The following is a 115,343-nucleotide window of genomic DNA, read 5'->3' on the forward strand; positions in this document are numbered from 1 at the left end:
GCATTCCATGTGCGCAGAATGGTGATGGTGACAGATCCTGGAGCGCATGGAAAAGCAAATGTAGGTATGAGTAACGATAAAGGGGGTGAGATTCCCCCTCGCCGCAAGACTAAGGTTTCCCGGGCGATGCCAGTCAGCCCGGGGTCAGTCGGGTCCTAAGTCCCAGCCGAACGGCGAAGGCGATGGCATACACGGTGAACATTCCGTGACTTGCCCATTCAGCGACGCGGAGACGGAGCAGTGACACTGTCGCGCCCTTACGGACATGGGCGTTGAAGGCTTTAGGCTGTGATGGGTGCAGGCAAATCCACACCCAGAGCTGATGGCCGATAGTACGGTCCTCCCCCCGGGGCGGACCGACAGCACAGGTAACCATACTTCCAAGAAAATCCGCTAAGCTCAATGTTTGGGCAACCCGTACCGCAAACGGACACACGTAGTCGGGTAGAACATACTGAGGCGTTGAGAGATTCATGGTTAAGGAACTAGGCAAACTGACCCCGTAACCTCGGGATAAGGGGTCCTCGTTTTTTACGAGGCGCAGAGAATAGGTCCAGGCAACTGTTTAACAAAAACACAGGGCTGTGCAAACTCGCGAGATGACGTATACAGCCTGACACCTGCCCGGTGCCGGAAGGTTAAGAGGAGGGCTCAGACGCAAGTCGAAGGCCTGAATTGAAGCCCCGGTAAACGGCGGCCGTAACTATAACGGTCCTAAGGTAGCGAAATTCCTTGTCGGGTAAGTTCCGACCTGCACGAATGGTGTAATGATCCGGACGCTGTCTCAACCATGATCTCAGTGAAATTGTAGTATCGGTGAAGATGCCGATTACCCGCGATGGGACGAAAAGACCCCGTGAACCTTTACTGCAGCTTAGCACTGACCTTGGTCATCCGATGTGTAGGATAGGCCGGAGGCTTCGAAGCGCGCACGCCAGTGTTCGTGGAGCCATCCTTGAAATACGGCCCTTTGGCTGTCCGGGGTCTAACCCGCCGTTGCGGGGACACTGCTTGGTGGGCAGTTTGACTGGGGTGGTCGCCTCCAAAAGCGTAACGGAGGCTTCCAAAGGTGCCCTCGGGCCGATTGGTAACCGGCCTCATTGAGTGCAATGGCATAAGGGCGCTTGACTGGGAGGCAGACATGCCGAGCAGGCAGGAAACTGGGGCATAGTGATCCGGTGCACGTGTATGGAAACTGCATCGCTCAAAGGATAAAAGGTACTCCGGGGATAACAGGCTGATCCCCCCCAAGAGCTCATATCGACGGGGTGGTTTGGCACCTCGATGTCGGCTCGTCACATCCTGGGGCTGGAGAAGGTCCCAAGGGTTGGGCTGTTCGCCCATTAAAGTGGCACGCGAGCTGGGTTCAGAACGTCGTGAGACAGTTCGGTCTCTATCTATCGTGGGCGCTGGAGTTTTGCGTGGTTCCGCCACTAGTACGAGAGGACCGTGGTGGACAGACCTCCGGTCTGCCGGTTGTGCCGCCAGGTGCACCGCCGGGTAGCCGAGTCTGGCATGGATAAGCGCTGAAAGCATCTAAGCGCGAAGCCTTCCGCAAGATTAGAACTCCTCATTAGGGTCGTCACAGACGATGACGTCGATAGGGTGCAGGTGTATAGACGGCGACGTCACAGCCGAGCACTACTAATAGCCCGAAGCTTTCATTCCGCCTGCCCTTGCTTGCGGCAGTGTCTCTATGCCTTTAGAAACAGTTTCTCTTGCCCGTGTCACGGTCACCCTTACGGCGTGCATTCCGGCACGCCTGCGATTTTTTCGGGTGGTCATTGCGCCGGGGTTCCACCTCTTCCCATTCCGAACAGAGAAGTTAAGCCCGGTTGCGCCGATGGTACTGCAATGCAATGCGGGAGAGTAGGTAGCTGCCTTTTTTTATGCGGGTCCTGATTACGAAGGTAGTCAGGGCCCTTTTGTTTTCCCCGGTATAAGTGTTGTATAATGGGTGCAGGTATTTTAATGAGTATTATCAAAACGCTTGTTCTTCTTACAAAAAGACTTATATTTGGGTGTTCAGGGTTCCTTGCGCCTGCATGGTTTTCGGGTGGGGGCTGTGTAAGGCAGGACGGATTCCTTTCTTTGGTATCCATGAATGTTGTATTTTTGCTGTGTGCTACAGTGGGGGCAGAAGTTCGGTGGGGATTTCTTGCAGGACAAGGGACTGGGAGAGAGCTCCCCTTCATATTGATATCTCCCCACTCTCTTGGACAGATGGGACAACTGCCATCATTGAGCTTTTAGTTCTTTGACTGCGGTTGCTCTTCACAAGATGGTGATGGGACTTTAACGGAATGGTGTTTTGACACACCATCACGTATTACAATAAGTCTGATGCCAGAATTACAGAGGTAAATTGGGTATCATTTTTGGTCTACTGACTTGTATGCACATAGAGCGATGTATTTAGGACTAATAAGTTTTGCCAGTTAGGGTAGTGTCCTTAAAATGTGAAGGCATTGTTTTTTTTCTTATCTTTATCTTTTGAAAACGATTAAGGAAGATTGGAAAAAGTTGCGAATAGTTTTGCTATTGTGGCATATTATCCCTATATTTGCCAATGAATATACAGAAACGATATCTGTTAATCCTAAATAAACGAGTAGAATGAGAAGTAGATGGCTTTATATGTTATACTTATTGTCTGTGTCTTGTTTGCTATATAGCCAGACGGAACAAACTAATCTTCTGTTTCTTTAACGCTGAATATCATGCAAAATAAACCCTTTTCTTCCCTGTCTCTGTTTTTTCTCTTCTTCTTTGCCTTTGGTTTTCCGACCCATGGACAGAACCTTTTTGGGAAGGTAACCTCTGGCAAGACGTCCATTGAATATTGTAATGTAATTCTTAGACAGGCATCTGATTCTCTATTTATTTCTGGTACAGTAACAGATAGTGTGGGAATGTTTTCCTTTAATAAGGTGAAGGAGGGAAAGTATTTCGTGGAAATATCTTGTTTGGGATATGCCAAGAAACGGCTGCCGGTCAGCATTTCTGCCAAAGATGACACCCAATTAAATGTTATGCTTGAGCCTTCTGAAATTTTAATGAAGGAAGCAACGGTTACCGCAACGCGCAAAATGTGGGAAAAGAAAGCGAATTCCATCGTTATGAATGTTGAAGGAACGCCGCTTGCCAATATGTTTTCTCCAACAGATGTCTTATCGTATATGCCAGGAGTGATGGCTGATGCTTCGGGGATAAGACTAATGGGGAAAGACAACATGCTTATCTTGATAGATAATCGCATGGTCCGCTCTTTCTCCGAAGTAGAAAACCTGCCTGTAAAATCTATAAAATCAATTGCTATAGAACGGAATGCAGGTGTAAAATACGACAGTAAATATACTTCCATTTTACGGATTGCGACAAAGAAATGGAAGGATAATATGGCTGTGGAACTTAGCGAAAGGACGCAATTTGGCAGAGAACTGTCTCAACGTGAGGGCATGAATGTTAATTGGGGGCTGAATAAGCTGACTGCGAGTTTGGACGTTACAGGCAACTTCCGTAACAGTAAGGAATATTCCATGGTAGAACAACAAAACACATTAAAAGCCATTCGCTATTTCAGTCAGCAGACTTTGAATACTCGACGAAAAGGTTTCGATTTGGCAGCAGACATTAAATATGAGTTTGGCGAGAGCCATTATCTGCAAATTCACGACGACTTTTATACCTCAACCAATAAGCCCTTTCTGGCAAGTACTGTGCAATATCTTGAGCCAAATCTACGCAAGGAAGTTTTTACGAATACGACATCGGATTACAGGGAAAGGAACAATCGGTTGAATTTATTTTATAATGTCCCGATAATAAGTAAAGGTCGGATTGAATTCAGCCTCGATTATATATACCAATCTACGAGAGACAAACAAGCCATTGAGGAGATTTCCGATACTGAAAAGACTGATTTTCCGATTCTGTATAATGGGCAATACCACGTGTATTTGGCAAAATTGAACTATACAGGACAGTTTTTCAAGTGGATAGATGGAAGTGTCGGAGCTGATTTCATGACTTTGCGGAACCATACGCTTTCCGATTCTAAGTCGATGAAAAGCGGTTTGCTAAACAGCAAGGGCAGACACACAGAACGCCAATTTGCCTATTATGTAAATCTGCAAAAGCAAATAGGCAAAATTTTAGATGTACAGGCTGGTGTCAGAAGCGAGTTTGTACGCATGGAATACACCGAGCTCAAACCATCTCAGCAACGCACAAAGCGACTTTGCAAATTGTTTCCTTTTTTTTCATTAAGCCTTGACTTGTCGCCTAAATGGAGTTTATCATTCGCATTCGACAGGAAAATGAACCTCCCATCTTACCAAGAATTGAATCCGATAATTACCTATTTCGATAGATACAGTTACCGAATTGGAAATCCTGCTTTAGAACCTGTCTGTTTTAATAACCTTTCGTTCAGCGTATTATACGACCGCTCGTTGAACATCTATGCAGAATATTCATTCATCAGGAACCAGATTTTGGAAGTCCCCACAACCGACAGCGAGAAACAAACAATAAGAATTACGCCTATTAACCTTGCCAGAAGCTACCAAGTAAGCCTCGGGGCAAGTCTGTCGAGGCAGTTTGGCAAGCATCGCATCAGCATCAGTACTGCTTTCTTAGCACAAAGGAGTGAGCTAAAAGCAAGTAGCGAAGCAGACAACTCTCATTTATTCACCTCCCTGCAGAGTTCGATATCCTATGTCTACCAATTCATAGGAGATGCAGATTTCTATGTCAGGGCAAATTACACAGGGCAGGAGAACGATGCCATATCAAGGCAGTCTTCAGTCTTTGGCACAACGGCTGGCATGAATTTCAGGTTCTTTCGTAAGAGACTACAGCTCAACATAGCCTATAACAACCTGCTATGTACAAAACGCTCTGTGTCGGAAGTGGTCTACGCAAGCCTTAAGTCTGTAGAAACGAACAACGCCGACAAGCGGATTTTCTCTGTGAGCTTAAAGTACAACATCAATGCATTCTCACGTAAAAACGAGGTTAAAAGCATTGATGATATCCTGAGACGGCTATAAAAAACACGGACTTGACAATACCAAACACTGTCTTGAACAGCCGATAGCGTAGACAGATGCCTTTCTTACGGTCAATGTGGAAGGGCATACAGGCATATAACTGATTTCGTGAGGCAGTCTGGCAAATGCCAATGGGCAGAGTTTATTATATAACAAGGTGTAACTTCATCTTTTACCATACTATGGCAGCTTCACTCTGTCGCCGGTTCTCAATCCTCGTTTGGCTATTTTCTTGTTTGCCTTTATTATGTTCTTTAGTCGGACACCGTATAGTTGAGCGATGTCGTACAGACTTTCGTTGCTCTTTGCTGTGTGATATTGTCTGTTGAAGTTGTCCGGCACATGATGTTTCTTTTTTCTTAACCACACAATTTCGCTTTCGTTAAGACGTGTGTCTTCGGGTTGCTCGTTGTATTTTGCCAGCTTATGGGCTTTTATACCAATTTCCCTTGCTATGTTTTCGTAGGTTTCGCCTGCATGGGCTGTAAGATAGCAGTTGTCGTTGAATGCTCTGAATTGTCGGGTTCGCATATCCATGTCCTCTCTTCGCGACGGTTTCGGAGTAGACCAGATATTGTCGTTTTTGCCCAAAGTCATTGTATCGTATTCGTAGAGCCTGTATAGTTCTATGATGTCTATCAGACTATTTGCATAAGCAGGGTTGGTTGCGTATCCTGCTCGTTTCAGTCCGTAAGCCCAGCCACGATAATCTGTTCTTGCGAGTTGGAACAAGCTGCTGTATCGTCTGCGTCCTCTTAAGAATTTGGAATGGTCTTCGAAACTTTCAATTGCACTTCCATATACTCTGAAACATTCTCCCTGCTCATCGTCGTCGTGGGATATCGACGGTCCTGTCCAGTCGTGGCATTTAATTCCGAAGTGGTTATTTGCCACGGTGGCGAGCCGGCTGTTGCCTGCTCCGCTTTCCAAAACGCCTTGTGCAAGTGTAATGCTTGCCGGTATTCCGTAGCGTTGCATTTCTCTGATTGCTATGTTTTTATATTTGTTAAAGTAGTTTTGGTAAGCCTGGTTCCAACGTATATTCGGACCTGCAATAGCCCAACTAATGTGTGTCAGAACTGCAATTATAATGATAAGGAGTCGTTTCATAACGTTTATTCGAGTATGTGTGGGTTGCAAATATACATTATTTATATTGAAGTTGGAAGGTTAGAGTTTTAAAAAAGTAAAAAACGTGTGATGTAACGGATAATAAAAAGAGACAGGCTGGGTGCTTTCTTGCCCCCAGCCTGTGTTATGATGAGATGAAATTTATTTGGAATTACTTGCCTTCCTCCATCTTTTTCTTGAGGTCGGCGAGTACGTCGAGATCGCCAAGCGATGTTCCAGCTGCAACGTTATTCACTTGTGCGGGCTGTTCAGTATGCTTTTTGTTGCTGTTGCGCTGGCGTCTTGGCTGTTCTTCCTTCGGAGTCTCGTATGTTCTTGAGTGTGAGAGAATGATACGTTTTGTATCTTTCACGAACTCGATGACTACGAATGGGAGTTCCTCTCCGAGTTGTGCTTGTGTTCCATCTTCCTTGACAAGGTGTTTAGGAGTAGCGAAACCTTCTCCACCCTCGTTCAGTGTTATGACGGCACCCTTGTCCATTACCTCTGTAATCTTACCGATGTGTACAGAGCCCGGAGTGTAGATTGTCTCGTAAGTATCCCATGGATTGGTTTCGAGCTGCTTGTGTCCGAGGCTCAATCTACGGTTTTCCTTGTCTATTTCGAGTACAACTACGTCGATGTCTGCACCTACGTGTGTAAATTCAGATGGGTGTTTCACTTTCTTTGTCCATGACAAGTCAGAGATGTGGATAAGTCCATCGACACCTTCCTCGAGCTCTACGAAGATACCGAAGTTGGTAAAGTTGCGTACTTTTGCGGTGTGTTTAGAGCCGATAGGGTATTTTGTTTCGATGGTTTCCCATGGGTCTTCTCTGAGTTGCTTGATGCCGAGCGACATTTTGCGTTCGTCGCGGTCGAGTGTAAGTATCACTGCTTCAACCTCATCGCCTGCCTTCAGGAACTCTTGTGCAGAGCGAAGGTGTTGGCTCCAGCTCATTTCTGAAACGTGGATAAGTCCTTCTACGCCCGGCTGGATTTCGACAAAGGCTCCGTAGTCTGCCATGACGACAACCTTTCCCTTGACGTGGTCGCCCACTTTGAGGTTCGGATCGAGTGCGTCCCATGGGTGTGGAGCGAGTTGTTTCAAGCCGAGTGCAATGCGTTTCTTCTCTTCGTCGAAGTCGAGAATAACGACATTAATCTTCTGGTCGAGCTCGACAATTTCGTGTGGGTCGTTGATGCGTCCCCATGAAAGGTCTGTAATGTGAATGAGTCCGTCCACACCGCCGAGGTCAACGAATACACCGTAGCTTGTGATGTTTTTGACAACGCCTTCCAAAATCTGTCCTTTTTCGAGGTGTGAGATAATTTCCTTGCGTTGTGCTTCGAGCTCTGCTTCGATGAGTGCTTTGTGTGAAACGACCACATTGCGGAACTCCTGGTTGATTTTAACCACCTTGAATTCCATTGTTTTGCCCACGAACATATCGTAGTCGCGTATTGGGTGGACGTCAATCTGGCTGCCCGGAAGGAAAGCTTCGATGCCGAACACATCAACAATCATACCGCCTTTGGTGCGACTCTTGATGTAACCTTGAATAACGGCGTCGTCTTCGAGTGCCTTGTTAATGTTTTCCCAGCTCTTTTGCAGGCGTGCCTTTTTGTGTGAAAGAATAAGCTGTCCGCCTTTGTCTTCTTGGTTTTCAACGTAAACTTCAACCTTGTCGCCCACCTTCAGGTCTGGATTGTAGCGGAATTCAGATGCGGGAATGATGCCATCGCTCTTGTAACCGATGTTTACTACGACTTCTTTTTTGTCGATAGCAGTTACAACGCCTTCTACAACCTGGTGTTCTTGGATTTTGTTCAGGGTGTCGTCGTAAGCTTTTGTAAGCTCGTTTTTGTCGCCACCAACGGTTTTACCGTTTTCAAACTCCTCCCAGTTGAAGTCTGACAAGGGATTGACGTCTTTGTAATTTGTCATAAATGATTTTTAAAATGTTTGTAATTAATAAAGTTAGACTTTATGTGAAAATACTCTCTGAGGGGTATTACCCCCTACCGAGGTGCAAAGTTACTAATAATAATCTGTAAATAAGCAAGTTCTGATGGTTATTTTTTCTCTTTTTTCTGTAGGTATCTTAGTGATTTTGGGTATCCTGGTGCTCTTATTATTCATAGGAAGCCGTGGGAGGATAGTATTTTCAAGCGCCTACTATGCTCCTAATAATCCCAAGGAGCCCATAAAGTTAGTATTTACAAGGGAGCCTATGGGGGCAGTAGATTGGAAGAGAAGGTGTTCTGGGGAAGATGTAATGTTTTGTAAAAGGCATTGTTTTGCACGGTGAAACAGGCTCTTTTACCGTCCAAAACAAGCTCTTTTGGTTTATAAAAGGGTGGTTTTTGCAATGCGAAAAGGGGAACGTTGTAATGTGTTAGACGTCAGTCTGTTGCACAATTCTTATGGCTGTAAAAAATGTTTACACAGCTGTTTATAGTTCCAAGCTGTTTTCTTTCAGCAGAAAGTCGTAGATGCTGATGGTTGTTATGCCGTGTTCGTCTCTTGTAATGGGTCCCTCTTCGCCCGTTACAATTATCTTCTTGAATGCGTCGCCTATGCGTAACAGCGATGCGCGCTCCTGTTCCAGTTTCTCTTCGGAGGGCATTCTGTAGGTCGACTGTATGTAGTATCTTCTGCTTCCAAGGTTGCAGACGAAGTCTACTTCCAGGGTTGAACGCAGTCTTTTCCCCTCACTGTTGGTGCCGACAGACGAAACCGAGCCCACATCTACGTTGAAACTGCGTGCCCTTAGCTCGTTGTACACAAGGTTTTCCATAAGGTGTGTTCTCTCGTTCTGTCTGAAATTGATGCGTGCATTGCGCAGTCCCAAGTCCATGAAATAGTACTTGAAGGGAGAGTCGATGTAGTGTTTGCCCTTTATGTCGTATCTTGTGGCCTTCTCAACCAGGAACGAATCGGAAAGGAAATCTATGTAGTTCTTGATGGTATCGTAGGAAACGGCCGACTTTTTCTCGCTCCTGAAGGTGTTGGCCAGCTTGTTTGGGCTGGTAAGTGCGCCGATGTTGGAGGCTATGATGTTGATAAGTTCTTCCAAATCGTCATCTTTCCGTATGTCGTATCGGTCTTTTATGTCTTTGATATAGGTCTCTTCGAACAGTGTTTTCAGGAATCTGACCTTCTGTTCTTCCGTGTTGTACATTAGAATTTGTGGCAGGCCGCCATATAACAGATACTCGTTCAGGCCTGCCTGCATAGTTCCCTGGTAGGCCGACATGTATTCGCGGAAGCACAAAGGATACATTTTTACTTCGTATCCGCGTCCACGAAACTCGGTGATGATGTCTTTCGACAAGAGCCGTGCGTTGCTTCCCGTAACGTAGACATCTGCATTTGGCATTCTGAGAAAGCCGTTAAGGACTTCCTCGAAATGCTCGAGCATCTGGACTTCGTCGAGCAAAATATAGTATTTTTCCTTGCTTTTCATGCGGTTTTCCATGTATGCGTAGAGGTTGTCGGGCTTTCTAAGTTCCCTGTTTCTGTAGTCTTCGAGGTCTACCGCAATGATTTGTTCGCTGGAAATGCCATGTTCCTTGAGGTATGAAACAAAGATTTCGAACAGCAGATACGACTTTCCGCATCTGCGCATTCCCGTTATTATCTTTATCATACCATTGTTTTGCAACGATATTAATTCGGCCAAGTATTTGCTGCGCTCTATCATTTGTCTGCTCGAAACTTATGTGTTGCTGTAGCATAGTTTCCGTTTGCAAAGGTAAAATAATTCTTTTGCTTTGGCAAATCCTACTCGAAATTAGTGTGTAAAAGACACACAAATTCCGAGTACAGTCTATTTTTATGCGTTTAAAATGCAGTTTTTGCACAATAGGAAATAGATATTCATATATCTTGTATGCTGGTTTTGTTCTACCAAAGGTATAAAAACAGACACCGCAACATGGGGTTGCCCATGCTGCGGTGTCCTGATGGTTGAGTGCCCAAGCAGATTTTGTTCTGCCACGGTTCTGTTATTTAAACGTAAGTTCGTCGGCGTTAGGATTTTTGCCGATAGAGATGGTGTCGCCTTCGTGCACTTTCCCGGCAAGAATTTGCTCGCAAATGCCGTCTTCAATATAGTTTTGTATGGCACGTTTCAGTGGCCGTGCACCGAACTGGACGTCGTAGCCCTTTGTTGCAACCAGTTCTTTTGCCTCGTCGGTGATGGTTACGTCGTAGCCAAGTTCCTTTATTCGCTTGAACAAACCACGCAGTTCGATGTCTATAATCTGCTTTATGGCAGCGAGATCGAGCTGGTCGAAGGTGATGATTTCGTCCAAACGGTTCAGGAATTCGGGTGCGAACTGCTTGCTCAGGCTCTTCTGAATGATGGCACGGGCACGCTCCTTGTCTTGCTCGTTCTGCGAAATGCCATTCAGATTGGCTGCTGTGAAGCCCACGCCCTGCCCAAATTCCTTCAGCTGACGGGTTCCTGCGTTGGACGTCATGATGATGACGGTGTTGCGGAAGTCTACCAAGCGTCCGTTGCCATCGGTCAGTCTGCCTTCGTCGAGCACCTGCAAGAGCATGTTGAATACGTTTCCGTGCGCCTTTTCAATCTCGTCTAACAGCACGATGGAGTAGGGGTGGCGCCGCACTTGCTCGGTAAGTTGTCCGCCTTCTTCGTATCCTACGTATCCCGGAGGTGCTCCAACGAGTCGCGAAGTGTTGAAGCTTTCTGTGTATTCGCTCATGTCTATGCGTATGAGAGCGTCATCGGAACCGAACATTATCTCGGCTAACTTCTTGGCTAAATAGGTCTTTCCCACTCCGGTAGGACCAAGAAACATGAATGCACCAATGGGGTGGTTGGGGGCTTTCAGTCCGATGCGGTTGCGCTGAATGGCTTTCACCATCTTTTCTATCGCCTTGTCCTGTGCTATAACCTCTTGTTTCAGGTTGTCTGCCATGCTGACAAGTCGTGCGCTTTCGCTTTCCTGCATTCGCTGGACAGGTATGCCCGTCATCATTGAAACCACATCGGCAACCTTGTCGGCGTCTACTTCCACCCGATTGCTGTCGTCGCCGCGTTCCCATTTCCGTTGTGCGGCTTGCAGTTCGTGTTCCAATGCGGCTTGCTTGTCGCGGAAGTTTGCTGCAAGTTCGAAGTTCTGGTTCTTCACTGCGTCCCGTTTCTTCCGGTCTGCCTCGTCCAACTGCTTTTTCAGTTCGATTATTTCGGGTGGCACCTGGGCGTTTTGCAGATGCACGCGGGCGCCCACCTCGTCCATCGCATCGATGGCTTTGTCGGGGAAGAAGCGGTCGGTTATGTAGCGGTCTGTCAGTCTGACACATGCCGTGATGGCATCATCGGTGTACGAAACGTGGTGATGCGCCTCGTAACGGTCCTTTATGTTGTTCAGAATTTGCAGGGTCTCGTCTACCGTGGTAGGTTCAACCATGACCTTCTGGAAGCGTCTTTCCAGTGCGCCATCTTTCTCTATGGAGTTCCGATACTCGTCTAATGTGGTGGCGCCAATGCATTGTATGGTGCCGCGGGCGAGTGCCGGCTTCAGTATGTTGGCTGCATCCATGGAGCCGGGAGTGGAGCCTGCCCCGATGAGGGTATGTATCTCGTCGATGAAGATGATGACATCGGGGTTCTGTTCAATCTCTTTTATCAGGGCGCGGATACGTTCTTCGAACTGTCCGCGGTATTTCGTGCCTGCCACAACCCCTGTCAGGTCGAGCGTTACGACACGTTTGTTAAAGAGAATTGGCGATGTCAGGCGGTTCACAATGAGCTGTGCGAGTCCTTCAACGATGGCGCTTTTTCCCACACCGGGCTCTCCTATGAGTATAGGATTGTTCTTCTTGCGCCGGCTTAATATCTCGCTTACTCTCTGTATTTCCTTTTCGCGTCCCACGACGGGGTCGAGTTTACCCTCTGCCGCTGCCTTTGTCAGGTCGGTTCCGAAGTTGTCGAGCACCGGCGTATTGCTTCTGGGCATGTTTGCCTGTGCCGTTCTTGCATTTTTGTTGCTGCCGCTGTGCCGGTTCATGATGGGGTCTTCGTCTTCCTCTTCGTCTGCCATGCCGATGCCGTCTTGTACCGGATTGGTGGGCTGACGGAGCATTTCGAGCGCCGTTGCATAGTTGAGGTTGTTGTTTTGCAACACTTCTTTTGCTCCGTTTTCTACGTTATCGTGCAGAATGGCGAGCAGAATGTGTTGTACATCAACCGTTTGTGTACTCTGTATGCGTGCTTCCAACACTGCCAATTTTAGTATGTTGCTTGCCTGTTCGTTCAGCATTATGTCGTTAGAGTAGGTCAGTTGGCTTTGTTCCTCGCTTTTTATGCGTTCTTCCAGCTGGCTTTTTATGTTCTCTAAATTAAGGTTTAATGTCCCAAACATATTGCTGACAGCACCTTCTCGTTCTCTTAAGATGGCGAGCATGATGTGTTCCGGTCCTACAGCGTGGCTCGATAGCCTTTCAGCTTCCTCGCGACTGTACGACAGGACCTCTGAAACTTTGGGTGAAAACTGATTTATCATATTTCTCCTTTTACTTTCTTTATTATATGATTAGGTATGTTCCTTGTTCGATTTGTAATACAAATGGTGTGCCAAACAGAAAACAATGGCAAGCGAAACAGTGTCTGCTCCATCTTGCCATTGTTGTTTTTATAAAGCTTCGTCGTCGGGTTTACGAATGTTCCTCACCTTTTTCGTCTTCAGGTGTCTCTTCTTTCGCAGCCATGCAGCCTTGCGTTGTTCGTATTCTTCGTAATGTTTTTCGAGGAAGTTATCTGCCATGGAACTTGCTATAAACCACCGATATCTTTACATTACTCTTCGATTTGTCGCCTCCAAGCAGCATTACGCTCGACAAGCCCATATAGTGCGAAATCCTGGTAATGACTTCGTTGTTTTGCGAATCTTTCGTTTTCGTTACCTCTACAGGAATTACAAGCGCCTTTCCCCAATGGATATTGCTGGCAGCCGTGACTCTGTTGCGAACAAAATAGTTTACTATTCCAGCCACGTTGTTGAATTTATAGCTGTTCGTCTGAGCACTGTAGTTGGCTAAGAACGACGTTTTGTTGTCGAGTGCCTTGTTCTTGTTGAAGAACGTTTCAGCCAGTTCGGTAGGTATCAGCAGCACGTACGACGGTATGGACATCTTGTAGCCCGATGTGGCATGGCTTGTATAGCGTTGCAATTCGAACTTTGCCGTGTTGAGAGTGTCGTCCTCGTGTCCTCGCATAATGTCGTTCACAGGAAGTTCCACCTCTGTGAACAAGCCGGCAGGAGTCTTTAGATACGATGCGTCCGGATTGCTGGCAAGTGTCTGCAACTGGGTTCTGTCGAACACGAAGTTGGTCAATTGCAACACCTCTTCGGTACTTGTCAGGTGAGTTATGCCCGTTTTCACCTTGTTTCCGTCCTTTGCATCTTTGTAGCGGTAGTATATTACGAGCTGCACAGCCACTATGTTGGCAATGGAACCCATTCCGTTTGTTACCTTGAAGTAGAACCCCGGGCACACATTATGCAGGAAATTGTATATGTTTTGGAAGTTGTTTGGGTTTTCGTAGAACTTCCGCATCATGTACGTTCCATAGTTATTGTACTGTATTCCAGCCTTGTCCGTGTACGTCTGGTTAAGTTTTATGTGTATGCTTGGTGTGTGGTTCTTGTCTTTCTTTACGCTATCGGGTACTGAAAACTCTGTCAGCGTGTAGGTTGTGTTTGCTTCCAATCCGTTGTTGGCAGCCGTTCTGACATACCCTTCAGCCTCTGGGTCGAAGTTGGAATAGTTCTGCCGCCCCTCTTCAGCTGGCTTGTCGAGTTCGTAAGTGGTTACCTTGATAGGTGCTAACGAGTCTCCGTAGTGCGACTTGTAGTACAATAGCAGTTCGCAAGAGTCTGCAATAATCTTGCCGCCGGCGTCCTTGCTTGTTACGATGCCTTGTTCCGGCATTTTGTAGTTGGGCAAAACGTAGAGCTGAGACATTAAATTGGCAGTTACGTCCGACTGTGTTTCAGGGTCTTTCAGCTTTCCAAGGAAGCCGTCAGTGGTTCTTGAGAGCATGTTGCTTGCCAAAATGCTGCGTGAGCCAATATTGAACGTGTCGGTTTGTACGTTAAGTTTGTCTGCCTGATCGGTGAGCGAGCCGCCTATTCCATTGGTTGTGTCATCGCAGGCAGTAAGGACTAACGCTGTGAGAGCCAGCCCCAAAGCTAATATTTTTGCTTTCATTCCATTATCTTATTGTAGAACTCAGTGTATTGTTTCCTTACTTCTTCTTCGCTGTCGGGCTGCAACAGCATTTCCTTCTTGTTGTCTGCGGCATACTGTATAAGTTTCTTGTTTACGTCGTTGCTGGTCTGAATGATGCCGTCAGAGTAGTCTATGGCGAGCTTTCCCAATTCCTTGAAGTCGAAATTGTCGCCATATTTCTCTATCAGACCCAGCTCTGCGCTTTTGAATTCGAGGCATTGCTTGAACTTTTTGCCCAGGCTTCCGTGAGGTTGTTCGGCAAAAAGCGACGTAACAACCTTCGATTTGGCGAACTGTGGTTCGTCTTTGTAGGCAGTTTTCACGTAGAATGGGATTACGGCAGACATCCAACCCTGGCAGTGAATGACGTCCGGTGCCCACCGAAGCTTCTTTACCGTTTCCAGAACTCCCCGTGCGAAGAAGATGGCACGCTCTCCGTTGTCGGGGTAATCGTTGCCCAATTCGTCCTTGGTCATGGCTGGACGTTTCTGGAAATAGTCTTCGTTGTCGATGAAGTAAACTTGAATACGAGTCTGTGGTATGCTTGCGACCTTTATGATAAGTGGGTGATCCATATCGTCAATGATAAGATTCATACCCGAAAGTCGTATTACTTCGTGCAATTGACCGCGCCGTTCGTTGATGGCAGCCCATTTAGGCATGAACGTTCTAATCTCAAAACCGGCGTCTTGCATACATCGTGGCATGTCAGCACCAAAGGTTGCCATCTCCGAATCAGGGACATACGGAGCGATTTCTTGGTTGATAAACAATACTTTCTTTCCCATTTATAAATGCTTTACTGTCTGCAAAGGTACGAAAAACAATTGGAATTAGGGTCTAAAATCGTCGAAATCGTGTCTAAAAGATGGAATATTGCCATATTTTTAGCTATTTCTTACGAGTTTTAAATAAAATTGTTGTTACTTTGCAGCCGAAATATTGAGACGTCAGAATGAAAGTATTTGAAAGGATTGTCGATTTAAAGAACGAGCTGTTCCAGCTCCGCAAGCAAGGAAAAACCATCGGACTGGTGCCCACCATGGGTGCCTTGCACGATGGGCACGCCTCGTTGATAAGGCGAAGTGTGCAGGAAAACGATGCAACGGTGGTGTCGGTGTTTCTCAATCCCACCCAGTTCAACGACAAAAACGACTTGGAACGCTACCCGCGCACGTTGGAAGCCGATTGCAAACTGGCAGAAACGTGTGGTGCCGACTATGTTTTTGCACCGTCGGTAGCCGAAATGTATCCCACGCCAGATACCCGGCACTTCGAGTTTCCGCCCCAATCGACGGTCATGGAGGGTGCCAAGCGTCCCGGACACTTCAACGGAGTGTGCCAGGTAGTTAGCCGGTTGTTCTACATTGTGCGCCCTGACCGAGCCTATTTTGGCGAGAAAGACTGGCAGCAGATAGCTGTTGTGAAACGCCTTGTAGACTATATTAACGTTGATGTGGACATTGTGGAATGCCCGATAGTGCGCGATGAGGACGGATTGGCTAAGAGTTCGCGCAACACTTTGCTCTCTCCTGACGAGCGTGCCATAGCCCCTAATATATATAAGGTGTTGAAAGCAAGTGCCGAAGAGGTGGGAAAGACGAGCGTGCAGGAACTTCACGACAAGGTGGTGGCAGCCATTAATGCTGTCGATGGGCTGGAAGTGGAGTACTTCGACATAGTAGACGGCAACACGTTGCTGCCTGTACAGTCGTGGAACGATACGCCTTACATAGTGGGCTGCATTACGGTTTATTGTGGCAAGACGCCTGTCCGACTTATCGACCATATTAAATATAAGGGATAGACAAGCATGCAGATAGAGGTATTGAAAAGCAAATTGCACTGTGTTAAGGTTACCGAAGCCAACCTTAACTATATGGGGAGCATCACCATAGACGAAGATTTGATGGATGCCGCCAACATGATTGCCGGCGAAAAGGTACAGATTGTAGACAACAACAATGGCGAACGGCTCGAGACTTACATCATTAAAGGCGAACGGGGCACGGGCTGTATCTGCCTGAACGGGGCTGCGGCACGCAAGGTTCAGGTAGGCGACACGGTCATCATCATCAGCTATGCTCTGATGGACTTCGAGGAGGCAAAGGCATTCAAGCCCACCGTAGTGTTCCCTAAAGAGGGCAATAGGGTTTAGCCGTCCGTCGTTTTCTGTCCCGACCGGAATGCTGAAAGGAGCGCAGATAGGTGTAAATATTTTTCGTAAAGATGCCTATTGCGTAACAACCACATAACCAAAACGTTACGAAACTGGTTGTTTCGTGTTCCAAAAACGCCTGTCTTGCACGGTAAAAACGTATGTTTTGCAGCGTAAGACAGGCGTTTTTGCATTGCAAGACCGCTTCTTTTGTCTTTCCGTGTAAATTGTTTTTACAAAACAGAGGGTGCTGTCAGACTACTGTAATGGACACATGTCTTATGTACTATAGGTGTCATGGAAACATCAAGCGCCCTGGAAAACATAAGATACCTGTGGTTCTTATCTTGCTTAATCCCCTTCCGCATTAGACTATTTTAATCCTTTCTTCATCTTTTTTTCACCAAAAAGCAATGTGGAGACAAGATTATGTTATACTTTTGCACATTGTTTCAGAATGCACTAAAGAAGTTTTACAAAGATTGAAGGCATGGACAGACAAGTTTTTCAGACAAATTCGCGACAACGTTGGAACCGATTTAAATGGACGTTACGCGTGCTCCTGACCATCGCAATGTTGCTGGGAGCGGTGTTCTTGGCTATGTTTGCGCTGGAGGGAAGTCCGCGAATGCCTTTCCGCCACGACTATCGCAGCGTGGTTTCGGCAGGAAAACCTTTCTTGAAAGACAACAAAACGTCAAAAGAATACAAGTCGTTCCGCGACTTCTTTCAAGAGCAACGAATGCACAGCAACTATGCGCGTGTAGCCACAAGGCAACACCGCTTTGTAGGAAAAGCCAGGGGCTTGGCGCAGAAATACATAGCCGAATGGACCGACCCCCGTATGGGAATACGCTCGGCATGGTATGTAAACTGGGACAAACGTGCCTACCTGTCGCTGAAAAACAACATAAAACATCTTAACATGGTGCTGCCGGAATGGTTCTTCATAGACCCTAATACCGACCAACTGGAAAGCAGGATAGACCAGAAAGCACTCAAGCTGATGCACAGTGCAGGCGTACCCATCTTGCCAATGCTTACCAACAACTATGGAGCAAAGTTCCGTTCAGAACCCATCGGACGCATCATGAGCGACCCCAAAAAGAGAATGGCACTGATAAACCAGCTTGCCGACCAGTGCAAACAACACGGATTTTCGGGCATTAACCTCGACCTTGAGGACTTGAACATTAACGACAACGCACTGTTGGTAACGCTCGTGAAAGACTTTGCAACTGTTTTCCACGCCCACGGACTCTATGTTACACAGGCTATTGCCGCTTTCAACGACGACTACGACGTGCAGGAGCTTGCCAAATATGACGATTACCTGTTCCTGATGGCATACGACGAGCACAACTCAACCAGCCAACCGGGTGCCGTCAGCTCCCAACGCTGGGTGGAAAAGGCTACCGACTGGGCAGCCAAGAACGTTCCGAACGACAAGATTGTGCTGGGTCTGGCAGCCTACGGATACGACTGGACCGAAGGAAAAAACGTGGGAACAGCCGTCTCTTTCGACCAGATTATAGCCACGGCACAGAATGCCGGAGCCAAAATAGCGTTCAACGACGACACCTATAACCTTGATTTCAGTTACAAAGACGAAGGCAATGGCACGCTGCACCACGTGTTTTTCCCCGACGCTGCCACCACTTTCAACATCATGCGCTTTGGTACACAGTACCACATGGCAGGCTTTGGACTGTGGCGTTTAGGCACGGAAGACAAACGTATATGGCGATTTTACGGCAAAGACATGGCGTGGGAGAATGCTTCCAAGCTGTCTGTTAGCAAGCTGATGCAGCTGAATGGCACCGACGACGTGAACTTTGTAGGTTCCGGCGAGGTGCTCAACGTAACCTCGGAACCCCATCACGGCAAGATTTCCGTAACCATAGACAAGGACAATTGTCTGATTACCGAAGAATATTACCAGGCACTTCCCACCACCTACACCATACAGCGATTGGGCAAATGCAAGCCTAAACAACTGGTTCTGACCTTCGACGACGGTCCCGACGAGCACTGGACGCCAACCGTTTTAAGCACGCTGAAGAAGTATAAAGTGCCCGCAGCCTTCTTTATGGTGGGACTGCAAATGGAGAAGAACCTGCCTTTGGTGAAGCAAGTGTTCGACGACGGGCACACCATAGGCAACCATACGTTCACCCACCACGACATGTCGGAAAACTCGGACCGCCGTTCGTATGCTGAACTGAAGCTCACGCGCATGCTCATAGAAAGCATAACGGGGCAGAGCACCATTCTTTTCCGTGCGCCATACAATGCCGATGCCGACCCAACGGGGCACGAAGAGATATGGCCAATGATTATTGCGAGCCGCCGAAACTATCTTTTTGTGGGCGAATCGATAGACCCTAACGACTGGCAGCCGGGGGTTACAGCCGACCAGATATACAAGCGTGTCATAGACGGAGTGCACAACGAGGACGGACACATCATTCTTTTACACGATGCCGGAGGTGATACGCGCGAGGCAACAGTAGCTGCCTTGCCCCGGATAATAGAGACCTTGCAGCGCGAAGGCTATCAGTTTATATCCTTGGAACAGTATCTCGACATGAGCCGACAAACGCTTATGCCACCCATAGAGAAAGGAAACGTGTACTATGCCATGCAGGCTAACCTTAGTTTAGCCGAGTTCATCTACCACGTCAGCGACTTTCTCACGGCGTTGTTCCTCGTATTCCTGGTGCTCGGATTTGTGCGCCTGCTCTTTATGTACATACTTATGGTGCGCGAAAAGCGGACAGAAAACCATCGGAACTATGCCCCCATCAGTGCCGGAACAGCTCCTGAAGTATCGATTATCGTGCCTGCCTACAACGAAGAAGTAAACATTGTGCGCACCATCAGCAACCTCAAACAGCAAGACTACCCCAGTTTCCACATCTATTTGGTAGACGATGGGAGCAGCGACAATACGCTGGCGAGGGCACGCGAACAGTTCGGAAACGATGCGGAAGTTACGATTATAGAGAAGGAAAATGGCGGAAAGGCATCGGCTCTGAACCGTGGAATAGCAGCCTGCACCACCGAATATGTGGTTTGTATAGATGCCGACACGCAGCTGCAGTCCGATGCCGTGAGCAAGCTGATGCGCCATTTTGTTGCCGACAAGACGGGTCGCGTGGGCGCAGTGGCAGGCAATGTAAAGGTGGGAAACCAGCGAAACATGCTTACTTACTGGCAAGCCATAGAGTATACCACCAGTCAGAACTTCGACAGAATGGCTTATTCCAACATCAATGCCATCACGGTCATACCCGGAGCCATAGGCGCATTCCGCAAGAAAGTGTTGGAAGAGGTGGGTGGTTTCACCACTGACACGTTGGCAGAAGACTGCGATTTGACGATGAGCATAAACGAACGGGGCTACATTATAGAGAACGAGAACTATGCTATCGCCATGACCGAAGTGCCCGAGACACTCCGCCAGTTCGTAAAACAGCGCATACGCTGGTGCTTCGGTGTAATGCAAGCCTTCTGGAAACACCGTTCGTCGCTGTTTGCAACATCGGAAAAAGGTTTCGGAATGTGGGCTATGCCCAATATGTTGGTATTCCAATACATCATACCAACATTCTCTCCGCTGGCAGACGTGCTCATGCTCATAGGCTTGTTCACGGGCAATGCTGCTCAAGTTTTTATCTATTATTTAGTGTTTTTGCTTGTCGATGCAAGCGTTTCCATCATGGCTTACATCTTCGAACACGAACGTCTGTGGGTTCTTTTATGGATTATTCCACAACGTTTCTTCTATCGCTGGATAATGTATTACGTGCTTTTCAAAAGTTATCTGAAGGCTATTAAGGGAGAGTTGCAGACCTGGGGCGTGCTGAAGCGCACAGGACACGTAAAGAGCAACTGATGCCTTGCCCTGCAGATGGGGCAGAACCGGCAAGCCATGCCGTTACGATGGTGCCCCGTGCACCATGCTCTGCTTGTTCGGAAAGGGAGCTGTCAGTAGAGAAAAACATTTAAAGAACTTTCTTTTGCAGCATTTTTCTTGCTCTGATACAAAACTTTACATATCTTTGCAACGGAATTTTGGATAATAAAAGAAAACGTATCTAAAACATTGAAATCAAGGATTTGTACTTGTCCCATTTCTTAAACAGTGCGTGTTCTTGCTACGGTTAAGTCTTAAGATGTCTGAAAAGGTTCATTCGGATTGACGGAAACGCAGGTTTGTTCCAATCTACCACTAATAAAAAAACAATAATATCACATTTTAAAAGAAAGGACTTAACATGACAAAGGAAAAGTTTTTCGGAGGTATGGGCTGGGCAGGTATGGTTACATCGATATTGATGTACGTGTTCTACTTCCCACAAATCCTGAACAATTTAGATGGACACAAGGGCACTTTCATACAGCCTTTCATGGCAGGAATAAACTGTACGCTGTGGGTTTGCTATGGTTTCTTCAAGGAAAAACGCGACTGGCCTCTCGTCATTGCCAACGTTCCGGGCATTATTTTCGGCTTCGTTGCAGCGTTTACGGCACTGTAATGCGAGACAGGACTCAGGTTTCTGCATGCCAGGAAACCAATCGTAGATACACGTTCGTAATATTCTGAAGGCAGAATTTACCGAAAATCACAAAGGCAGACTCTAAGAATTACACTTATAGAGTCTGCCTTCAACTTTGTTTTAGCCTATTCCGTATAGAACTTAACCATTCGTGTAATGGCACGTTGGCACACCTTGCAGAAGTTCGGATTTTGGTTCGTGCGCATTCTGCAGTCGGGAAAGGCACGGTAAACGCCGTGTTTGGTGTAGCCTGCCGGCTCGTATGCGCCTATTTTCCAGTTCTTTTGGTTTGCACCAGGCTTGTCCAAGTCGGCTGGTTGCGGTGTGGGCACAGGCGTTCCGGGCTTGATAAGGTCGCCCCACTTCGACTTTAGGTCCACCAATGTGGTTAAGTTGGGTTCCCACGGCTCTATATCTTTCGGATACATGGGTATGTCGCCGTAGCCATACTCGTCGCCAAGCCCTGCAAAAGAGTGTCCGAACTCGTGCACCACCACCGGTTTGAAAGCTGGGTGCCGCACCATGGAGAGGTTGTACGAGTTCAATATGCCTCCGCCGCCATAGTTTTCGGTGTTCACCAATATAATAATGTGTTCGTAAGGAGTACCTGCCAGCCAGTTGTGGAGGGTTTTCAGGTGCAGCGTCGTAAGGTATCTGTCGCTGTAGAAGGTATTGAAGTTGGAGTGCAAAGCCGTGTTCTTCCAGATGCCCTTGCCTGGATTGGACGTGCCACTTTCTGCCGACGGCGACTTGACAGCCACCACGTTGAAGCGGTTTCGCAGCGATTTAAACGGTTCGTGGGCAAACAAGGCTTCCATGGCTGTGCGGCAATCGTTTATGAAGGCGGGCATCTCGGCTTCGGTATAGCCTTCCGCCACGTAGGCAATGTGTATGCAGCGTGTGGTGTCGGCAGCCGTCTGCAATGTTGTGTAGGGTGTTACGTGCTTCTCGCCTATATGCCGTATCAGTATGTCGGTGGGCACTACGGTGTGCGTAAGCGATGCCGTTGCCTGCCGGCGGTTGTCGAACAGTTCCACCGTAATGTCTACGGTATCTTTCGGGAAAGGCACCAAGAAGACGTTCTCGAACGACTTCGAAGTGGTCTTGGCTTCGTCGTAGGTAAGCCATTCCTGGAAAAGTGTGGAGAAAGAGTTGCGGAAGAGAACAGCCTTCGTGCGATGGTCGCGCACCGTAATTTGTCCGTTGCCTTCCACGGGTAGCTCGCTTAGCCTTTGTTTCTTGCCATACCATCGTGGAATATGGCAGAGTTCGTCTACGGCAATGGTCTGATGGTTTGCGTTTCCGGCAAAATTGTAGTCTAAACGCAGCGTTGCATCTTTGAAAAAGTGCTGGAAGTCTTGCGCAAAAGCAAATGTGCCGGCGAGCAGGAAGAGCAGCAGCAGATTTATTTTCCTCATGTTACAAATAGTGTTTTCGTTTGTTTGCAAATTTAATAATATTTTTCTTATTCTGCCTCCACATTATATATATTTGTTGATAATGCCCTTGTTATTCGGCAAAAAATTGTATTTTTGCAGAAAAAGAAATAGCAATGAAGCACATCTCTTGGGGATTTATTGGTCTGGGAGAGGCAACGGAACGCAAGTCGGGCGCTGCTTTCAATGCCGTTACCGAGTCGCATGTGGAAGCCGTATTCAGCAGGAGCGCACACGATGCCCGCACCTATGCCAACCTGTATGGCGTGCCCCACTGGTACACCGATGCGCAATCGATGATAGAAAACCCCAATGTCAATGCCATATACATAGCCACTCCTCCCTCGGCACACGCTGCATACGCCATCATGGCAATGCGTGCGGGCAAGCCGTGCCTCATAGAAAAGCCCTTGGCATCGTCGTACGAGGACTGCGTTCGCATTAATCGTGTAGCCGAACAAACGGGGGTTCCCTGCTTCGTAGCCTACTATCGGCGCTATCTGCCTTACTTTAGAACCGTGAGAGACATATTGAGGCACGGTGTCATCGGCAAGGTTCTCAGCATTCAGATACGCTTTGCCGTACCCGCAAACGAGCTCGACAACGATGGGAATAAGGACGACAGACCCTGGCGACTGCAGCCTCAGGAAGACGGCAGGGGCTATTTCTACAACCTTGCACCCCACCAGTTCGACCTGCTCCAGTATCTGTTCGGCATCATTGTCAAGGCACATGGCTACACGGCAAACCGTACGGGGCACTACAAAGTGGAAGATACGGTGAACGCCGTGTTTCGATTCGAGGACGGACTTTGCGGCAGTGGGTCGTGGAGTTTTGCCGCTCACGAAAGTGCAAAAGAGGACAGCATGGAGATATATGGCACGGAAGGGCGCATTGTCTTCTCGGTTTACGACTACGAACCGATTACGCTTTACACCAGCGAAGGCATGAAAAGTTTCGACATAAAGAACCCGCACTATGTGCAGGAACCACTTATCAGAGCTGTGGTACAAGACCTTCAGGGATATGGAAAATGCGAAATAAACAGTGTAGAGGCTACGCCTACCAACTGGGTAATGGACAGAATATTAGGCAAATACTAACATAATGGTCGGCAAGAACATTACCGTCTGCTTGCTTTTGCTGATTTTTGCAATCGCAATGAAAGCCGAAGACAGCAAGGAAACGACACACAAGGGGATAACAAGACAATGCCCGGACAGCGTGATATGGCAGCGTCCGGACACGGGCAGGCATACACGCAAACACAAACCGGACCGCCCCGGGAAGTCTCTGAATGTGGTTGGTGGAATTGACACTACCTATATAGAACTGCAAAAATATAACTTTACCGTGATGGCACAGAACACAAACAACTTTGAAATGTATGCTCTGAGCAGCCGGGAAAGTCACCGTCTGACACTCGCACCCGAACCAACAGTGCGCATCGGACCCTATGCCGGGTGGCGATGGATATTTCTTGGATATACCATCGACATTAAAAACCCTTTCTTTAACGGAGCGAAACAAAAACGGAAAGAGTTCGATTTGAGTTTGTATAGCGCAAAAATAGGTATCGATTTATACTATCGGAAGACGGGAAAAGACTTTAAGATACGCAGCTTGTCGATGGGTGGGAAAATAGATACGCACCCTATGGAAGGCATGGAGTTCGACGGTGTGGAGACAACCGTAAAGGGCTTCAATGTCTATTACATATTCAATCATCAGCATTTCTCCTATCCTGCCGCCTTCAGCCAGAGCACAATACAACGCAAATCGGCTGGAAGTCCGCTCATTGGCATAGGTTATACGAAACACACGCTGCGCATTGACTGGCCCGAATTTTACAGATTAGCCTACAAATACCTAAAAATGAAGGGACGATACGAAGACGTTGAGCAGTCGTTAGAACGCGAGGAACTGCGCTACACCAACTTTACCGTAAGTGGCGGATATGCTTACAACTACGTGTTTGCACGCAACTGGCTGCTGGCAGGGTCGGCAATGCTGGGCCTGGCATACAAACACAATGGGGGAAAGATAGTGGAAGAGAACTCGTCGAAGTTCCGAATAATAACTCACAACATCGATCTCGATGGCATAGCACGCTTCGGAGTGGTATGGAACAACATGAAATGGTATGCCGGGTCAAGCATTATTTTACACGCATTCAACTACCATCGCAACGGACTTTCTACCACAAACCTGTTCGGAAACATGAATATCTACGTGGGAATGAACTTTGGCAGACGTGGGAAATCTAAGAAAATATAAACTTAAAACCGCGACAGAATGAAGACTTTAAGGTTCGTTTTCCTGCTTGCAATGCCCATCTTGCTTTGGGCAGGCAGTGCCACAACTTCGCAAGATATGGGCTTTCGGCACATGGTTGTTCCCCGACAGCAAGCCAGACCGAGAGCAGCGGGGGTTGCATCTGCCGATTCCGAACGGGTAGAGCGGCTACTTTCGTCTTTAATTCCGCTCCGTTCAAAACTCTCGAAAGAGGACTTGACGCTAAAGGTGGCACGCTTTTTTGTAGGGGTCCCCTACGTTGCACACACATTGGATCGCAACAACGAGGAAACACTCGTAGTGAATATGCGTGGCATGGACTGCACTACTTATCTTGAGAACGTTATTGCTGTGCTGCTCTGCATCGATAAGAAACAAACCAGTTTCGGCTATTTTAAGCAAATGTTGCAGTACATTCGCTACCGACAAGGACGCCTTTCTTACGAAAACAGACTGCATTACTACCAGTGGTGGATAGTTGATAACCAGCAGAAAGGTTTCATCAGGCAGATAGAAGGACCTAATCCACCTTTCACTGCCACGCAAACGCTGAAGATAAACTACATGAGCGAGAATTATAACAGCTACGACATGCTGCGCAACAGACCCGAACGGGTTGCCGCCTTAAAGAAAATGGAGGACCGAACGAATGGTATAAAGGTACGATACATACCTAAAAACTTGCTAAACAACGCGGCATTGCTGCGCAAGGTGGTGCGCAACGGCGACATTATAGCCATTACGACACGCAAACGCAACCTCGACACAACGCATTTAGGCTTTGCAGTATGGCACGACGATGGACTTCACATGATTAACGCATCGAGTTTGAAACGCAACGGCAGACAAGTGATAGAACCAAAACAGACACTTTACCAGTATTTGATGCAACAGCCAAACAGCACCGGCATTCGTTTGGCACGACTTGTGTTACCCAATCTGAGATAGATATAATAGTCAATCTTTGTTAATTCTTCCTAATTCGTTCCCCACGACATACCAAAACAGCACCTTAATAGAAAGAAAAAGCGTACCTTTGCACAGTTTTTATGCCGTTTAGGCTCGGGTAAGTGCGAGATAGATGCCTCGCCGCCTATCGGTCAAACCGTTTACATTAAATAATATGTACGCAATTGTAGAGATCAACGGTCAGCAGTTTAAGGTTGAAGAAGGCAAGAAACTCTTCGTCAATCATATCAAAGACGCTGAAGAAGGAAAGACCGTTGAGTTTGACAAAGTTCTGCTTTTAGACAACGACGGAACTGTAACAGTGGGTGCACCAACCATAAATGGTGCGAAAGTAGTGGCAGAAGTGTTGAACCCTTTGGTAAAAGGAGACAAGATTATCGTCTTCAAGATGAAGCGCCGCAAGGACTATCGCAAGAAGAATGGACATCGTTCGCACTTCACACAGGTAGAGATTAAAACAATTAACGCTTAAATTTAGGAGGACAAAGAATGGCTCATAAGAAAGGTGTCGGTAGTTCTAAGAACGGACGCGAATCACATTCAAAGCGTTTAGGTGTTAAAATCGGAGGTGGACAGAAGATTATTGCAGGCAACATCATAGTACGCCAGCGTGGTAACAGACACTATCCGGGAGAGAACGTAGCACAGGGTAAGGACGATACACTGTATGCCCTTGCAGATGGTATTGTCTATTTCCACAGGGGAAAGTACAACAAGAGCAAGGTCTCTGTACTCTCTGAAGAGGCTTACGCTGCTAAAACAAAAACACCGGAAGCGTAAAGCGAAACAAACAAAACTATTCCAAACAAACAACATAGTCCCGAATTTCCAATGGAAGTTCGGGATTTATGCGTCATAAAAGTATGGTTCGCTTGTCTTAAAGATTAGAGTTGTATGCGTAAAAACCTATGTATTGGCATTCTCCGTTGCACTGTTTTCTGCCAGATTATCTGCCCCGACATTTGCTTTTCTTGCCGTTCTTGTCTTCTCTATCTTATCTTTCATTCTTTTAATATAGGCAATGGCGTGTTTCCGTGCACTGATAATTTGATAGCGATAAACCAGACAGGTTATGAAGAAATAGACGATGGCTTGTGTCCAAAGGGCAAAAATCTCGGTGCGAATGTCGTCTAACGTGCCTGCCATAGACGACAAACTGAGGAAGCCACGCACGCCAAAGGTCGACGGAATGAGCCATGCTATGCTCTCCCACATGTCAGGAATGTTAGTGCGAGGCCAGCTGACACCTGTTAAGAACAGGCAAGGAACAGAAGTAAACACCACAAGCAACATTACGTTTTCGCGGTGTCGGACAAGGCACGAAAGTGTCATTCCGAAGAAAATTACCGCTAAAAGATAAGGCACGAGCAGACAAATAAGGTCGGTTGGGCGTGCCAACATCGTGAAATGGAAGAAGTGTGGCACGGCTAAAGTGATGTAGGCAGAAACCACACAGTATATCATGAAGTAGCAAAGCGATTTGCCCAGCACTATTTTAAGTATGCCGTTGTGGTGTTTGCTGATAGGAACAAGGTCTTGATAGCGGTTGTTCTCGCGTGCCGTACCTGCCGAAAGACCAATGCCGAGCAGCAGCGTTTGTTGCAAAATAAGTATTAATACGCCTGGCAGAATGGCGTTTCCGTACCCCCCAGTAACGTTAAACAGTGGTTCTTCAGACACCTCCAAGGGTTGCGTTTGCACCTGTTCGTCTCGCACCGTAATGTTTCCTGGCATATCTTTCAGTCGTTCTTTCCCCATATCGAGCGCCACAGTCTGAGACGTTTGGTATATTGCTTTGTAGGCAAGCATAAGGCTCATGTCGCAATAAATGCTGACATGGGCTTGCTGTCCACGGTAAAATGCCTGCTCAAAGTCTTGCGGAAAGTATATAATACCATTCGCATTTTGTTGTGCCACAATGTTTTTTGCCTCGGGTAAACTGTTACAATAGCAGGCAACTTCTACATCGGGTGAGGCATTGAACATACGAATGAACTGGCGCGAAGTAGCCGTATGCGACTGATCCACCACCACTACGGGCACATTGCGTACCACTTCGTTGTTGTAAATCCACGAATAAAGCAGCGGATAGAACAGTGGAACAAGTATAAAGAATATGAGAACACCCTCGTCTTTAATGGTATTCTTCATCTCTATCCACCAGATATAGCAGATAGAAACAATCAAATTGCTGTTGGCATTTGTACGCCTGCTGTTTGTATTCTTCTCCATAAGCCCATTCTTGTTCCTCGCTTTTGCAAAAGGAAATCAGCTTTTTCGTAGAGCTTTTATTTATCTATTTTCTGTTTATTTTGGTTATGAGGAACGTGATAAGTTACGTCCCTGCATGCGCTAAGGTATGTAAACATACTCTAACATGGCTCGCCTTATGTTGCGTGCCGAAAGCAATGGCAGAGCCGCGAAAGCCACAAGAGCCACCACATGCGGCCATGCGTCGATGAGAGGATAGCCGTTGAAGATGGTCATTTGGTACACCATATAATAATGTCGGAGGGGTATGAGCTGGGCTAAACCTATGATTGGCGAATCCATGGCGAACAAAGGAAAGGTTGCTCCGCACGCCGAGAACCCCACAACTGCCCACAACGAGCAGACACTCATGGACATACGAAGCGACGGCATCAGTCCGAAAACGAACACGCCGAAGCCTTGTGCTGCCGATACGGTGAGCAAAGCCAGCAGCAACATCTTGGAAATACCGCCGGGGTGGGGGAAGTTAAGATGACCGTAGACATACCATTCGTAACCCAAGAACAGGGTGAAGAAAACCAAGAACTGTGGCAGCAGTTTGCCCGAAAGTGCCACGACAATGTTCTTTCCAGCCATCTGCATCCATTCTTTCGACCGTCCGAACTTCAGTTCAGTGCCTATAGAGTACACCGTGATAAGCAACATGAACAGCATTAACACGCCCGGCACCATGATGGTAGAAAGGTAAATGTTGTAGCTCAGCCACGGATTGCCAATGGTATGCACGTCGAGCGCAATGGGCTGAAGGGCGGTTTTAATTTCACGTTCGGTCTTTCCGAGCATCTGGAGCTTGGCTGAACCAATGGCAGCCGAGCCGAGTGTGGTAATGGTCTTAAGGTCCTTGAAGAGCAACGCCCCTGCTACCAGCGTTACATTACTATAATAAAACGACACTTTAGGCTGCCTTCCGCTAATCAGCTTGGCAGTTGTTCCCTCCGGAATGTATAGGTATGCGTAGATTTTTCCTTGCTGAACGGCACGTCGTGCTTCGGTTACGTTCGTGTAATGGGCTACCACTTTTGCACTCTGGAAGGCATCTAACTTGCGTATTAGTGCACGTGTTACGGCAGAATTGTCGTTGTCTACCACTCCGCAAGGCATGTTTTCGGGCTGTCCGCTGCTCATCAGTGATGTGAAAAAGATAAGAATGATAATCGGGAAAACTACCATACAGAACAGGTAGATAGGTGTATGTAGCATCTGTTCTACCTCTCTTGCCGCTATTTTAATGATGCGTCGGAACACGATTAGAACCGTTTATTTGTTTTGCTTTCTGTTTTTATTCAATTCAATGGCAATCTGTTTGCAACCCAAATATAGTGTTGCAGGATTGCCTTTTCCATTACGTCAAGGTATCATTTCTTCAATATAACCGACATTCCGGGGCGCAGTCCATCTATTTTCGTAATGGGTCTGGCTTTCACCTCAAACGTTTTCAAGTCGTATTGTCCGGTTGCTTTCGTTGCTTTCCATACGGCATAAGTGCCCTGATTCTTAATGGACGTAACCTGCAAGTCTATGTTTTTGTTAAACGCAGGCACGAAGCCCCTCAGTTTTGTGCCCACTTTCATACCGTTTAACTGGTCTTCCCGTATGTTGAAGGTAGTCCACACGTCGTTCATCATGGATATGCTCATAATCGGACTGCCCAATCCTACAAGCTCGCCCACCTTCGGATAGATGGTGGAAACCTCTCCATCGGCAGTTGCGCGCTGCACTGTTTCCTTCAAAAAAGACTTTACCACGTCTACGGCAGAGCGTGCTGCCTGAGCCTGTTTCTTTGCTGCTCGCTTGGTTTCTTCACGTCTTCCGCTCTTCGCAAGGTCGTATTGAGCACGTGCAACATCTACTGCCGACAGCGTAGTCTTGTATGCTGCCTCGGCTTCGTCGCGTTTTTGAGCCGAAATAACCCCCTCGTTGAAAAGTCGAAGCAGTCGTCCGTAAGTCTTTCCAGCTATGTCGTTGGCGGTAATAGCCTGCTGATAAACATTGTAGGCAGCTGTAATAAGTTCTTGCCGGTTGGGTTCTTCCGTCAAATCGCTAAGGGCTTCGGTTGCTCCGGCGGCTGCATTGGCAACCTTTTCTTGCGCATTCATTTCTGGAATAGCCAGTACAGCCAGCACATCGCCCTTGTGTACGTAGTCGCCTTCCTTTACTTTGATTTCTGTAATGCGTCCCGGCAGTTTGCAAGCTACACGATATTCGCTGACTTCAACCTCGCCCTGAATAACCTCTTCGTCCTTTCCTAACGTGAAATAACCTATTACTGCCACGAGTACAACCACGGTAACAAAACCGAGAATGGCTAAAAGTATGTTGTTATGTTGCGATTTTGCTGACATAATGAAAGTCTTTTATTTTGTTTGTTTTGTTTCTATTGCAATTCTATATGAATGTGTCGGAGTATGCAAGACGGTATTTTTGTATGACATTTGTTGCTGTTTGCAAATGCGTTTACAGTTCTCCGAGTGCCTTCCTTAATGCCACTTGCGCCGTCCTGATGTCTATTTCGGCATCTACAATGGCTGTCTTTGCCGACATCCATGCCGTTTGTGCCTGCATCACATCGGTAACAGTCATTACTCCTTCCTTAAATCCGAGGTTGGCAACACGTAGGTTCTCTTCTGCCGAAACCATGTTTTTGTGTGCAGTAGCCAAGCGGGTGTTTGCGTTTTTAAGGCGGAAGCGAGTCTGTTCCACCTCTAATCTAATCTTGTTTCGTACGTCGCTCAATTCCATTTGAGCCATTTGGGTTGCCGTGCGAGCTGCTCTCACCTTGTATTTGCCTTCTCCCCAGTTCCAAATAGGTACGTGCAGCACCAACCCGATGCTCCAAATGTCTTTGAATTTCTGTTCAAATCCGTTGAAAGCATTGGGGTTCGACACGGTGTAACCAGCCGTTAAGGCGAGGTGCGGACGATAAAGTGCCTGTATAATTTTGGTGTTCTGCTTGGTAATATCAACCGTATTTTGCAGTATTCGTACCTCTGGACGAGCATTGAAAGCAGTGTCCGCACTGTTATAATTTGCAGGAACGAAAGCCGAAAGATTGTCTGTTGCTTCGTCTTCGAGCATTAAATCGCCGTCGAGGGGCAGTCCGCAAAGCTGACAAAGTGCCATTTTCGCTAACGAAATGCCGTTTTCTATTTCCGAAATGGTAAGGTTTGCGGTATTTTCAGCTACCGAAACCTTCAGTCCGTCAGCCTTTGTTGCAACGCCGGCATCGTACATTTTAGTTACATTATCGTGCAACTTGCTTATTAGATTGCGGTATTGTATAGCCAGTATCGACTTTTCTTTGAGCGAAACAATAAGCCAGTAAGCGTTATCGACGGCGAAAAGAACCGTTTGCTGCTTCAGCTGTATATCGTTTTGGGCAAACTCTTCGCCTATCGTAGCTATGTCGTTGAGTGCCTTTATGCCCCCTCCCATATATATGGGTTGCGTAACCATGATACCGGCAGCATACATATTCTTTGTGTTTGTGCGCAATCCGCGTCGTATCGTCTCGCCTATGTTGTTGCCAGCTTGGGAGAGTGGCGTTGTAATACCCCCTAAAACATCGGCTAACCGTTGGGCTGCCTGAGCCGAAATAATGCCTTGTTGTTGCAGCTGACCAATGGTTTGACCTATCTGGCTGCCCAATTTGCCAACTGTTGCCGAGCCTAACGACGATAGCGTTTGCTTTTGTTTGTCGTTAAGGAGCGATATTTCGCGCGACAAATGTTCGTATCCAGCCATGCCCGTAACACGTGGCAGATACTTTGTTTTGGCTGCTTTGTGCGTATTTTCGGCTATTTGAGCAGTCAATTTAGATATTGCCAGCTGTTTATTATTAGCCAAAGCCAGTTCACGACAACGCTTTAACGACAGCACATTGCGTCTTTCTGCAATCACTTCTTGACTTTCTGCCGTTCCGTTTTCCATCTTATCGGCAGCTGTTTCCTGCGTTTTCACCATTGTTTTGTATGCAAAAGCAGACGTTTTTCTAACCCTTTCTGTCATAGTCTTTTGCGTTCCCGTCAATATTTCAGGTACAAATGCAAGCGTTTCCCCTACTGTCTTTTGTGGCAGTTCCTGTGAAAATGCGGCACAAACCGTAGTAAAAAATACACCGAAAAGCAATATTTTTTTTATCATAAAGTTCGATTCTGAATCCTGTACAGCTTTATTCCGTATCTTAATACAAAATTAAATCATTTTGAATATAGACCAAAACAAAATGCTTTATTATTTCTTTATTTTCGTTAAAGGGCGCAAAAATAAAGAAAAAATGCCTAAGTTTTATTTTTTTTCCCTACTTTTGCACTGCACAGTTGTACTTAATACAGATTACGAAACAATTACATTAAATGCGCAGAAATGGCTTTTTATATAGGGTTTTCGACTTATACTACGATGGATTTCGCAGTATGACGCTTGGCAAGACACTTTGGCTTGTCATCTTGGTAAAGCTCTTCATTATGTTCTTTGTCTTAAAATTGTTCTTTTTTCCGAACTTTATTAAGGAGCATTCAAAGCGTGGAAGCGAAGCAAAATTCGTTGAAAAGGAGATGCTGAAGCGCAATTAGGTGTAGCCTGCCGGTGAATGTAGGTATCTGGCAAGATAGAAATCAGGAATAAACGAGAGAACTATAAATTAATTCTAACAGTCATATTATTTAACAATGGGAAATTTATTATTAACCATCGACCCCGATGTTGTGAACTGGTCGCGTGCTCAGTTCGCACTTACAGCCATCTATCACTGGCTGTTTGTGCCACTGACGCTTGGGCTTGCACTCATTATGGGGATTATGGAGACGTACTATTATCGTACGGGAGAAGTGTTTTGGAAGAAGACGGCGCAGTTCTGGCAGCGTCTTTTTGGTATTAATTTCGCCATAGGCGTAGCTACCGGCATTATTTTAGAGTTCGAATTTGGAACGAACTGGAGCAATTACTCTTGGTTTGTAGGCGATATTTTCGGTGCCCCGCTTGCCATCGAGGGTATGCTGGCTTTCTTTATGGAGTCTACTTTCGTGGCTGTTATGTTCTTCGGGTGGAAGAAAGTGTCGCGCGGATTTCACCTTGCGTCCACTTGGCTGACGGGTATTGGTGCCACGATATCGGCTTGGTGGATTCTCGTAGCCAATGCCTGGATGCAGAATCCTGTGGGTTGTGAGTTCAATCCGGACACCATGCGCAACGAAATGACATCGTTCTGGGAAGTAGCTTTAAGTCCGATGGCTGTCAATAAGTTCACTCATACCGTTACATCTGCCTGGGTTCTGGGTGCAGCTTTCTGTGTTGGAGTCAGCTGTTGGTACCTTTTGAAGAAGCGCCACACAGACTTTGCCCGCAAAAGCCTGAAGGTTGGTGCTGTCGTAGGCTTGTGCGCATCGTTGCTTACAGCCGTTGCCGGTGATGAATCGGCTTATCTTGTAGCGCAACATCAGCCTATGAAGCTGGCAGCCATGGAGGCTTTGTACGAAGGAGGCAAGGGAGAAGCACTTACAGGAGTAGCTCTTGTAAATCCATTCTCGCAGCCCGACTACATGAACGAAACCGAACCGCCTATGAAGATAGCTGTACCGAAGGTGCTTTCGTTCCTCGCCACGCGCGACTTTAACGGCTATGTGCCCGGCATTCGCAACATTATAAACGGATATAAGAAGGACGACGGCACTGTTGAACCGTCGCTCGCCGAAAAGATTACTCGGGGCAAACAAGCCATAGCAGCCCTGAAAGCTTACAGAAGCGGACAGAAAACGGAAGCCAATGTAAAGACTTTGAAGACCAACATGAAGTATTTCGGCTATGGCTACATTAAGAATGCGAGCCAGACAGTGCCTCCTGTTGGTATTAATTTCTGGTCGTTCCGTCTGATGGTAGGCTTGGGCGTATTGTTTATTTTGGTATTTGCCATCATCTTGTTCGTGCTTTATCGCAAGGACATAAGCCGTCCTCGGCTTTTGCAGATGGTGGGTGTTGCGCTCATTCCGTTGGCTTATGTTGCCAGTGAATGTGGCTGGTTGGTAGCCGAATTTGGGCGTCAGCCTTGGACAATACAAGACATGTTGCCCACGTGGGCAGCCGTAAGCGACCTCAGCAGTGGGAGTGTTGCATTGACATTCTTCTTGTTCTTATTCCTCTTCACGGCTATGCTTGGGGTTGAAATAAGCATTATGTGTAAACAAATAAAGAAAGGACCGCAACTATGACATACGATTTCTTGCAACATTACTGGTGGTTTCTCATTGCACTTCTCGGTGCATTGCTCGTCTTCCTGATGTTTGTGCAGGGAGCAAACTCCATGATTTTCCAATTGGGTAAGACCGATGTAGAACGCCGTATGGTGATAAACTCTACAGGACGCAAGTGGGAATTTACCTTCACGACGCTTGTAACGTTTGGCGGAGCGTTCTTTGCTTCGTTCCCATTGTTCTACAGTACCAGCTTCGGATCGGCTTATTGGGTGTGGATTATCATTCTTTTCTCGTTCATCATTCAAGCCGTCAGCTACGAGTTTCAGAACAAGGCGGGTAATCTTCTTGGTGTGAAAACTTTCCAGACCTGTCTGGTTATCAATGGCATCGTTGGTCCGCTGCTTCTTGGAGGTGCCGTTGCAACCTTCTTTACAGGGTCTAACTTCATTGTGGAAAAGGCGAATATAGTAAACGGAATGCAGCCCGTCATCTCTCATTGGGCGAATGCTTCGCGCGGACTCGACGTTCTGTTGAACCCATGGGTGGTTATTTTTGGTATCGCCGTGGTGTTCCTCGCTCGCGTGTTGGGCATTCTCTACATTAATAATAATGTGTCCGACGATGCCATACGTTCGCGCATTCGTCTGCAACTCCCCATTAATACCCTGCTATTCCTTATTTTCTTCATTGCATTTCTTGGCAGGACGCTTCTCGGCGACGGCTATGCAGTAAATGCAGACGGCACTGTCGTGATGGAAGCGCTGAAGTATCTGCACAATCTTTTGGATATGTGGTACTTGGCTGTTGTACTTTTGGTGGGTGTATTGCTTGTGCTTTACGGCATTATACGCACGATTTTGCAAGAGAACTACATCAAAGGCATTTGGGCAACAGGCATCGGCGTGGTGCTGGTGGTAATTGTCTTGTTCCTCCTTGCAGGCTATAACAACACGGCTTACTACCCGTCTACAGCCTCCTTGCAAAGCTCTTTGACGATAAAGAACAGCTGTTCGAGCGAGTTTACCCTCACCGCAATGTTCTATGCCAGTCTGATTGCGCCCTTCGTTTTGGGCTACATCTACTACGCTTGGCGCAGTATAGACAGCAAAAAGATTGACCGTCAGGAGATTGAAGACGACGACCACGCTTATTAAAGAACTTTTTTATTTCATTGTTTTATCCTCAATAGCGGTAAATCAATATATTGCAGTGCGATGTGTCAGTGATTGACACATCGCACTTTTGTTTGTTCTGTTGGCAATGATGTGCCAGACCAGCCTTTTCCTATTTTCTTTTTTGCTTGTCGGAAACACTGTTTCAGTTTGCAAAAATGCCTTTACCGAACATAGAACCGGCTTTTGTACGTATCGGTGTACACTTCTGCAAACGTTGGAACAGTATCGTGAGCCTTTACTTTATCACCTTTGCGCTGATGATACGGATATCGTTTACAGGACGGTCGTTGCCATCTGTTGCTGCCTTCTGTATCTTTTCAACGACTCCGAGTCCATCAACCACTTCGCCAAATACGGTGTACGACCCGTCGAGATGTGGCGTACCACCCTGCGTTTTATAGGTTTCTATAAGTTCGGGCGTCAGTTTTGCCTTTCCGTCGGTGTACTTGTCCATTCTTTCTTGCGCCCATTCCAATTGCTTGTCGGTAAACTTCTGCCCCCAGACAATATAGAACTGGGTGGACGACGATGCCCTTTCGGGATTTACATTGTCGCCTTCGCGTGCGGCAGCCAGCGCGCCACGCTTGTGGTAGAGCTTCGGAAAACAAATCTCGGCAGGTATGCTGTACGCTTCAGGAGTGTCGCCAAGCTGTTGCCCCGGCTTGGCTGTTTTCGATGCCAAGTCGCCAGTCTGCACCATGAAGTCTTTTATTACACGATGGAAAAGCACCCCATTGTATGCACCGGACTGCACTTGTTTCAGGAAGTTGTCGCGGTGTCTGGGTGTCTCATTGTACAAAACAAGGCGGATAGTACCACTGTCTGTAACGAGTTCAACCTCGTGCCGAGGTTCTGTTTGCGCCTGTGCCAGAACGGCAACAAGGCAGAACAGGAAGAGAGCGATTGTCTTTTTCATGTTCGTTTCCTTATTTTAAGCACTTGTCCAATTCGGCTTTTATTGCCTCTTTTTCCATATTCTGTCCAATGAAAACGAGCTTTTGCATGCGGTCTCCGTAAGGTTCTTCCCAGTCTTTCTTTAGTTTCGGGTTGCGTTCAAGGAACTCGCGAAGCTCAAAGGGAGGCATTGTGGCATACCATTGTCCGGCATTGCGCAGCGTAACTTGCTTTCCGGCTTGTTCGAAAACATAGCATACGTCTTTCTCGTTGTCGAAGTAGCACAATCCCTTACAGCGTATAATGCTCTTCGGCCACTTGCGTGCGACGAAGTCATCGAAGAAGTTCAGGTCGAACGGACGGCGTGCATAGTACACGAAAGTGTCGATGTTGTACTCCAATGCCTCGCCGCTCTCTTCGTTTTCAAGGTGGTCATGGTCGTGATGATGGTGGTGATGGTGATGCTGATGGCTGTGTTCGTGCTTGTCTCCATCGGCATGGTGGTGCTCATCGTGCCCTTCCTCTTCGTCGTTGTCCTCGTTTTCTATGGCAGCAATCCACGAAGCGGAGGTCGCAACCTTGTCGAAATCGAAGTCGTTTGCCCCAAGAATGCGCTCAAAATCCACGTCTCCGTAGTTACATTCTATTATTTCGGCTTTCGGTTGCAGTGCCCTTACAATCTTGCGCACCTTCTTCAGCTCTTCGGCAGACACGTCATCGACTTTGTTCAGCAGCACAATGTTGCAGAATTCTATCTGTTGTATCAGCAAGTTCTCTATGTCGTCTTCCTCCAAATTCTTCTTCATGAGGTCGTTTCCAGCCGAAAACTCGTCGCACATACGGCGTGTATCCACCACGGTAACAATGTTTCTGAGCACTGCTATGCCGTCTTTTGCAAGGTCGGGATATACTTGTGGATAGGCGCAGATGGTCTGTGCGATGGGCGCAGGTTCGCAAATGCCGCTTGCCTCAATCACGATGTAGTCGAAACGGTGCTGCTTTACGATGTCGCTAAGCTGCTTTACCAAGTCCATTTTAAGCGTGCAGCAGATGCAACCGTTCTGCAATGCCACCAGCGAATCGTCCTGTTGGTCTACCACGCCACCTTTTTCTATCAGGTCGGCATCTATGTTTACTTCGCCAATATCGTTTACAATGACTGCGAACTTGATGCCTTTGTTGTTGCCAAGAATTTTGTTTACGAGTGTAGTCTTACCGCTTCCGAGATATCCTGTAAGCAATAAGACGGGTGTTTCGTTCTTTTCCATATAGTATATAATGTATAATTTATTTTGCTGTTTCCGCCATACAAAGTTACAATAATTATGCCACAATGGTGTCGTATCCATCTTTTTTTTCGATGCCTCAATATGTGCAACTTGCGCAAGAAGCTGTTGCAGCTTGTAAAGAAAAGCGCAAAAGAAATACGGGCATAGCGATTTCGCCTTGCAAAAGGGGCTGTTTTGAGTGGCAAAACAGCCTCTTTTCGTTCGTAAAACGGTGGGTTTTGACACGCAAGAACATGGCTGTTATAATATGTTGATGGTTAATACTTTAGATAAAACAAAATGTTGCGAAAAACATTTACATTGTTTCTGCTCATTTTCTATATCTATAATAAGGTGTGCAGAGATAACCACATTATAAACAAACCACCTTATTATTCATCGAAAGGCGAACTACAAGTTTATCCTTTCGATTGATTGAAAGTAGAAAACAGAATGTATAGAAGCAATTATTCAGTATTTCGATTAATTTTAATGGTATTTATTTTGTAGAAACAATATTTATATGTACTTTTGTAAAAAGAAAGATAGTTGCGAGATTATCGCACTTCAATCATAACAGTACTCGCTTGGCATACCGTAAGATCTGCTGGCGGGTCATTTTTTTACCTATTTTATGAGCCATAAAAAACCACGTTCTGTTGAAGAACAAATAGGAATTTTGAAACAAAGAGGTATGACATTCAGAAACGAAGGGTCTGCCCATATCCTATTAAAAAATGTCAGTTATTACCGCTTAAAAAGCTATTGGTGGGATATGCAGCAAGATAAGACAGAGCATATTTTCTATAAAGGTTCTTGCTTTGAAGACGTAATGGCACGCTACTTGTTCGATAAAGAGTTGCGACTTGTTCTGTTTGATGCGATAGAAACCATAGAAATTGCTTTGCGCACAAAGATGATTTATTACCTTTCTCTTTCATTTGGTGGTCTATTTTATACAGATAGAAGTATTTTTGTAGATGAAGACAGGCACAAAAAGCACTTAGGAGAATTGATGAAAGAATTTATGCGTAGCTGTGAAATATTTGCGAAAGACTACAAGAAGAAGTATGGAATATGGGAAAAAGGTGAGATTGTAGGTCTGGTACAGCAGCCGGAAGCATGGATTATATTCGAAACGGCAACATTCGGAACACTTTCAAAGATGTATAAAAATCTTCAACACCAACTGCCAGAAAAGGCAAAAATAGCCAAAGACTTTAATCTTAACAAGCATAATGAACTTGCAAGCTGGCTCGAAGCAATATCGTACTTGAGGAATATTGTAGCTCATCATTCCAGAATATGGAGCAGGAATATGGTAAAACGACCGATGGAAATTAAAAAACCTATAGGTAAATGGTTGAAAGGACAACTTACGGAAGATGCAAAAAAGAGGCCATACCTTATTATTACAGCTATGCTTTATCTGTGCAATGCCATTGGAATGGGAGAAAAATATAAGGAAAAGATTGTTACTTTAATCAAAAACAATCCCCAAATATCAATATATAAAATTGGTTTTCCTATGGATTGGTTCGATGAAGACATTTGGAAGTAGAAAAGGGATATATGCTGTTGTATGTTAGAACGGTGGGGTTTGACACGCAAAAACATGGCTGTTATAATGTGTTGATGGCTAATACTTTAGACAAAACAAAATGTTGCGAAAAACATTTACAACTTTATAACATGCTCTTTGTCTGCAATAGGCGGATAAAAAATGCAGTAGAAACAAGGAGAAAGGCATTTATAGCTTTCGTTATCTCTACTGCATAGTAAGATGTTAACAAGGTTTTGCAGAGAGTATAAGGCTTCGGGCAGACCAACATTGTGGCTGTTTGCCATACGTGTTGCCCTATTACCCTATTCCAATTGCACGGCTATTCGTCCGGGATATAAATAATTTCGCCATTCTCAAGCTGGTAGGCTGTGCCCACTCGCTTGCCCTTATTGCTCGATTTGGCGTCCTGATTTTTCGACGGAGTGTAGCGTTCTATCTGCTTTCCCTTCTTCGAAATAATCTCCATGTTCTGCTTTCCGGGATTCTTTACCACGGTAAAGTCTTCCGTACTGAACATTTCTGTCATCTTATAGTGGGTAACAAGCGCCACCATAAGTGCCACAGCAAACACCATTGCCGCATCGAAGAGGTTGCTGACAACGCTCATTGGGTCGTCGTCCTCGTCGTGCCCAAGTCTTATTTGTCGTCTTCTCATAATTGTTTGTCGCGGTTTTCGTCCAACATATCGGCGATATAGTTCAGCATTCCCATGTCTCTGCGATACCAACGCTGCTTAACCGCCTTCACCACAAAGCCTATTCCACCGGCAAACAAGCCGATTACGGTGGTGGCAAACGCCACTTGCATGTTGTAAGCCATAGAAGCAATGTCGCCCGAAGACAAGCCAACGAGTGCCGGACCCATAGGAATGAGCGTGCCCATAAGCCCCAACATTGGTCCCATTTTGGTAAACATCTTCGGTGTTTCAAGCTCGCGTTCCACCAAACATTCGTATTCGTCGAGCAAGAAGGTAACTTTTGCAGGACTGTTACGGTTTTCCAACATCTTGGAAATGCAGGTTACAACGGGCAATTTGCCTTTTGGCAGGTGGTCGGAAAGTGTATAAAGGTTGTCGGCAGTGAGCTGTTTCACCTCTTTTTGCAGCAATATTCCACTCTTGCGCATGGTGAGATACTGGCTGAAGAAGCCGCCCAAGAGCAGCAACGAACGTAAAAAGAAGAAGATAAGAATAAGGATTACGGGGACAAGAAGACCTGACGAAATCCAGTAAAGAATGTCTGTTATGTAATTCATAAGTTGTTATTGGTTTATATCTACGTTTATTTTAATTCATGCGGAAGTAGTTTTCGTACAGCAGGGGTACGTCATTCCAATTGCTTCATCTGCCGTTTGGTGTGCCAACGTTGCCACAACATGCCCACGGCACCGAACACAACAACCAGCAGCAACGTACCTGCGAGTGCGCCAACATTGGTGCTGTCGGTTCCCACTACGGCTGTTTTGCCGTTCACTGTAGCCACAATGCCCAACAAGGCAATGAGCAAATTGCAGAGAAAAAGCAGCTCCAAGCGTAGGAAAGTCTCGGGAAGCAGACGTTTTATGGCGTATGTGAGCAGCAGGATAGCCACACAGAACACACCTCCAAGCGTCCAGGCGATGAGCGAAAAGTCTTCGCCGGGAAACACAAAGATGGTTTCCACGAGCAGTGCAAACAGTGTCGGCACTATCATGATGCCGGGAAAGAAACGCAAGAAAGCATACAGCCAGCGACTTTTACGTCCTACGTGTTCGCCCATCTCGGTGTTGGCAGCCAGCAAGCAGAACGCCATCGACAGCAGAACGTCTATGTTCAGCACCACGGAAATGTCGCGGACCAAGTCGGTATTAGCCAGCCATGCAGCTATTTCTGTGGACGATTGCAAGATGGCAACGTGCCAGGCGAAACCCGTAAAAACCATTGCAGCCACCGCAGTAATACTAAGTTGCAAAGTATTTACGAAAGTCTGTTTCAGCAAAAAGCTGAAACAGACAAGCATAAATAGTATGTATACTATGGTTTCCATTATTCATTTATTCTGCATTCGTATTACGACGGCGGCGCACAATGAATACTACTAAAGCTACAAAGAGCAACACTGCACCACCAATAACGATGCTCCTGCTGAGCAGCGGTGAATGTTTTTCTACCTTTTGCGACATGTCTTCGCGTTTCATGACTGTACCCTTGTCGGCATTGGCAGCCGAATTGCGTACCTGTTCTATCTGTTGCTGATAGACTTTGCCCTCGTTTGGTGTAACCTTAGAGGCTATGAACTTGCGCAATTTGGCATTGTCGGTAACGAAGGCAGAGCCTGACGGCTTGTATTTCTTAACCAACTCTACATGCAACTTGGCAATGTCGGCAACCTGTTGAGGCGTTGCTTTCCACATTCCCTTGCGCACTGTTTCGAGCATAACGGCAGTAATCTGTTGCAAGGCAGCCGGATTTTTCTGTTCAAAGAATGTTTTTGTGCCCAGTTTGTACTTGTCTTGCACGTACACACGGTATATATCGTCCCACAATTCCTTGTCTATCGCCTTCGGTTTCATGACGTTCCAGCCGTAAGTATTCTCTACAATCTCTGCAAAACCGCCTGCTGCGCTTGCTCCACCTTTCATTTTCTCCTTTATATATACTGGGTTCAGAATGGTGGTACGGCTCTCTACGCCTATGGCTTCCTTCACTTCTTGCATGCGAACGTTGTGCCTATTGCGATAATCGCTGAGGTAAGCATCAGGGTCTTTGCCCGTTACCTGACGCACAGCGAGGTTCAATCCGCCCATAAACTCGTAGACATGGTCTAAGCTCAAAGCCCCCCACGTGTTGCTCTGGCGGGGTTGCACCACGACATCGGTGCGGGTCAGAGCCGCCTCGAAGGCATATTTGTTGTACTGTTCCCAGTCTTTCTCGCTGCCATAGAAGGTTCCCATGTTGTTAATATAGGTGTTTGCGATGTCCTCTCGCTTCTCCCAGCGGTCGCCACTCATAACCATTGCCTGTATGCCGGTGCCATAATTGCCGTTCATACCGCCGAAGATGCGTTGCGAAGCCATCTTGCGTGCCTCCTTGGGCGATACTCCTTTCTCGGTGAGATGGCGTTCTGCGGTCTTCACACCAATGGAAACTTCGTTCTCAAAAACGTCGTCTTTGGCGTTGGCAGCCATCTCCACAGCCTTGTTTATGAGGAAAAGGCGCGATGCAGCAAGGTCTCTGAGCTGTCCGGAGGTCTGTACTACAACGTCGATACGCTTCCGTCCCAACTCCTTAGAGGGGATTAGGCGCAGGTCGCTGACCCTTCCGAACGAGTCGCGTATGGGTTCTACACCCAGCATGTATAGCACTTGGGCGATGGTAGCACCCTCGGTTTCTATAAATTCGCCACTCCACAGCGTGTAACTTACCTTGTGTGGCAGTGCCCCATTGTGGCGTTGCTTGTACAAATCGATGGTGTTCTGTGCCAACTGCTTGCCCTTTTCCCATGCAGCTTCGCTTGGTGTAGACTCTGCATTTATGCCAAACAGGTTGCGTCCGGTAGGCAATGTGTTCGGATTAACTATAGGGTCGCCGCCGGGAGAGGGGGCTGTGTAGCCTCCATTCATGGCGTTGATAATGCTTTCGAGCTCGTTTTGCGGACTAATAAGAAGGTATTGCTTGTACTTTGCAATGTTTTTGAGGGTTCGTTCAAGCTCTCTTACAGCAAAAGCAAAGTCTTTTTCTTCTTTAGAATACGACTTCTTCTTGTCTTTCATCATGGCTGCCATGCCTGCCATTCCCTTCTTAGGCATTCCTTGCATAGCCTTTCCGCCCATTGTTTTGCCCATCTGTGGCATTGGTTTGCCCTTTGTTGTGGGGTGTCCGCCCATGTTTTCAGGTTTCTTTCCCATACCTGTTGGCATCTTTCCAGGGTGTCCCATTGGTGGCATACCCCCTTGTTTGGCGTGCATTGGCTTGCCTTTCGGCATTCCTTTGCCCATTCCTGGAGGCATCTTGCCCATACCTTTTGGCATTCCCATGCCCATTGGCATACCTTTGCCGCCCTTGCCTTTCTTGCCCATAGAGCCCATTCCCATCATCATTTTCATCATGTCCGATGGGGCAGTAAGGTCTTCGTATATCTTGTGGGCACGCTGAAGGTCAGCTGGAGACAGGTGTCCTACCTTGCAGACAAAGGCGTCTGACACTTCTGCCGAACTGTTTATGAGCGACTGAACCAATGCTTTGGCAGGGTAAAGGTAGCGGCTGTTGAACTCTGAACGGTGTTTCAGTAAGGCTTCGGTGGCTTTCTTGCGTACCTTGTCGAGCGTAAACAGCGAGTAAGCCACAGGGTCTGTGCACATTTCAAGTACGCTACTGTTGATGCGTGCAGGCTCGTAAGGCACGCCTAAAGTATAAAGCTGTCCCGTAATCTTCTCGTTTGAGAGTTCCTCGGCAAAGTTATCGATGCGCGTTATCTCCTCTTCCGTGTACGGACGGGTAAGTATGCTGTCCAAACCAAGGTCGCGATGGAAGCCCAAACGCACCACCATGGCTTTTATGGCAAGCGATGTTTGCTGCAGCAAGGCCTTGTTTTTGCCAATGTTCTGGTTGTAAAGTTTCAGTTTAGAGGTCAGTTCGGCGTAAGCTCCACGCATTCCGCTCTCCATGAAAGGTGGTGTAAGATACGACTGTAGTCCGGCATACGAACGGCGTTTGGCTATCAGGCCTTCGCCAACATTGCCGATAGTGTAAAGATAGAAGTGCGGTAATGCACCCACCAAGCGGTCGGGCCAGTCGAGATTACTTAGGGCAGACTGTTTCTTTGGGGTAAATTCGAGGCTGCCGTGTGTGCCAAAATGTATCAGCACATCGGCTTTGAAACCATACTGTGTCCATAAATACGAGGCAATATATGTATGCGGTGGTGCTGCATTCGTGCCGTGAACGATTTGGAAAGCGTTGGTTCCTGCACCTGCAGCGTTCTGTGGAAGCAACACAATATTGCCGAACTGAACACGTGCAACAGCCAGTTTTCCGTCGGGAGTAGACATATATTCGCCTGGGAACTCGCCGTTTGCCTTCACCACTTCCTGATATTTCTCTGGTCGAAGCGTCTTTTTCACCCAACTTTCGTACTCGTTTTTGGTTACAAGAGCAGGCTTTCCGTTCTTCATAAAGTCGTCGAACGCACCCTTGGCATATAGGTTGAACACTGCACCTTGCCTTTGTATGGCTTGCATTAAACCCTCCGGCGAATCCGGCAAGCCCGCTACGTTGTAGCCTTCGTGCTTTAAACGCACCAGCAAATTGTAGAGCGAAGGCCCCACTTCCATACCTCCTGCGGTTAAAGCGTTCTGTCCCGGTCCTTTATAATAGTAGATAGCAACTCGCTTCTGGCTATTTGGCTTGTGCTTTAAGGCTATGTAGTTGTTTACAGTTTGCACGAAAGTGCCGAGCCGTTCGGGCATTGCAGCAACATATTCAAGGTCGTCTTTGCCTACATAATGGGCGAAAAGGGCATACGGACGTATGGCTCCGTCAATCTCAGGGGTAACTACGCTCTGTGAAAGGAAGCCTCCGCTCATGCCCATCTTGTCGTTTTCCCACTTCTTTTCCAGCTGATTGACATTCAGCGGAGCGAATAATGGAACATCAACACGCTTCAAATAGTCTACGAAAGCATCGCCTAAGCGTCCGTGAGCCATGTTAATGATAGCCGAAACCTTAATGCTGTCGGCGTGATTTTCCTCTACAAACTTCTGAATAGAGTTTACCGGATACACCATATTGCCAGTTTTCTCCAACTCGGCAATCAGTTCTTTGGGCTCGCCCATACTCCCTGTGATGACGATGGCGGGGGCATTGGGTTTCCAAAGTCCTTTTTCTTTAAGGAATTTATTGTACTCCGACAGCGAATTAAACTGCTTGTTCTCGTCGTCGGGGCGGTTTGGGTCAGCGTGATAGAGCAGTCCGTAAACACGTTCCACTACCTTTTCAGGTTCAGAAGCATAGATAATCTTCTTGTCTATATACTTTCTTACGTAGCTTAGCAGGTTATGATAGTTCTTGCGACCGCCGTTGTCGATATACGCTTTCATGCGGTTGGCTTTGGCAGTGTCTACCGAACAGAAGTCGTTATCGGGGTTTGTAATCATCGTACTCACCACCGGTGTTCCGTCTTTCATGGCCTTTTCCAGTTCAGCACGCTGGTCTTCGGTGAGCCTTAAGCCCATAGCCTGCACGAAAACCATATCGTAGTCCTTGGCTTTCGCCATGTCTTCGGCATCAAGACTCTCTATTTTGACGAGCGGATTGTCGTTGGCACGACCTATTTCGCCCAGTGTGATGGTCTGATAGTTTATGAATGCTATCCGAGTAGTGGACATCCACTTGCTCCAAACGCCGAAACCTATGAGCAACAGTAGTGCTATGACGGCGCAGATTATTATTTTTCGTTTTTTCATTCTGTTCGTATTTTTGTTCTTAATGAATGGTTGGGCAGGATAATATTGTTTATTTGCCAAGTGCAAAAAGACTCTGACACTATGGGGTAAAAACATTATCACTATGGTGATAAAAGGTTATCACCATAGTGTCAAAGTCTTGTTGCCATATAATTGATACATTATAGTTGGGTTGCACAGTTTCTGCAATGATGCAAAGGAGATTATTTGCCGAACAAGTCGGACAAGTTTATGCCAACCGTAAGTACGTAGCTGATACCATTGAGTGGTAGCTGCACGTCGGAATCGGAAGCTTTATCATGATGATTGAACAGGTTGTCTATCATAAAACCGAGGTTTATGCCATGTGGAAGTTCCGAACGCAGGTTGAGAGAACATATTGTGCGCGGGTCGTAAACGTAGCGAACGTATGCCTTTTCGGTTGAATCGTAAGAGTAACGCGTTATTCGCGACATCCACTGACTGTTGAATGCGATGGATTCGGTGGTCTTTCCGAACTTCCGTTTATACGTTACGTTGAACTTTGCAGAGTGCGGACGTATCCACGAACGGTTGTATCCGTTGTGCACATTATAGTCGTTTATGTATGTGTAAGCCCCCATGAAGCGCAATCCGCACTGCATTCTGTAATTGACAGTGGCTTCGATGCCCGTTGTCTTGACGTTTTCCGAATTGACATAGCGCATGTTGTAGTTTACGCCGGGATCTATGTATTCGTATGTTATCTTGTTTCTGAAACGGTTGTGGTATGCCGACAGTGAAAGGTTAAGACCATTCCGGTCGTATTCAACCGATGCCGAGAGCTGGCTTCCGTACTCGGGTTTCAGGTCTTTGTTGCCATATATCATAATCATGCCAGCCATATTGAACTCCTGATAAAGCTCTTTGAGTGTGGGCATGCGGTATCCCTGCGAATAGCCGGCACGGAATGTAAGGTAAGAAAGAGGTCTGTAGAGTGCCGAAACCTTTGGTGTGAGGTGGAAAGCATAGTGATTGCCCTTGTCGCCACGCAGTCCTAACACCACGTTGAGGCTGTTGCTGATTTTCCAATCCTCCTGAACGCAGAGCGAGAACTGCGATCTGCTCACCATACTTGTATCTTTCATCATGTAATGGCGCAGACTTTCGTGCACGCCTTCTATGCCGGCGTTGAACGTATGGCGTCCGAACGTACCTGTATAGTACAGGCGTGCGCTGTGGTTAATGTTGTTGTACACTTTCTCTACAAGCTTGACAAGGTTGTAATCGTCCTTTTTGGCATAGTTGTCGAAGGTGTACGAGAAGGCTATACCGTTGTTCTCGTTCATCTGCCAGTTGCCTTTTGCACCTAAAACAAGATCTTCGTAGCGTTGATGGTAGCGGCGTCCTTGGTAGGTTGGACGTATGTTTGCATAGAAAGAGCCGAAGACTTCGCCCGTGAACTGGTCGGTGAAACGATAGCGGAAATGCTGTCCCAAATCCCAAATCTTATATCCGTACACGGGCAAATCGCGTGGTTCGCTTCTCTCTTCAATCGCTTTTCCGTCCGGGGCAATGCGTTCTACGGTCTTTCCTTCCTTGTCTTTCACCCAATAAGTGCTGCGATGGCGATACCCGAACGACGTCTGCGAACTCAGGCGGCTATGGTTTACGCCCACTTGCACGCCATAACTCTGTCCGTTCACGCCTGCATAGCGTGAGTTTAGCTGCACATTGAGGGGGCGAGAGTTCTTTTTTGTGATGATATTGATGACTCCGCCGATGGCACGACTGTCGTAAAGGGTAGACGCTGCGCCCCTTACCACCTCTATTCGTTCGATGTTATCGACGTTGATTCGGCTGAAATCGATGTTGTGGTCGGAGCCTTCACCACTTATCCGTTCGCCATCGAGCAGGAAAAGAACCGACTTGCTGTCCATGCCCTGGTAGTTAATGCTGGTGGTCTGGCTCATGCTGTTGTAGTAAAACTGTATGCCCGGGAGCGTATATTCAAGGAGCGTGTTCAGGTCTACGGGGTTTACGGTCTTTATTTCTTCCTGCGAAATGACACGCGTAATCACGGGAACGTCTTTCAAAGGTTTCTCGCTTCGCGATCCGGTTACCACAACTTCCTCCAATTTGGAGTTGGTTGGAATCATCTTTATCTTGAGTGCAGGGTGCCCTACAGCCGGTATTTGCAGTGTACGGGGTGCGTACCCCATGCACATAACGCGGACTGTATAGAGCTTGTCGGCACCGAAGACAATCGTAAATTCGCCTTTACTGTTTGTGCCCACCACTATGTTTGTGCCTTCAACCTTTAGTACTGCGCCTGCCAAAGGCTCGTCGGTATCAACATCTACCACCGTTCCCGATATTGGATAACCTTTTTCGGATATTACGTTATCGGCATGAATGATGGCAAAGGTTGCTGTTAGGAGTATGAGAATAAGGAATAGTTTCTTCATTTCAATGAAGCTTTGATAAATTTGTATCTATGTTGTTTTAGAGTAAAGCGAGTCTTATCGCCTCCTTAAGGAAAACGACAAATGCTACAAGCCCATATATGATAATGTGTATTTTACACTAAGCCACATTGTAAGCGATAAACATCAGCGAGGTGTTGCCCACTATGTTTATCGCTTGTAGCATTGTTTTGTGCAGACAGGGTTGGCTGTGCTATGCTTTCTTTATGAACTTATAGTCGAAGCTTACAGCCTTTTTCTTGCCTGTCTTGTCAAGGTAATCTTTAAACAAGATAAGGGCTTCGTTGCCATTTTTAAACTTTACGGCAAACACTTTGTCGCTAATTAGCTTTGGCTGACCCATGCCGGTGCTCTTCGCCCACTTTGCCATCTCCTTGTTTAACTTGGTCTTTGCCACTACCATAATGCCGCCTGCCTTCATGGCACCCAGCTCTACGAATATCTCGCCCGGTACGTCTTCAATGTAGTTTCCTTGTGGAAGTGCCTTTATACTGCTGATGTCGGTTTGTTCCGTCATCATTACTGCACCGCCGTTGGTACGGACATCGGTTATGTGGAAAGCCAAATCCCACTTCTTCGGCAGGTCTTTCTCGCTGCCTTTTGCAGGTTCTGTTTTCACCACTTCGTAGTCTTTCATTGTGCTGTATTTGCGATGTTCGCGTGCACCCAACTCTTCTTGCTGTTCGTATTTGCCAGTTTCGAGGTCTACATAAATCCACGAATCGTAGCCGGGCATAAGCGTCTCGAAGTGTTTTACCTGTGCCGTTTCAGGCGTAGGCTTAACTTTAGGCTCATCGTTCTTGTCACTACTGCACGATGTAAACAGGGTGGCAGCAAAGCAGAGTGCTGCAAAAAACTTTGTCTTCATTTTTTTATTGTTGATGTTTTATGTTTATATTAAATTTATGTCTGAATTGTTTTGCTTGTTTAACGCTACAAAGTTATAAAGAAAGAAAACCTTGCACAATACTTATTTTTCGTGATTTTATTTTAAAAAAATCTGCGTGTCTTACCTACTTTAAAGTACTGTTTTCTTGAAAAACGACCGATATTACAAAATCGATACTTAATAATTATGATAAAACACAATGTTGCTGATACTTAGTTTTTTCTATCTCCAGCGTGCCACAATATTGTTTGGACATTTAGAACCGAATGTCGGCATGGCACAAAATACGTGGTTATTTCCATTAAAAAATATGTAAAAATACTTTGAAAGAGTGGCAGCCTTCTTGCAGTCTCATTATCAGCACTTTACAAAATGGCATCTTTCGCATTGCAAAAACGCCTGTCTTACACGGTGGAACAGTGCCTTTTGCATTGCAAAACAATGGCTTTTGAAGCCCAAAGCGGCTTTTGTCGTCTTGCATCAGAATTATTTTTACAAGATGATTTTGGGAAGACTTTAAATTAAAAGGCAGCCATTCTAACGAACAGCTGCCTTGAAACATTCTTCTTTTGTCTATCAGAGACTTGTGAGCCGAGCCTCTTTGGATTGTCAGGAACCTATAGCCCGAGGCTCTTCTTTATAGCTTCTATCTTTTCGTAGGCACGTGCACGGCAAGCCTTAAAGTCGGCTGCGGTCTGCATCTTGTCCTTTACTTCGATGTAGAACTTAATCTTTGGTTCCGTTCCAGACGGGCGGACACTTACCTTTGTGCCGTCCGTGCAGAACCATTGCAGCACGTTGCTTGTCTCGGGCATCGTTATCTTGGTTTTCTTTCCGTCTGCATCGGTAGCTTCAAGGCTCTCGTAATCTTTCCACAAACAAACGGTGCTGCCACCCAATTCTTTCGGTGGGGTATTGCGGAAGTTACGCATCATCTGCTGAATTTCCTCTGCTCCGCTCTTGCCGGGACGCTCAACATTCACCGTATGTTCCTCGCTGAAACCGTATTCCAGGTATATATCCATGAGCAAATCGTAGAGAGTCTTGCCCTTATCCTTGGCATACGCACAGATTTCTGCCAGCAACGAACATGCACTGACGGCATCCTTGTCGCGTACAAAGTCTTCTGCCATGAAGCCATAGCTTTCTTCTCCGCCGCCAATGTAGTTCTTCTTGCCTTCGGAAATGGCTATTTCGTGTGCTATCCACTTAAATCCTGTATAGCAGTCGCGCATCTCTATGTGTTGCTTCCTGGCTATTTCGGCAATCACTTCGGTGGTTACGATGGTCTTTACAATGTAGTCTTTGGGTGTCATCTTGCCCAAAGCCTGCCTGTTTGTAATGATATACCAAAGGAAGATGAGGCATGTTTGGTTGCCATTGATGAGAATCCACTCGCCGTTGCTGTCCTTGCAAGCCATGCCGACGCGGTCTGCGTCCGGGTCGGAAGCCATCAGAATGTCGGCATCGAGCTTCTTTGCATCGCGCAAACCGAGTGTCAGGGCTTCTGCAATCTCCGGGTTGGGTCGGTCCACGGTTGGGAAATTGCCGTCTTTCACCATCTGTTCCTTCACGCAATGTACGTTTGTGAAGCCCCATTCCTGCAGCGAACGTGGTATGATGACGCGGCCGGCACCGTGCAGCGGAGTGTAGACAATGCAGAGGTCGTGCTGGCGTTTGATTACTTCTGGGTCTATACAAACCGTCTTGACCTTGTCCAAGTAAGCCTTGTCCACGTCTTCTCCGATGATTTGAATGAGGTTCTTGTCGCCCTTAAACTTCACATCTTCTATCTTGACTTGGTTCACTTGGTCTATAATTCCCTTGTCGTGCGGAGCCAGTACCTGTGCTCCGTCGTCCCAATAGGCTTTGTACCCGTTGTATTCGCGGGGGTTGTGGCTTGCCGTAATGTTTACTCCGCCTTGCGCTTTGAAGTGTCTTATGGCGAAAGAGCACTCCGGTGTGGGGCGCAAATCGTCGAAAAGATAAACCTTTATGCCGTTTGCCGAGAAGATATTAGCCACAGTTTCGGCAAACAAGCGCGAGTTGTTGCGACAGTCGTGGCACACTACTACCGAGATTTGCTCCTTGTCTTTAAAGTTCATTTTAAGGTAATTGGCAAACCCTTGTGTAGCCATTCCAACGGTGTAGATGTTCATTCGGTTGGTGCCTGCGCCCATGATGCCGCGCAAGCCACCCGTTCCGAACTCGAGGTCTTTATAGAACGACTCTATAAGCGTGTCTTTGTTGTCGCTGTCCAGCATGTTTTGGACAGCCTTTCGTGTTGCTTCGTCGAAAGCAGGAGCAAGCCATTGTCTTGCTTTTTGTTCACACTGGTCAATAAGTTCTTTGTTCTGCATAGTTACCTGATAGTTTTATTGAGGGCTGTCTTGGCGTCCCTCATGCAATGTTATAATATAGTTGATACTGCCTGCGCCCTGTTGCCATAAGTTATGCAAGGCTCTGCCAGGCAGCATATAGTACTGCAAATATACAGAAAATAATAGAATATGTAGCCTAAATGTAGGATTATTTTTGTATTTTTGTGCCCGATTTATAAAATTAAAGCTAAAGTAAGAATTAATGGAGATATATTTTCAGGGTGTCATTCTTGCCGTCTGTACCTTTTTTATCATAGGACTGCTGCACCCCGCAGTGGTTAAATGGGAATATTATTTTGGTACGAAAGGTTGGTGGATGTGGCTTGTTGGCGGCATTGTCTGCTGCGTTTCGGCTTTGTTTGTGGCAGAAATATTCTGGTCGGCACTGCTTGGCGTAACGGGAGCATCGCTGCTCTGGGGCATCGGAGAGCTGTTCGAGCAGGTTAAACGAGTGGAAAAAGGGTGGTTCCCGATGAACCCCAAGCGCAAGGAAGCGTACAGGAAGTAACGCATGAAGGCTACTTTAATCTTGGTGGGAAAAACTACCGAGGAGGTGTTTGTACGTGCAATTGCCGACTATGCGGGGCGCATTGCACACTATCTGCCGTTCAACATTGTAACGATACCCGAACTGAAGAACACTAAAAAACTGTCGGAAGCCCAGCAAAAGGCACGCGAAGGTGAACTGATACTACGGGAAATACAGCCATCGGACACGGTTGTGCTGCTCGACGAGCACGGAAAGGAATTCCGTTCGGTAGACTATGCTGCATGGTTGCAGAAGAAACAGAACACGGCAAGGCGTCTTGTGTTCGTCATTGGTGGGGCTTACGGCTTTTCAGAGGCGGTGTACAGCCGTGCCGACGAAAAGATTTCGCTTTCCAAAATGACCTTCTCGCACCAGATGGTACGCCTCATTTTCGTGGAACAACTCTATCGGGCGTGCAGCATTATACGGGGAGAACCCTACCACCACGAATAGAAAAGCAATGCTACAAGCAGGTTCTTTTGTTGCAACCAGCAGGACAGGAACCTGGCATGTGGCATTTTTTATATTGTAAGAAAAGGCGAGCCGAATTGTAGCGACGCCTAATGGAAAACACGTCAAGGTGGGCATTGCATCTTTATTCAGACCATCTTTTTTCTTGCAAGAATTATTCATGAAATCCCGTCCGTAGGTTTTTACAACACCAAACAGACTTTTTTACGTTCCCAAAGAGCCTGTTTTGCCGTGTAAAAGCGGCTGTTTTGCAACGCCAAATGATTGCTTTTGTAAGCTGTTGGCAATTAAGTAGTTGTGTAATATGTATAATTATGTGGGAAATAACGCCACAAACGTCTTCTTGTATTGGTATTTTGCATTGATATAAAAAAACTTTACGCAAAATGTTTGTACTATAAAAAATTATTAGTAACTTTGTATCATCGGCTTCAGAACCGTATGTTTGCGATGCCTGCATCGCAACATCGTGCGGTGGGAGAGCAGCAACGATTAATCACTAAGTTCCATATAAATTAACCAACAAGCCCTATGAATATCACAAAAAAGCTCACAGCGTTCTACCAACATTTAAATGCGGCAGACGTAAGTAGGACAATTTTCTCAGTAAAATTGGGCGAGGGAAAAAATGAATTTATAGATAAGTTTAAGGAAAGGTATAACGACCGATATACATTCTATACGCTTTCACCCATCAATTACGAGGTGGCAGCCAACGAACAGATAGTAGAATACGTCAAACGCGACCTGCTTTTCCAGCTGGTTCTGGACGGTACGCTGAACACGGACATCGTGGTTCCCGACCATATCTTGCTGCAATGGTATTTCAACGAGAAGACCATCGATGTTGTGAAAGACGTCATGAGATTTGCACCATCGGTGTTGCGAGATGGCAGTCAGCTTGGAGTGCTCTTGAAAGGAGCCATTGCCCTGACGGAAGGATTTGCCAGTCAGTGCAAGAAATTTAAAGGATTGAAGGAGAACATAGAGGAAGCCAAGTTTGAAAAGCTGACAGAGTCGGCGGCAGAAATGTCGGACACGACCGATGATGTCGGCGAACTCGACCCCATGAGCTGGCTGATAACGCGAAGCATAATGGGGCTAAAGAAGAAGCCCGTGCTGATAATAGAAGACCTCGACCGCATTGAACCCATGCAATTGTTCGGCATTTTCAACATATTCTCGGTACGGACAGAAAAGAAAATAGCATCTAAAGGAACAAAAAACGCCAATGGAAGCAAGGAAAACGAACCAGACAGAACATTGAACAAGTTCGGTTTTGCCAAGATAATATTCATGATGGACACGATTGCAATAGGCACAATCTTTCGCAATTATTACGGTGAAGCCAACTACGAAGGGTACATAAAGGAGTTCGTTTCGAAGAATATCTTTTTTCATTCTGTATCCGAACACGCAAAGAATTCGATACAATCGTATGTCAAGGAAGAGTGCAAGGTAGACTTCAACACCGTAACCAAGGGATTGACGGCGGTTGGAATAAGGTTGGGAAAGAACGATATAAAGGACATGGTAAACGTGCTTGACAACTTTGAAGATGCGTATATAAAAAAGGAAGTGAGCGTTACGGACAGCTTCCACTTCCTGTCTGACACGCCGCTTGTGAAGCTCCTGGCACTGCTGAGAAGGCTCGGAGTAAAGAAATATCAACTGTCTGACTTCTTTTCGGCTATTGAAGTGGAAGACGACTTTATGGAACTGCTGGGCTGTTTCGCCGTAACCAAGGACGCTATTCTACGGCATGGAAAGGTTTGCCACAACGGTGTGCTATATCAAATGGTGGTGGACGAGGACGAAGGGAAGTACAAATCGTTCGACCGTGTGATGACTATTCCGAGCATGGTATCGGCAGACGACTATCGCTTCTTGGAGGTTGATGTAGACAAAGTGATAGGAAAGGCGTTGGAATATGTGAAGTAACAAAGCTCCAAAACGTATGTATGATGAATGGAAAACGGCATCTGCATTTTTCCATGGGCTTTAGACTGGCAGCGGATTTTGTGCTTTGTGGTATTTAAAAAGGTGCATGCAATCGGGTAGGAGACTGCCCGTAATGTTGCGGAGGTCTATATATAATAAGGTGTAAAAGCCAAGTTGGGCAACAAAAAAATGTAGAAATAGGCATTAATCCCTGTCTCTACATTTTTTTATTTCGTTCGTTTTCTGTCCTTATGACATCGTTCTTGCAATGCAATTTTAGAAAACAAGGTTGAAGCCGAAGCGTATTCCGTGTTTCGAGATGCCGGGCAGGGTGGTGTAGGTAAGGCGTCGGACATAGTCTATCTCGAACATCTTGAATATGTTGTGCACGCCTATTACAAGTTCCAGGTAGGGATTTTTGCCCATGACGTTGGTACCTTCGGGGAACTTGTACAGCTTTGTGTCGGCAGCATTCTGTGGCAACAGCGGGTTGTTCTTGTCGGTAAGATGTCCCCACATACCTTTGAACGCAACGTATTCGCGCCATTTCAGCCGTCTTACAAGCGGAAGACGGTTGAATATCTTGCCCTCCAAGTCCCACGCAAAGTTAAACTGTGCGTAGCGGTCGTTAAGGAATTCCATGTTCTCCATAAGGTTGAACGAACCCTGATGCTCGAAGAACGAGGTGTTGACGGGGGGCATTATAAGCAGATGATAGGGCACTTTGTTCCACTGCGCACCTGCCTTTAGGCGGGTATCGAGCTTTCCCCAGCTTCCAAACCATATACGCTTATAGACCGAAAGCTCCGTCAGGTTGTAGTTGAACTGTCCACCCAGCACGTTCTTTAAGCCGAAAGTGTGGGTCAATGTAAACTGCGGCGCATCTAAATTTACCTCAATCCGCCGCTGTTTCGAGTTGATATAGCTCTGTCCGGGACGGTAATCGAAGCCTATTGTAAACGATGTCATGCGCACTTTGTCTACAAACGACCCGTCCATACGCTCGTAAACGAGTTTTCCCATTGGTCGGTTGCTTTCGGTATTCAGCTTTAACTGCGTGGAAAGACCATAGTTTGTTTCCCATTGGAAGCCCAGCTTCTGCCTGTTGTACAGGTATAACTTCTCTACCTTGACAGGGCGGAAAGCCATGAAAATGTTGTCTTTGTTGTGCACAAGATACTTGTCTGATGGCGATTCCAAGTCTCTTTCCGATTCAAAATAGAGCGTCCTGACAGGAAATTCAGTCGGTTGATACTCGGGTTTATTGAACGAATACGTTATCTTACTGCCGTAATAATGGGCTTTCGACTTCGTTCCGTAAGCATAATATCCCTCTGCAAACCAATGCGGACTAAGGTTTGCGGTGGTTCGTGCAGCCGCCCTCAGGCGTATTCCGTCTATGTAGTTCTTCGACAAGAAGGTGTTTACGGGACCTATGTCTATCTTGCTTGGAGTCTTTTCAGAGCCCGTTTCCACAAAGTTTTCGGCGAAAGCCTTCACTGCAAACATCATTGTTTTGAAGCCTTTGGTACGTCCCATGCGCTTGATAAAGTCGCCCATGTTGCGTTCCCCCTTGGTTAATGCAGTGCTGCGGTGCTGTGCCCAGAACTCGTCGTCGCGCAATTTCGCATTCGGATCGTATGTCTTCTTGGCTTTTCCCTTGAAAAGTCGTGGGTCGATAGGGGCAAACGAATAGTCCTGAAGACTTGTTGTGCGCACCACGAGCACCTGTCTGAGCATGCTGACCAGTTCCAATTCTGCCATCATGTCGTCTTTCGTAAGTACCCAATCGCCGCTTTCGGGCAACTTGGAGTACTCTTGCTTGAACTTCATGGCAGCCACAAAGTTGACGCCGGTGCCTGCGGGGAGCTGCATGTCGCACCGTCTTACATGCAGGGAACTGTCGTTTAGTACGTACAATTCGCCTCTGAAGCCAAAGTCTTGCGGGTTTGCAGGCATGAATTGGAGCCTTATACAATCGTCGTTGCCTACCTTTACCGTGTCGTCGATGTAGAAATGATAGAACGAAATGGCTGCTGAACCGATGGGAGAGGGGAAGCGTGCCTGCAACAAATCTACCTGGTCGTCGTACAAGTCAATATCTTTGAACAAGTCTTTCACTATGGTATTGATGGCATCACCCGTCTGAATGAGTTGCGAAATGCCCTTTGTGCTTTGCCCTTTTATGATGTCTTTCTCGTCCTTAGGGTTCTTTCTGTAGATGTGTTGCGTAACTGTTTCGTCTACAGAGACAGGCAATATCATCTTGTTATTGTAGGGACAGGTCTCCACTTGCTCCCTTAACCAAGGTGCATTCTTGAACATTCCCGTCTCCAGTTGGGCTTGCGTAATGTTGTTTAGCGCCATCGTTACCTTCTGATACTTGTCGTATTGATAGTAATCGTGGTTGTTTAAGTTCGTCTTATGCTTTGCAGCGATGACCCGTCGCATGAGTTCTACGGCTGGATTGTCCTTTCTTGAATAGCGATGGCGTCGTTTTGCCTTTATGACAACGCCTTCCAGCTGTTTCGAAGTAGGTATCAACGTAATGAGAACAGTGTCAGGTGTCTTCTCCGTAATCTTTATTTTACGTAGCTTGTAGCCCACTGATGTAATTTCAAGTAATTCTCCGTTACGCCTTGCAATGGTGAAAATGCCATGCTGGTTGGCAGCTGCTGTAATCTTTAAATTTTTGTAAGTGGCATTCGCATAAGCTATTGTGTCTTGTGTCTGGGCGTCTATTACCGTGCAGTGCAGGTCTTGCGCCGCTGTCGTTGTTATCCTTATGAACAGTCCGAGTAGCAAGAAGACCATTCTTGCTGCTCGGTTTTGGTGTGTTGTTTTAGTCAATTTCTTCATCAGCTTCATAGCCGCCCATCTCGCGGATTGCATTTTTGAGCATTGTATATTGCTCGAATAGGTTGTTGACAGCCTCCTCTCCGCGTGTGAAATCGTGCATTGGGCTCTTGAGATAGAAGCTCAAGAAGCGTTGGATACCGTAGCGTCCGTCTCGTGCAGCAAGGTCGCTTAGCAAGGCAAGGTCGAGCAATAGCGGTGCAGCGAGGATAGAATCGCGACAGAGGAAGTTTATTTTTATTTGCATTGGATAGCCCATCCACCCGAAGATGTCTATGTTATCCCAGCCTTCTTTGTCGTCGTTGCGGGGTGGATAGTAGTTAATTCGCACCTTGTGATAGATGTTTCCGTACAGGTCGGGTTGCTCTTCGGCTTTGCAAATGGTCTCTAATGTAGAGAGTTTGCTTACTTCTTTCGTGCGGAAGTTGGCTGGTTCGTCGAGCACAAGGCCGTCGCGGTTCCCCAGGATATTGGTTGAGAACCAGCCGCTCAAGCCCAACGAGCGTGTCTTAATGATTGGTGCGAAACCCGATTTAACGAGTGTCTGACCTGTCTTGAAGTCCTTTCCGGCAATTGGCATGCGTGTCTTTTCTGCCAGTTCCCACATGGCAGGAATGTCTACCGTGGTGTTTGGTGCGCCCATGATGAACGGACAGCCCTCCGTCAGTGCCGCGTATGCATAGCACATAGACGGTGCGATGTGTTCGCGGTCGTCGGTTTTCATTGCCGTTTCGAGCTTTTCGAGCGTACCATGGAAGTCTTCTTGGTAGGGCACATATATCTCTGTAGATGCCGCCCACAGCACTACTACACGCTTAAGACCCTTCTCTTGTCGGAAGTTTTGAATGTCTTTGCGCAGTTCTTCCACCATTTCCCAGCGTGTAAGACCTTGTTTCACGTTGTCGCCGTCTATGCGTTTCGCATAGTTTTTGTCGAAAGCAGCCTTCAATGGCTTTATTTTTTCAAGCTCATCGCGTACCGGTTCTATGTCCTTAGCCTTTAAAACTTCGGCATAGACAGCCGCCTGATAGGCGTTTTGAGGGTAAGCGTCCCACGTTCCGAACACTATATCGTTCATGTCGGCAAGTGGTACAATGTCTTTGTAGTGTAGATATTTCTTGTCTTTACCCTTTCCAACACGAATCTTGTCGTATTGTGTCATTGCGCCAATAGGTTTTGCCAAGCCTTTGCGCGCCATTAAAACGCCAGTCATGAAAGTAGTTGCAACGGCTCCACACCCTACAACCATGATACCCAATTTACCTTCTGCGGGTGCAACTTTTCCTTGTTTCATTTATTTATTAGTTTTAAAATATTAAACGATTATATAGGCTTCTTATTGTAATTTGATATATACCTTTATGTCTTTTTACGCATTTAGTTCTTTCAGACTTGTTATTACACGGTCAGCCACGCCTTGTCCGGGTTCGTCGGCAGACCAACTTTCGCCTTTTAGCCATACGGTTTTGCAGCCAATGGAGTGTGCCGGCACAATGTCTTTGGCATAGCTGTCGCCCACCACAACTATGTTTTCGGGTGGCAAATGCAGTGCTTCCACACCCAATTGATAGATGCGTGGGTCGGGTTTGCGCACCTTTACCACTGCGCTTTCTATGATTTTACAGAAGATACCGTCTAAGCCAAACTCTTGTAGCACTACTTCGATGTTGCCATAGAAGTTGCTTACCAACACAAGCGGATAGCTTTCGTTGAGTTTCAGCAGCTCTTTCTTGCTTTCTTCCACCGTCTTTGCAACGTCAGCGTATAGCTTTTCCACCAGCTTGGTTCGTTTATTGGCAAACGAAAAGCCCGTTGCTGCAATCAGTCCTTGTTGTTGCAGATACTGAAACTGCAGTTTTATCTTCTCGTCTAACGTACGGCGGAATGTGAAATCGGGCTGAATGATGGGGTTTCTGCCCAACATTCGCTCTGCATATATGTAGGCTTCGCGATATTGCTGCTCGTTCACAGGGTACTGAAAATGCTGGTATGCGTGCCAGATTTTTATGCCCCAGTGGCACCCTGCCGTGTCTATGGTGCCGCCATAGTCGAATATATATCCTTCTGTCATAATGTTTTAGGTTGTTAATTGTTTGTGCATTTGCTTGCAAAGCTCTTCGTGTTGCTTGTGCATATACATATAAACAACTGTGTAGAGCAGTATTTCGACAAAGAGATACACCCACGGACAATCTGCCAGAACCGTTATATAAATAATGATTGCGCGCGAATTGAACGTCAAGAAGTTGGTTAATGGCATGAGCGGGCGACTGCCATCGAGAAACTTTTCTTTCCATTCGGTTGGTATGTTCTCTACGTTTGGTCCATAGCGTTCGGTCAATGCGTGCCGTAATTTCTGAAATTCCGGTGTGCGCCGTTCCTGATTTTTGCAATAGTTCTGGTAGTTGCTGTGGAACGCTTTGTCCCAGAACACACCCTTTTTCCCCTTTAAACTCTCTACGATGGCATGTTCTGCGACATAGCTATCGAGTTCTGAGCCAGCCTTGCCCTTAAGGAAATAGAGATGAATTTGACGGTAGTAATCGGCAAGCGAACTTTGTTGTGCGTGGCAAACGAAGCCGGCAATGGCTGCAAGAGCAAGACCGAAAGGTCCCCAAACCTCGGTTGTGCCTGGCATTGTCTGGTGCCAGAGTCGCAGCGAGATTGCCAAGTAGATGGCAAAAAACCATGTGTCGCCGGCAAAGCCGTCCAAGCATCGCCCCTTCATGGAGCGCTGGTTGGTGAGCCGGGCGAGCTGTCCGTCGGTAGAGTCGCAAAGGTTTGCCAACACCAAAAGTACTACACCTATTATATTATAGCACAGATTTTGAAAATAGAACATAGCCCCTGCTGCCACGCCCAAGACGATAGACAGAAGGGTTATGGTGTTTGGAGAAACGCCCAAGCGGTGCCACAGCAAGGCGAAAGCCAGCCCGACGGGTCGCGTGAAGTACACATCGATCCACTCTTCCGTGTCGTCCGATTTCATGGAAGCCTTTAGCAGCTCGCCAAATGTTTTGTTTTCCATATTCATGTCCATGTTTCTTGCCACACCGAAATGCAGTCAAGATGTTTCAATCTTATATTTTCCGTTGTGCCACAACGTATGCTTTTATAGCCTTTGCAGCCTCGTCCCTACAGCGTGAAAAGCTCGGCCAGTCGTTAAAGTCGATGATGTAGAACGCTCCTTCGGCTGTTACGATGGCATCGCCACCATACACAGGCGTATCGGCGAGGGCAGAAATGCGGTTGGCAGTTGCTTCTAAAGCCTCCCCGTTGAACGGATAATGGTGTGCCGTACCATTGTGTTGCTCGTCGCCAAACTTCGTTATGCCGTCGTCGGTAGGGTAGAAACAGCGAAAGAAACCTGTGCCATCGACACCATAGAACTTCACCAAATCGCCCTCAATGTGTGCCTGGACCACCATGTTTGCTATGCCGCGACTGTGAAAAGCCACCTTTGCTTGTTCCAGTTCAGCCTTGCCGGCACAGTACTGAATGTCGTTTTGCGCTTGTGCTGCCTCGTCGCCACGTTTCAGCCAGTAGCCGTTGCTGCCCTCTTCGGGCGGAATGGGAATGCCTGCATTGCGCATTAACCTCGTGATTTGGCTGCGTTGGCAGTTGCGTACGCCTGATGCAGAATTTACGATGCACTTTCCCGTTGCATATTCTTCGAGCAATTGCAATGTGTGGGGCAGTCTTCCCATATTCAATATAACGTCTGCTTTTGCCAAATGGTCTGGTTTCAAGCTACTTTCGGCAATTATTTCGCCACCCAGCAACTGTGCTACTGCCGCAAGAATAGCATAATCTTTCTCCACCGAATTGGGTGAAAAGCGTGCATCGCGCTGTATGGCTATGGTTCGCATGCGGTGTCGTTTAGGAACAGTTCTGCCTTTTCTATGTCGGAAGCGTGGTCTATGTCGAGCACCTTCGTAAAGGTATGAGCCACCGTTTTACAGCCATCGGCAATCAGTGCCCGCTGAAAATTGCGCATTCGGCTTTCGTTCCGCTGCATGCAACGGCTGAGCGTGTGGAGCGTTTTGGGTGTCAGTCCGTAGATACCACCCGAAATATAGGTGCAGTTCATGTCGTTGTTGTCGTAAAACCCAGTGATGTCAAGCTGTTCGTCGGTACCCACATACAGCGGCTTTTCGTCGTCTATGTAAGCCGTTACGCCCATATACGCCTTCACGCCACGCTTCATTGCCAGTGTAAAAGCATCGATATAAGCCCTAAACTCGTCTTCTTTGAAAATGGTATCGACGGTTGTCAGCACGAAAGGTTCGTCGGTCAGCCATTTGCTTAATGCTGCAAAACTGTGCATGGAACTGGGCGTAGACTTCACCATAAAGTGCAGGGGGACAGTCCTTCCCGCCAATCCGTGTTGCTGAATGTAGGCAAGATGTGCTGCCACATCGGTGATTTCTTCGTTGCAGATAACCACAATTTCGGTGGCATTGTTGTTGCAGAACACTCGGACAAGGCGGTCTATGAGTCGTTCTCCATTGATTTCCACCAATGGCTTCGGCACCGTTATGCCCTCTTGGGCAAGTCGTGAGCCGTTTCCTGCGGCGATAATGGCATACTTCATTACTTGTTTTTCTGCACGATATATATCGTTCTCGTTTTATTCAAAACACAAAGATACATCTTTTTAATGGAAAACGAAAACCGAAAAAGAGTTTTTTCTTGTTGAAAGAATAAGATTTGCGATGTTGTTGTCAGGCTAAACAAAAGGAGCGATACGGTCTTGCGCATTGCCTGATGATGTAAATGTATTCTGCAAGATGCGAGGAGAGAATGTAATTTGAAGAGGAATGAATAGCGGAAAATGCACAAAAGAAGGTACGCAAGATGGCTGCTGCGTAACAGCTTAATGACCAGTGCATTACAAAAGAGCTTGCCTTGCGCTTCAAAACAGGCTCTTTTACAGTGTGAAACAGACCCTTTTAGGTTGCAAAACAGTGCCTCTTGTGCGACGTTGTCCGATCATAAGGCATAAAAAAGGCATTCCAATTTGTTCGGAATGCCTTCCATGGAATGGAAAAATATTCATAAATCTCCGTTAACGGGATATAAAGTTGAAATCGGAATCGAACTGTTTAGGGTGCCGCCCAATAAGAACGGTGTTTAACAAACAGTTGGCTACAATCTCCTCTTTGCTTAAATCGACCTTCGGGTCAATGCGTACGTCTTTCCCCAACAATACTTCCCACGGTCCGTTAAAGTTGCTGTCGTCTGCCCCAAAGAACATTTCGTTAGTGGAAGGGTCCTCCATTATCTGGTAATGAATGTACTTTTTCGATGGAATGGGCGTTATGTCCAACAGCAATTCATAGGCGTGCCGGAAGGCATTGCGCTGGTGGCGCGCCTTCGGATACATCAGACCGATGTATGGAAATAGCTCTTCGAACTCGTAAGCCTGGAAGTATTCTTTTAGTTTCATCGTCTTGTTGGCAGTCTGTATCTTAGAACTTAGCCATCTTTATGGCTACAATTGCACACTCGTCGCCTTTGTTTCCGAGCCTCCCACCACTTCTGTCCTTTGCTTGTTGCAGGTCGTTTGTGGTGAGAAGACCATATATTATGGGTATCTCGCAACTTGCATTGAGCCTTGAAATGCCATACGTTACACCCTGACAGATATAGTCGAAGTGTGGAGTTTCGCCCCTTATGACACTTCCAAGTATGATGATTGCATCGTAACCGCCGTTCAGCGTCATCTGGTGGGCACCATAAACCAGTTCAAAACTGCCTGGAACGGTCTTCACATGAATGTTTTCGGGAATGGCTCCGTGCTTCTCCAACGTCCTGACAGCACCGTCGAGAAGCGCCCCGGTAATCTCTGAGTTCCACTCAGACACTATTATTCCGAAGCACATATTGCTTGCATCGGGTACAGAATCGAGGTTGTAGTCGGACAAATTGTGTAATGCTGTAGACATCTTCGGTGGCAAATTAGTTGCTTGCGCGTTCAATGTACTTGTCAATATCCTGGTACATTGGAGACGTTACATACTTTGTCTTAATCTCTTGGTACAGCTTCAGGGCATCGGCTTTCTTGCCTTCGCTCTCCAGAATAATGCCTGCTTTCCTCAAAGCAAGTGGTGCTATGCTGATGTTCAGCCCTTCGAAGCCCTTTGCATTCGCCATGTCGGCAGCCTTCTTGAAGCTTTCCACAGCCTTGTCGTTCTGGTTGTTGTTGGCGTAAATGTCTCCGAGAGCCATTTGAGAGGCTGGACTTATGATTTGATCGTCGGCTGTTGAGAACTTCTGGACGTTCTCCAAAGCCTTTGCCCAGTTGGGTTTTTCCTGGTGTGCATAGCAAAGTCCGACGTAAAGATTGGCAAGATTGCCTGCATTGGTGCTGCTATAATCGCTTTGAACCTTCTGGAATGCCTTGAGAGCCTGGTCGTATTGCTGTGTCTGGAAGAGCTTCTGAGCTTGTGCCAGCTCTGTGCTTGCTTCTTCCTCTTGTGGTTCTACAATGAAATTCCTATACAAAAAGACTCCGGCAACTACTACAATGACTGCCGCTATGGCAATGATTACGGTCTTTCCGTGCTTCACAAAGAAGGCTTCTGACTTGTTGAGGGTGTCTTCGTAGGTACCCTCTGCTTTTTTGTTTACCATGTTTGTTTATCTTGTTTTATTATTTTCGCTTTGCCTTTGCAATACTGTTGATTGCCGAAAGTTTATATAACGTGGCAAAATTACGTATTTTCTTGCATATATTGAAATATATTTCGCTTTTTTTTAAGGCACGTTCCATAAATTCCACGTAAAGGAATGTATTTGTAATAAAGGTATTCACTCTTTGTGTCTTTTTGCTTTTATGTGGCATCTTTCGCTTTCTTTCTCCGTCGTATAGCCCGCTATACTTCTTCAAAAGGAATGCGAAATCGGTTCACCTAAAAGGCAAAAAGCCTACAAAGGTAATTTTTAGAACCTGCCTTAACGTTGATATGAAAAAGGACGTTCATGTGTTTTAGAACGCCCCTTTATTCCGTTTAATATGCAGTATTGGTTTATTTTACTGCTATTTTCTTTGTGATGACTCCATCAGTTGTTACTATTCGGACTACGTAGATGCCGTTTTGTGTTGGCAAACTAATGCCATTCGTAATTTTAGATGTGCTAAACGCCTTTGTACCAGCTATGTTATAGACTTCTAACAGACGTACTTTCTGTATGTCGGAGAAGCTGATTATGTTGCCGTTGATGGTAAAACCGACTTCTGTCCTGGCGGTCTGGAGCTCTTCAATTCCTGTCTTCGTGCCTATGTAAACGGTCTGTGTGTTGTTGCCTGCAAGCGGAACTTCCTGCCCATACGCCTTGCCTTTGGGTCGATACTCGGCGTAAAGCAGATACTTTCCGGGCTTTAATTTGGCGTCGGGAGTTACTGCGAAGGTGTATTCGGCACTCTTTCCTTCTTCCAAAGTAACCGATTTCATGAACGCCAACATGCCTCCGGTGCGTGTAACGGGGCGCAGACGAACATAAAGCGTTGCGCCCTTGACCGATTTCCGAGCCGTTATTTTAAGTTTAAAGTCGTTTGTGCGCTTGCCATTCTCCAATTTTGTGGTTGGAATGGTGAACTCTGTGCACGCCAATTCGATGGCTTCGTTGTCGAGAACCTCTAATGTGTACTCTTTATTCTGACCGCCCATAGGTGTCTCAACACCGTTTACCACGTAGTAAGGAACAAGCAAATACTTGCCGGAAGCCAAGTCCAGACGCGATGAATAAACTGCCTTTACCTGTTCCATCTTCTTGTACGAAGCCTCTTTCGTCTGCACAATGTCGTATGTTTTGCTCCTGTCGGTTACGTCGATGGCTTTCATCAGCAGCGATGAAGTGCCCGCAGTACCATAGTTTAGAGTATTTTGGAGAATGGCAATAATATCGCCTTGCTTTACGGCAGCGTTGTTTTCCTTGCTGCTATTGCTTATCCAGAGCATGTCTCCGTCCTGATAGAACACCGGAGAAGTTACCTCTTCGCGCACCTCGAGTATGTTTTCTTCGCTGAAACCGGGCTTGAATGGGTGGTTCTCCCACTTTGCAATGTTCTCTCGATAGCGTTGTTTTTCTTCTTCGGTGGCATCGTCCTTGGGTTTGGTTACGTTTACATTCTTTTCGAATGCCGCTACTTTGTATTTGCCGGAAGGCATGTCGTCGGGCAGTTCGCAGAGCAATTGAATTGTCTTTTCGCTATTATCGTAGACCTGATGGAAGGTTCTTTTGTCGTCTTCGTGTACGTAATAAACCTTCGATTCATCGTTTACAGAAATGAACTTTAACCATATATGGTTGAGAATAAAGTCGTTGCTGTTATTCTTCAGCACTAATGTGAACTTGCCGGAACCTTTTGCGTGCAATTCGTTTTCTGCGGTAATAGGTTTCACAAGCGTAACGTTGGGCACAGGTTCGTGTTGTCTTACGCTTACGATAACACCATTTTCTACGGTTGCCTCGGCATAATTGGGCAGATTGTTGGGGCAGGGGACAAGCTGCCAATCGTCGCTGTTGTCGGCTTTTACGGCAAATTGTATGCGGTAATCGCTACCATTTGGCACATTCTTTTCAATCTCTTTCTTTATCCAATTGCTAATGTAATAGCCTGTAGTATAAAGGTTTCCGTCTACCTTTACGGCGTTGAACACCTTGTTTTCCTGCTTTAAGATGGCTTTCACCGCTTTGTCTTTGTCTATCAAGACGAGTGCTACCTTGCCCGTAAACTTGTCGCAATCGTGGCTGTCGATGCGCTGCATGCCCAGAATTTGCCCACCGCTCTCGACTACGGAGAGGCGACTTGAACCAAAGATAGCCCATTGTTTCTTTCCCGGAGCTGCACTGTCAATTGGTTTTATGCCCGTAATTATTTCCTGCTGAAGGTTGTATCCACCTCCATTGGCACCTATTCCGAGTGCGTAAGGTTCGAGTGCATTCACCCGGAAGTAGCCATTGCTTTTGCCGTACCAGCCCCAGTTAAAGTGGAAATAGTCTTCGCTGTCGTATCCGTCGCACACAAAAGCGTGTCCACCCTTGCCGTCTTCGTTCGATGCAGAGTAGAAAACAGGACGCCCGGCATCGAGTTCGGTCTTTATCATGGCTATCCATTGCGGTGTAGAATAGTACTCTCGCTTTTTGTAGGCAATGCCCGTGTCGTAGCCAAAGTGGTTTACCAGTGCGCCGGCAACGGCTTGCGAGTAGGCACCAGCCTCTCCGCTGGGCATGAAAGACATGTGAACGCTGAATGCTGCCAGGCTGCTCAGGGTGGCAACCATATTATTCTCGGTTTCATCGGCGTTGTCCAGCTCTAACCGTTCGGGCATTTTTGTCCAGTCGAAATGGGCAGACGTGAAGTCTGCAACGTGTTTTTTGCCAAGGTTGTCGGTGTAAGTCATGTTGCCTGTTCCCTGCATAGGCCACTTGTGGAAGCGCATAATCTGTGCCATTGCCGTGGCTACACAGCCCACGTAGTAGTGTTCTTTCGGATTGTTTTCGGTTGCCTTGCGTTCCGGCATCTTGTTGAAGAAAGGTGCATCTTGTCCCCATTGAATGTTGTTCAGCAGCGGTTTCACCTTTACTTCGCCGTGTGGTGCTACGCGTTCGTCTTCCTTTACGAAGTCGGTAGAACCTGTATGTTGTACTTTTTCAACGGCACGTGCGAACATCTGCATCATGGTAACCACGTTGGAGGGTGCTCCTTCCATGTCGAAAGTACCGTTGTCGCTGTAGCCAATGATGCTTCCGATGGCGTCGTCGCCCGACACAATGACGAACCCTTCGTTGTTTTCTGCGTTGTAAACATAGAAAGGAGCATAGGAGGCTGTGGCAGACATGTTGGACGTCAGTCTTTTAGGAAGTGCCATCAGGTGTGTCTTGACGTTCCGTTGGAGTTTTTTCGCCAAGAAATTTTGTGCAATGCGTTGTGCCTCTGACCTTGAAATCGGGTCGGCAAAGGCTGGTATTGCGAGTATCGCAAATAGCAGCAAAAGATTTAAACTACGTTTCATGCTTTTAAATTTAGTTGTAATTATTTGGTTCTATGATGATTATTTTAGATTGGCGAGCACTTTAAGTTAGTCTGTATTATACTGTGTTTAGGTCTGCTTCTGCTCTTTTCCCGTTCCTTGAGGTATGCATTCTCGTGCTGTGGCAGTGGTTAAGCGAACTTGGCATTGCACGTTTGGCTTGCTGTAACCACGTCTGTTGTGGAATGTCTCCTTCTGTTTGCTTTGTACGGACAAGTCCAACGGCTATGTTCTTTACCTTTCAAAGGAACTTGATTTGTGGGCAAATGTAGTTTTTTATCCGTGAATAAACGTAAAAAAAATTAGAGAAATTATACAAATAAGTATTTTTTAACACTCGAGAATGTTAAAAATGAATATATAAAAATACCTTTTTGTATATATGCAAGTATATGTATGAAAATGCCTTTGTGTAACTTTCAATAGGTCAGCAGGTTAGAAAGGCGTCCCAAAAGGGGCTGTCTTGCAGTGCAAAAGAGCCTGTTTTGTTGCCCAAAAGGGTGGATTTTGGAACGTGGAAACGGTTATCTTGAAATGTAATTGCATATATATGAAAAAGGACCAACATAGTGCAAGTGTTACGTTGCAGTATGTCAGCCCTGTTGGGAATGCCGCCTCTATCCGGCATTCTTGTTACTTCGGTTTACTTTTCGCCCTTGTCTTGCAAGAAGCGTTCAGCCTCGATGGCAGCCTTTGCACCACTTCCGGCAGCCACCACTCCCTGGCGATAGATTGGGTCGGCAACGTCGCCGGCAGCGAAAACACCTTCTACGCTTGTGGCAGTAGACGGTCCGTGGGTTACGATGAAGCCTTGCGGGTCGAGTTCTAACTGCCCTTTAAACAGATCGGTGTTAGGCTTATGACCGATTGCGAGGAAGAAACCGTCTATTTGAATATCATACTTTTCTTCGTTGGCTTCGCCTTTAAAGCGTACCAAGTGTGCCCCTTCCACACCGTTTTCGCCGAAGAGTCCGAGCGTATTCGTGTTGTAAAGGATTTCTATATTCTCTTTTTCTTCAACTCGTTTACGCATTATTTCGGCTGCACGGAGGTAGGGCTTGCGCACTATCATGTACACTTTCTTTGCCAAACCTGACAGGTACATAGCCTCTTCGCAGGCAGTGTCGCCACCACCAACAACGGCTACTGTGCGCTTGCGGTAGAAGAAACCGTCGCAGGTAGCGCAGGCACTGACACCTTGACCGCGGTATTTCTCCTCGTCGGACAGACCAAGATACTTGGCGCTTGCACCCGTTGCAATAATGAGCGTGTTTGCTTCGATGATGTTGCCACGCTCGTCTTCGATGATGAAAGGACGTTTCTTAAGGTCTGCCCTCACGATGGAACCATCGCGGACATCGGCTCCAACGTTGGTAGCCTGGGCTTTCATTTCCAGCATTAACTGGTTGGCATCGATGCCGTCTTTGAATCCGGGGAAGTTCTCGATAATGGTTGTAGTTGTCAATTGTCCGCCCGGTTGCAAACCAGAGTATAGCACTGGCTGCAAATTAGAGCGACTTGCGTAGATAGCAGCCGTGTATCCAGCGGGTCCACTACCTATGATTAATGTCTTTACTTTCTCCATAGTGTTTGTTTATAGAATATTGTTTAATTTTTAGTTATACATATTCAGCAGTGCCTTACGGCAATGTGCAGTATGCGAAGTAGGGTAGAGTGCCTGACTATTTCGGGGGAAACAGTCCGAACAGGCGTGCGTCTATCATGTCCTCGATGCGTTTGAAGTCTTGCGGATTTTCTGCAAAGTCGATGCTGTCGCCATCAACTATCATCAGTTCACCGTCGTAGGTCTTAATCCAGTTCTCGTATCTTTCGTTCAATCCGCGTAGGTAATCTATGCGCATGGTCTGCTCGTAGTCGCGCCCCCTGCGTTGAATGTGCTCGATAAGATGCGGCACGCTACTCCTTATATATATAAGGAGGTCGGGCAGTTTCACCAGGCTCAGCATCAAATCGAACAGCTGTGTGTAGTTGTCGAAGTCTCTATTGCTCATCAGTCCCATGTCGTAAAGGTTGGGAGCGAATATGCGTGCGTCCTCGAAAATGGTGCGGTCCTGAATGATAGTGTCGTTGGAGCGCGATATTTCAACTACGTCGCGGAAGCGTTTATTAAGAAAATATATCTGAAGATTGAACGACCAGCGCTTCATGTCGTTGTAATAGTCTGCCAAATAGGGGTTGTTGTCGACCGGTTCGAACTGTGCCTTCCAGCCATATCGTTTGGCAAGCATTGTAGTAAGTGTTGTTTTGCCTGCTCCGATGTTTCCTGCTATTGCTATGTGCATATTCTTTGTTGTGATATAAGAGTGAGTTTTATCGATGATTAGAAAAATCCGAAGAGTTCCCGGTCTATCTTGTCGGTAATGAAACCAAAGTCTTTTGGATTGTTCTGGTAGTCGAGTTCGTCTACGTTTATGGTAAGTACGCGCCCTTTATACTGATTTTTTATAAAGTCTTCGTAGCGTTTATTGATGTTCTCAAGATAGTCCAACGGCATGCGTTGTTCGTAGTTGCGACCTCGTTTCTCTATGTTTGCAACCAAATGACTGACCGATGCTTGTAGGTAAATCATTAAATCGGGGTATCGAACGGCGTCGGTCATGTCTTCGAAGAGTTCCATATAGGTTTCGTAATCGCGCTCGTCAAGGTTGCCCATCGTGTAGTTGTTTGCCGTAAACACGTAAACGCCTTCGTAGATGGTGCGGTCCTGAATGACGTCAGTGTCTGAACGACTGATTTCCAACAAGTCTTTAAATCGTTCTTTCAGGAAGAATACCTCCATGGCGAACGACCATCGCTTTATGTTTTTATAGTAATCGTCGAGATACGGATTGTATTCTACCGACTCGTAGCGTGGTTTCCACCCATAGCGTTTGGCTAACATGGTGGTTAAAGTAGTTTTTCCGCTACCAATGTTTCCTGCTATTGCAATGTGCATAGGTCGTTTCCGCTTTATGGCAATACTGCTTTACCTATACAACCGCTTGGCATTTGTATCTTCAACATAGCACAAACAGTTGCAGCAATATCGTTTATTGTAACTTCTTGAGCCGATTCTCCATGGTTTACATGCCAGCCATACATTACCCAAGGAATGTGTGTGTCGTATGGATAAGGCTGTCCGTGCTGTGTGCCGATGTAGTCGGGAGAGTTCTTTGCGCCGAAGAATTGAGCACGAGTAACCACACCTATTTCGCCCGAACGGTTGCGCATGTAGCCATTGAGCATGCGTGTCTTGATGAAATCGGGCATGGTTTCGGTTGCAACATGCTCTTCGTCGAATACAAAAATATATTGGGGATCTTGCTTTAGGAACTTTATGGCCTCTTCGATAACGTCGTCTTTGTCTTTCCCTGCCTGTTCTATCATCTTGTCGTTGAAGGCAAATTGATAGTTGTCTTCGCCCATGACGGGTTTTATTCCGAACTTTTTCTGCAGGTGATTATTAAGGTCTTCCACTGCTTTCTTATACTCGAAAGCTCCTGCCGGAATGCGTTGCTTCTTTAAAAAGTTATAGTTGTGTGCTGCACCATGGTCGGCTGTAAGGAAAAGAAGATAGTTTCCACGTCCTACTTTGGCATCTAACACATTCAGGAATTGGGACAGATCTTTGTCCAACTGCATGTAGACATCGTGGTTTTCCTTGCCTCGCGTGCCATATTTGTGTCCGATGGCATCGGTAGAAGAGATGCTGACGGTAAGCATGTCGGTTTCTTTCCCTTGTCCTAAGCGTTCGTTCTCGAGTGCCGCAGCTGCCATTTTGAAGGTCATTGTTACGCCTTCGTTCGATGTCTTAATATTATAATTGGGAGCAGTATGGTTGGCTTTGTTGAACTTTTCTACCCATTCCGGCAGTTTATCCATATAGTAAGAAGAGGTAACGAAGTGCCCTGCAGAGGTGTCCCACCAGTATGCCGCGTTGGCAGAATGACCTGCCGGCAGAATGGCAGCACGGTCCTTGAGTGCTACACCTATGACTTTTGAACGGAAATTGGTGGCTAATCTCAGTTCGTCGCCTATCGTAGTGGTGAGCAAACGGTGTGGGCTCATCTGTCCTTCCTTGCTGTCCGACCCTACACTACGTACGGTTGTGTCGGTACAACAGTACACATACTGGTCGTCTTGCCAGAAATTGTTGCCGCAAATACCATGCAATGCCGGTACGGAACCGGTGAAAACAGACGAGTGTCCGATGGCTGTTACAGTAGGAGCATAGTTTATTTGCGTGTTTTCGAACGAGAAACCTTCGTTAAGAAGACGGCGAAGACCTCCTTGTCCGTATTCGTTTTGATAAAAATAGAGGTAATCCCAGCGCATCTGGTCGACTACAAGACCAACTATAAGCTTGGGTCTTGCTACTTGAGCCTGTGCATTTAACACCATAAGGAGCGTTAAAATAAACAGCGATATCTTTTTCATTTTCAACTATTTGGATAAATTTAAGTAGACCTTGGCACTGCCATTCCAAAGGCAGATATAAGCCGTTTTGTCTTTGCAAAGATACAATTTTATTATGAAACAGGGAAGATAAACCTACAGGTATTTTGTATTGATATCTATTTATCGGTTTTTATGCGGCTTAGTTTTGGTTATATCAAAATTAAATTTTATATTTGCAGAAAATTGAAAGTTGTGGAAATGAAGTACGTAAACGATACGGTGCGTAGAAGAGACCGGCTGATGGACGAGGCAAGAGCATTGGAATTGCTGAGAAATGGAGAGTATGGTGTGCTCTCGATGGTGTCTGAAGGCGGTGGCTATGGCATACCTGTGAATTTCGTCTGGGACGGTAAGAACAGCGCTTATATACACTGTGCGCCGGAAGGGCGCAAGTTAGAGGCGATAAAAGCGAACAACAAGGTGTCTCTTTGCATCATTGGCAATGTGAATTTGCTGCCAGGAAAGTTTACGACAGAATATGAAAGTGCCATCTTTTTTGGTACTGCACACACACAACTTAGCGACGAAGAGAAAATGGACGCATTGCATTTGCTTATCGATAAGCTCTCTTCCGACTTTAAAGAAATAGGCGATGTGTATGCACACAAGAGCTTTCATCGTGTAGAAATAATACGTATCGACTTTACGGAGTTTAGCGGAAAGCGAAAGAAAGTGCCTCTGGCAGCACAGCAAGTACGCACGGGCGACTAATCAAGGAAACGTTGATGGGTCAAACTATTGAAACATAAGGAACTGTACCTGCCGGCGAGCTATTGCATTGTATATTCTGAGAAGCTATAAAACTATAATTTGAAAACAAAAATAACGACTTTATGAAGAACAACTTAAAGAAAACTTTCCTCGTTGCAGGACTTGCTTGCGCCACACTCGTGGCAACGGCAGCTTCAGGGCAAAAGATTAAGAAAGGAAAATCTATGTACACGAACCCATTAATGCAGAAAAGTGCATTGCCATTTGGCGCACCCGACTTCAGTAAAATAAAGAGCGGACACTATCTTCCTGCCATTCAGGCTGGTATAGAAGAGCAACGTGCAGAGATAAAACAGATTGTAGAGAACAGGCAAAAGCCTACATTCCAGAATACAATCCTGGCATTCGAGAAGAGCGGACAGCTGCTTGACAGGGTAAAAAATATCTTCTTCTGCATTACAGAAGCCAACAAGACACCCGAAATCGAGGCTGCTGAAAAGGCTGCAATACCACTGCTCACCGATTTTGAGAACGAAATCAACTTCAATCAGAAATTCTTTGAGCGTGTAAAATATGTGTACGACCACGAAAGAAACAGCCTGAAGGGCGAAGACAAGGTGTTGCTCGAAGAGATATACAAGAACTTTGTACGTTCAGGTGCATTGCTGCCAAAAGACAAAATGGCTCGTATGAAAGAAATAAACACTAAGTTGGCACAGTTGCAGCAAGACTTTGGAAATATGCTTCCTAAAGCTTCTGTAGCATCAACTGTATGGGTAAACGATGTGAAAGAACTTGCTGGACTTAGCGAAGGAGCTATTGCACAATGTAAAAAAGACGCCGAAAGTCGTGGAGGAAAAGCTCCTTATTGCATTGTTATTACCAATACCACGCAACAGCCTATCCTTGCCAATCTCGAAAATAGACGACTTCGCGAGCGTGTTTACAATGCTTCCATTCATCGTACCGATGGAACCGGCGAATATAACACGTTCCCTGTAATCGTGGAAATTACTAAATTGCGTGCTGAAAAGGCTCAACTTATGGGATACAAGAACTATGCTTCGTATGCGTTGGCGAATGTAATGGCGAAGAATACCGACAATGTGTACGCCTTTCTAAACCAACTTATAAAGGAATATCAGCCAAAAGCGGTTGCAGAAACGAAAGATATAGAGGCATACGCACGCAAAACACAAGGTCCAAACTTTAATTTGCAACCTTACGACCGTTTCTATTATTCTGCAAAAATGAAGAAAGAGCACTTCAATTTTGCCGATGATGAAGTGAAACCGTACTTTAATATAGACTCTGTTCTTATTAATGGAATCTTCTATGCAGCCAATAAAGTATATGGTTTAACCTTTAAAGAACGCAAAGACATACCTACTTATCACCCCGACATGAAGGTATTCGACGTGATAGACAACAATGGTAAGCAGTTAGCTCTATTCTATTGCGACTATTTCCGCCGTCCAACGAAGCGTGGTGGGGCGTGGATGAGTGCTTTCGCAAAGCAAAGTCGAATGCGCCAACAGATACCTCTTATATATAATGTGTGCAATTATGCGAAAGCACCAGAGGGCCAGCCTACGCTTTTAACATGGGACGAGGTGTCTACAATGTTCCATGAATTTGGGCATGCACTGCACGGAATGTTGTCGAATTGCTATTATAACACGCTAAGCGGTACGTCTGTGGCACGCGACTTCGTGGAAATGCCATCACAGTTTAACGAAAGTTTTGCAAGCATACCCGAAGTTTTCAACCACTATGCAAGGCATTATAAGACCAATCAGCCTATGCCTGCCGACTTGTGCGAACGTATGCTGAAGTCTATAAACTATCAGGCTGCATACGCATTGGGCGAAAATCTCGGCGCAACTTGTGTGGATATGGCTTGGCACATGCTCGATACAAAGAGTATTCCTGCTGCCAACGAGGCTAAGAATTTTGAGGTTAAGGCACTGAAAGAGGTAGGTTTGCTCGACAGTCAGATACCTCCACGCTATTCGACATCATACTTCAACCATGTTTGGGGAGGCGGTTACGCAGCAGGATACTATAGCTATTTATGGTCGGAAGTATTGGCGGTAAACATTTCAGACTACTTCGCAAAGCACGGCGCATTGACCCGAAAGGTGGGCGATGACTTTAGAAATAAGGTGTTGAGCCGTGGCAATACAAAGGACTTAATGGAGATTTTCTCCGATTTCACAGGTCTTAAAGCTCCAGATGCGTCTGGTTTGCTAAAGGCAAGAGGGTTGTGATAATCCTCAGATAATAAATCTTTTTCATCTCTTCCGCCATTGCTGTAAAGTGCGATGGCGGTTTCTCGTTTCTGTAAAAATCTACTTGTTACAATGCTATAAACATTCTTTTATACATTATTTGTAATTCTCCAATTGCTTATCAATCCTTAATTGGCGTTTGATAGTTAGTAACAATCAATATAATCGGAAGCATACGAACAAATAAATGTAACAGGGTTGGATAATCATCGCTTAAAAAAGATTCCGTAAAAATGTTATTGCTCATTATGAATGCATGCATTGTTTAACGTCAAATAAGTGGAATTATACCTATGGAACAGAAAAAGGGTGCAATAAAACAATGGATAATGATACCTATAAATAAGCATATGGATTACTGTATAGGTCGTGTTTTGCAAACTGTAGATTGCATTTTAAGGTACTTTGAAATAGGTTTTATACCTAAAAGTAGGTATTGAGATAGCGAAAAATAGTCGTTTTTGCACATCTTACAAAACATGTGCAGTGCAAAATACCGACAAGTAAGTATTGTAATAAATATGGAAAGAAATTACCTTTGCACCAGAAATAAACAGAGAATTGATAATGGGCTTAATGTAATACTATGCGTTTAGCCTTATAATTTACTAAATTACAATACTATTATGAGAGAAGAATGGAGAGGCTTTTCAGGCACAAAGTGGCTTGACGAAGTAAACATGCGCGAGTTTATCCAGGCAAACTACACTGGCTACGACGGCAACGAGGACTTCCTTGCAGGCCCTACGGAAGCAACAGACAAACTCTGGGGCAGACTGAAAGAACTTCAGAAAGAAGAGCGTGCCAATGGAGGCGTACTCGATATGGAGACCGAAGTGGTGTCAAGTGCCACTGCTTACGGACCAGGATACATCGACGAAAGTCTTAAAAACCTCGAAAAGGTAGTAGGTTTGCAGACCGACAAGCCGCTGAAACGTGCCTTCATGCCTTACGGTGGCATCAAGATGGCAGAGCAGGCATGCACCACTTATGGCTATCAACCATCTGAAAAGCTTCACGAAATTTTCACGAAATATTGCAAGACCCACAACGACGGTGTGTTCGATGCATATACCGATGAAATGAAAATAGTACGCCACAACCATATTCTAACTGGTCTTCCAGATACATACGGGCGTGGTCGTATCGTGGGCGACTATCGCCGTGTTGCTCTTTACGGCGTAGATTTCCTTATAAACGAGAAGAAAAAAGACCTGAAGAACTGTGGCGATGGCGTAATGACGGAGGAAATCATTCGTCTGCGCGAGGAAATTGCAATGCAAATCAAGGCTTTGAACGAACTCAAGGCAATGGCACAAATTTACGGATTCGATATTTCTAATCCGGCAAAGAACGCCCGGGAAGCTGTACAATGGCTCTACTTCGGCTATCTTTCAGCCATTAAGACACAGAATGGAGCAGCCATGTCGGTGGGCAGAATATCTACATTCCTCGACATTTACATCAATCGTGACATACAGGAAGGTACATTGACCGAGGCAGAAGCACAGGAACTCATCGACCATATCGTCATGAAGTTCCGCATGGTCAAGTTCGCTCGCATTCCATCGTACAACCAATTGTTCTCGGGAGACCCCGTCTGGGCAACCCTCGAAGTAGCTGGTTTGGGTATGGACGGACGTTCTATGGTTACAAAAACCGACTTCCGCTTCCTCCATACACTCGAAAATATGGGACCATCGCCCGAACCTAACCTCACAGTGTTGTACTCTCCAGCGCTGCCGGAAGGCTTTAAGAAGTACGCAGCAAAGATTTCTGTGAAGACAAGCTCTATCCAATACGAGAACGATGAGGTAATGAGACCCATCTGGGGAGACGATTATTCAATCTGCTGCTGTGTGTCTGCCACACAGACAGGTAAGGAAATGCAGTTCTTCGGAGCACGTGCCAACCTTGCAAAGTGCCTTACTTACGCCATCAGTGGCGGTGTAGACTACAAGACACGTGAGCAATGTGGTCCGGCATATCGCCCAATCGAAGGCGACATAGTAACCTATGAAGAGTTTATGCCTAAGTTTATGGATATGATGGAATGGCTTGCCGACATTTACGTAAATACCCTTAATCTTATTCATTACATGCACGACAAGTACTTCTATGAGGCGGCAGAGCTTGCCCTTATAGACACCGACGTGCGCCGAACATTTGCTACCGGCATCGCAGGATTTAGCCATGTGGTAGACTCTATCAGTGCTATTAAGTATGCAAAGGTTAAGATTGTACGCGATGAAACGGGCTTCCCAATCGACTTCGAGACCGAAGGCGAGTTCCCACGCTATGGCAACGACGACGAAAGAGCCGACGAAATAGCTGTCTGGTTGCTCAAGACGTTCATGACAATGATAAGGAAACACCATACCTATCGCAACTCTGAACCCACCACAAGTATACTTACCATCACATCGAATGTGGTATATGGCAAGTACACACCAGCCATGCCGGACGGTCGTCCTGCCGGTGCTCCATTGTCGCCGGGTGCAAATCCATCGTACGGAGCAGAGCAAAATGGCTTGTTGGCATCGCTCAACTCTGTTGCGAAACTGCCTTACGAGTATGCGCTCGATGGTATTTCAAACACGCAAACCATTGCTCCAAGCACATTGGGAAAGACCGAAGAGGAACGCACAGACACGCTTGTAGGTGTGATGGACGGTTATTTCAGCCGTGGCGCACACCACTTAAACGTGAATGTTTTCGGTGTAGAGAAACTTATCGATGCTATGGAGCACCCTGAAAAGGAGGAGTATGCAAACTTCACAATCCGTGTCAGTGGCTACGCTGTCAAGTTTATCGACCTCACAAGGGAGCAGCAAGAAGACGTAATAGCACGTCGCGCACATGGCAAGATGTAAGCAACGAGCTTTGTAAACAAGACGTATTTTATCAATATATAGTTAGTAATTTGAATAGAAATAATTGGGCTGACGCGTTTGGTCCAATTATTTTTTTACATCAAACCGTCACAATCGACATATAAATTGGTCGATATTGTACACCAGACAAATAACTACAAGGACATCATGGCAGAACAAATACCTACAATAGAGTATGATACTGAGAACATGGAACGTGCCGACGGCAAACCACTGGCAAAGGTACACTCCATCGAATCGTTCGGTTCGGTAGATGGACCGGGTATCCGTTTCATCGTTTTTCTAAAGGGTTGCACCATGCGTTGCCGTTATTGTCATAACCCGGACACATGGGACAGCCATTCCGACAAGCTGATGACAGCAGACGAACTGCTGGCGAAAGCCGTTCGCTTTAGAAGCTATTGGGGCACGAAGGGCGGCATAACGGTGAGTGGGGGAGAGGCTTTGCTGCAGATAGACTTCCTCATTGAGTTCTTCCGCAAGGCAAAGGCGCAGGGCATAAATACCTGTCTCGACACGTCGGCACAGCCTTTCCGGCGCACAGGAGTTTTCTTTGAGAAGTTCAAAGAACTGATGAAATATACCGATTTGTTGCTTTTCGACATCAAGCACATTGATTCTGATGAGCATAAAAAGCTGACTGGCTGGCCCAACGACAACATTTTGGACTGTGCACGATACTTGTCTGAAATTGGCAAACCCATCTGGATACGGCACGTTCTTGTGCCTACGATTACCGATAACGACGAGTATCTGCACCGTTTGCGTGCATTTATAGCCTCGCTGGACAACGTTGAAAAGATTGAAGTGCTGCCCTATCACACGCTGGGAATATATAAATGGGAGAACCTGCACATTCCTTACACGTTGAAAGGAATACCCGAGCCTACGCCCGAACAGGTACAACATGCACAACAAATATTGGAAGGCAAGGCGTAAAGGGGTGCTTTGGGGTGGTGGTTTTGATAGGTGTCCTAGGAATACTAGGGCCCCTAGTATTCCTAGGACACCCTATGATATTTATAGCCCCCTACCTTTTTTAGCTTTTCATTTACGCTTATTCAAAGTAATACAAGAAGGTGGCAATGCCTTCCAGGGCAGGTTTGCGCTCACCTTCAATCTCTATTTGGAACTTGATGCCCGCCCTGCAGATGCCCCGCAAGTTCTCTATGCTGTCGAGCGAAGACACCAGACGAATGTGCGAACCTGCGAGTACAGGACGCCCGAAGCGCATTTTGTCCATGCCATAGTTCACCATCATCTTCAGATTATGCACCTCAATGATTTCGCTCCACATGTGTGGCAGCAGCGAAAGCGTAAGATATCCGTGTGCGATAGTACTCTTGTAGGCACTTTCTTTTGCTGCCCGTGCGGTGTCTACATGTATCCATTGATGGTCTAAAGTGGCGTCGGCAAAAAGATTGATGCGTTCCTGACTAACCTCCAACCACTGACTTTCACCGAGTTTCTTGCCCAAATAGCTTGCCAACTCTTCGTAGTTGTTCACTATTAGTTTATCCATTGTTTTCCTTTCATCTTTGTTTTGTGCCTACAAAGATACTAAGTTTCTTCTTAATTCCACCACTTTTGTCTTGCTCTTTCTTCTTAAAATTGCACAAAATATGTGTTAAGTGTGCAGTCTAAAGCGATGAATTGCAAGTCCACCCATTCGTTTCCTCTTCCTCGTAACGTATCAGAACCAACCCACAAGCAGCTGTAGAGGCGTGATTTTTCATGTTCCTAATCCCCTAAAAACAGTAGCGTTTGATGGTTATTGAGGGCTTTCCACAAGATTAAACTCCATATAATGCAAAAGCGCAAGACCATCACAGTCTCACGCTTTCGTTAGTCCAAATAGGCTGTCTGCCTATTCTAACCTCTGCTTGATTTGTAGGTTCGCGCCTCTCGGCGTTCCCCTCAAAATCTCGCATCGTTTGTTATCCTTTACTCAATCTTAATTTATATTACCTTAAACTAATCCTATTAGTTTGAACAATCTCCTTTGTTCTTCTTAAATAAAACAACTAAAAACCTAAATCTATTACTATTAACCTAAACAATCTAATAACCTTTTTGTCTTAATGACAGTGCAAAGGTACACAGCTTTGCCGATACTGAAAAATATTTCGACATGTTTTTTTCGATGTGAACGGCTTTCTTGACATGCGTCAATTCTTTAATGTGTCCGTAAACGTGTGGTCTTATTATTCTAACAGATATTGTCTTTTGTACAAGGAATGGGAGGACGAGGGGTGAAGACGAAACAACAGATTGCAGACACTGTGTGTACGGCCGTGCAATCTGTTATTGTCTGGAAGACATGCAACCGCTTTGTGCGGGAAAATGTCGAAGGACAGAGGTTGTAAAAGCTATGTTTTCTCAAGCTCTCATGTCTGGTTCTGCATGTGCTTCGCTCTTGTTGTCTGCCCTATTTATCGCTAAGTTTCTCTTTTAGGAAGTCGAGCATTAAGCGTATTGCCTTATTGGTTGCAATGGCAAGATTAATGTCCCGGCCGAAGTTTTCGGTGAGTTTGAATGTCCGTATGTCGTCTTTCGAGCCGTAACCAATCCATATTGTGCCTACGGGAATGTCGGTTGTGCCACCGCCCGGACCCGCTATGCCGGTAACAGAAATGGCAAAATCCACCTGCAGAGCCTCGATGGCACCGCGCGCCATCTGTTTTGCCACCTCTTCGCTAACGGCTGTATGTTCTTGCAAAGTATCGGCAGAAACACCCAATAAGCGTATTTTCACCTCGTCGGTGTACGACACTATGCCTCCCTTGAAGTAGTTTGAGGCTCCCGGAATGGCTATGATGGTCTCGCTGATGCGCCCACCTGTGCAGCTCTCGGCAGTTCCGAGCGAATAGCCCGATGCATAAATTAGGTCGCCAATCTGGCGCGATAATATCTTACTTTCAAATTCCATAGTCGTTAATTCCTATTCAAATGTAACTTTACTGAAAGCCGGAAGGTCGATTGAAGCAAACTTGCCGTCTCTGTATTTAAACGTTCCGACGCTGGCAATCATGGCAGCATTGTCGGTAGTATAACTAAATTTCGGTATATAAATGGTCCACCCGAAGCGGGCAGCGTGGTCGTGAAAGGCGTTGCGCAGACCGTTGTTGGCTGACACGCCCCCTGCTACGGCAACGTGTCTGATGCCCGTGTCCTTAACAGCCTTGCGCAGTTTCTTCATCAAAATGTCTACGATGGTAAACTCAAGGCTCGCTGCGAGGTCGTTCTTGTGGTGTTCTATGAAGTCGGGATCGTCCTGAATCCACTCGCGGAGGTTGTAAAGGAACGACGTTTTCAGTCCTGAGAACGAGTAATCGTAGCCCGCTACGTTGGGTTCGGCAAACTTATAGGCTTTAGGATTGCCGTTTCTGGCAAGCTTGTCAATGATTGGTCCGCCCGGATAGCCTAATCCCATCACCTTTGAACATTTGTCTATGGCTTCGCCGGCAGCGTCGTCTATTGTCTGTCCCAACACTTCCATGTCGTTATAGGCATTCACCTTTACTATCTGGGAGTTGCCACCGGAAACCAAAAGGCAGATGAAGGGGAAGGGAGGCTGGCTGTTGTCGTCGTCGTTTTCCTTAATAAAGTGGGCTAAGACGTGTCCTTGCAGGTGGTTGACGTCTATGAGCGGAATGCCCAAAGCCCGTGCAAAACCTTTGGCAAAGCTTACTCCCACGAGCAGACTGCCCATTAAACCCGGTCCGCGTGTAAAGGCAACGGCAGACAATTGTTCCTTTGTTATGCCGGCACGCTTAATGGCTTGGTCTACAACAGGCACTATATTTTGTTGGTGTGCCCGTGAGGCCAGTTCCGGAACGACACCTCCGTAAGCCTTGTGGACATCTTGTGAGGCGGTAACATTGCTGAGAATTACACCATTTCGCAGTACTGCTGCACTGGTATCGTCGCAACTGCTCTCAATACCAAGTATGTAAATATCCTCGTCTTTCTTCATTATTGTTCTCTTCCTGTGCTGTTGGCACTCTGCTTATGTAGCCTTTCTACATTGCAGTTTAGTGGTCTTACGCTTAGTGTGTGAGTATTTCTACTCCGCTATCAGTCATTAAGAAGGTGTGTTCCCACTGTGCAGAGGGTAGCTCGTCGCCTGTTATCACCTCCCAGCCGTATGGGTCGTCGGCATCGATAAAGACTTTCCACGTACCTTGATTAATCATTGGCTCGATGGTGAACACCATTCCAGGCACCAGCAACATGCCCGTTCCCCTGTGTCCGTAGTGCAAAACTTCAGGCTCTTCGTGGAACTCCAAGCCCACGCCATGCCCACAAAGGTCGCGCACGACGCCGTATCCGTACTTCTCGGCATGCTTCTGTATGGCGTGCCCAATGTCTCCGACGAACGAGTAAGGCTTGGCTGCAGCCGCGCCAATCTCGAGGCATTCCTTGGTAACACGCACCAATTGTTCTTTCTCGGGGGTAGTTTTTCCAATGATGAACATGCGGCTTGCATCGGCAAAATAGCCGTCCACAATGCACGTCATGTCCACATTTACAATGTCGCCCTCCTGCAGAACGTCTTCCTTCTTGGGTATTCCGTGGCATACCACCTCGTTTATGCTGGTGCAGACACTTTTTGGATAGCCCTCGTAGTTAAGGCATGCAGGTGTGGCATTGTGCTCTTTGCAGAACGCCATACATATATCGTCTATCTCTTGTGTATTCATTCCGGCGTGAATAGCATCTGCCACAGCGTCTAAGCAGCCTGTGTTTACAACGCCTGCACGGCGTATTCCTTCTATCTGTTCCGGGGTTTTAATAAGGTTTCGAGTTGGTACGAGCTTTCCTTTCTTCTCGAATTCCATTATCCTTCTATCCATTTCGGTGGGTTCTTGTCCTGGTAGACAGTGCCACCTTCTCTTCTTCAATATCATTGTTACCTTTTTAAACTTCTTTGCAAAAGTACTAATAATAAATAGAAATGACAAAGGAATTAACTCATTTTTATCCCTTTCGCATTATAAGGGTGCTTGAGCTGTTTTGTTGAAATAACAGAATGCTGTCTGCTTGCCATTCGTATAATTTTTTGAAAAAACATGCGTTGTCTTGCAAAAGAATACTTGATTTAAATCAATTAAATGCAAATAAATGAATATTTTTGGTTCATTATTTGTGCTTTTAAGTATTTATTGTTATCTTTGCTAACACTTAAAGGTAGAAAAAACGTTACTTTCGTTGAGTCATTTTGGTAGAGATTGCGTATTTAGGCACTATATTTTGAATTTTCTCAGGAGCAGTGATGCTCTACAATTGTTTATATTTAAGTTTATAAAAGTTTTCTTCAGTTAAAGTTATAGATTAGGTAGAAGACGATTGTTTCAGGATAACTTTTCTGTTTCATGCCACTTATTTTTTCACAATATGAAAGATGTGAAGTTCCGTTTCGTCTGTCTTTGTTTCCCAATTGGTTTTCTTTTCAAACACCATTCATATCCTTGTTAAAATTCATTCAGTCCCTTTTCAGATGCCATTCAAATGCTATTTGAATGCAAACCTGCCATTCCCTATATTCGGCGGAAACCTGATAGAGAGTCGGAAACTGCGATAATTGTTATCGCACACTATTCTAAAATTAGTTAAATCAGGAGTATTTTGTATAAAAATATTTTGATATTAGATAAAAATAGCGTACATTTACGCTCGTTATCCTGAAACAATCTTATGTGCCTTACTAACTAATACCTAACTTAGAACAGAAACGACGGACTGAGAAGCCCGTCGTTTTCTTTTGTCTGAAAATCTTTTGACAATTTACAGACAAGCACAACAGTATTGTAAAGATAATTCAGAAGAAAGGCAACGATTGCGTTTTTGCGTTGCAAAAACGGCTCTTTTCCATCGTAAAACCCATGCTTTTACCGTGCGAAAGAGCCATTTTTGAAGTGTCAGATAATAGATTTTATAATGCTCTGATAATTAAGTTGTTATACAATATGTATGCTTTTAAAATATATTTACAGTCCTATTGGCTTGTTTTTACCAATATACCAAGGTGCGGAGAGAGGATAACGAGAGGACTTCAAAAGGATTTTTCCCATAGGAAAGGTGAATGTTGAAATTGTGTTCGTCGGTTTTTAACACTCGCATAAGAATACCAACGGTGTGGATTGCATAGTGTAGAGGCGTGATTTATCACGTTCTTCATTTCCATGCAGCAGTCTCTTGGGTGCAGGGAAGCAATTTGTTGCGTCCCTACGGCAGGGAAGAGGCATTTATGCAGGGGCGGTTCAACAATGGTTCATCGGTGGAACGGTTTTCTTCTGGTTGCACTTCCACACAGAAAAATACTCCCATTCTGTTTGGATAAACAGCGTGGGAGTATGGTAAATAGTTATGTTCTTTCGTTCCTTTTTTATTCTTCGAAAAGTGCGTTTTCTCGCCATGGCATTGTCCAAGCGAGCTTGCCACTGTTCATTTGGCTTATCAAAGACGTCCTTTCTACTGCCTGTATTTCTCTACACCGAGCTTATACATATCGTTTCCTTCGTGGTCGATGGCTACGATTACAGGCAGTTCCTCTACACGGAGGCGGCGTATAGCCTCTGTGCCGAGCTCGTCGAAAGCGATGACTTCGGCTTCTTTTACTGCCTTTGCCATAAGGGCGGCAGCACCACCGATGGCAGCGAAGTAAACGCCAGTGTGCTCTTTGAGTGCGTCGATAACCTCTTCGGAACGAGAGCCTTTGCCTATCATGACGCGTAAGCCTTGCTGAATGAGGCGTGGCGAGTAGGCGTCCATGCGTCCACCCGTAGTCGGACCGACAGAACCGATGGGTTGTCCCGGCTTGGCAGGGCAGGGGCCAGCATAGTAAACCGCCTGACCCTCAAAGTTGAATGGCATAGGTTCGCCTGCGTCCAGCATTTCGCAAAGACGCTTGTGTGCAGCATCGCGCGCCGTATATATAGTGCCCGAAATGTAAACCATATCGCCTGCGTGGAGCGAACGTATGGTTTCGTCGGTGAAGGGAGCTGATATAATTCGTTTTTCTTCCATAATTCGTTTTCTTATATTTGCGTGTTTAGAGTGAACCTTCGGCGTGTCGTGTGGCGTGGCAGCCAATGTTTACCGAGACGGGCAAGCCTGCAATGTGGGTGGCATTGGTGAGAATGCTTACTTGCAGGGCTGTTGTCGTGCCGCCGAAACCGCAGGGACCGATGCCGAGCTTGTTGATTTCTTCCAGCAATTCTTTCTCCAACTGGGCTACGTGAGGCTTTTTGCTCACACTGCCAACAGGGCGTAGAAGGGCTTTCTTGCTGAGGAAGGCTGCCCGCTCCATAGTTCCACCGATACCAATGCCCACGATGATGGGTGGGCAGGGGTTGCCGCCAGCGTGGAAAATGGTGTCGATGACAAACTCCTTGATTCCTTTCACGCCTGCACTGGGCGTAAGCATCTTCAGTCCGCTCTTGTTTTCGCTGCCGAAACCCTTTGGTGCTACGGTGATGTGGAACTCATCTCCCGATACGATTTCGTAGTGAATGATGGCTGGTGTGTTGTCGGTGGTGTTCACACGGTCTATCGGGTCTTTCACAACCGACTTGCGCAGATAGCCGTTTGCATAGCCTTGGCGCACGCCTTGGTTGATGGCTTCCTCGATGAAACCGCCCGTAACGTGGCACTCTTGTCCCATTCTGACGAACACAACCGTCATTCCTGTGTCCTGACACATAGGCACACGCTCGGTTCTGGCAATGTCGGCATTCTTTACTATCGTACCGATGATTTCGCTTGCCAAGGGCGATTTCTCTTGTTTCTGGCATATTGCGAGCTTGTTGTATATATCGTCGGCAAGCACGTAACATGCTTCTATACAGAGTTTTTCTACCAACTCCGTAATTCTTGATGCTTCAATTTCTCTCATTTATACTTCTCTTGTAAGGAAATACTGTGTATTTCGGTTCTCAATGTTTTCGCAATTCTTGTCAACAATGCCTATCAGGCAGTGCGTTTTAGTGTCCGGGTCGTACATAAGTTCCTTTACAAAGGCAAAGTTCTGTATGTCTTGGGTGTTGGTAACCTGCAGGCGAGGACCTCCGCACTCTACAATGCATTCGCCGATGGTGATGTGTTCCTCGTCGTAGTATGCCACAGGCTGATGCTGGTCTATTACTTCTTTCACGCTATCTTCAAGTTCCTGAATGTCAAACTCTTCGTGGTTGTAGAACTTCAGTACGAATCCGTTGCGTATGTCGGAGAAGTAGTAGCTGTCTGGATAGATGCCGTAGTTGTCCTCGAGTATGTAACGGGTGATTTCTTCGGCGGTGTGCGCCATCTTGCGGTACTTCAACGACTCGTGCACAATGTCGTAAATGCTTTCCGGAAGTGGTCCGAACATAGATGGACGTGCTACGATAATCTCTTCACCGATGCCAACAACGAGGTCGGCATTCCGACCTAAAGCCTTCCGTAACAGGTTGAAATGCTCAACGATGACACGCTTTTTGTGCTCCAGCAACGTTTTAACGAACTCTGCAATCTCCCACATCTGCATGAAACCAGTAAGGAAACGAATGTCCAAATGGAACGATGAAGCCTCCTTTATCTCGCCCAATGCAATCGCCTCGCGCATGGAAAGGATTTTGCGGGGATTGATAACGTCGTCGTCGTTGGTGAGTTCCAATCCGGGAAACATGCCCTTGATGAGCGATGACTTGCCCGAACCTGCATCGCCGACAATGCCGATAAGGCGATCGGTGTAGAGAAGGTGGCGTTGCGAAATGTAGTCGCCGAGGAATATAAGACGCTCTTTGCCACGGGGAGCGAAGTATTGCGTCGATATAAGATACTGTTGAAGTGGGTTTATCATTGCTGTTCGTGCTGGGTGTTGGTGCGGGAAGGCAGTGTAAGCAGGGCTTGTTGCCCAGTGTATAATAGAACTTGTGTGTAAAAAAAAGAACGAGTTGGCACGCCCCACAGTGTGGGTTCGTGTGCCGGCTCGCTCTATGTTCGTGTTACAATTCGAAGGTCATCTTCATCAAAGGTGTGTGCTGCTGTGCGCCGTACACATCGGTTTCGCCCAACGAACCCGATGGGATAGGGCGGACGATGGTTACTTTGATGGCTTTTGCAGGGTCGAAGTGAATGATGTTAATGATGTCTTCTGTCTTGATATGGTAGAGTTCACAGAACATTTTTTCGTTGAAAATGTTGGCTGCCTTTACCTTATTATACATATCAAAGTCCTTGAAAATGACATCGAACGTAAGTTCGAAAGGCCCCGAATTCTTGCTGCGAATAACCGAAGCCACGTCTATTAATTTGTATTGTGCCATGTTTTTATCTCCTTAAACTGTTTGTTACTTGCATTCTCCCTTGTCGAAATTGACGTAAGTGATAGGGAAGAGACTTGTTGGGTCGTCTACTTCCAAGAGGTGATAGACGTTGAATTCGTAAACTTCGCCCATCTTACAGTCTGATGGAGAGAACGGGAAGGCGAGGTTACCTGATGTGGAATAGCGACCTTCATAGCCGAAGTGGAGCATCGTACTGCGTGCAAAGCTGCAGATAGTGTTGGCTGTTTCCTGACTATCTGCCACGGCTTCGATAATGATGAGCAGTTCATCAGAGTGCGATTCCTCTATTCCTTTGAACATAGCCATAACGCCTTTCTTGCCGTAAATCTTGAAATCGAGGAAGAAATCGGTTATGCCGTACTTCTTGAAGTTATCCTCTACGCGAGCGCGAACAGCCTCTGTGATTTCGTCTATCTTAGAAATCATGATGGGATCCTTAACCGCTGCAGGCGACATAGTGCGGAAACCTACCCGGCGAACACCCTCGAGCTTAACGTAATATTTGTCGGTTGGTACGAACTTGGAGCCTGAAACACGTACCTTATTGTCGTCTACCTGTTCGAATTTGCATTCGTGCAGGTTGATGGCACCGCCCGGACCAGGCAATATGTATGGGTTGGTCTTCTCGTAAAGAGTGTGTCCTGCAATGGAAAGAGTAGTACATTTACGAGCTGACGACAATGGTTCGAGCACGAAATCGTCGTGGTGCAGATAGCCAAACATACAGTCGCTACCACTTCCCGGCAGTGCGCAGATAGCGGCACACTCTAATATTTTGCCCAAGTGGATAGCCAAACCTTTAGGAAATCCCTCCTTTATTGGAAGGGCTGCGAATACAGATGGGTCGTAAGAACGACCAGCAATAATAACGTCTGCCCCTTCTTCCAATGCCTTGATGTAAGGTTCTTCGCCCATTTGTGCCACGATGTGAACGGCTTCGTCTATGTCTTTCTCTCCGATAGGCTTAGCCGGAGCAAGTGGAGTTACCTTTCCTTTGCGAAGTTCTTCCTTGATAAAGTCTTTCTCAAATTCCGATTCTATTACTGCCATCTTGAAAGAAAGCCCTTTCTCTTTGGCTATTTCGCGAATGATATCGAGCACAAATTTTACGTGAGGACGTGCCCCGCTACCACCGGCAGTACCTACAATGACAGGTACTTTCGCCTCGATGCCCGCAGGAATCATGATTTCCAAGTCGCGTTTTACCGAGTTGCGGTCGGTGAACGACTTGCCTGCGCCAAGATAATAAGGTCCCGGGTCTGATGAACCAGCGTCTACTGCAATTACATGTGGTTTACGTTTCATTCCTTCTACGAACGATTCCATCGGGAAACCATAGCCCAATATCGCCGTAGTGGAAAGTATTCTGATTTCTTCCATCTTTCTTTTCCTTTTTTTATTGCGTGGTCGAAACCTTTTAATTGCCTGATTGGAAGCAAGGTACAATAACTTTATGAGCGTTAAAGAGACGTACCATAAAAGGTTTGTTCCAATATTTAGAAGTTTTAATAAATATGACTTTCGCTTCTGAAGAGTGCGCTATCAACCTTTGGAAATGATTGAATTGGAGTCTGATGTCTATTGTGTCATTTTCTGACTGCTATTGCATCGATTTCTAAAACCCATTGTTTCGCTCTCTAAAACCCACCCTTTTGCGATGCAAAAGAGCCTGTTTTGTTCTTCAAAACCCATTGTTTTGATTTCTGATGGCGATAGCATCAATCTCAGACGCAGTTTGTATCAGTTCCTGACAGATACGATGTCATATCTTGATGAATATGGCGTCGTGTCTGAAAGGAACAGACGCCACATCCTTTTTTCTATCTTGTAATATTGAATTTGCGTATATATTATAATGTGTCTACTCGGCGGTGAGAGCCAAGATGCGGCTCATTTCGTTGAAGACAATCATGTAGCCTTCGTCTACACCCATACCCGGTTTTGCAAGATACTGTACAGGTTGGGTTGCCATGGCGATGTTTGCACAAACTTCTGCAGAGCGGTTTGTTTCGTTGCAAGTACCACCGAGATAGGCACCCATGCCGTGTTCCTTGCAGTAAAGTACGGCTTCGATGGTGTTGTTGATGCCTCCGAGGTCGGGCGTCTTTATCTGTGCCATGTGCCCAGCCTTCTTTTCAGTGAACGCTTTGATGTCTTCCAGTGTGTTGCACCACTCGTCTGCAACGATTTCAGCGTCGATACCGTCGCGGTCCATCGCTGCGCGGATAGCAGCCAGAGCATCGATTTGTGCTTCGCGCTCGCCCATATCAACTGGTCCTTCTACACGCAAGTGGAACGGTTTTGCTATTTCTGCCACTTCGCCAATGTATTTGGCGATAGCCTCGAAGTCGTTGTTGAACACGATGCCGAGTGTACCGTAGACGTCGATATGGAATGTTGGGTTGTAGCATTCGCATGGACGGAGCTCGAGCACGCGGTTGCGGAGCCACTCTATATATTCCTTAATCTTTTCGCCTTTCAGTCCAACCTTTGTCTCAACGTGATTGAAAAGTGCGTGGGGAAGCACGTCTGCACACTTCATTATCATCTTGTCTGCATTCAGGTAGCGGTCGTCTCCCGATTGAGAGAAGATAGGAATCATCTTCTTGGAAACCTCTGTGCCATATTCATCGGCTACTACTTGTGCCATTAATTTGGCTTGGCTCTTTGCAACGGCATCGAGACAAGCCTGTGTTACACCATATCTTATGGCGGTGTGATATATCTTTCCTGTAGACGGACTTACTGCCTTGTCTACGAGGTCAGCCATTTTGCGGAACGATGTAATTTCTTTTCCTTCGTAAAGTGGTGCTATTTCTTTCTCAATAACTGGGATAAAGTCCTTGGCAAGGAACAGTGGGTCGCGCCCACCGGCACCTGAATACTGTACGGCAGCACAGTCTCCGAATGCGATGGCACCGTTCTCAAGGATAAACATAACGCTGATAGACTCGCCGGCTTGTCTTACTTGCTTGAAACCGGGTGTCATTGGAGTCCCAATATAGAAGGCACCGTCATTCTTTGCACCAGCTTTGATGGCTTTCTGGTCATCGAAAAAGAATCCCGTTTTGCCCGGAGCGCATACAACTTTCTTGATTTTCATAATAAGAACCTGTTTAAGTTATGGTCTCGCTACCATTTCTCTATCATTCAATAGCGAGACCGATGTGTTAGTTTATATTTTTACTTGATGTGTCTTTTATTTATATTCGCTTGAAGAACATTGCAGAATTAGTTGTTCTTCGGGCGTCCTACAAGGTGTCCCTTACCGATTGCGTAAACGTCGTCGATAACCATCTGGAAGCTGACAGGACGGTTTTCTGCCTTCGCACGTTCCTCTAATTTCTGGCGATGGAAGGTTACCAAGTCGTCGCTGAGCGGCATGTTACCCATGTTCAGCAAGCGGATAGCACCTTGATTGTCGCGTGCAGGCAACACCTTACCGGCGTTGTACTTGCTTGGTGCGAATGGTATGTCGATTACACCGGCTTCGATAGCAGCGCAAGTTCCCACAGCCCAGTCGCCCTTGCCGAGTTCCTCGACCTTGTTGAGCATACACTCCATTTCCTGCATAATGATTTCGCTTTCGTCTACAACAGCAGGTATTTCGCGGAAGTTCTGGTCTTTTAACATATTGATGACCTGCTTCGTAGCACGCAGTCCGGCAGCGTTGGCTTCCTTGGTTGGGATACCCATAGCCTCGTGAGGAGTCTTCACGATAACCTTTGTAGCCTTTGCAAGTGCACCGGCTGCCGAGCCCCACGAGATAACACCGAACGCTTGTGCCTCGTCTTGTGGGAAACCGCCCATCCATTGGTGGAACACTGTGGTTACACGAGCGTCCTTGTAGCCGAACTTATCAAGGTATTTGCGGGTCATGATGTCGAGCGAACGTATTGCGGCAACGTCCTGAATGAGGTTTCCACACTGCCCATATCCAACAGTAAGGTCGCGTACTCCCTGTGTTGCAGCGAGCACTGCTTCGATCACAGCCACCGTATTTGAGATGCAAGGAGGGATAAGTGTACCAGTAAGAGGGCCGAATGGCTCGCGGTTGATCGACACGCCCGCTTCCTCGTACAGACCTACCAAGCGGTCAGTATACTGCCAATGATGAATTACTTGGTCTACTGGGTGCGCCTTAGAATAGGGGATATTATAGGAAATTCCGCCACCTTCGTACGAAGTGAAACCACCTGCAATAGAGATTTCGGTAAGCAAACGAGCATCAGGAGTTCCGTGTCTCACCTGCACAGGGTTCTTTACTGCCGATGTAACCTTGCGGCAAATGTCCACGCCATAGTTCACAATTGGAAATCCGTTGAGCATGGAACGGTTGGTTTCAAAACTCTTCTGAATACCAACTTCGCATTCTTTGTATCTGTTCAGACGGGTGTAGCTGTCTACGGTAGAGGGCAGCAAGTCGGCTCCGCCTTCGTCTTCGAGGAAGCGCAACAGCTTTATGTGCTCTTCGTAGAGTGCCACACCGGCACGTGGCTGAATGAGTGTGTCGCCATTTTCTACGGCTTTCTGCAGCTTGTAAGAGAAGCGTTTCTCCGGTGCAATGCTCTTTTGGTAATCTACTGCTTCTTGGAAGTCTACATCTTTCCCCGTCTCCCATTGGTTAAGGACGTCGGCTCTTTCCTTGAAAAACTCGTCGTCGGTTAGTTTTTTGTTCTTTAATTCCATAATAGTAATATTTATACTATTGTATATTTATATTTCCGTTATTTCCTTTTTCATGATTGCCAGCGCCAGATGCGGCTCGAAAGTGCTCAGCAATCCCATTGATGCGAAGATGTATTTCTTGTCGAGCATGTACTTCGGGGCTTTGGGTTTGGCAAACATTGGGTCGCGCGATGCTTTCTTTTCTGCACCACTTAGGATTTGCTTAGGGTTGCTGCTGTTCTTGATAGAACCACCGATACCTACTATATAGGGCACGTCGGAAAGGTCTTTCCCCGTCAGCGTGAACACTTGTCCCATTGGTGTGAAGGCAGGTTCGAAGTATCCGCAGTGGCGTTCTACTGCCACTTTCACGGCGTTTCGTGCCAATCCTTGTTCTATGCGTGCTTCTTCGTCGGTCTGCGGAAGGGTGGAAGGAGCGGCAACGCACCGTTTAATCCAGTCTTCTATCTTGCTTTGCTCAATCCCGAGTTCGTCTGCGAACACCTCCATGTTTATCTCGTCCGCCATCGCCGTAAGGCTGTAGCGCATTCCGAGGTCACCTTCTACGGTGCGTTTGCTGTACGGTTCGGGCAGTCCCTTGGTGATAACCTCGGCTACCGTGGGCTCTCCTTTTGCCATAGAATATATGTCTGTGGTTGCGCCACCGAGGTCTACAGCCATCATGTCGCCCATTCCTTCGTCGCGTCCGTAGCCCTTGCTGAAGAGTTCGCAACCTGTCAGAACAGCCAATGGTGTGGGAATAATGTCGTAACCACTCATTTCCTGAATCCTTGAAAGTCCTTTTGCCTCAATGATTCGGCTGATGAAGAGTTCCTTAATCTTCTGTTTTGCAGGGTTGATGTTGATGACATTGAACTGCGGCATTACGTTTTCGGCAATGACACACTTCTTTTTGTTCGATGCCTTGAAGATTTCTTCGAGTTCGTCGGAAGCGGTTTTGTTGCCTGCTGCAATGATAGAGAAGTCGCGGTCGATGGCACATAGTCGTTTGGCATTGGCTATAATAACGTCTTTATTGCCTCCGTCTGTACCTCCGCAGAGTAGAACCAAGTCTGGATTGATATCGTAAATTTCCTGCTGTTCGGTGTGTGATATTTCAAACGAGTAGGTTTTTACCACCTTTGCGCCTGCGCTCGATGCTGCCATTTTGGCTGCTTTTGCTGTAAGTTCGGGCACTAATCCGAGTGCAACCATCTTCAAACCTCCCGCAGCACTGCTGCAACAGAGCAGTCTGTCGTATTCGAAGTGTCCCATTTGGGCTTCGAGTTGCTGCATGCCGTTGTTGAATCCCTCCATCACATCGGTCTCGATGGTGGTGAAGGCAGCCGCTGTTCCTATTACATCGCCCCTTTCGGTGTCTATCGCCGTCAGCTTCGTGTATGTGCTACCAAAGTCTACTGTAAGGTATTTCATAGGTTAGTCTTCCTTCCCTAAAACCTTATCGAGGTCTTTGATAGAGATTTCGATGTCAGTTCCGGGAGGATATACCTTTGTGAAACCCATTGCGAGGAAACGTTTTTCCACGTCTTCAAAGTTCTGCTTGCCTACCACGAGGTTGCCGCCTACGAAGATGGGAATGCCTTTCAGTCCTGCTTCGTCGCACTTTTCGCGCAGTCCCTGGCAGTCGATTTCGCCATGACCATACATTGACGATACAAGAATGGCATCGGCATTGGTCTCAATGGCAGCTGCAATGTATTCTTCCTGTGCTACCATTACGCCGAGGTTCACCACATTGTAGTTGTGTTGCTCGAGTGCAAAAGCAATGATTTTATTGCCGACTGCGTGTGCATCGGCTCCAATGACGCCAGTTACTACTGTCTTTTTTTCCATAGCAATCTAATGTATTTGAGTTAGGTTCTATATATTTTCGTATATTTTGCAAACTTACAACCTTAATTTTAAATGGCAAAGAATTATCCAATAAATTTCGGAAATTAACAATCGTTTACAATAAATGGCTTTTTGGGAAATTCGTTTTTGTCTTTTGACAATGTCATTTGCTTTCAACTTCTCTGTGTCCTACATTCTGTAATACGAAGTGGACGGTGCTTTTACATTGCGAAACAGGGCTTTTTACAAGCTGAAACAGGCTCTTTTGGTGTGTAAAAGAGCCTGTTTTGAAACGTAAAATACGGAGGTTTATAACATGCTGACGGGTAGACAGTTAGCAAATGGAGACTGAAACGGAAAAAGATGGCAGTTGTTCGCCTTCCTCATGGCTAATGAAGCAGGTTATAAGAATAGGACATTGCAACGTTAAGATTGCAGGAAACGAATGTGCAAAGCCATGGCAGTAGTATTACAAATACGGTATGTTTCGCTGGAACGACGCCCTACTACCCATATAATTTCGCCGTTTCCATCGACTAAAACAAGCTGTCGCCGTTTGCTGACCGCATCTACTTTCAGGTCTGTAAGATAGTCGCTGACAAGTTTCGAACCCCTCATTCCGAAAGGGTGGAAGCGGTCTGCCACCTCAACACGGCGCAAGGTAAGTGGGAAATGCACTGCTGCCTTGTCTACAACTATTTGGTTTGTATCTGTCGGTATAACGAAATTGCTATCTACAACTTCTTCCTTTATCTCTATCTTGCATTGTTCCGAGTAGATATATCTACCCGTTTCGGGCAGTCGCAGCGGCTTCGGTGCGTTCTCTTCGTGCCGTAACAAGAGCATCATCTTTCTGTCGAACAAAAGCGTATAACTACCTGTCATGTATTCTTTTCCGCTATCTGAAGATAGGGAAGATGTTATACCCCTGACTTGCGAAGGGGTAAATCCGTAGGGAGCGAGCAGAAAAAAGAGGAAATATTCGGGCGAGACGTATTCCCTTAGGGCAGCAATGTTGATGCGAAGGTTGGGCAATGCCTGTTTCGGCTTTCCTTTCATGAGTTGCAGGAACAAGGTGCCGGCATCTCCTTTCTCTGTCGAAACAATGTTTGGAAAGGCGTTTTCTATCGATGAAATGATTATTTTTTTCGCTTCGTCAAGGTCTTCCGACATCTTCATAACCGTTTCATCGAACGAGGGATTAAGCTCTCTTAGCTTTGGAACAACCTCTAATCGGAGTTTGTTCCGCTTTATGTCGGCAACAAGATTGCTGCCATCGGTTACAAAAACTTGTTTTTTCGTGGTTAAATAAGCCTCTATCTCCGCCTTGGAACAACAGAGTAACGGTCGGATAATGTTGCCGTTAATAGGTTGAATGCCCATCAATCCACGTAGTCCGGTGCCTCTGACAAGATTTAAGAGGACGGTTTCAACCGAATCGTCTCGGTGGTGGGCAATGCAAATGGCATCGGCATCAATGTCGTGTCGCAGGGCTTCAAAATAGTTATAGCGCAACGTACGTGCAGCCATTTCTATGCTTACTTTATGCAGTTCGGCATATTCTGCTGTATCAAAGTGAATTAAGTGTAGTTCTATATTGTTCTCCTTACACAGTTTTATGCAGAAATCTTCGTCTCGTTGGCTCTCTTCTCCACGCAGAAGGAAGTTGCAATGTGCTGCTTCAACGTAGTAGCCTAACTCCTTTAGTATCAGTAACAGAGCCACACTGTCGGCTCCTCCCGACAGTCCAACGATGTATCGGCCATCTAACGGGAGCAGTTTGTGGGTGTCGATGAATGTCTTTACCTTATTCAACATAGAGCACTAATCCCTTCAGATACTCTCCTTCGAGGTGGTAAATATTGATTGGGTGGTCGGCTGGCTGGTGTATCTGGTGTAGTATTCTAACCTTTCTACCAGTCTGTGCAGCAGCCGTAAACACTGCTTGGCGAAAGTTTTCCTTTGTAACAACCTGCGAACAGCTGAATGTAAACAGTATGCCACCTTTCTTAATGCGTTCAAATCCTTTCACGTTCAGGCGGGTATAACCACGCAGTCCGTTCTTCAGAGCACTGCGATGCTTGGCAAATGCTGGTGGGTCGAGCACTATAAGGTCGTATTTCCCATCATTGTTGTCGAGGTATTTAAAGGCATCTTCGCAGATGGCTTCGTGCCTGTTGTCGCCCGGAAAGTTAAGTTCTATGTTCGCATTGGTTAGTTCCACCGCCTTTGCAGAGCTGTCTACAGAGTGCACAAGCTTTGCTCCGCCCCGCATGGCATACACCGAAAAGCCGCCCGTATAGCAGAACATGTTCAGCACCGAGCGTCCTTTTGCATAATGTTCCAGCAAGCTACGGTTTTCGCGTTGGTCTATAAAGAAACCCGTTTTCTGTCCTTTTAGCCAGTCGATATGGAATTTTAGTCCGTTCTCAATGGCTATGTCGTTGTCGGTATTGCCGTAAATAAACCCATTTTCTTGTCCTAATTCAGCCTTGAAGGGCAGCGTAGTCTCGCTCTTGTAATATATGCTGTCCACCTTTTCGCCCATAACGGCATGCAATGCAGCCGCTATCTCGTAGCGAGCGACGTGCATTCCCACCGAATGAGCCTGCATGACGCACGTTGTTCCATAGACATCGACTATCAGTCCGGGCAGATTGTCGCCCTCGCCATGTACCAGACGATAAGTGGTATTGACGGTTTCGCCCGTACCAGCCGCCACGTTTTCAGCCGGTCGAATGACACCAATGGCTTCCCTGACAGCCATCGCTGCCTTTAGACGGGCTTGCCAGAAGTGAGCGTCGATGGGCACATCGCGAAACGAAAGTATGCGAACGGTGATGGAACCAATCTGGAAATGCCCCACTCCCATGAAGTTTCCGTCTCTCGTGTAGACCTTTACAAGGTCGCCTTCCTGCAATGTTTCGTCCTTCTCGAGTATTGCACCGGAGAATATCCACGGGTGCCGGCGCAGCAAACTTTCCTCTTTCCCTTTCTTTAAAACTATCTTCTTATACATTGTTAATCGTTCTTTTGCGTGTCATTAACATCGGTTTCATCGATATTTTCGGTGGTTTTTAGTTCTGGCTGGGGCACTATCACGGTTTCGTAATTATGTGTTTTATGAAGTTCCTGCAGGCGTTCGTAGATTTGAATGCACGTCCATGCGTCGGTGGCAGCATATATTTTCTGCTGCTCCGTCAGTATGGGTGCCTCCCAATTGGATAATTGTTGCCGTTTCGTAATGCGCTCATGGAAAAGGTTTGCATACAGTTTCTGCAAGCTAAGGTCTTCTATTCCGAACTCGCTAACCATGTTCTGAAGGTCTATGAACCGCCCAATCTTGAAATCTCTACGTTGGTGCAACATCATAAAATCGTCGTGTAAAGAAAGTCCAACCTTCAGTATTGTGGTGTCTTCAAGTAGCCTGACGATGCACGAGGGCATACCTATTAAGTTCAAACGGAAAAGAAAACACACGTCCTTGGTGCTCACTTGCAACAGTGCAACCTTATGATGTTGTCCCTTTTTGAATACCGGGCGTGTTTCAGAATCGATACCAAGAATATCCGCCGACAGCAGGAAATCGACAGCTTTCTGGGCTTCAGACTCGGTAAGAACCACTACTATTTTGCCTGGAAATGTTACCCTGGGCAAGTCGGAGATACTCTTTTTATCGAACTTATTGTATAATTTAGTAATCATAATGTACTGTTTCGTTTTGCAAATTTAGCAAAATCTTCTGAAAATATGCCCGATTATATGGCATTTTTTTAGTACTTTTGCATTTGGTTTAAACATTCAATAATGGCGAAAAAGAAAAGGGAGAAGACTCCAAAGACATTCAGTGAGGCTATTGGTGCGCATTATATCATAAACGACAAGACTGGCTTTGTATTGGGAATTGTTCTGATTTGTCTTGCTTTATATATATTGGTGGCCTTCATCAGTTACTTTTCTACGGGCGAAGCCGACCAGAGTCTGGTTACGGCACTGCGTCCAGGGGAAATAGAAAATACTGCGAAGGTGTTTCAGAACAGCTGTGGCTCTGTGGGAGCACTGCTCTCTTACTTTCTGATATCGCGCTGCTTTGGTATCCCTGCCTTCATTATTCCACTCTATATCATACTCTGTGGCGTGAAAATGATAAAGGCTTACGAGAAGATAAACCTATGGAAGTGGTTCTTTGGAATGGCTTTGGTAATGGTGTGGAGCTCCATTACGTTTGCAAAGTTCCTTACTCCGCTGATGAGCGAGAACATTTTTAACCCCGGCGGAGACCATGGCAGGTTTGTTGTAGAGTACATTGAGAACATCATAGGGGCACCGGGACTGCTCGCCGTACTTGCCATTACAATGATAGCATTCCTTACTTACCTCACTTCAGAGACCATTACGGTTATCAAGAAGTTGCTCAATCCGGTGGGATACATACGCAACAAGGTGAAATTCACGATTGTCCGGCATAATTTTGAAAAGGATAAAATAGGTGAAAGCACCCACGAAATGGAGGAGGAAGCAGTAGAAAAGCTGCAGAATGCAGAGTCCCAGACGGTGGAATTTCTTGACGATGACCTGCCAAATACCATGATAAAGCCTAACGCTAAGGACAAAACCACGGCGAAAGAGAACGATGAAGAGACTGCTGCCAATGGCGAAATAGGAATGAAAGTTAATGTCCCTGTCGGGTTGGAAAAGGCACAAGGCAAGGTGGTGGCAGGCACGACAGACCTTGCAACACCTATTAATCCACACGAACCTTTCCCCAATTGGAAGTATCCAACCCTTAATTTGCTTAAGCAATACGACTCTGACAACAGCGTAAACTTTGTAGACAAGGAGGAGCTGGAGGCTAATAAGAACCGCATTATAAAGGTTCTCAGCGACTTTGGCGTGCAAATTCGCAGCATTCGCGCAACGGTTGGACCAACCATTACCCTCTACGAAATAACACCGGCACAGGGTGTCCGCATTTCGAAAATCAAGAATTTGGAAGACGATATAGCACTTAGCTTGGCTGCAATAGGTATTCGTATCATTGCACCAATGCCCGGCAAGGGCACCATAGGTATCGAAGTGCCAAACGCCAAGCCCTCCATCGTGTCCATGTTCTCTATTCTTAACTCGCGAAAGTTCCAGGAAAGCACAATGGAACTGCCTGTTGCGTTAGGCAAGACCATTACGAACGATGTGTATATGGTAGATTTGGCAAAGATACCACACCTGCTTGTAGCGGGTGCAACAGGGCAAGGTAAGTCGGTAGGACTTAACGCTATCATCACATCTTTACTATATAAGAAGCACCCAAACGACCTTAAGATAGTGCTGGTAGACCCTAAGAAGGTTGAGTTCAGCATATATTCGCCCATCGCCAAGCCTTTCATGGCTGCGGTAGAAGAGAATGAAGACGAGCCGATTATAACCGACGTGCAGAAGGTTGTAAAGACTTTGAAGGGTCTTTGCGTGCTTATGGACAATCGGTACGACATGTTGAAAGCTGCAGGAGCGCGCAATATAAAAGAGTATAACAAGAAGTTCCTTAACCATCAGCTTAGTCCTGCGGAAGGACACGAGTTCATGCCGTACATCGTTGTCATCATTGATGAGTTCGGAGACCTTATCCTTACGGCTGGAAAAGAAATTGAAATGCCTATCACCCGTATCGCCCAGCTGGCGCGTGCGGTAGGCATTCACATGATTATAGCAACACAACGCCCAACTACTTCCATCATAACGGGTAACATAAAAGCCAACTTCCCCGGTCGTATCGCGTTCCGTGTGGGTGCCATGATGGATTCTCGTATCATTTTAGACAGACCCGGAGCCCAACAACTTGTGGGACGCGGAGACATGCTTTACCTCAATGGAGGAGAGCCAACACGTGTGCAATGTGCCTTCGTAGACACTCCGGAGGTGGAAGATATATCCAAGTTCATCGCCACACAGCCTGGTCCAGTAGAGCCATTGCTCATTCCTGAGCCTGCAACAGATGAAGGAGGAGTTGCCGGTGGTAGTCTTGACGAGAACTTAGACCCACTGTTCGAAGATGCAGCAAGGGTCATAGTGCTGAACCAACAAGGCTCTACAAGCATGATACAACGCCGCTTCTCCATTGGTTACAACCGTGCCGGGCGACTAATGGACCAGATGGAGAAAGCCGGCATTGTGGGAGTGGCACAAGGCTCAAAGCCTCGCGAGGTGCTCATTGGCGACGAAATGGGACTCGAATCGTTGCTTTCAACACTGCATAGATAAGCAAAGAAGAAGTTTTTAACACAATGAAAATACAACGTAACATTTTATTTGCATTGGCATTTATGCTTAGTGTCAATGCTTTCAGTCAAAGTTCTGCAGATGCAAAGAAGGTTTTAGACAAGGCGGCAGCAGTTGTTGGACGACGTGGAGGAGCCGCTGCCAACTTCTCGATTACTGGAGGAGAGGTAGGCAGAACATCGGGTAGCATCATTATAAAAGGTAATAAATTCAAAGCCATTACACCCGAAACCACCATCTGGTTCGATGGTAAGACACAGTGGGCGTATATGAAAAGCACCAACGAAGTGAATGTTTCGACACCCAGCGAGGCCAAGCGGCTTTCCATGAACCCCTATGCTTTCATTACAATGTACAAGAATGGCTACCACATGTCCATGAAAACGACTGCCGCAGCATACATTGTCCACTTGCAAGCCATACACCCGGCACGTAGCATGCAAGAGTTTTACGTTACCATTTCAAAGACTTTCTATCCACAACAGATAAAGATGTTGCAAGGCAAAAAGTGGGTAACGATTAACATTAGCAGCTTCCGTGCTGCCTCGCACCCCAATTCTTATTTCCGGTTCAGGCATTCCGATGCTCCTTCGGCGGAGGTTGTCGACTTGCGATAGAGCAAGCCGTAGCCGTTCGTTTAAATCGTCTGAGAGACTAATCTAACTGATGTATAGAGTTTTCTGTAACCTCTGTGAATTTATAAAATAATATACCGAAGGCTAAAGAAAATAGCCTTAGTTTTGCCAACCTACCTTTCTGAAATGTAAAAGAGCCTGTTTGACCTTCCCAAACAGGCTCTTTTGCAACACAAAATGCACTCTTTTTTGCAGTGCATTGATAATAATGGGACTACACAATACACCTTATATATAATATATACATTATCTTGCCACGTTCTGCATTGCTATATCGAAGTGTGCCAACCTGCTCCGCACAGGCAGAAAAGCTATGTGCAAGAGAGTGTGAAGGCTGCGTACACGATTTAAAATGTAAAAAAGAATAAAAAAATAAAGATTTTACAGCATACCTTTTGTTATTCTAAAGAATATTAGTAAATTAGCAGACGAATATTGAAAGATATGATAACAAGAACCAAGTTAATCGCCCTTAGGCAAATTCTATGAACAATCTTTATAGCATTTTTGCTTTGAAATCGGCGAAGTCCCACCTTTAGACACAAGAGGTATAACTGAACATACATCGGGAAAGAAAAGGAACGGACGCCCTGAAATGGCAGAAGGACAGGAAGCAGACGGCGAATTCAAAAACAGCCTTCCACAATGTGGAAACGCTTTCAGCATGTCTTTAGCATACAAATCAAATACTATTATTCATTACATTCTTACATTATGAGAAAGAACTATGTACATTTGGCCCTCGCGGCAACCTTGACAATGGCAGCAACAAGTACTGTTTCTGCCCAGCAAAACAATGGAGCTGGGGTACAAAAGCTTACACGGAACGTACAGCCTCAGCAGTCTAAAATTGCAGCGGCTGCCTTTAGTCTCGGCAAAAACGTCGCAAACGCACCCTTGGCAACGTTCGCCAAGGCAGCAAATCCCTACGGAGAGGAACAGCAGGTGATGTTTGAAGACTTCGCAAAGATGACTTCAGGGAGCGAGGCGAACCCCGACACAGAGACAAACTTGATTAAGGACGAGTTTGAATACCCCTGGATCAACACCAAAGACGAATACTTTAAAAAAGCTGGCTGGGGTTCCGGCAACGCATATCCCGCCGGTGGAACAGTTTATTTACAGTCTGGTCCGGAAGATATGGCACACATTAACACGCCAATGCTGAACGTAAGTGCAAACGGAGGCATAGCTTGGATTCGCTTTAAAGCACGTGCCAAGAACGCCGGAGACAACCCACAAGTCATGGTAGAGGCTGCCGAAACCTTCAACATGTCGCCCACCTGGCGCATGATGGGCAGTGCAACGCTGCCTCAACTCAGCACCGAATGGAAAGAATACTCTATGTATTTCTTTGGCGGCGGCGAATATACACTCTTCAATATCGTGTCTGTCATGGCTCCGGTGTATATCGACAATATCGAAGTCTTTACCGTCAAGCAACACGTTAATACGCCGGAGATGCTCGCACATACAAACTATGCGGGTTCTGAATTCGATATTCATTGGACTAAGATTGCCGATGCTACGGGCTACAAGGTAAATGTTTTCACGCTAAGTGAGGCTGGAAAACCCGAATACTTGTTCGAAAACAAGGCAGTAACTACCAACAATTTCCATGTAACGGGAGCAGAATCAGGCAAGACTTACTTCTACAATGCATCGGCAACGAAAGGCAGTTACGAGTCTATTCCATCTGACAAGATGTTCGTTTTCGACCTTGAGGCTCCTGTAATGAACGAAGTTACCAATCTTAACAAGGATAAATACACGGCATCGTGGAGCACTGTGCCTTCGGCAGAGCGCTATAACTATATTGCATACTACGACCGCAAGGCTGGAAAGGCTGGCGACTTCGTGGTTACAGAGGAAGATTTCACCGGTGTAAAAGATGCTGAGGGAAATCTTACAGGTTGGACAAAGGAAGAGCCGAGCCCTAATTCGTACGACTCTTACTATATTCCTGAAATGAAACAGGCAGGCTGGAAGGGCACGCAATACGCTCCTTACACCGACTATATCTGTCTGGACGGCTGGCAATACTACCACAACCATCAGGACGCAGGGCTTATTTCGCCAGAGTTGGATATGTCTAAAGATGGTGGAAAGTTTGCTGTTAGCGTTAAATTGGCATCTGCTCCGGTTACCGCAGTCGATAAGGACGGAAAGGAGTTCACAGCTTATCCACAGGCTGCTTTCGCCCTTTTCAACTACAACGAAACTACTTGCGACTACGAGCAGGCAGAGCTCATCTATCCCGAAGGCTATCCAAAGGCTGTTAATGACAACTGGAAGAACTTCACAGTAAACTTTACCAAGGGTTCAAAGAAGTCTATCATAGGTATCTATGCCGTCTATGCTGACGAGCATCTCTATCTCGACGACCTGAAGATTACGCAGAAATATCAGGCTGGCGAAAGCCTCAACGACCCGTTCGTCTTCCGTAGATGGGTGCAAGAACCAAAGGCAGACATCACTATTCCTTACTTTGTTGGCAAGTCGGAGGTTAGTCATCGCGCAACAGCCTATAAGGTAAACAGCGACAGAAACGTGAAGAAGAGATACGCAGAAAGTAAGTTTAGCGAACTAAAGAAGGTGGGCATACCCGATGGTATCAGCAACATTGGTCTTTCTAAAGCATTGGTTAAGATGGAAGGCAACAACGTTTGCGTAAGCAACACCAACGGCGAAAGCGTTCAAATCTATACGCTCGACGGACAGCTTGTATATAGCAACAAGGGCGAAAAGGACGTTCGCGCCACTTTGACACAGCACGGTGCTTACATTGTAAAGGTGGGCAGCAAGTCTGTTAAGCTTGTTTTCTAAACATCATTATTTAGCTATTGGGTGGGTACATCGTTTTTGGTGTGCCCACTTTTTGGTTGTAACACCACCTTGAAAGCACGAACAAGATGATACTTTCGTTTCATTCAGGTTTTCGGAAAGATATTTCCCCAGACGGCGTAAAGGCTATATGAAAAGCATTTTCTTATGTTTTAATGATTTAAATCCATAATAAATTATTACATTTGTGGCGTGGAAGGATATGCCCATGTGCGGTTTGGCTATGTCGTAACGACATTAGCAGAGAGTAAGACCACTATAATGGCTTAATCTGAAACAACATTCCAAGAAACACCAAAGAAGATTTATGGACTCGTTAAAAGAGATTTTTAGAATAGGAAAAGGACCGTCGAGCAGTCATACGATGGGACCTTCCCATGCAGCAGAGATATTTGCCCGTCGCAATCCCAACGCCAAGGCCTTCGAAGTAACGCTATATGGCAGTCTGGCAGCAACAGGGAAAGGGCACCTTACCGATGTGGCTATCAACGAAGTGCTGTCTAAAATAGCTCCAGTAGAAATAATATGGCTGCCGGGAACAGTGCTGCCTTTCCATACAAATGGCATGCGCTACAAGGCGTTAGATGCCGAAAAACACGTTGAAAACGAATGGGTGGTGTACAGTGTTGGTGGTGGTGCGCTCTCGGAAGGAAAGGGAAAAGACGACATGTTCTATACAACGCCGGTCTATGAACTGTCTACCCTGAAAGAAATACAACGGTGGTGCGAAGCCAACGGACGCGGTTTCTGGGAATATGTGGACGAATGCGAGGGAACGGAAATATGGGACTATCTGCACGAAGTGTGGGTTACAATGTGCAATGCTGTAGAACGTGGATTGGAAAACGACGGTGTCTTGCCCGGACCATTGAAGCTTTCGCGTAAGGCGGGAAACTATTATATAAAGGCGTTGAGCTACCGAAGCAGCCTGCAATCGCGTGGATTGGTGTATGCCTACGCACTTGCAGTGAGCGAAGAGAATGCATCTGGTGGCACCATTGTTACGGCTCCAACCTGCGGTTCGTGTGGTGTCATGCCCGGAGTGCTGTATCATCTGTACAAGGCACACCAGTTCTCGGAACGCAAAATACTACGTGCGTTGGCAACAGCCGGACTGTTTGGCAACGTTGTAAAAGCCAATGCGTCCATCTCGGGGGCTGAAGTGGGGTGTCAGGGCGAAGTTGGTGTGGCTTGCGCCATGGCATCTGCAGCTGCCTGCCAACTATTTGGTGGGACGCCGTCGCAGATTGAATATGCAGCCGAAATGGGGCTGGAACACCACTTGGGAATGACCTGCGACCCTGTTTGCGGATTAGTTCAGATACCTTGTATAGAGCGGAATGCTTTTGCTGCATGCCGTGCTCTCGATGCACAACTGTATGCTAACTTTAGCGATGGGCGTCATCGTGTTTCGTTCGACAAGGTGGTTGAGGTGATGAAACAAACGGGACACGACCTTCCTTCGCTTTATAAGGAAACCAGCGAAGGTGGTCTGGCGCAAGATTTTGAATGGTAAAGCTTTACAGAAACCCATAGGAACATCAGGAGAACTATGGCTTTTAGCTCTCTAAAGACTTGCCGTAAGGAAGGCGACAAATCCTATTGTCCATGTTAAGTTTATACGTTAAATCTTCCGCTATTGTCCTTATTTGTTCTTTTAGGAAGAAAATTCCTTCATCTTGACAATGCGTCAATAAGCCAATTGCCCATTGCGCAGAGTAGAAAGACACCATAATAAGTTACGTTGGATCGTAACTATATTGTGCAGAATGTTCACATAGGCACTTTGCTACTTGCATTTTGTGGTTTGTTTAGTTTCTCAAAAACCTCTTCACCTTGTTGTAATACTGTTGCGTTTTGCTCTTGCTGAAGTTTATTCCGCCATGCCACATGCGAATGGCTCGCTCCGTATTGTTTGCCTTGTTGTATTTTGACTGGAACAGAACAAACATCTCTCTCGATTTCTCTGGACTGAAACGGTCTGCCATGGTGTAGCGTTTTTTGCTGCCTTTTGCCTTTAGAATATTGTTACATTCTGCCACAACGTGGTGCGAAATTTGCAATATTCCTGCGTGCGGACCGTTTTTTGCTTTTGCATTTCCTTTACTTTCTACCTGTGTAATAGCGTCCATCACGGGTCGCCAATTGAAATTTTTAATCTTTGCGGCAGTCTCTGCGCTTGCAGTGTTCGATGCCAATGCCATTAAAATTCCTACTGTCAGTACTCTAATAATTCTCATTACATAAAATTTTCCGAAGCCTATAAACTTGCCACAAAGTGGGCAAGCTATACGGAATGGTGCACATGAGAATTGGTGCACATATCCCTCAGCTCCATATTAACGCTTGCAAAGGTACGAAAATATGTGCTGATAATCAAATCGTTAAGTATAACTTAACAAATCTATACATGAATGCTGCCACTTTATAACTTTTGTTTAAAAAACTTAATACGCTTGTTCGGTTGGTCAGTAGCCACACTCGCAGCCTGCCGAATACTTATTTTGTAGCGCATAAATTTTGCCAATTAAGAACTTTACAGTACCTTTGCAAGCGTTCTGCATACCAATGCAGGTAGCTGAAACAATGGCTCCGTAGCTTAGCTGAATAGAGCGTAGGATTCCGGTTCCTAAGGTCATGGGTTTGAATCCCATCGGAGTCACCAAAGAGAAGATACAAACGGTATCTTCTCTTTATTATAAAATAATATTTGTGAAGATAATCAACGAGTTACAGACGTATATTAAATAAAAACAAAAATGCGTCTCTCTGTGTGCCCATTCCTTAATTTTGTTCCTTTCATTCTATCAATCCTGAACTTTCAATCAAGCAACTTTCCTCACCAATCGTACATCTTTTCCGCTGCGTGTAATGTGTTGTGGCACACCTCTCAAGATGAGTACGAAGTTTTAGATATCAGTCACGTTCGTTTTAGATATCAGTCACGCACGTTTTAGATATCAGTAATGATAGTTTTAGATATCTAAAACTTTTCTATCTCTTATGTGTGGTCAATAAATTAAGTGATGCTCATAATTAATTATCAATATATTTAAGCCAATCTTTCAGCCAGTCTGCCATCTCAAGGAAGGAGCATAGCGGGCTACACGACTGATGATAGATGGCGGAATGACGAAAGGAGGGAGTTCTTTGTTGTAGTGCAGTACGCTTTGCAGTAGTTTTGTGTACCGGTCCTGTCCATGTGTTTGAACTACTGCATTAAGTAGGGGAGTAGTTTGCATTTGTCCGCAACTCGATGCCGAACCGTTCTGTTTTATCATTGACAGTAATGCAATAATCTTTGTGAGCTGCCGTTATTCATAGTATGAATAAAGCAAAACTTCTATCCATTGCGCTGTTGTTCGTGTGTCTGCTCTATGCTGGTAACGCTATGGCACAGTCGTTTACGTTGCAAGGAAAGGTGTCCGACCAGGACGGAAATCCCATTGAGCTGGCATCAGTCATTGTGGCTTCACAAGGAAAAATGGCGATGTGCAACCTCAAGGGCGAGTTCAGCATGCAGCTGCAGAGCGAAGATTCGGTTAAGATACGCTTCTCCATGCTGGGCTATAAAAGCAAAGTGCGTGTGCTGCATCGCCCGCAAGGCAAGCAGACGCTGCAAGTCCAGCTGACCAGCGATAACCAATTGCAGGAGGTTATAGTAGAGGCGCAAACACCGCAGCATGGTACTACCGAGAACATAAAGGTGGAAGCAACCAAGCGAAACCCCTCCGTCTCGGGCAATGCCGTAGAGGAAATATTGCAGACACAGGCCGGCGTGTCCACCCATTCCGAGCTTTCGTCGCAGTATAACGTGCGCGGTGGAACGTTCGACGAGAACTCTGTATATATAAATAATGTGGAAGTGTATCGCCCTTTCTTAGTCCGCAGCGGACAGCAGGAGGGGCTTTCGGTGATAAATGCCGACCTTGTGGACCGCGTCGGCTTCTCTACGGGTGGCTTCGAGGCCAAGTATGGCGACAAGATGAGCTCGGCTTTGGACATCACCTACAAGCGTCCGAAGCGCACCGAAGGTTCCTTTACGGCATCGATGCTGGGCGCAAGCGGATACTTCGGACTGGCATCGAAGAAGCTTACGTGGACGAACGGACTGCGATACAAGACCAACCGATACCTGTTAGGATCGCTGGAAACAAAGGGAGAGTACAATCCATCGTTCTTGGACTACCAGACTTACCTTTCATGGCAACCGTCCAAACGGTGGCAGGTAGACTTCATCGGCAACATTTCGGAGAACAATTACAACTTCGAACCCGAGGACCGAACAACCAATTTCGGTACGCTGAAGAACGTAAAGTCGTTTAAAGTCTACTTCGATGGCAAGGAAAAAGACCTCTTCCGCACCTTCTTCGGCTCGCTAAGCGTTACGCGGCATCTCTCAAAGCGTACCGATGTGTCGCTGATAGCATCAGCCTTCTCCACCAAAGAGCAGCAACGATACGACATACAGGGGCAATATTGGCTCACACAGACCGAGACTTCGGAGAATTTAGGAGTGGGAACATACATGCAACACTCGCGCGACTACCTTAAAGCAGACGTGAAAAGCCTGAAGTTAATGCTGTTGCAGCGTGCAGGAACGCACAGAATAGAAGGCGCTTTCACCTATAAGATGGAGAAAATCAAGGAAAACTCGGCAGAATACGAGTATCGCGACTCGGCAGGATACAACATTCCGCACAACGGCGAAACTCTCGACATGATCTATTCGCTGCGGGCTCGCAACACATTGGACGCCAAACGCATGGAAGTCTACGTGCAAGACACATGGAACTTTAAGAGCAACGACTCCATACCAACCCTCTTTCGGCTGAACTATGGTGTGCGTTACGCCTACTGGAACTTTAACGGAGAGAGCATTGTTTCGCCACGTGCATCGCTCAATATCACCCCCGGCTGGAACCGAAACCTGTCGTTCCGTGTGGCAGCAGGTCTCTATTACCAGGCACCGTTCTACAAAGAGCTGCGCGATACCACCATGATTAACGGCGTAACCTACGCCCTGCTGAACAAGAAAACGCGTTCTCAGCGGTCCATACACGCATTGGCATCGATGAGTTACCGCTTCACAATGCTGAACAGACCCTTCAAATTCACTGCCGAAGCCTACTACAAAGCCATCTCGCGCCTTGTTCCTTACTCGGTAGACAACGTGAAAGTAACCTATTTTGGCGACAAACAGACTTCCGGACACGCCACTGGACTCGACCTAAAGCTATTCGGAGAGTTTGTGCCGGGGGCAGATTCGTGGCTCACGCTTAGTGTCATGAACACTGCAATGAAGCTGAATGGCAAGAACGTACCCCTGCCAACCGACCAGCGTTTTGCCCTGAACCTTTTCTTTACCGACTATTTCCCCGGCTCAACACGCTGGCGAATGTCGCTGAAACTGGCGTATGCAGACGGTCTCCCGTTCTCTGCACCCCACCAGGAACTAAGCAACAACTCTTTCAGAGCACCTGCCTACAAGCGTGCCGACATAGGAATGAGCTATCGTCTGTTCGACAATCAGGACGGTTCGCGCCGCTCCATCTTCCGCAATGTGTGGCTGGGTGTAGACTGTCTGAACCTTTTCGGCATCAGCAACGTAAACTCCTACTACTGGATAACGGATATTTCAGGACAGCAATACGCCGTGCCTAACTATCTTACAGGCCGACAAATCAATGCGAAACTATCGGTAGAATTCTAAGGAAGCGAGGAAAACAATAACACAATTTAACGGATTTAGTTTGTAAGAATTACATAAAAACATTATCTTTGCAGCGTTAATAGCAAATAAAGATAAAGACAAAACATTATGAAGAAATATGAATGTAATACCTGCGGGTACATTTACGACCCTGCAGTAGGCGATCCAGATGGTGGCATAGCGCCAGGCACAGCTTTCGAAGATATCCCAGACGATTGGGTTTGCCCACTTTGTGGAGTATCAAAAGACGATTTTTCAGTTGTCGAGGAATAATTCATTGATTAAAATATTTACAAAACGTTGAGGGGTATGTAGCTTTTTTGCTATATGCCCCTTTTCCTTTTGTCTGCCAATAGAGTTGTACGCACCATTCAGGGTCGCCATTGCGCCTCGTCCTTGTCAGGCATATTCCTCACAAAGTTTACCAATATTCCTTACGTTTACTGCTTGTGTGGCATTGCCACGTTGCTTGTTCAATATTCCGGAACAGGCTCTTTTAGCGTGCAAAACAGTGGGTTTTGCACTGTAAAACAGGCTCTTTTGCCCCACAAAACAGTGGGGTTTGTATTATGCTGGAATACAGATTATTACACAACGAAGTTCTTTGCCCGTACCATTTGCCAATCTATGGTTTTTCGAAGGTTGGCAAATTTCACTCCGTTTGTCTGTCTATAAGTTCTTTGATGTTGATGGTTTTCAGCTCTTTCAGGTAGGTTGCGTGAATGTTTTTCACCTTTTTGTATATGTCTTTCTCCCACACATGCTCTGGCAACTGACTGGTCAAGGCAGGCTTCAGGCTGGGTACTGACTCCATGCGAGCCACCAATTCGCCCACGGTCATGTCGTTGGTGTCGTGCGTAGGCGTATAAGTTACTTCATCGCTGGTTGGCAAATGGTTCTCGGCAACCAGTCCTATGTCTTTCAATCGGTCTAATATTGCCAATGTAACACGTATTGGAATGCCTGTTTCAGTCTCCAATTCTAATGCTGTATAAGGTTTCTCATCGTGCGAAAACCGTTGACAGATGTAGCATAGCACAGTTGCACTCATTGCAAGAAAGTCGTTATAGCAAACGTCTTTCATCTCTATCATACATTCGTAGTAGTCCAAATTCTGGTTGGTATAGCAGAGTTCGGCACAGAAAAGGCAGATATACCACGACATAAGCATCCACAACATAAACAAAGGCAGGGCTGCAAACGAACCGTAGATGGCATTATAGCTTGTAAGAAACACCTGTCCGTGAATGTAAAGTCCCTGTAAGGCAAGCATTGACAAGCTGGCAAGCACGGAGGGACCTATCGTTTTGGAGAGCTGAACTTTTGCGTTGGGCATGAAGACATAGAGCACAACAAACATAAAAGTAAGTATTGCCCACGGCAAAAGATAGCGGAGCGAGAAGCGGGCAATGTTTCCCAGAAGTGCAAAACTGCTAAGATTTTCTACGAAACCATAAAGATAGATGCTCAGTCCAGACATTATGATGATGCTGATTGGCACCAGAAACATCATTGCGGTGTAGTCTATGAGCACCCGACTGATGGGTCGTGTGCCCTTAACCTGCCATATACTGTCGAAAACGCGCTCTACGGTGTTTATCAAAGAGAACACACTGTAAAGCATAATCAGCAGTCCGATGCCGATAAAAATGCCTGTTTTGGCATGCGTAAGATAAGAATGTGTAAGTGTTAACAGCCAGTTTGCCACTTCGGGTTGTGCCGAAAACATTTCTCGAAACTGGGTTTCTATGAACTTGCCGAACCCAAAACCGTTGGCAACAGCAAATATTAAGGCTGCTATGGGCACTATTGCCATAATGGTAGAGAACGACAGCTGAGCTGCAAAAGTTACGTGTTCGCGCTCTATAAAGAACTTTATTGTAAGGTAAAACTTCTGCAACAATCTAATAGCAATGCCTTTACGTTTAGATTTATACTCTGTTTTCTGCCACATTTCTGTGGTAAAAAAGTTCTTTATTTTGGTTATATCCATCTTCATTCTCGTTCCTTTTTTGTTTCTCAAAGGGTGTGTCTTCTTTACAAAAGGGCAAAGAACACAGTGCAAACTTAATAAAAAAAGGTGAAATCAACAACGATTTCACCTTTTTATATCTATGTATGTTGCAACTTGCCGATAGGGTTTCAGTAAGTTGTTGTATGCCATTTGCCTTAAAGATAGCAGCGAATTGGCATGAATTCAGCGGTTCTTTTTGTCTTGATACATAAAGTAAAGACGTCCAATTACTGCGCCCACAAAGAGCAAAATCGCTACTGCTAATGTTCCCATACTATTCTCCTAACTTCTAATTACTATCCTTTTCCGTTAGATTTACGGTTCTTTTTGTCTTGATACATAAAGTAAAGACCTCCAATTGTCGCTACCAGCGAAACAAAAATCGATGCTACTATTGCTCCCATACTATTCTCCTTTCTTTTGATTACTATCCTTTTCTATTAAATAGAGCCCCCAACATAAGGTTAATGCTGCACCCAATACAACGCAAACAAGAACCCATAGGCGATCCATACTGCCAAAAGCTGTCGATAATAGCAAAGCGTTACCATATATTTTGCTATATCCATCAGCCATTTTCCTAGCTCTTTTTTCATAATGCAAATATATAAATAATTCTTGTATTACGGTTCTTATTCTTAGAAAAAATAGCCAATATCTTTTATTTTGCCCTTCTTTCTATCGCTATTGGTGTTTTATTATAATTCAAAAGAAACCTCGCTATAAAGGAAAATCCCATATAACGAGGTTTAAAACTATGTGTTATAGCAGTTGGTCTACTTAATTAAGTCTACCGAACGCTTAATAAACTTGTCGAGCGCAGCACCTTTTAGCAATCCGTTTTGCAAGAGAGCAAGGTCTATTAGCTGATGTATGGCATTATTGTTCTTGGCATAATCAGCTATCACAGTGTTCTTTTCGTTACGTTGTTTCGTAAGTTCTTCCTCTGTGTTCTTAAGTTCGTCCTTCTCGTTTTGGGTAACTTCCTCTGGCTTTTTCTTACCTTGTGCCTGTTGCAAGGCAGCTTCGCGCGCCTGCAAACCCTTAATTTCGCTACGTATAGGCTGCAGTTTTTCGGCAGTAGAAGTATTGCTTTCGCTCAGAATTTGCTTAATAATGGCGTGGTCAGAGTTCAGTACGATGGTGTATGTGTCGGGCATTTGTGCATAGAAACCCATACCCTGCTGGTATTGGCTCATCTCTTTCATACGGCGCATATACTCGTTTTGTGTTGCCACAATTGGCTGAGCGGTTTCGCCCAATGGCTCTACGCTTACCATAAACTCTGCCTTTTCCACCTTAGGCAGCTGCGATTGGAAAGCCTGAGTTAGCGTATCGGCATCGTTTTCGCCAAGTTTTTCGCCCTTTGTTTCGTCTTTTTTCGCAATGATATGGTCTATAACGTCAGAGTCTACCCGTACAAAACGCGACTTGTCGAACTTCTGTTCCAGCATGGAAAGCGTAGGAACATCTAACTGTCCGTTGGCTAACAGCACGGAATATCCCTTTGCACGTGCCGTTTCAATGTACGAATACTGTTCCTCCTTTTCGGTTGCGTAGAGGTAAACAAGCATTCCGTCCTTGTCGGTCTGGTTGTCTTTAATAAGCGTTTTATACTCTTCGAAGGTGAAGTTCTTGCCATCTACATCGGTAAAGAGTGAGAAATCCTTTGCACGGTCGTAGAAATCGGGTTGCGAAAGCATACCATAGTTCACGAAAAGCTTAAGGTCTTGCCACTTTTCTTCGTACTCTTTACGGTTCTCTTTGAATATTCCGTTGAGCCTGTCTGCCACTTTCTTGGTGATGTAAGTAGATATTTTCTTTACGTTAGCATCGCTTTGCAAATAGCTTCGGCTCACATTCAGCGGTATATCTGGTGAGTCTATCACACCATGAAGCAGGGTAAGGAACTCCGGAACAATGCCTTCTACCTGGTCTGTAACGAATACTTGGTTGCAATAGAGCTGTATCTTGTTGCGCTGAAGCTCTATATTGTTCTTCACGCGTGGGAAATACAGAATACCGGTCAGGTGGAATGGATAGTCAACATTCAGATGAATCCAGAACAAAGGCTCGTCGTTCATTGGGAAGAGCGTACGATAGAACTGCTTGTAGTCCTCGTCTTTCAGTTCAGCGGGTGCTTTTGTCCATAGCGGTTCCACATTATTTATAATGTTGTCCTTATCTGTTTCCACGCTTTTACCGTCTTTCCATTCAGTTTGTTTGCCGAAGACAACGGGTACAGCCATAAACTTGCAGTACTTGTTCAGCAGGCTTTCTATCTTCTGTTTCTGCAAAAACTCCTTGCAATCGTCGTCTATATGGAGCACGACATCGGTGCCATGGGTTGCCTTTTCGGTGTCTTCTATCGAAAATTCCGGGCTTCCGTCGCAGCTCCAACGTACTGCTTGTGCCCCGTCGCGATAGCTTTTGGTTATTATTTCAACCTTTTTAGACACCATGAAGGCAGAGTAGAAGCCCAGACCGAAGTGTCCTATGATGGCTTCAGCCTTGTCTTTGTACTTGTCCAAGAAGTCTGTAACGCCCGAAAAGGCTATCTGGTTAATGTATTTGTCTATCTCTTCTGCCGTCATACCTATGCCATCATCGCTTACGGTGAGTGTTCCGGCTTTTTCGTCGAGACTTACACGAACCTTCAAATCGTTGGTTTCGCCTTTAAACTCGCCTGTTGCAGCAAGCGTGCGCAGCTTTTGTGTTGCATCGACAGCGTTAGATACCAACTCGCGAAGGAAGATGTCGTGGTCGGAATAGAGGAATTTCTTAATGACAGGGAATATGTTCTCTGTCGTTACACCTATTTTACCTTTTTGCATAATCTATATTTTTATTTGTTAATTTCAATCTGCCTGTATCATTACAAATGGCGTGCCAAAATGTAACAACCAGACTTTCGCATTGCAAACAGATTTTACATATCGTCTTATTTTGATGGTTGTAACCTGCGAAAATATCTAAATTTATTCAAATTTATTGCAGTTTTATGCTCCATTCTCCATTTTATTTTATACTTTTGCAGGCACTCAAGAGCTTGTCAAAACTAAATAACAACATCGAATAGGCATCGTTTCAGAAGCCTATATGGTAGCAGACTCATTGCTAAATGGTTATTTCTCCATGCTTCGGAAAGCCAATAACTTGGAGAAACATGACTGACAGAAAGGCTCAAGACATCATAACAACAAATAACAGTCCTATTCAATAACGTATAAAAACTAACATTTCTATACAAAACACCAATCTATAAGCTACATGAATGCAAGGAATATGGTAAGCCGTGGACAGGTTCACGTCTACACGGGCAACGGAAAAGGTAAGACCACGGCAGCTTTCGGACTTGCCATACGAGCCTGTATGGCTGGCAAAAAAGTTTTCATCGGACAGTTCATGAAGTCGATGCAATACAACGAAACACGCATTGCAAGATACATAGACAACCTGTCTGTAGAGCAGTTTGGCAATGGTTGCATACTGACGCGTGCCCCCAACGAGGTGGATAGGCGGCAAGCTCAGGACGGAATGCATAGGTGCGCAGAACTTCTTGGCTCGGGTAATTGGGACGTAGTGATATTCGATGAGATTACAATAGCACTGCACATGGAACTCGTCAGCATTGAAATGCTTATGGAAGCATTGGAAAACAGAGACGCCAAAACAGAGGTTGTGCTTACCGGACGCCATGCTCCGAAACAACTTATAGACTATGCCGACCTTGTAACAGACATGCAGGAGGTGAAGCATTACTATGCCAGCAAGGGACTGTTGTCGCGCAATGGCATAGACAGATAGGCAATCTTCAAGAACCACACAATTTGTATGACGTGTCAGGATTTTGCTTTTCGATACGCCTCAACCACCTTTCAATCTCACGAAGATAACGTTACTGAAACAAGGCAATTGTGCCTTAGTATTTCAATACCCCTTGTTTCGTTGTGTAAAAGAGCCTGTTTTACACGGCAAAAGAGCCTGTTTTGGAACGCAAGACAGGCTCTTTTGTTTTATTAAGGCAGTAGCATGGTAAAATGACACCTACACTTCGGGTGTATTGTTGCCTGATGGTTGCGACGGGTCTGGACAGTTCTTCCGTGTCTTGATGCACTTTATAACGGGCAACTGGAAACTTTCAAACGGCAGAAATGGCTATACGGTATCGGCAGCGTGGTATGAACTGCGCACCAATGGACCACTTACTACGTGCTGGAAGCCTTTCTCCAATCCTATCTTCTTGTACTCTGCAAACTGCTGTGGACTGATATAGGCTTTCACTGGCAGATGTTTCGACGTGGGTTGCAAGTACTGTCCCAGCGTCAGACGCTTGCAGCCGGTGGCGAGAATGTCGTCCATGGTCTGCAATATCTCCTCGTGCGTTTCGCCTAAACCTAACATAAAGCCTGTTTTCGCCTGCACTCCGCAACGCACAATCTCTGCCAGCACCTCCA

At 46.1% G+C, this 115,343-nt stretch carries 85 protein-coding genes, 1 tRNA gene and 2 rRNA genes (2 of these 88 only partly in view); 31 read left to right on the forward strand and 57 right to left on the reverse strand.

Features of this window, described 5'->3' with window-relative positions:
* The 3 genes from RDV52_RS01055 to RDV52_RS01065 form a co-directional block, all read left to right on the forward strand.
* A 23S ribosomal RNA gene (locus tag RDV52_RS01055) occupies positions 1–1,667 on the forward strand; it begins 1,239 nt to the left of the window's first position.
* A 106-nt stretch (positions 1,668–1,773) separates the two neighbouring features.
* Positions 1,774–1,886 (forward strand): 5S ribosomal RNA (gene rrf, locus RDV52_RS01060).
* 834 nt (positions 1,887–2,720) lie between these two features.
* Entirely contained in the window at positions 2,721–5,054 is a 2,334-nt protein-coding gene (locus RDV52_RS01065) for an outer membrane beta-barrel family protein (RefSeq protein ID WP_004367863.1), read from the forward strand.
* Positions 5,055–5,234: 180 nt separating this feature from the next.
* Here RDV52_RS01065 and RDV52_RS01070 read toward each other — a convergent pair whose 3' ends face one another.
* From RDV52_RS01070 to RDV52_RS01100, 7 genes are all read right to left on the reverse strand, one after another.
* The gene (locus RDV52_RS01070; RefSeq protein WP_004367862.1) at positions 5,235–6,164 is read right to left on the reverse strand and encodes a glucosaminidase domain-containing protein; all 930 of its coding nucleotides are present in this window, start codon (positions 6,162–6,164) and stop codon (positions 5,235–5,237) included.
* A gap of 172 nt (positions 6,165–6,336) precedes the next feature.
* Positions 6,337–8,112, reverse strand: coding sequence for a 30S ribosomal protein S1 (gene rpsA, locus RDV52_RS01075; RefSeq protein ID WP_004367861.1), 1,776 nt, complete (start codon positions 8,110–8,112; stop codon positions 6,337–6,339).
* Positions 8,113–8,620: 508 nt separating this feature from the next.
* Positions 8,621–9,871 carry an ATP-binding protein gene (locus RDV52_RS01080; protein WP_004367860.1) on the reverse strand — a complete coding sequence of 417 codons (1,251 nt, stop codon included), beginning with the start codon at positions 9,869–9,871 and terminating at the stop codon, positions 8,621–8,623.
* A gap of 304 nt (positions 9,872–10,175) precedes the next feature.
* Positions 10,176–12,701: an ATP-dependent Clp protease ATP-binding subunit gene (locus RDV52_RS01085; protein ID WP_004367859.1), complete on the reverse strand. Its 2,526-nt coding sequence runs from the start codon at positions 12,699–12,701 to the stop codon at positions 10,176–10,178.
* 129 nt (positions 12,702–12,830) lie between these two features.
* Positions 12,831–12,962: a hypothetical protein gene (locus tag RDV52_RS01090; RefSeq protein WP_004367858.1), complete on the reverse strand. Its 132-nt coding sequence runs from the start codon at positions 12,960–12,962 to the stop codon at positions 12,831–12,833.
* Positions 12,952–14,409 (reverse strand): DUF4270 domain-containing protein, encoded by a 1,458-nt coding sequence (locus tag RDV52_RS01095; RefSeq protein WP_004367857.1) that lies wholly within the window; start codon positions 14,407–14,409, stop codon positions 12,952–12,954. The genes RDV52_RS01090 and RDV52_RS01095 overlap by 11 nt, the downstream gene beginning before the upstream one ends.
* Positions 14,406–15,218, reverse strand: a complete 813-nt coding sequence (locus RDV52_RS01100) for a glycogen/starch synthase (protein WP_004367856.1) — start codon at positions 15,216–15,218, stop codon at positions 14,406–14,408. The genes RDV52_RS01095 and RDV52_RS01100 overlap by 4 nt, the downstream gene beginning before the upstream one ends.
* 167 nt (positions 15,219–15,385) lie before the next feature.
* Between RDV52_RS01100 and panC the strand changes: the two genes are divergently transcribed.
* The 4 genes from panC (at position 15,386) to RDV52_RS01120 (ending at position 21,129) form a co-directional block, all read left to right on the forward strand.
* A complete protein-coding gene (panC, locus tag RDV52_RS01105) occupies positions 15,386–16,237 on the forward strand; it encodes a pantoate--beta-alanine ligase (protein WP_004367855.1) in 852 nt (283 codons plus the stop codon).
* Between the two features lie 6 nt (positions 16,238–16,243).
* Positions 16,244–16,588 carry an aspartate 1-decarboxylase gene (panD, locus tag RDV52_RS01110; RefSeq protein WP_004367854.1) on the forward strand — a complete coding sequence of 115 codons (345 nt, stop codon included), beginning with the start codon at positions 16,244–16,246 and terminating at the stop codon, positions 16,586–16,588.
* Positions 16,589–17,078: 490 nt separating this feature from the next.
* Positions 17,079–20,486 (forward strand): glycosyltransferase, encoded by a 3,408-nt coding sequence (locus RDV52_RS01115; RefSeq protein WP_004367853.1) that lies wholly within the window; start codon positions 17,079–17,081, stop codon positions 20,484–20,486.
* A 382-nt stretch (positions 20,487–20,868) separates the two neighbouring features.
* Positions 20,869–21,129: a membrane protein gene (locus RDV52_RS01120; protein ID WP_004362856.1), complete on the forward strand. Its 261-nt coding sequence runs from the start codon at positions 20,869–20,871 to the stop codon at positions 21,127–21,129.
* A gap of 146 nt (positions 21,130–21,275) precedes the next feature.
* Here RDV52_RS01120 and RDV52_RS01125 read toward each other — a convergent pair whose 3' ends face one another.
* Positions 21,276–22,568: a M64 family metallopeptidase gene (locus RDV52_RS01125; RefSeq protein ID WP_004367851.1), complete on the reverse strand. Its 1,293-nt coding sequence runs from the start codon at positions 22,566–22,568 to the stop codon at positions 21,276–21,278.
* A 134-nt stretch (positions 22,569–22,702) separates the two neighbouring features.
* Between RDV52_RS01125 and RDV52_RS01130 the strand changes: the two genes are divergently transcribed.
* The 5 genes from RDV52_RS01130 to rpmA all read left to right on the forward strand — a co-directional run bounded on the left by RDV52_RS01130 (position 22,703) and on the right by rpmA (position 26,630).
* Positions 22,703–23,689, forward strand: a complete 987-nt coding sequence (locus RDV52_RS01130) for a Gfo/Idh/MocA family protein (protein WP_004367850.1) — start codon at positions 22,703–22,705, stop codon at positions 23,687–23,689.
* 4 nt (positions 23,690–23,693) lie between these two features.
* A complete protein-coding gene (locus RDV52_RS01135; RefSeq protein ID WP_004367849.1) occupies positions 23,694–24,863 on the forward strand; it encodes a DUF4421 domain-containing protein in 1,170 nt (389 codons plus the stop codon).
* An 18-nt stretch (positions 24,864–24,881) separates the two neighbouring features.
* A complete protein-coding gene (locus tag RDV52_RS01140) occupies positions 24,882–25,829 on the forward strand; it encodes an N-acetylmuramoyl-L-alanine amidase-like domain-containing protein (protein ID WP_004367848.1) in 948 nt (315 codons plus the stop codon).
* 175 nt (positions 25,830–26,004) lie between these two features.
* Positions 26,005–26,322 carry a 50S ribosomal protein L21 gene (gene rplU / locus RDV52_RS01145; protein ID WP_004367847.1) on the forward strand — a complete coding sequence of 106 codons (318 nt, stop codon included), beginning with the start codon at positions 26,005–26,007 and terminating at the stop codon, positions 26,320–26,322.
* Between the two features lie 17 nt (positions 26,323–26,339).
* A complete protein-coding gene (gene rpmA, locus RDV52_RS01150; protein ID WP_004362850.1) occupies positions 26,340–26,630 on the forward strand; it encodes a 50S ribosomal protein L27 in 291 nt (96 codons plus the stop codon).
* A gap of 126 nt (positions 26,631–26,756) precedes the next feature.
* Here rpmA and RDV52_RS01155 read toward each other — a convergent pair whose 3' ends face one another.
* The 4 genes from RDV52_RS01155 to RDV52_RS01170 form a co-directional block, all read right to left on the reverse strand.
* Entirely contained in the window at positions 26,757–28,082 is a 1,326-nt protein-coding gene (locus tag RDV52_RS01155) for an ABC transporter permease (protein ID WP_004367846.1), read from the reverse strand.
* A gap of 120 nt (positions 28,083–28,202) precedes the next feature.
* Complete coding sequence (locus RDV52_RS01160; protein ID WP_004367845.1) at positions 28,203–29,366, reverse strand: ABC transporter permease; 1,164 nt, start codon at positions 29,364–29,366, stop codon at positions 28,203–28,205.
* A 110-nt stretch (positions 29,367–29,476) separates the two neighbouring features.
* The gene (locus RDV52_RS01165; protein WP_004367844.1) at positions 29,477–30,463 is read right to left on the reverse strand and encodes an HlyD family secretion protein; all 987 of its coding nucleotides are present in this window, start codon (positions 30,461–30,463) and stop codon (positions 29,477–29,479) included.
* A gap of 112 nt (positions 30,464–30,575) precedes the next feature.
* Positions 30,576–32,261: a TolC family protein gene (locus tag RDV52_RS01170; RefSeq protein ID WP_004367843.1), complete on the reverse strand. Its 1,686-nt coding sequence runs from the start codon at positions 32,259–32,261 to the stop codon at positions 30,576–30,578.
* A 212-nt stretch (positions 32,262–32,473) separates the two neighbouring features.
* On the opposite strand from RDV52_RS01170, the gene RDV52_RS01175 reads away from it, so the two are divergent.
* From RDV52_RS01175 to RDV52_RS01185, 3 genes are all read left to right on the forward strand, one after another.
* Positions 32,474–32,692, forward strand: coding sequence for a DUF4492 domain-containing protein (locus RDV52_RS01175; protein WP_004362845.1), 219 nt, complete (start codon positions 32,474–32,476; stop codon positions 32,690–32,692).
* A 96-nt stretch (positions 32,693–32,788) separates the two neighbouring features.
* The gene (locus RDV52_RS01180) at positions 32,789–34,324 is read left to right on the forward strand and encodes a cytochrome ubiquinol oxidase subunit I (protein WP_004367841.1); all 1,536 of its coding nucleotides are present in this window, start codon (positions 32,789–32,791) and stop codon (positions 34,322–34,324) included.
* Positions 34,321–35,463 carry a cytochrome d ubiquinol oxidase subunit II gene (locus RDV52_RS01185; protein ID WP_004367840.1) on the forward strand — a complete coding sequence of 381 codons (1,143 nt, stop codon included), beginning with the start codon at positions 34,321–34,323 and terminating at the stop codon, positions 35,461–35,463. Before RDV52_RS01180 ends, RDV52_RS01185 begins: the two co-directional genes overlap by 4 nt.
* 256 nt (positions 35,464–35,719) lie before the next feature.
* Here RDV52_RS01185 and RDV52_RS01190 read toward each other — a convergent pair whose 3' ends face one another.
* Together RDV52_RS01190 and RDV52_RS01195 are read right to left on the reverse strand one after the other, a co-directional pair.
* The gene (locus RDV52_RS01190; RefSeq protein WP_004362842.1) at positions 35,720–36,400 is read right to left on the reverse strand and encodes a peptidylprolyl isomerase; all 681 of its coding nucleotides are present in this window, start codon (positions 36,398–36,400) and stop codon (positions 35,720–35,722) included.
* A 10-nt stretch (positions 36,401–36,410) separates the two neighbouring features.
* Positions 36,411–37,646 (reverse strand): CobW family GTP-binding protein, encoded by a 1,236-nt coding sequence (locus RDV52_RS01195; RefSeq protein ID WP_040557275.1) that lies wholly within the window; start codon positions 37,644–37,646, stop codon positions 36,411–36,413.
* A 634-nt stretch (positions 37,647–38,280) separates the two neighbouring features.
* Between RDV52_RS01195 and RDV52_RS01200 the strand changes: the two genes are divergently transcribed.
* Positions 38,281–39,207, forward strand: a complete 927-nt coding sequence (locus RDV52_RS01200; protein ID WP_004367837.1) for an Abi family protein — start codon at positions 38,281–38,283, stop codon at positions 39,205–39,207.
* Positions 39,208–39,529: 322 nt separating this feature from the next.
* On the opposite strand, the gene RDV52_RS01205 is transcribed toward RDV52_RS01200, so the two are convergent.
* The 7 genes from RDV52_RS01205 to RDV52_RS01235 all read right to left on the reverse strand — a co-directional run bounded on the left by RDV52_RS01205 (position 39,530) and on the right by RDV52_RS01235 (position 51,344).
* A complete protein-coding gene (locus tag RDV52_RS01205) occupies positions 39,530–39,865 on the reverse strand; it encodes a DUF2149 domain-containing protein (protein WP_004362839.1) in 336 nt (111 codons plus the stop codon).
* The gene (locus RDV52_RS01210) at positions 39,862–40,464 is read right to left on the reverse strand and encodes a MotA/TolQ/ExbB proton channel family protein (RefSeq protein WP_004362838.1); all 603 of its coding nucleotides are present in this window, start codon (positions 40,462–40,464) and stop codon (positions 39,862–39,864) included. The genes RDV52_RS01205 and RDV52_RS01210 overlap by 4 nt, the downstream gene beginning before the upstream one ends.
* 71 nt (positions 40,465–40,535) lie before the next feature.
* Positions 40,536–41,234, reverse strand: coding sequence for a hypothetical protein (locus RDV52_RS01215; RefSeq protein ID WP_004362837.1), 699 nt, complete (start codon positions 41,232–41,234; stop codon positions 40,536–40,538).
* Positions 41,235–41,241: 7 nt separating this feature from the next.
* Complete coding sequence (locus RDV52_RS01220) at positions 41,242–45,651, reverse strand: cobaltochelatase subunit CobN (protein ID WP_040557360.1); 4,410 nt, start codon at positions 45,649–45,651, stop codon at positions 41,242–41,244.
* Between the two features lie 203 nt (positions 45,652–45,854).
* Positions 45,855–48,077, reverse strand: a complete 2,223-nt coding sequence (locus RDV52_RS01225) for a TonB-dependent receptor (protein WP_004362835.1) — start codon at positions 48,075–48,077, stop codon at positions 45,855–45,857.
* A 211-nt stretch (positions 48,078–48,288) separates the two neighbouring features.
* Positions 48,289–48,963 carry an HmuY family protein gene (locus RDV52_RS01230; protein ID WP_004367834.1) on the reverse strand — a complete coding sequence of 225 codons (675 nt, stop codon included), beginning with the start codon at positions 48,961–48,963 and terminating at the stop codon, positions 48,289–48,291.
* Between the two features lie 638 nt (positions 48,964–49,601).
* Positions 49,602–51,344, reverse strand: coding sequence for a phospho-sugar mutase (locus RDV52_RS01235; RefSeq protein ID WP_004362833.1), 1,743 nt, complete (start codon positions 51,342–51,344; stop codon positions 49,602–49,604).
* A gap of 223 nt (positions 51,345–51,567) precedes the next feature.
* On the opposite strand from RDV52_RS01235, the gene RDV52_RS01240 reads away from it, so the two are divergent.
* The 3 genes from RDV52_RS01240 (at position 51,568) to RDV52_RS01250 (ending at position 54,306) form a co-directional block, all read left to right on the forward strand.
* Complete coding sequence (locus tag RDV52_RS01240) at positions 51,568–51,873, forward strand: DUF4491 family protein (RefSeq protein ID WP_004362832.1); 306 nt, start codon at positions 51,568–51,570, stop codon at positions 51,871–51,873.
* Positions 51,874–51,876: 3 nt separating this feature from the next.
* On the forward strand, positions 51,877–52,347 hold the full coding sequence (gene rlmH / locus RDV52_RS01245) for a 23S rRNA (pseudouridine(1915)-N(3))-methyltransferase RlmH (RefSeq protein ID WP_004367832.1): 471 nt from the start codon (positions 51,877–51,879) through the stop codon (positions 52,345–52,347).
* A 549-nt stretch (positions 52,348–52,896) separates the two neighbouring features.
* Complete coding sequence (locus tag RDV52_RS01250) at positions 52,897–54,306, forward strand: hypothetical protein (RefSeq protein ID WP_004367830.1); 1,410 nt, start codon at positions 52,897–52,899, stop codon at positions 54,304–54,306.
* A 276-nt stretch (positions 54,307–54,582) separates the two neighbouring features.
* Here the strand turns inward: RDV52_RS01250 and RDV52_RS01255 are convergent, their stop codons facing one another.
* From RDV52_RS01255 to RDV52_RS01320, 14 genes are all read right to left on the reverse strand, one after another.
* Positions 54,583–57,120 carry a DUF5686 family protein gene (locus RDV52_RS01255; protein ID WP_115098644.1) on the reverse strand — a complete coding sequence of 846 codons (2,538 nt, stop codon included), beginning with the start codon at positions 57,118–57,120 and terminating at the stop codon, positions 54,583–54,585.
* 28 nt (positions 57,121–57,148) lie between these two features.
* Entirely contained in the window at positions 57,149–58,456 is a 1,308-nt protein-coding gene (locus RDV52_RS01260) for an inositol-3-phosphate synthase (RefSeq protein WP_004367828.1), read from the reverse strand.
* Positions 58,457–58,531: 75 nt separating this feature from the next.
* Entirely contained in the window at positions 58,532–59,233 is a 702-nt protein-coding gene (locus tag RDV52_RS01265; RefSeq protein WP_004367827.1) for an HAD family hydrolase, read from the reverse strand.
* A gap of 6 nt (positions 59,234–59,239) precedes the next feature.
* A complete protein-coding gene (locus RDV52_RS01270) occupies positions 59,240–60,196 on the reverse strand; it encodes a CDP-alcohol phosphatidyltransferase family protein (RefSeq protein WP_040557358.1) in 957 nt (318 codons plus the stop codon).
* A 46-nt stretch (positions 60,197–60,242) separates the two neighbouring features.
* The gene (locus tag RDV52_RS01275; RefSeq protein ID WP_004367825.1) at positions 60,243–61,031 is read right to left on the reverse strand and encodes an ATP-grasp domain-containing protein; all 789 of its coding nucleotides are present in this window, start codon (positions 61,029–61,031) and stop codon (positions 60,243–60,245) included.
* A complete protein-coding gene (locus RDV52_RS01280; RefSeq protein WP_004367824.1) occupies positions 61,019–61,756 on the reverse strand; it encodes a nucleotidyltransferase family protein in 738 nt (245 codons plus the stop codon). Before RDV52_RS01280 ends, RDV52_RS01275 begins: the two co-directional genes overlap by 13 nt.
* Before the next feature lie 474 nt (positions 61,757–62,230).
* Positions 62,231–62,611: a hypothetical protein gene (locus tag RDV52_RS01285; protein ID WP_004362823.1), complete on the reverse strand. Its 381-nt coding sequence runs from the start codon at positions 62,609–62,611 to the stop codon at positions 62,231–62,233.
* A 22-nt stretch (positions 62,612–62,633) separates the two neighbouring features.
* Positions 62,634–63,110 carry a 6,7-dimethyl-8-ribityllumazine synthase gene (gene ribH, locus RDV52_RS01290; RefSeq protein ID WP_004362822.1) on the reverse strand — a complete coding sequence of 159 codons (477 nt, stop codon included), beginning with the start codon at positions 63,108–63,110 and terminating at the stop codon, positions 62,634–62,636.
* A gap of 13 nt (positions 63,111–63,123) precedes the next feature.
* Positions 63,124–63,798, reverse strand: a complete 675-nt coding sequence (locus RDV52_RS01295; RefSeq protein WP_004362821.1) for a tetratricopeptide repeat protein — start codon at positions 63,796–63,798, stop codon at positions 63,124–63,126.
* A gap of 395 nt (positions 63,799–64,193) precedes the next feature.
* On the reverse strand, positions 64,194–67,184 hold the full coding sequence (locus tag RDV52_RS01300; protein WP_004367822.1) for a thiol protease/hemagglutinin PrtT: 2,991 nt from the start codon (positions 67,182–67,184) through the stop codon (positions 64,194–64,196).
* Positions 67,185–67,845: 661 nt separating this feature from the next.
* Positions 67,846–68,787, reverse strand: coding sequence for a thioredoxin-disulfide reductase (gene trxB, locus RDV52_RS01305; RefSeq protein ID WP_004364165.1), 942 nt, complete (start codon positions 68,785–68,787; stop codon positions 67,846–67,848).
* 97 nt (positions 68,788–68,884) lie between these two features.
* A complete protein-coding gene (locus RDV52_RS01310; RefSeq protein WP_004364164.1) occupies positions 68,885–69,505 on the reverse strand; it encodes a deoxynucleoside kinase in 621 nt (206 codons plus the stop codon).
* 38 nt (positions 69,506–69,543) lie between these two features.
* A complete protein-coding gene (locus tag RDV52_RS01315; protein WP_004364163.1) occupies positions 69,544–70,158 on the reverse strand; it encodes a deoxynucleoside kinase in 615 nt (204 codons plus the stop codon).
* A gap of 14 nt (positions 70,159–70,172) precedes the next feature.
* On the reverse strand, positions 70,173–71,639 hold the full coding sequence (locus RDV52_RS01320; protein ID WP_004367820.1) for an alkaline phosphatase family protein: 1,467 nt from the start codon (positions 71,637–71,639) through the stop codon (positions 70,173–70,175).
* A gap of 219 nt (positions 71,640–71,858) precedes the next feature.
* On the opposite strand from RDV52_RS01320, the gene RDV52_RS01325 reads away from it, so the two are divergent.
* The 4 genes from RDV52_RS01325 (at position 71,859) to pflA (ending at position 78,495) form a co-directional block, all read left to right on the forward strand.
* On the forward strand, positions 71,859–72,371 hold the full coding sequence (locus RDV52_RS01325) for a pyridoxamine 5'-phosphate oxidase family protein (RefSeq protein ID WP_040557356.1): 513 nt from the start codon (positions 71,859–71,861) through the stop codon (positions 72,369–72,371).
* Between the two features lie 122 nt (positions 72,372–72,493).
* Entirely contained in the window at positions 72,494–74,641 is a 2,148-nt protein-coding gene (locus RDV52_RS01330) for a M3 family metallopeptidase (protein ID WP_004364160.1), read from the forward strand.
* A gap of 647 nt (positions 74,642–75,288) precedes the next feature.
* A complete protein-coding gene (pflB, locus tag RDV52_RS01335) occupies positions 75,289–77,535 on the forward strand; it encodes a formate C-acetyltransferase (RefSeq protein ID WP_004367816.1) in 2,247 nt (748 codons plus the stop codon).
* 168 nt (positions 77,536–77,703) lie between these two features.
* Positions 77,704–78,495, forward strand: a complete 792-nt coding sequence (pflA, locus tag RDV52_RS01340; RefSeq protein ID WP_004367815.1) for a pyruvate formate-lyase-activating protein — start codon at positions 77,704–77,706, stop codon at positions 78,493–78,495.
* Between the two features lie 118 nt (positions 78,496–78,613).
* Here the strand turns inward: pflA and RDV52_RS01345 are convergent, their stop codons facing one another.
* The 16 genes from RDV52_RS01345 to RDV52_RS01420 form a co-directional block, all read right to left on the reverse strand.
* On the reverse strand, positions 78,614–79,078 hold the full coding sequence (locus RDV52_RS01345) for a MaoC family dehydratase (RefSeq protein WP_004367814.1): 465 nt from the start codon (positions 79,076–79,078) through the stop codon (positions 78,614–78,616).
* A 906-nt stretch (positions 79,079–79,984) separates the two neighbouring features.
* A complete protein-coding gene (locus RDV52_RS01350) occupies positions 79,985–80,485 on the reverse strand; it encodes a CinA family protein (RefSeq protein WP_004364153.1) in 501 nt (166 codons plus the stop codon).
* Positions 80,486–80,497: 12 nt separating this feature from the next.
* On the reverse strand, positions 80,498–81,532 hold the full coding sequence (gene tsaD / locus RDV52_RS01355) for a tRNA (adenosine(37)-N6)-threonylcarbamoyltransferase complex transferase subunit TsaD (protein WP_004364152.1): 1,035 nt from the start codon (positions 81,530–81,532) through the stop codon (positions 80,498–80,500).
* 73 nt (positions 81,533–81,605) lie between these two features.
* Entirely contained in the window at positions 81,606–82,466 is an 861-nt protein-coding gene (gene map, locus RDV52_RS01360; RefSeq protein ID WP_004364151.1) for a type I methionyl aminopeptidase, read from the reverse strand.
* A gap of 1,564 nt (positions 82,467–84,030) precedes the next feature.
* Positions 84,031–84,585: a Fe-S-containing hydro-lyase gene (locus RDV52_RS01365; RefSeq protein WP_004367806.1), complete on the reverse strand. Its 555-nt coding sequence runs from the start codon at positions 84,583–84,585 to the stop codon at positions 84,031–84,033.
* Between the two features lie 25 nt (positions 84,586–84,610).
* Positions 84,611–85,453 (reverse strand): fumarate hydratase, encoded by an 843-nt coding sequence (locus tag RDV52_RS01370; RefSeq protein ID WP_004367805.1) that lies wholly within the window; start codon positions 85,451–85,453, stop codon positions 84,611–84,613.
* On the reverse strand, positions 85,454–86,398 hold the full coding sequence (locus tag RDV52_RS01375; RefSeq protein WP_004367803.1) for a P-loop NTPase family protein: 945 nt from the start codon (positions 86,396–86,398) through the stop codon (positions 85,454–85,456).
* Positions 86,399–86,543: 145 nt separating this feature from the next.
* Positions 86,544–86,864: a DUF4387 domain-containing protein gene (locus tag RDV52_RS01380; protein WP_004367801.1), complete on the reverse strand. Its 321-nt coding sequence runs from the start codon at positions 86,862–86,864 to the stop codon at positions 86,544–86,546.
* A 24-nt stretch (positions 86,865–86,888) separates the two neighbouring features.
* Positions 86,889–88,265 carry an acyclic terpene utilization AtuA family protein gene (locus RDV52_RS01385; protein ID WP_040557265.1) on the reverse strand — a complete coding sequence of 459 codons (1,377 nt, stop codon included), beginning with the start codon at positions 88,263–88,265 and terminating at the stop codon, positions 86,889–86,891.
* Between the two features lie 481 nt (positions 88,266–88,746).
* Positions 88,747–89,988 carry a methylaspartate ammonia-lyase gene (locus RDV52_RS01390; RefSeq protein WP_004364141.1) on the reverse strand — a complete coding sequence of 414 codons (1,242 nt, stop codon included), beginning with the start codon at positions 89,986–89,988 and terminating at the stop codon, positions 88,747–88,749.
* Positions 89,989–90,116: 128 nt separating this feature from the next.
* On the reverse strand, positions 90,117–91,574 hold the full coding sequence (locus RDV52_RS01395; protein ID WP_004364139.1) for a methylaspartate mutase subunit E: 1,458 nt from the start codon (positions 91,572–91,574) through the stop codon (positions 90,117–90,119).
* 27 nt (positions 91,575–91,601) lie between these two features.
* The gene (gene glmL / locus RDV52_RS01400) at positions 91,602–92,987 is read right to left on the reverse strand and encodes a methylaspartate mutase accessory protein GlmL (RefSeq protein WP_004364138.1); all 1,386 of its coding nucleotides are present in this window, start codon (positions 92,985–92,987) and stop codon (positions 91,602–91,604) included.
* A gap of 3 nt (positions 92,988–92,990) precedes the next feature.
* Entirely contained in the window at positions 92,991–93,407 is a 417-nt protein-coding gene (gene glmS, locus RDV52_RS01405; protein ID WP_004364137.1) for a methylaspartate mutase subunit S, read from the reverse strand.
* 426 nt (positions 93,408–93,833) lie between these two features.
* A complete protein-coding gene (tilS, locus tag RDV52_RS01410; RefSeq protein WP_004367798.1) occupies positions 93,834–95,225 on the reverse strand; it encodes a tRNA lysidine(34) synthetase TilS in 1,392 nt (463 codons plus the stop codon).
* Entirely contained in the window at positions 95,215–96,426 is a 1,212-nt protein-coding gene (locus tag RDV52_RS01415) for a class I SAM-dependent rRNA methyltransferase (protein WP_004367797.1), read from the reverse strand. The genes tilS and RDV52_RS01415 overlap by 11 nt, the downstream gene beginning before the upstream one ends.
* Positions 96,427–96,428: 2 nt before the next feature.
* Positions 96,429–97,112 (reverse strand): 3'-5' exonuclease, encoded by a 684-nt coding sequence (locus tag RDV52_RS01420; protein ID WP_004367796.1) that lies wholly within the window; start codon positions 97,110–97,112, stop codon positions 96,429–96,431.
* 102 nt (positions 97,113–97,214) lie between these two features.
* On the opposite strand from RDV52_RS01420, the gene RDV52_RS01425 reads away from it, so the two are divergent.
* The 4 genes from RDV52_RS01425 (at position 97,215) to RDV52_RS01440 (ending at position 104,675) form a co-directional block, all read left to right on the forward strand.
* Complete coding sequence (locus tag RDV52_RS01425) at positions 97,215–99,662, forward strand: FtsK/SpoIIIE family DNA translocase (RefSeq protein ID WP_004367795.1); 2,448 nt, start codon at positions 97,215–97,217, stop codon at positions 99,660–99,662.
* Between the two features lie 23 nt (positions 99,663–99,685).
* On the forward strand, positions 99,686–100,297 hold the full coding sequence (locus RDV52_RS01430; protein ID WP_004364647.1) for a LolA-like putative outer membrane lipoprotein chaperone: 612 nt from the start codon (positions 99,686–99,688) through the stop codon (positions 100,295–100,297).
* A gap of 732 nt (positions 100,298–101,029) precedes the next feature.
* Positions 101,030–103,141 carry a fibronectin type III domain-containing protein gene (locus tag RDV52_RS01435; protein ID WP_004367793.1) on the forward strand — a complete coding sequence of 704 codons (2,112 nt, stop codon included), beginning with the start codon at positions 101,030–101,032 and terminating at the stop codon, positions 103,139–103,141.
* Positions 103,142–103,466: 325 nt separating this feature from the next.
* Positions 103,467–104,675, forward strand: a complete 1,209-nt coding sequence (locus tag RDV52_RS01440) for an L-serine ammonia-lyase, iron-sulfur-dependent, subunit alpha (RefSeq protein WP_004364643.1) — start codon at positions 103,467–103,469, stop codon at positions 104,673–104,675.
* Positions 104,676–104,970: 295 nt separating this feature from the next.
* On the opposite strand, the gene RDV52_RS01445 is transcribed toward RDV52_RS01440, so the two are convergent.
* Positions 104,971–105,399 carry a transglycosylase SLT domain-containing protein gene (locus tag RDV52_RS01445; RefSeq protein WP_004367792.1) on the reverse strand — a complete coding sequence of 143 codons (429 nt, stop codon included), beginning with the start codon at positions 105,397–105,399 and terminating at the stop codon, positions 104,971–104,973.
* Positions 105,400–105,747: 348 nt separating this feature from the next.
* On the opposite strand from RDV52_RS01445, the gene RDV52_RS01450 reads away from it, so the two are divergent.
* Positions 105,748–105,824, forward strand: a tRNA-Arg gene (locus RDV52_RS01450).
* Between the two features lie 400 nt (positions 105,825–106,224).
* Here the strand turns inward: RDV52_RS01450 and RDV52_RS01455 are convergent.
* A complete protein-coding gene (locus RDV52_RS01455) occupies positions 106,225–106,440 on the reverse strand; it encodes a hypothetical protein (protein WP_147278311.1) in 216 nt (71 codons plus the stop codon).
* A gap of 44 nt (positions 106,441–106,484) precedes the next feature.
* On the opposite strand from RDV52_RS01455, the gene RDV52_RS01460 reads away from it, so the two are divergent.
* Together RDV52_RS01460 and rd are read left to right on the forward strand one after the other, a co-directional pair.
* Positions 106,485–108,872, forward strand: coding sequence for a TonB-dependent receptor (locus RDV52_RS01460; RefSeq protein WP_004367791.1), 2,388 nt, complete (start codon positions 106,485–106,487; stop codon positions 108,870–108,872).
* A gap of 108 nt (positions 108,873–108,980) precedes the next feature.
* Positions 108,981–109,145 (forward strand): rubredoxin, encoded by a 165-nt coding sequence (gene rd / locus RDV52_RS01465; protein WP_004367790.1) that lies wholly within the window; start codon positions 108,981–108,983, stop codon positions 109,143–109,145.
* A gap of 379 nt (positions 109,146–109,524) precedes the next feature.
* On the opposite strand, the gene RDV52_RS01470 is transcribed toward rd, so the two are convergent.
* The 3 genes from RDV52_RS01470 to htpG all read right to left on the reverse strand — a co-directional run bounded on the left by RDV52_RS01470 (position 109,525) and on the right by htpG (position 113,720).
* A complete protein-coding gene (locus tag RDV52_RS01470) occupies positions 109,525–110,871 on the reverse strand; it encodes a YihY/virulence factor BrkB family protein (RefSeq protein ID WP_004367786.1) in 1,347 nt (448 codons plus the stop codon).
* 479 nt (positions 110,872–111,350) lie between these two features.
* Positions 111,351–111,482, reverse strand: a complete 132-nt coding sequence (locus RDV52_RS01475) for a hypothetical protein (RefSeq protein WP_256593321.1) — start codon at positions 111,480–111,482, stop codon at positions 111,351–111,353.
* Positions 111,483–111,662: 180 nt separating this feature from the next.
* On the reverse strand, positions 111,663–113,720 hold the full coding sequence (htpG, locus tag RDV52_RS01480) for a molecular chaperone HtpG (RefSeq protein WP_004367782.1): 2,058 nt from the start codon (positions 113,718–113,720) through the stop codon (positions 111,663–111,665).
* Positions 113,721–114,156: 436 nt separating this feature from the next.
* Here htpG and RDV52_RS01485 point away from each other — a divergent pair, with 436 nt between their 5' ends.
* Entirely contained in the window at positions 114,157–114,693 is a 537-nt protein-coding gene (locus RDV52_RS01485; protein ID WP_004367779.1) for a cob(I)yrinic acid a,c-diamide adenosyltransferase, read from the forward strand.
* A gap of 351 nt (positions 114,694–115,044) precedes the next feature.
* On the opposite strand, the gene lipA is transcribed toward RDV52_RS01485, so the two are convergent.
* On the reverse strand, positions 115,045–115,343 hold the end of the coding sequence (gene lipA / locus RDV52_RS01490; RefSeq protein ID WP_004363460.1) for a lipoyl synthase. Its footprint extends 1,525 nt past the window's final position; only the last 299 of its 1,824 coding nucleotides appear in the window; its start codon lies off the right edge, out of view; it ends in the stop codon at positions 115,045–115,047.

It is taken from the genome of Prevotella nigrescens (assembly GCF_031191185.1).
In the GTDB taxonomy this organism is placed as follows: Bacteria; Bacteroidota; Bacteroidia; order Bacteroidales; family Bacteroidaceae; genus Prevotella; species Prevotella nigrescens.

What these genes read in the sequence shown, in the direction of transcription:
- RDV52_RS01085 (WP_004367859.1), bottom strand. Translation starts at nt 12,701, where the DNA reads ATGATAAATCAGTTTTCACCCAAAGTTTCAGAGGTCCTGTCGTACAGT.
- panD (WP_004367854.1), top strand. Translation starts at nt 16,244, where the DNA reads ATGCAGATAGAGGTATTGAAAAGCAAATTGCACTGTGTTAAGGTTACC.
- RDV52_RS01210 (WP_004362838.1), bottom strand. Translation starts at nt 40,464, where the DNA reads ATGAATTACATAACAGACATTCTTTACTGGATTTCGTCAGGTCTTCTT.
- RDV52_RS01375 (WP_004367803.1), bottom strand. Translation starts at nt 86,398, where the DNA reads ATGATAAACCCACTTCAACAGTATCTTATATCGACGCAATACTTCGCT.
- RDV52_RS01235 (WP_004362833.1), bottom strand. Translation starts at nt 51,344, where the DNA reads ATGCAGAACAAAGAACTTATTGACCAGTGTGAACAAAAAGCAAGACAA.
- map (WP_004364151.1), bottom strand. Translation starts at nt 82,466, where the DNA reads ATGATATTGAAGAAGAGAAGGTGGCACTGTCTACCAGGACAAGAACCC.
- RDV52_RS01395 (WP_004364139.1), bottom strand. Translation starts at nt 91,574, where the DNA reads ATGGAATTAAAGAACAAAAAACTAACCGACGACGAGTTTTTCAAGGAA.
- RDV52_RS01260 (WP_004367828.1), bottom strand. Translation starts at nt 58,456, where the DNA reads ATGAAACAAGGAAAAGTTGCACCCGCAGAAGGTAAATTGGGTATCATG.
- RDV52_RS01205 (WP_004362839.1), bottom strand. Translation starts at nt 39,865, where the DNA reads ATGAGAAGACGACAAATAAGACTTGGGCACGACGAGGACGACGACCCA.
- rpsA (WP_004367861.1), bottom strand. Translation starts at nt 8,112, where the DNA reads ATGACAAATTACAAAGACGTCAATCCCTTGTCAGACTTCAACTGGGAG.
- RDV52_RS01080 (WP_004367860.1), bottom strand. Translation starts at nt 9,871, where the DNA reads ATGATAGAGCGCAGCAAATACTTGGCCGAATTAATATCGTTGCAAAAC.
- RDV52_RS01445 (WP_004367792.1), bottom strand. Translation starts at nt 105,399, where the DNA reads ATGAGAATTATTAGAGTACTGACAGTAGGAATTTTAATGGCATTGGCA.
- RDV52_RS01425 (WP_004367795.1), top strand. Translation starts at nt 97,215, where the DNA reads ATGGCGAAAAAGAAAAGGGAGAAGACTCCAAAGACATTCAGTGAGGCT.
- RDV52_RS01095 (WP_004367857.1), bottom strand. Translation starts at nt 14,409, where the DNA reads ATGAAAGCAAAAATATTAGCTTTGGGGCTGGCTCTCACAGCGTTAGTC.
- RDV52_RS01130 (WP_004367850.1), top strand. Translation starts at nt 22,703, where the DNA reads ATGAAGCACATCTCTTGGGGATTTATTGGTCTGGGAGAGGCAACGGAA.
- tilS (WP_004367798.1), bottom strand. Translation starts at nt 95,225, where the DNA reads ATGTTGAATAAGGTAAAGACATTCATCGACACCCACAAACTGCTCCCG.
- pflA (WP_004367815.1), top strand. Translation starts at nt 77,704, where the DNA reads ATGGCAGAACAAATACCTACAATAGAGTATGATACTGAGAACATGGAA.
- RDV52_RS01065 (WP_004367863.1), top strand. Translation starts at nt 2,721, where the DNA reads ATGCAAAATAAACCCTTTTCTTCCCTGTCTCTGTTTTTTCTCTTCTTC.
- RDV52_RS01100 (WP_004367856.1), bottom strand. Translation starts at nt 15,218, where the DNA reads ATGGGAAAGAAAGTATTGTTTATCAACCAAGAAATCGCTCCGTATGTC.
- RDV52_RS01455 (WP_147278311.1), bottom strand. Translation starts at nt 106,440, where the DNA reads ATGATAAAACAGAACGGTTCGGCATCGAGTTGCGGACAAATGCAAACT.
- glmS (WP_004364137.1), bottom strand. Translation starts at nt 93,407, where the DNA reads ATGGAAAAAAAGACAGTAGTAACTGGCGTCATTGGAGCCGATGCACAC.
- RDV52_RS01345 (WP_004367814.1), bottom strand. Translation starts at nt 79,078, where the DNA reads ATGGATAAACTAATAGTGAACAACTACGAAGAGTTGGCAAGCTATTTG.
- rplU (WP_004367847.1), top strand. Translation starts at nt 26,005, where the DNA reads ATGTACGCAATTGTAGAGATCAACGGTCAGCAGTTTAAGGTTGAAGAA.
- RDV52_RS01230 (WP_004367834.1), bottom strand. Translation starts at nt 48,963, where the DNA reads ATGAAGACAAAGTTTTTTGCAGCACTCTGCTTTGCTGCCACCCTGTTT.
- RDV52_RS01475 (WP_256593321.1), bottom strand. Translation starts at nt 111,482, where the DNA reads ATGAAAAAAGAGCTAGGAAAATGGCTGATGGATATAGCAAAATATATG.
- RDV52_RS01470 (WP_004367786.1), bottom strand. Translation starts at nt 110,871, where the DNA reads ATGAAGATGGATATAACCAAAATAAAGAACTTTTTTACCACAGAAATG.
- RDV52_RS01370 (WP_004367805.1), bottom strand. Translation starts at nt 85,453, where the DNA reads ATGAGAGAAATTGAAGCATCAAGAATTACGGAGTTGGTAGAAAAACTC.
- RDV52_RS01215 (WP_004362837.1), bottom strand. Translation starts at nt 41,234, where the DNA reads ATGGAAACCATAGTATACATACTATTTATGCTTGTCTGTTTCAGCTTT.
- trxB (WP_004364165.1), bottom strand. Translation starts at nt 68,787, where the DNA reads ATGGAGAAAGTAAAGACATTAATCATAGGTAGTGGACCCGCTGGATAC.
- RDV52_RS01200 (WP_004367837.1), top strand. Translation starts at nt 38,281, where the DNA reads ATGAGCCATAAAAAACCACGTTCTGTTGAAGAACAAATAGGAATTTTG.
- rpmA (WP_004362850.1), top strand. Translation starts at nt 26,340, where the DNA reads ATGGCTCATAAGAAAGGTGTCGGTAGTTCTAAGAACGGACGCGAATCA.
- RDV52_RS01175 (WP_004362845.1), top strand. Translation starts at nt 32,474, where the DNA reads ATGCGCAGAAATGGCTTTTTATATAGGGTTTTCGACTTATACTACGAT.
- panC (WP_004367855.1), top strand. Translation starts at nt 15,386, where the DNA reads ATGAAAGTATTTGAAAGGATTGTCGATTTAAAGAACGAGCTGTTCCAG.
- RDV52_RS01190 (WP_004362842.1), bottom strand. Translation starts at nt 36,400, where the DNA reads ATGAAAAAGACAATCGCTCTCTTCCTGTTCTGCCTTGTTGCCGTTCTG.
- RDV52_RS01390 (WP_004364141.1), bottom strand. Translation starts at nt 89,988, where the DNA reads ATGAAAATCAAGAAAGTTGTATGCGCTCCGGGCAAAACGGGATTCTTT.
- RDV52_RS01380 (WP_004367801.1), bottom strand. Translation starts at nt 86,864, where the DNA reads ATGGCACAATACAAATTAATAGACGTGGCTTCGGTTATTCGCAGCAAG.
- RDV52_RS01135 (WP_004367849.1), top strand. Translation starts at nt 23,694, where the DNA reads ATGGTCGGCAAGAACATTACCGTCTGCTTGCTTTTGCTGATTTTTGCA.
- RDV52_RS01195 (WP_040557275.1), bottom strand. Translation starts at nt 37,646, where the DNA reads ATGGAAAAGAACGAAACACCCGTCTTATTGCTTACAGGATATCTCGGA.
- RDV52_RS01280 (WP_004367824.1), bottom strand. Translation starts at nt 61,756, where the DNA reads ATGAAGTATGCCATTATCGCCGCAGGAAACGGCTCACGACTTGCCCAA.
- RDV52_RS01090 (WP_004367858.1), bottom strand. Translation starts at nt 12,962, where the DNA reads ATGGCAGATAACTTCCTCGAAAAACATTACGAAGAATACGAACAACGC.
- RDV52_RS01165 (WP_004367844.1), bottom strand. Translation starts at nt 30,463, where the DNA reads ATGTCAGCAAAATCGCAACATAACAACATACTTTTAGCCATTCTCGGT.
- htpG (WP_004367782.1), bottom strand. Translation starts at nt 113,720, where the DNA reads ATGCAAAAAGGTAAAATAGGTGTAACGACAGAGAACATATTCCCTGTC.
- RDV52_RS01295 (WP_004362821.1), bottom strand. Translation starts at nt 63,798, where the DNA reads ATGGTAAACAAAAAAGCAGAGGGTACCTACGAAGACACCCTCAACAAG.
- glmL (WP_004364138.1), bottom strand. Translation starts at nt 92,987, where the DNA reads ATGAAATACCTTACAGTAGACTTTGGTAGCACATACACGAAGCTGACG.
- RDV52_RS01300 (WP_004367822.1), bottom strand. Translation starts at nt 67,184, where the DNA reads ATGAAACGTAGTTTAAATCTTTTGCTGCTATTTGCGATACTCGCAATA.
- RDV52_RS01285 (WP_004362823.1), bottom strand. Translation starts at nt 62,611, where the DNA reads ATGAAACTAAAAGAATACTTCCAGGCTTACGAGTTCGAAGAGCTATTT.
- ribH (WP_004362822.1), bottom strand. Translation starts at nt 63,110, where the DNA reads ATGTCTACAGCATTACACAATTTGTCCGACTACAACCTCGATTCTGTA.
- RDV52_RS01325 (WP_040557356.1), top strand. Translation starts at nt 71,859, where the DNA reads ATGAAGTACGTAAACGATACGGTGCGTAGAAGAGACCGGCTGATGGAC.
- tsaD (WP_004364152.1), bottom strand. Translation starts at nt 81,532, where the DNA reads ATGAAGAAAGACGAGGATATTTACATACTTGGTATTGAGAGCAGTTGC.
- RDV52_RS01240 (WP_004362832.1), top strand. Translation starts at nt 51,568, where the DNA reads ATGGAGATATATTTTCAGGGTGTCATTCTTGCCGTCTGTACCTTTTTT.
- RDV52_RS01120 (WP_004362856.1), top strand. Translation starts at nt 20,869, where the DNA reads ATGACAAAGGAAAAGTTTTTCGGAGGTATGGGCTGGGCAGGTATGGTT.
- rlmH (WP_004367832.1), top strand. Translation starts at nt 51,877, where the DNA reads ATGAAGGCTACTTTAATCTTGGTGGGAAAAACTACCGAGGAGGTGTTT.
- RDV52_RS01420 (WP_004367796.1), bottom strand. Translation starts at nt 97,112, where the DNA reads ATGATTACTAAATTATACAATAAGTTCGATAAAAAGAGTATCTCCGAC.
- RDV52_RS01430 (WP_004364647.1), top strand. Translation starts at nt 99,686, where the DNA reads ATGAAAATACAACGTAACATTTTATTTGCATTGGCATTTATGCTTAGT.
- RDV52_RS01270 (WP_040557358.1), bottom strand. Translation starts at nt 60,196, where the DNA reads ATGAATATGGAAAACAAAACATTTGGCGAGCTGCTAAAGGCTTCCATG.
- RDV52_RS01115 (WP_004367853.1), top strand. Translation starts at nt 17,079, where the DNA reads ATGGACAGACAAGTTTTTCAGACAAATTCGCGACAACGTTGGAACCGA.
- RDV52_RS01435 (WP_004367793.1), top strand. Translation starts at nt 101,030, where the DNA reads ATGAGAAAGAACTATGTACATTTGGCCCTCGCGGCAACCTTGACAATG.
- RDV52_RS01350 (WP_004364153.1), bottom strand. Translation starts at nt 80,485, where the DNA reads ATGGAATTTGAAAGTAAGATATTATCGCGCCAGATTGGCGACCTAATT.
- RDV52_RS01330 (WP_004364160.1), top strand. Translation starts at nt 72,494, where the DNA reads ATGAAGAACAACTTAAAGAAAACTTTCCTCGTTGCAGGACTTGCTTGC.
- RDV52_RS01265 (WP_004367827.1), bottom strand. Translation starts at nt 59,233, where the DNA reads ATGACAGAAGGATATATATTCGACTATGGCGGCACCATAGACACGGCA.
- RDV52_RS01320 (WP_004367820.1), bottom strand. Translation starts at nt 71,639, where the DNA reads ATGAAAAAGATATCGCTGTTTATTTTAACGCTCCTTATGGTGTTAAAT.
- RDV52_RS01365 (WP_004367806.1), bottom strand. Translation starts at nt 84,585, where the DNA reads ATGGAAGAAAAACGAATTATATCAGCTCCCTTCACCGACGAAACCATA.
- RDV52_RS01385 (WP_040557265.1), bottom strand. Translation starts at nt 88,265, where the DNA reads ATGGAAGAAATCAGAATACTTTCCACTACGGCGATATTGGGCTATGGT.
- RDV52_RS01250 (WP_004367830.1), top strand. Translation starts at nt 52,897, where the DNA reads ATGAATATCACAAAAAAGCTCACAGCGTTCTACCAACATTTAAATGCG.
- RDV52_RS01460 (WP_004367791.1), top strand. Translation starts at nt 106,485, where the DNA reads ATGAATAAAGCAAAACTTCTATCCATTGCGCTGTTGTTCGTGTGTCTG.
- RDV52_RS01310 (WP_004364164.1), bottom strand. Translation starts at nt 69,505, where the DNA reads ATGCACATAGCAATAGCAGGAAACATCGGAGCAGGCAAAACAACACTT.
- RDV52_RS01170 (WP_004367843.1), bottom strand. Translation starts at nt 32,261, where the DNA reads ATGATAAAAAAAATATTGCTTTTCGGTGTATTTTTTACTACGGTTTGT.
- RDV52_RS01180 (WP_004367841.1), top strand. Translation starts at nt 32,789, where the DNA reads ATGGGAAATTTATTATTAACCATCGACCCCGATGTTGTGAACTGGTCG.
- RDV52_RS01255 (WP_115098644.1), bottom strand. Translation starts at nt 57,120, where the DNA reads ATGGTCTTCTTGCTACTCGGACTGTTCATAAGGATAACAACGACAGCG.
- RDV52_RS01070 (WP_004367862.1), bottom strand. Translation starts at nt 6,164, where the DNA reads ATGAAACGACTCCTTATCATTATAATTGCAGTTCTGACACACATTAGT.
- RDV52_RS01485 (WP_004367779.1), top strand. Translation starts at nt 114,157, where the DNA reads ATGAATGCAAGGAATATGGTAAGCCGTGGACAGGTTCACGTCTACACG.
- RDV52_RS01415 (WP_004367797.1), bottom strand. Translation starts at nt 96,426, where the DNA reads ATGTATAAGAAGATAGTTTTAAAGAAAGGGAAAGAGGAAAGTTTGCTG.
- rd (WP_004367790.1), top strand. Translation starts at nt 108,981, where the DNA reads ATGAAGAAATATGAATGTAATACCTGCGGGTACATTTACGACCCTGCA.
- RDV52_RS01125 (WP_004367851.1), bottom strand. Translation starts at nt 22,568, where the DNA reads ATGAGGAAAATAAATCTGCTGCTGCTCTTCCTGCTCGCCGGCACATTT.
- RDV52_RS01315 (WP_004364163.1), bottom strand. Translation starts at nt 70,158, where the DNA reads ATGCACATTGCAATAGCAGGAAACATTGGTAGCGGAAAAACTACTTTA.
- RDV52_RS01185 (WP_004367840.1), top strand. Translation starts at nt 34,321, where the DNA reads ATGACATACGATTTCTTGCAACATTACTGGTGGTTTCTCATTGCACTT.
- pflB (WP_004367816.1), top strand. Translation starts at nt 75,289, where the DNA reads ATGAGAGAAGAATGGAGAGGCTTTTCAGGCACAAAGTGGCTTGACGAA.
- RDV52_RS01440 (WP_004364643.1), top strand. Translation starts at nt 103,467, where the DNA reads ATGGACTCGTTAAAAGAGATTTTTAGAATAGGAAAAGGACCGTCGAGC.
- RDV52_RS01140 (WP_004367848.1), top strand. Translation starts at nt 24,882, where the DNA reads ATGAAGACTTTAAGGTTCGTTTTCCTGCTTGCAATGCCCATCTTGCTT.
- RDV52_RS01275 (WP_004367825.1), bottom strand. Translation starts at nt 61,031, where the DNA reads ATGCGAACCATAGCCATACAGCGCGATGCACGCTTTTCACCCAATTCG.
- RDV52_RS01220 (WP_040557360.1), bottom strand. Translation starts at nt 45,651, where the DNA reads ATGAAAAAACGAAAAATAATAATCTGCGCCGTCATAGCACTACTGTTG.
- RDV52_RS01225 (WP_004362835.1), bottom strand. Translation starts at nt 48,077, where the DNA reads ATGAAGAAACTATTCCTTATTCTCATACTCCTAACAGCAACCTTTGCC.
- RDV52_RS01155 (WP_004367846.1), bottom strand. Translation starts at nt 28,082, where the DNA reads ATGGAGAAGAATACAAACAGCAGGCGTACAAATGCCAACAGCAATTTG.